This is a genomic window from Geodermatophilus sp. SYSU D00867, assembly GCF_054050315.1.
In genome coordinates, this window is the sequence record NZ_JBJGZC010000014.1 from 55424 (window position 1) to 155238 (window position 99815).

The 99815-nt window shown below is 75.3% G+C and carries 104 protein-coding genes and 4 tRNA genes; 65 read left to right on the plus strand and 43 right to left on the minus strand.

Annotation, left to right across the window (positions count from 1 at the left end; translation table 11 throughout):
- Positions 1 to 102: 102 nt before the first annotated feature.
- From ACI8AK_RS14630 to ACI8AK_RS14670, 9 genes are all read left to right on the plus strand, one after another.
- Positions 103 to 642: a hypothetical protein gene (locus ACI8AK_RS14630; protein WP_456903908.1), complete on the plus strand. Its 540-nt coding sequence runs from the start codon at positions 103 to 105 to the stop codon at positions 640 to 642.
- A gap of 91 nt (positions 643 to 733) precedes the next feature.
- Positions 734 to 1366 (plus strand): hypothetical protein, encoded by a 633-nt coding sequence (locus ACI8AK_RS14635; RefSeq protein WP_456956835.1) that lies wholly within the window; start codon positions 734 to 736, stop codon positions 1364 to 1366.
- 82 nt (positions 1367 to 1448) lie between these two features.
- Entirely contained in the window at positions 1449 to 3098 is a 1650-nt protein-coding gene (locus tag ACI8AK_RS14640; RefSeq protein WP_456956836.1) for a molybdopterin-dependent oxidoreductase, read from the plus strand.
- 129 nt (positions 3099 to 3227) lie between these two features.
- Positions 3228 to 3905, plus strand: a complete 678-nt coding sequence (locus ACI8AK_RS14645; RefSeq protein ID WP_387992088.1) for a fasciclin domain-containing protein — start codon at positions 3228 to 3230, stop codon at positions 3903 to 3905.
- 67 nt (positions 3906 to 3972) lie between these two features.
- On the plus strand, positions 3973 to 4527 hold the full coding sequence (gene pyrE, locus ACI8AK_RS14650; protein WP_456903916.1) for an orotate phosphoribosyltransferase: 555 nt from the start codon (positions 3973 to 3975) through the stop codon (positions 4525 to 4527).
- A gap of 70 nt (positions 4528 to 4597) precedes the next feature.
- Positions 4598 to 5992: an FAD-binding oxidoreductase gene (locus ACI8AK_RS14655; RefSeq protein WP_456956838.1), complete on the plus strand. Its 1395-nt coding sequence runs from the start codon at positions 4598 to 4600 to the stop codon at positions 5990 to 5992.
- Between the two features lie 75 nt (positions 5993 to 6067).
- Positions 6068 to 7102, plus strand: coding sequence for a class II fructose-bisphosphate aldolase (gene fbaA, locus ACI8AK_RS14660; protein ID WP_387992097.1), 1035 nt, complete (start codon positions 6068 to 6070; stop codon positions 7100 to 7102).
- A 3-nt stretch (positions 7103 to 7105) separates the two neighbouring features.
- On the plus strand, positions 7106 to 7513 hold the full coding sequence (locus ACI8AK_RS14665; RefSeq protein ID WP_387992100.1) for a DUF3151 domain-containing protein: 408 nt from the start codon (positions 7106 to 7108) through the stop codon (positions 7511 to 7513).
- Between the two features lie 159 nt (positions 7514 to 7672).
- On the plus strand, positions 7673 to 7816 hold the full coding sequence (locus ACI8AK_RS14670) for a GPGG-motif small membrane protein (protein WP_387992103.1): 144 nt from the start codon (positions 7673 to 7675) through the stop codon (positions 7814 to 7816).
- Between the two features lie 21 nt (positions 7817 to 7837).
- Here ACI8AK_RS14670 and ACI8AK_RS14675 read toward each other — a convergent pair whose 3' ends face one another.
- The 3 genes from ACI8AK_RS14675 to ACI8AK_RS14685 all read right to left on the minus strand — a co-directional run bounded on the left by ACI8AK_RS14675 (position 7838) and on the right by ACI8AK_RS14685 (position 10387).
- A complete protein-coding gene (locus tag ACI8AK_RS14675; RefSeq protein ID WP_387992106.1) occupies positions 7838 to 8641 on the minus strand; it encodes an ATP-binding cassette domain-containing protein in 804 nt (267 codons plus the stop codon).
- The gene (locus tag ACI8AK_RS14680; RefSeq protein ID WP_456956839.1) at positions 8638 to 9684 is read right to left on the minus strand and encodes an ABC transporter permease; all 1047 of its coding nucleotides are present in this window, start codon (positions 9682 to 9684) and stop codon (positions 8638 to 8640) included. The genes ACI8AK_RS14675 and ACI8AK_RS14680 overlap by 4 nt, the downstream gene beginning before the upstream one ends.
- A gap of 88 nt (positions 9685 to 9772) precedes the next feature.
- A complete protein-coding gene (locus tag ACI8AK_RS14685) occupies positions 9773 to 10387 on the minus strand; it encodes a hypothetical protein (RefSeq protein ID WP_387992112.1) in 615 nt (204 codons plus the stop codon).
- A 67-nt stretch (positions 10388 to 10454) separates the two neighbouring features.
- Here ACI8AK_RS14685 and ACI8AK_RS14690 point away from each other — a divergent pair, with 67 nt between their 5' ends.
- The gene (locus ACI8AK_RS14690) at positions 10455 to 11744 is read left to right on the plus strand and encodes an adenylosuccinate synthase (RefSeq protein WP_387992115.1); all 1290 of its coding nucleotides are present in this window, start codon (positions 10455 to 10457) and stop codon (positions 11742 to 11744) included.
- Positions 11745 to 11833: 89 nt separating this feature from the next.
- Here ACI8AK_RS14690 and ACI8AK_RS14695 read toward each other — a convergent pair whose 3' ends face one another.
- On the minus strand, positions 11834 to 12835 hold the full coding sequence (locus ACI8AK_RS14695; protein WP_387992118.1) for a glycerophosphodiester phosphodiesterase family protein: 1002 nt from the start codon (positions 12833 to 12835) through the stop codon (positions 11834 to 11836).
- A 162-nt stretch (positions 12836 to 12997) separates the two neighbouring features.
- Here ACI8AK_RS14695 and rsgA point away from each other — a divergent pair, with 162 nt between their 5' ends.
- The 3 genes from rsgA (at position 12998) to ACI8AK_RS14710 (ending at position 15840) form a co-directional block, all read left to right on the plus strand.
- On the plus strand, positions 12998 to 14029 hold the full coding sequence (gene rsgA / locus ACI8AK_RS14700; RefSeq protein ID WP_387992121.1) for a ribosome small subunit-dependent GTPase A: 1032 nt from the start codon (positions 12998 to 13000) through the stop codon (positions 14027 to 14029).
- A gap of 78 nt (positions 14030 to 14107) precedes the next feature.
- Positions 14108 to 15367: a phosphoribosylamine--glycine ligase gene (gene purD, locus ACI8AK_RS14705; RefSeq protein WP_387992123.1), complete on the plus strand. Its 1260-nt coding sequence runs from the start codon at positions 14108 to 14110 to the stop codon at positions 15365 to 15367.
- Positions 15364 to 15840: a hypothetical protein gene (locus ACI8AK_RS14710; protein ID WP_456956841.1), complete on the plus strand. Its 477-nt coding sequence runs from the start codon at positions 15364 to 15366 to the stop codon at positions 15838 to 15840. The genes purD and ACI8AK_RS14710 overlap by 4 nt, the downstream gene beginning before the upstream one ends.
- Here the strand turns inward: ACI8AK_RS14710 and ACI8AK_RS14715 are convergent.
- Entirely contained in the window at positions 15744 to 17183 is a 1440-nt protein-coding gene (locus ACI8AK_RS14715) for an AI-2E family transporter (RefSeq protein WP_387992126.1), read from the minus strand. The two genes, ACI8AK_RS14710 and ACI8AK_RS14715, sit on opposite strands and share 97 nt — an antisense overlap.
- Before the next feature lie 101 nt (positions 17184 to 17284).
- Here ACI8AK_RS14715 and purB point away from each other — a divergent pair, with 101 nt between their 5' ends.
- The 3 genes from purB to ACI8AK_RS14730 are packed head-to-tail and all read left to right on the plus strand — an operon-like array spanning position 17285 to position 20207.
- Positions 17285 to 18592, plus strand: coding sequence for an adenylosuccinate lyase (gene purB / locus ACI8AK_RS14720; RefSeq protein WP_456903930.1), 1308 nt, complete (start codon positions 17285 to 17287; stop codon positions 18590 to 18592).
- A gap of 2 nt (positions 18593 to 18594) precedes the next feature.
- Positions 18595 to 19452, plus strand: coding sequence for a phosphoribosylaminoimidazolesuccinocarboxamide synthase (locus ACI8AK_RS14725; RefSeq protein WP_456956843.1), 858 nt, complete (start codon positions 18595 to 18597; stop codon positions 19450 to 19452).
- The gene (locus tag ACI8AK_RS14730; protein ID WP_387992133.1) at positions 19452 to 20207 is read left to right on the plus strand and encodes an alpha/beta fold hydrolase; all 756 of its coding nucleotides are present in this window, start codon (positions 19452 to 19454) and stop codon (positions 20205 to 20207) included. Before ACI8AK_RS14725 ends, ACI8AK_RS14730 begins: the two co-directional genes overlap by 1 nt.
- A gap of 9 nt (positions 20208 to 20216) precedes the next feature.
- Here ACI8AK_RS14730 and ACI8AK_RS14735 read toward each other — a convergent pair whose 3' ends face one another.
- The 3 genes from ACI8AK_RS14735 to ACI8AK_RS14745 form a co-directional block, all read right to left on the minus strand.
- Positions 20217 to 20612 (minus strand): hypothetical protein, encoded by a 396-nt coding sequence (locus ACI8AK_RS14735; protein ID WP_456956845.1) that lies wholly within the window; start codon positions 20610 to 20612, stop codon positions 20217 to 20219.
- 89 nt (positions 20613 to 20701) lie between these two features.
- Entirely contained in the window at positions 20702 to 21136 is a 435-nt protein-coding gene (locus tag ACI8AK_RS14740) for a hypothetical protein (protein ID WP_456956847.1), read from the minus strand.
- Positions 21137 to 21422: 286 nt separating this feature from the next.
- Positions 21423 to 21962, minus strand: a complete 540-nt coding sequence (locus ACI8AK_RS14745) for a hypothetical protein (protein WP_387992142.1) — start codon at positions 21960 to 21962, stop codon at positions 21423 to 21425.
- A 177-nt stretch (positions 21963 to 22139) separates the two neighbouring features.
- On the opposite strand from ACI8AK_RS14745, the gene purS reads away from it, so the two are divergent.
- From purS to ACI8AK_RS14765, 4 genes are read left to right on the plus strand one after another with little or no spacing between them, the layout of a single operon-like run.
- Positions 22140 to 22379 carry a phosphoribosylformylglycinamidine synthase subunit PurS gene (gene purS / locus ACI8AK_RS14750; protein ID WP_387992145.1) on the plus strand — a complete coding sequence of 80 codons (240 nt, stop codon included), beginning with the start codon at positions 22140 to 22142 and terminating at the stop codon, positions 22377 to 22379.
- A 3-nt stretch (positions 22380 to 22382) separates the two neighbouring features.
- Positions 22383 to 23054 (plus strand): phosphoribosylformylglycinamidine synthase subunit PurQ, encoded by a 672-nt coding sequence (gene purQ, locus ACI8AK_RS14755; RefSeq protein ID WP_456956849.1) that lies wholly within the window; start codon positions 22383 to 22385, stop codon positions 23052 to 23054.
- The gene (gene purL / locus ACI8AK_RS14760; protein WP_456956851.1) at positions 23051 to 25384 is read left to right on the plus strand and encodes a phosphoribosylformylglycinamidine synthase subunit PurL; all 2334 of its coding nucleotides are present in this window, start codon (positions 23051 to 23053) and stop codon (positions 25382 to 25384) included. The genes purQ and purL overlap by 4 nt, the downstream gene beginning before the upstream one ends.
- Positions 25384 to 25773 carry a sterol carrier family protein gene (locus ACI8AK_RS14765; protein WP_387992154.1) on the plus strand — a complete coding sequence of 130 codons (390 nt, stop codon included), beginning with the start codon at positions 25384 to 25386 and terminating at the stop codon, positions 25771 to 25773. The genes purL and ACI8AK_RS14765 overlap by 1 nt, the downstream gene beginning before the upstream one ends.
- Positions 25774 to 25830: 57 nt before the next feature.
- On the opposite strand, the gene ACI8AK_RS14770 is transcribed toward ACI8AK_RS14765, so the two are convergent.
- Together ACI8AK_RS14770 and ACI8AK_RS14775 are read right to left on the minus strand one after the other, a co-directional pair.
- Positions 25831 to 25989, minus strand: coding sequence for an MFS transporter small subunit (locus ACI8AK_RS14770; RefSeq protein WP_387992157.1), 159 nt, complete (start codon positions 25987 to 25989; stop codon positions 25831 to 25833).
- The gene (locus tag ACI8AK_RS14775) at positions 25986 to 27404 is read right to left on the minus strand and encodes an OFA family MFS transporter (protein WP_387992160.1); all 1419 of its coding nucleotides are present in this window, start codon (positions 27402 to 27404) and stop codon (positions 25986 to 25988) included. Before ACI8AK_RS14775 ends, ACI8AK_RS14770 begins: the two co-directional genes overlap by 4 nt.
- A 133-nt stretch (positions 27405 to 27537) precedes the next feature.
- On the opposite strand from ACI8AK_RS14775, the gene ACI8AK_RS14780 reads away from it, so the two are divergent.
- Both ACI8AK_RS14780 and ACI8AK_RS14785 read left to right on the plus strand, forming a co-directional pair.
- Positions 27538 to 28623: an S-(hydroxymethyl)mycothiol dehydrogenase gene (locus ACI8AK_RS14780; protein ID WP_456956852.1), complete on the plus strand. Its 1086-nt coding sequence runs from the start codon at positions 27538 to 27540 to the stop codon at positions 28621 to 28623.
- The gene (locus ACI8AK_RS14785; RefSeq protein ID WP_387988224.1) at positions 28623 to 29246 is read left to right on the plus strand and encodes an MBL fold metallo-hydrolase; all 624 of its coding nucleotides are present in this window, start codon (positions 28623 to 28625) and stop codon (positions 29244 to 29246) included. The genes ACI8AK_RS14780 and ACI8AK_RS14785 overlap by 1 nt, the downstream gene beginning before the upstream one ends.
- A gap of 18 nt (positions 29247 to 29264) precedes the next feature.
- Here the strand turns inward: ACI8AK_RS14785 and ACI8AK_RS14790 are convergent, their stop codons facing one another.
- Positions 29265 to 29609: a hypothetical protein gene (locus tag ACI8AK_RS14790; protein WP_387988225.1), complete on the minus strand. Its 345-nt coding sequence runs from the start codon at positions 29607 to 29609 to the stop codon at positions 29265 to 29267.
- 161 nt (positions 29610 to 29770) lie between these two features.
- On the opposite strand from ACI8AK_RS14790, the gene purF reads away from it, so the two are divergent.
- Entirely contained in the window at positions 29771 to 31354 is a 1584-nt protein-coding gene (purF, locus tag ACI8AK_RS14795) for an amidophosphoribosyltransferase (RefSeq protein ID WP_387988226.1), read from the plus strand.
- A complete protein-coding gene (gene purM, locus ACI8AK_RS14800) occupies positions 31351 to 32415 on the plus strand; it encodes a phosphoribosylformylglycinamidine cyclo-ligase (protein ID WP_387988227.1) in 1065 nt (354 codons plus the stop codon). Before purF ends, purM begins: the two co-directional genes overlap by 4 nt.
- Before the next feature lie 72 nt (positions 32416 to 32487).
- Here the strand turns inward: purM and ACI8AK_RS14805 are convergent, their stop codons facing one another.
- Entirely contained in the window at positions 32488 to 32709 is a 222-nt protein-coding gene (locus ACI8AK_RS14805; protein ID WP_456951644.1) for a DUF3073 domain-containing protein, read from the minus strand.
- A gap of 188 nt (positions 32710 to 32897) precedes the next feature.
- Positions 32898 to 33962 (minus strand): Glu/Leu/Phe/Val family dehydrogenase, encoded by a 1065-nt coding sequence (locus ACI8AK_RS14810; protein WP_456956854.1) that lies wholly within the window; start codon positions 33960 to 33962, stop codon positions 32898 to 32900.
- 217 nt (positions 33963 to 34179) lie between these two features.
- Here ACI8AK_RS14810 and ACI8AK_RS14815 point away from each other — a divergent pair, with 217 nt between their 5' ends.
- Complete coding sequence (locus ACI8AK_RS14815; protein WP_456956856.1) at positions 34180 to 35499, plus strand: M23 family metallopeptidase; 1320 nt, start codon at positions 34180 to 34182, stop codon at positions 35497 to 35499.
- Here the strand turns inward: ACI8AK_RS14815 and ACI8AK_RS14820 are convergent.
- Positions 35486 to 36409: a LysR family transcriptional regulator gene (locus ACI8AK_RS14820; RefSeq protein WP_456956858.1), complete on the minus strand. Its 924-nt coding sequence runs from the start codon at positions 36407 to 36409 to the stop codon at positions 35486 to 35488. The two genes, ACI8AK_RS14815 and ACI8AK_RS14820, sit on opposite strands and share 14 nt — an antisense overlap.
- Positions 36410 to 36502: 93 nt before the next feature.
- On the opposite strand from ACI8AK_RS14820, the gene ACI8AK_RS14825 reads away from it, so the two are divergent.
- The gene (locus ACI8AK_RS14825; RefSeq protein ID WP_456956860.1) at positions 36503 to 37660 is read left to right on the plus strand and encodes an MFS transporter; all 1158 of its coding nucleotides are present in this window, start codon (positions 36503 to 36505) and stop codon (positions 37658 to 37660) included.
- A gap of 60 nt (positions 37661 to 37720) precedes the next feature.
- On the opposite strand, the gene ACI8AK_RS14830 is transcribed toward ACI8AK_RS14825, so the two are convergent.
- Positions 37721 to 38257, minus strand: coding sequence for a hypothetical protein (locus tag ACI8AK_RS14830; protein WP_387988261.1), 537 nt, complete (start codon positions 38255 to 38257; stop codon positions 37721 to 37723).
- Between the two features lie 59 nt (positions 38258 to 38316).
- Between ACI8AK_RS14830 and ACI8AK_RS14835 the strand changes: the two genes are divergently transcribed.
- From ACI8AK_RS14835 to ACI8AK_RS14860, 6 genes are all read left to right on the plus strand, one after another.
- Positions 38317 to 39183, plus strand: a complete 867-nt coding sequence (locus tag ACI8AK_RS14835; protein ID WP_456903546.1) for an MBL fold metallo-hydrolase — start codon at positions 38317 to 38319, stop codon at positions 39181 to 39183.
- Positions 39180 to 40481, plus strand: a complete 1302-nt coding sequence (locus ACI8AK_RS14840) for a class I adenylate-forming enzyme family protein (RefSeq protein ID WP_456956862.1) — start codon at positions 39180 to 39182, stop codon at positions 40479 to 40481. The genes ACI8AK_RS14835 and ACI8AK_RS14840 overlap by 4 nt, the downstream gene beginning before the upstream one ends.
- Positions 40478 to 41998: a mycofactocin dehydrogenase MftG gene (gene mftG, locus ACI8AK_RS14845; protein ID WP_456903544.1), complete on the plus strand. Its 1521-nt coding sequence runs from the start codon at positions 40478 to 40480 to the stop codon at positions 41996 to 41998. Before ACI8AK_RS14840 ends, mftG begins: the two co-directional genes overlap by 4 nt.
- A 93-nt stretch (positions 41999 to 42091) precedes the next feature.
- Positions 42092 to 43069: a phosphotriesterase family protein gene (locus ACI8AK_RS14850; protein WP_387988410.1), complete on the plus strand. Its 978-nt coding sequence runs from the start codon at positions 42092 to 42094 to the stop codon at positions 43067 to 43069.
- A gap of 1 nt (position 43070) precedes the next feature.
- Entirely contained in the window at positions 43071 to 44261 is a 1191-nt protein-coding gene (locus ACI8AK_RS14855; protein WP_456956864.1) for a class I adenylate-forming enzyme family protein, read from the plus strand.
- A complete protein-coding gene (locus tag ACI8AK_RS14860; protein ID WP_456956866.1) occupies positions 44258 to 44578 on the plus strand; it encodes an AMP-binding enzyme in 321 nt (106 codons plus the stop codon). The genes ACI8AK_RS14855 and ACI8AK_RS14860 overlap by 4 nt, the downstream gene beginning before the upstream one ends.
- 63 nt (positions 44579 to 44641) lie before the next feature.
- Here ACI8AK_RS14860 and ACI8AK_RS14865 read toward each other — a convergent pair whose 3' ends face one another.
- A complete protein-coding gene (locus ACI8AK_RS14865) occupies positions 44642 to 44857 on the minus strand; it encodes a hypothetical protein (RefSeq protein ID WP_387988266.1) in 216 nt (71 codons plus the stop codon).
- 132 nt (positions 44858 to 44989) lie between these two features.
- On the opposite strand from ACI8AK_RS14865, the gene ACI8AK_RS14870 reads away from it, so the two are divergent.
- Positions 44990 to 45673 carry a phosphodiesterase gene (locus ACI8AK_RS14870; RefSeq protein WP_456956868.1) on the plus strand — a complete coding sequence of 228 codons (684 nt, stop codon included), beginning with the start codon at positions 44990 to 44992 and terminating at the stop codon, positions 45671 to 45673.
- Positions 45674 to 45863: 190 nt separating this feature from the next.
- Entirely contained in the window at positions 45864 to 46820 is a 957-nt protein-coding gene (locus ACI8AK_RS14875) for a hypothetical protein (protein ID WP_456956870.1), read from the plus strand.
- Here the strand turns inward: ACI8AK_RS14875 and ACI8AK_RS14880 are convergent.
- The 4 genes from ACI8AK_RS14880 to ACI8AK_RS14895 form a co-directional block, all read right to left on the minus strand.
- Entirely contained in the window at positions 46781 to 47272 is a 492-nt protein-coding gene (locus ACI8AK_RS14880) for a GNAT family N-acetyltransferase (protein ID WP_387988269.1), read from the minus strand. The genes ACI8AK_RS14875 and ACI8AK_RS14880 overlap by 40 nt on opposite strands.
- Before the next feature lie 29 nt (positions 47273 to 47301).
- A tRNA-Phe gene (locus tag ACI8AK_RS14885) sits at positions 47302 to 47375 on the minus strand.
- 26 nt (positions 47376 to 47401) lie between these two features.
- A tRNA-Asp gene (locus ACI8AK_RS14890) sits at positions 47402 to 47475 on the minus strand.
- A 24-nt stretch (positions 47476 to 47499) separates the two neighbouring features.
- Positions 47500 to 47572: transfer RNA gene (locus tag ACI8AK_RS14895), tRNA-Glu, on the minus strand.
- Between the two features lie 115 nt (positions 47573 to 47687).
- Between ACI8AK_RS14895 and ACI8AK_RS14900 the strand changes: the two genes are divergently transcribed.
- Positions 47688 to 48323 carry an AMIN-like domain-containing (lipo)protein gene (locus tag ACI8AK_RS14900; RefSeq protein WP_456956872.1) on the plus strand — a complete coding sequence of 212 codons (636 nt, stop codon included), beginning with the start codon at positions 47688 to 47690 and terminating at the stop codon, positions 48321 to 48323.
- A gap of 4 nt (positions 48324 to 48327) precedes the next feature.
- Here ACI8AK_RS14900 and ACI8AK_RS14905 read toward each other — a convergent pair whose 3' ends face one another.
- The 4 genes from ACI8AK_RS14905 to ACI8AK_RS14920 form a co-directional block, all read right to left on the minus strand.
- Entirely contained in the window at positions 48328 to 48651 is a 324-nt protein-coding gene (locus ACI8AK_RS14905) for a hypothetical protein (RefSeq protein ID WP_387988271.1), read from the minus strand.
- Positions 48652 to 48674: 23 nt separating this feature from the next.
- Positions 48675 to 50192: a metallophosphoesterase family protein gene (locus tag ACI8AK_RS14910; RefSeq protein WP_456956874.1), complete on the minus strand. Its 1518-nt coding sequence runs from the start codon at positions 50190 to 50192 to the stop codon at positions 48675 to 48677.
- Between the two features lie 96 nt (positions 50193 to 50288).
- Positions 50289 to 50891, minus strand: coding sequence for an NAD(P)H:quinone oxidoreductase (wrbA, locus tag ACI8AK_RS14915; RefSeq protein WP_387988273.1), 603 nt, complete (start codon positions 50889 to 50891; stop codon positions 50289 to 50291).
- Positions 50892 to 51009: 118 nt separating this feature from the next.
- Positions 51010 to 51489 (minus strand): GtrA family protein, encoded by a 480-nt coding sequence (locus ACI8AK_RS14920; RefSeq protein ID WP_387988274.1) that lies wholly within the window; start codon positions 51487 to 51489, stop codon positions 51010 to 51012.
- Positions 51490 to 51672: 183 nt separating this feature from the next.
- Between ACI8AK_RS14920 and ACI8AK_RS14925 the strand changes: the two genes are divergently transcribed.
- The 4 genes from ACI8AK_RS14925 to ACI8AK_RS14940 all read left to right on the plus strand — a co-directional run bounded on the left by ACI8AK_RS14925 (position 51673) and on the right by ACI8AK_RS14940 (position 54180).
- Positions 51673 to 52098, plus strand: coding sequence for a VanZ family protein (locus tag ACI8AK_RS14925; protein ID WP_456956876.1), 426 nt, complete (start codon positions 51673 to 51675; stop codon positions 52096 to 52098).
- Positions 52099 to 52108: 10 nt separating this feature from the next.
- Entirely contained in the window at positions 52109 to 52990 is an 882-nt protein-coding gene (locus ACI8AK_RS14930; RefSeq protein ID WP_387988276.1) for a Rieske 2Fe-2S domain-containing protein, read from the plus strand.
- A gap of 22 nt (positions 52991 to 53012) precedes the next feature.
- Positions 53013 to 53870 carry a hypothetical protein gene (locus ACI8AK_RS14935; protein WP_456956878.1) on the plus strand — a complete coding sequence of 286 codons (858 nt, stop codon included), beginning with the start codon at positions 53013 to 53015 and terminating at the stop codon, positions 53868 to 53870.
- 178 nt (positions 53871 to 54048) lie between these two features.
- A complete protein-coding gene (locus ACI8AK_RS14940) occupies positions 54049 to 54180 on the plus strand; it encodes a hypothetical protein (protein WP_387988278.1) in 132 nt (43 codons plus the stop codon).
- 486 nt (positions 54181 to 54666) lie between these two features.
- Here ACI8AK_RS14940 and ACI8AK_RS14945 read toward each other — a convergent pair whose 3' ends face one another.
- Entirely contained in the window at positions 54667 to 55020 is a 354-nt protein-coding gene (locus ACI8AK_RS14945; protein WP_456956880.1) for a phage holin family protein, read from the minus strand.
- Between the two features lie 75 nt (positions 55021 to 55095).
- Complete coding sequence (gvpJ, locus tag ACI8AK_RS14950; RefSeq protein ID WP_387988280.1) at positions 55096 to 55464, minus strand: gas vesicle protein GvpJ; 369 nt, start codon at positions 55462 to 55464, stop codon at positions 55096 to 55098.
- A gap of 461 nt (positions 55465 to 55925) precedes the next feature.
- Here gvpJ and ACI8AK_RS14955 point away from each other — a divergent pair.
- The 3 genes from ACI8AK_RS14955 to ACI8AK_RS14965 all read left to right on the plus strand — a co-directional run bounded on the left by ACI8AK_RS14955 (position 55926) and on the right by ACI8AK_RS14965 (position 58114).
- Positions 55926 to 55998, plus strand: a tRNA-Lys gene (locus ACI8AK_RS14955).
- Positions 55999 to 56432: 434 nt separating this feature from the next.
- Positions 56433 to 57554, plus strand: coding sequence for a hypothetical protein (locus ACI8AK_RS14960; RefSeq protein WP_456956882.1), 1122 nt, complete (start codon positions 56433 to 56435; stop codon positions 57552 to 57554).
- Entirely contained in the window at positions 57554 to 58114 is a 561-nt protein-coding gene (locus ACI8AK_RS14965) for an RES family NAD+ phosphorylase (protein WP_456956883.1), read from the plus strand. Before ACI8AK_RS14960 ends, ACI8AK_RS14965 begins: the two co-directional genes overlap by 1 nt.
- Positions 58115 to 58163: 49 nt before the next feature.
- On the opposite strand, the gene ACI8AK_RS14970 is transcribed toward ACI8AK_RS14965, so the two are convergent.
- The 3 genes from ACI8AK_RS14970 to ACI8AK_RS14980 form a co-directional block, all read right to left on the minus strand.
- Positions 58164 to 59357, minus strand: coding sequence for a tyrosine-type recombinase/integrase (locus tag ACI8AK_RS14970; RefSeq protein WP_456956884.1), 1194 nt, complete (start codon positions 59355 to 59357; stop codon positions 58164 to 58166).
- Between the two features lie 489 nt (positions 59358 to 59846).
- A complete protein-coding gene (locus tag ACI8AK_RS14975) occupies positions 59847 to 60266 on the minus strand; it encodes a hypothetical protein (protein ID WP_456956886.1) in 420 nt (139 codons plus the stop codon).
- 274 nt (positions 60267 to 60540) lie between these two features.
- The gene (locus ACI8AK_RS14980) at positions 60541 to 60747 is read right to left on the minus strand and encodes a helix-turn-helix transcriptional regulator (RefSeq protein ID WP_456956888.1); all 207 of its coding nucleotides are present in this window, start codon (positions 60745 to 60747) and stop codon (positions 60541 to 60543) included.
- Positions 60748 to 60857: 110 nt separating this feature from the next.
- On the opposite strand from ACI8AK_RS14980, the gene ACI8AK_RS14985 reads away from it, so the two are divergent.
- From ACI8AK_RS14985 to ACI8AK_RS14995, 3 genes are all read left to right on the plus strand, one after another.
- On the plus strand, positions 60858 to 61463 hold the full coding sequence (locus tag ACI8AK_RS14985; RefSeq protein WP_456956889.1) for a hypothetical protein: 606 nt from the start codon (positions 60858 to 60860) through the stop codon (positions 61461 to 61463).
- A 783-nt stretch (positions 61464 to 62246) separates the two neighbouring features.
- Entirely contained in the window at positions 62247 to 62897 is a 651-nt protein-coding gene (locus ACI8AK_RS14990) for a hypothetical protein (RefSeq protein ID WP_456956891.1), read from the plus strand.
- Between the two features lie 1217 nt (positions 62898 to 64114).
- Positions 64115 to 64291, plus strand: a complete 177-nt coding sequence (locus tag ACI8AK_RS14995) for a hypothetical protein (RefSeq protein ID WP_456956893.1) — start codon at positions 64115 to 64117, stop codon at positions 64289 to 64291.
- A gap of 10 nt (positions 64292 to 64301) precedes the next feature.
- Here ACI8AK_RS14995 and ACI8AK_RS15000 read toward each other — a convergent pair whose 3' ends face one another.
- Positions 64302 to 65366: a DUF2332 domain-containing protein gene (locus tag ACI8AK_RS15000; protein WP_456956895.1), complete on the minus strand. Its 1065-nt coding sequence runs from the start codon at positions 65364 to 65366 to the stop codon at positions 64302 to 64304.
- Positions 65367 to 65634: 268 nt separating this feature from the next.
- Here ACI8AK_RS15000 and ACI8AK_RS15005 point away from each other — a divergent pair, with 268 nt between their 5' ends.
- The 11 genes from ACI8AK_RS15005 to ACI8AK_RS15055 all read left to right on the plus strand — a co-directional run bounded on the left by ACI8AK_RS15005 (position 65635) and on the right by ACI8AK_RS15055 (position 77660).
- Complete coding sequence (locus ACI8AK_RS15005; RefSeq protein ID WP_456956896.1) at positions 65635 to 69051, plus strand: ATP-binding protein; 3417 nt, start codon at positions 65635 to 65637, stop codon at positions 69049 to 69051.
- The gene (locus ACI8AK_RS15010; RefSeq protein WP_387988285.1) at positions 69051 to 69563 is read left to right on the plus strand and encodes a hypothetical protein; all 513 of its coding nucleotides are present in this window, start codon (positions 69051 to 69053) and stop codon (positions 69561 to 69563) included. Before ACI8AK_RS15005 ends, ACI8AK_RS15010 begins: the two co-directional genes overlap by 1 nt.
- Positions 69560 to 70756 (plus strand): hypothetical protein, encoded by a 1197-nt coding sequence (locus ACI8AK_RS15015; RefSeq protein ID WP_456956898.1) that lies wholly within the window; start codon positions 69560 to 69562, stop codon positions 70754 to 70756. The genes ACI8AK_RS15010 and ACI8AK_RS15015 overlap by 4 nt, the downstream gene beginning before the upstream one ends.
- A gap of 10 nt (positions 70757 to 70766) precedes the next feature.
- Entirely contained in the window at positions 70767 to 71888 is a 1122-nt protein-coding gene (locus ACI8AK_RS15020; RefSeq protein WP_456956900.1) for a hypothetical protein, read from the plus strand.
- 63 nt (positions 71889 to 71951) lie between these two features.
- A complete protein-coding gene (locus ACI8AK_RS15025; protein ID WP_456903532.1) occupies positions 71952 to 72383 on the plus strand; it encodes a heavy metal-responsive transcriptional regulator in 432 nt (143 codons plus the stop codon).
- 173 nt (positions 72384 to 72556) lie between these two features.
- The gene (locus ACI8AK_RS15030) at positions 72557 to 73051 is read left to right on the plus strand and encodes a DUF2975 domain-containing protein (RefSeq protein WP_387988289.1); all 495 of its coding nucleotides are present in this window, start codon (positions 72557 to 72559) and stop codon (positions 73049 to 73051) included.
- Positions 73051 to 73296, plus strand: a complete 246-nt coding sequence (locus tag ACI8AK_RS15035; RefSeq protein ID WP_387988290.1) for a helix-turn-helix domain-containing protein — start codon at positions 73051 to 73053, stop codon at positions 73294 to 73296. The genes ACI8AK_RS15030 and ACI8AK_RS15035 overlap by 1 nt, the downstream gene beginning before the upstream one ends.
- Positions 73293 to 74225, plus strand: a complete 933-nt coding sequence (locus ACI8AK_RS15040) for an ABC transporter ATP-binding protein (protein ID WP_456956902.1) — start codon at positions 73293 to 73295, stop codon at positions 74223 to 74225. Before ACI8AK_RS15035 ends, ACI8AK_RS15040 begins: the two co-directional genes overlap by 4 nt.
- Positions 74222 to 75004, plus strand: coding sequence for a hypothetical protein (locus ACI8AK_RS15045; protein WP_456956904.1), 783 nt, complete (start codon positions 74222 to 74224; stop codon positions 75002 to 75004). Before ACI8AK_RS15040 ends, ACI8AK_RS15045 begins: the two co-directional genes overlap by 4 nt.
- Positions 75001 to 76137: an FAD-dependent oxidoreductase gene (locus tag ACI8AK_RS15050; protein ID WP_456956906.1), complete on the plus strand. Its 1137-nt coding sequence runs from the start codon at positions 75001 to 75003 to the stop codon at positions 76135 to 76137. The genes ACI8AK_RS15045 and ACI8AK_RS15050 overlap by 4 nt, the downstream gene beginning before the upstream one ends.
- A 74-nt stretch (positions 76138 to 76211) precedes the next feature.
- Positions 76212 to 77660 carry a protein kinase domain-containing protein gene (locus tag ACI8AK_RS15055; RefSeq protein WP_456956908.1) on the plus strand — a complete coding sequence of 483 codons (1449 nt, stop codon included), beginning with the start codon at positions 76212 to 76214 and terminating at the stop codon, positions 77658 to 77660.
- Between the two features lie 11 nt (positions 77661 to 77671).
- Here the strand turns inward: ACI8AK_RS15055 and ACI8AK_RS15060 are convergent, their stop codons facing one another.
- Positions 77672 to 78172 carry a VOC family protein gene (locus ACI8AK_RS15060; protein WP_387988295.1) on the minus strand — a complete coding sequence of 167 codons (501 nt, stop codon included), beginning with the start codon at positions 78170 to 78172 and terminating at the stop codon, positions 77672 to 77674.
- Between the two features lie 7 nt (positions 78173 to 78179).
- Complete coding sequence (locus ACI8AK_RS15065) at positions 78180 to 78533, minus strand: GNAT family N-acetyltransferase (RefSeq protein WP_387988296.1); 354 nt, start codon at positions 78531 to 78533, stop codon at positions 78180 to 78182.
- A gap of 400 nt (positions 78534 to 78933) precedes the next feature.
- Between ACI8AK_RS15065 and ACI8AK_RS15070 the strand changes: the two genes are divergently transcribed.
- The 4 genes from ACI8AK_RS15070 (at position 78934) to ACI8AK_RS15085 (ending at position 82950) form a co-directional block, all read left to right on the plus strand.
- Positions 78934 to 79545: a hypothetical protein gene (locus ACI8AK_RS15070; protein WP_456956910.1), complete on the plus strand. Its 612-nt coding sequence runs from the start codon at positions 78934 to 78936 to the stop codon at positions 79543 to 79545.
- Positions 79546 to 80164: 619 nt separating this feature from the next.
- The gene (locus tag ACI8AK_RS15075) at positions 80165 to 80446 is read left to right on the plus strand and encodes a hypothetical protein (protein WP_456956912.1); all 282 of its coding nucleotides are present in this window, start codon (positions 80165 to 80167) and stop codon (positions 80444 to 80446) included.
- Positions 80446 to 81375: a hypothetical protein gene (locus tag ACI8AK_RS15080; RefSeq protein WP_387988299.1), complete on the plus strand. Its 930-nt coding sequence runs from the start codon at positions 80446 to 80448 to the stop codon at positions 81373 to 81375. Before ACI8AK_RS15075 ends, ACI8AK_RS15080 begins: the two co-directional genes overlap by 1 nt.
- 183 nt (positions 81376 to 81558) lie before the next feature.
- Positions 81559 to 82950, plus strand: coding sequence for a neutral zinc metallopeptidase (locus ACI8AK_RS15085; RefSeq protein ID WP_456956914.1), 1392 nt, complete (start codon positions 81559 to 81561; stop codon positions 82948 to 82950).
- A gap of 9 nt (positions 82951 to 82959) precedes the next feature.
- Here ACI8AK_RS15085 and ACI8AK_RS15090 read toward each other — a convergent pair whose 3' ends face one another.
- From ACI8AK_RS15090 to ACI8AK_RS15120, 7 genes are all read right to left on the minus strand, one after another.
- Positions 82960 to 83271: an alpha/beta fold hydrolase gene (locus ACI8AK_RS15090; RefSeq protein ID WP_456956916.1), complete on the minus strand. Its 312-nt coding sequence runs from the start codon at positions 83269 to 83271 to the stop codon at positions 82960 to 82962.
- Between the two features lie 39 nt (positions 83272 to 83310).
- Positions 83311 to 83778, minus strand: a complete 468-nt coding sequence (locus tag ACI8AK_RS15095) for an alpha/beta fold hydrolase (protein ID WP_456956917.1) — start codon at positions 83776 to 83778, stop codon at positions 83311 to 83313.
- A complete protein-coding gene (locus ACI8AK_RS15100) occupies positions 83762 to 85519 on the minus strand; it encodes a PHA/PHB synthase family protein (RefSeq protein ID WP_456956919.1) in 1758 nt (585 codons plus the stop codon). Before ACI8AK_RS15100 ends, ACI8AK_RS15095 begins: the two co-directional genes overlap by 17 nt.
- Positions 85520 to 85592: 73 nt before the next feature.
- Entirely contained in the window at positions 85593 to 86219 is a 627-nt protein-coding gene (locus ACI8AK_RS15105) for a phosphatase PAP2 family protein (protein WP_387988303.1), read from the minus strand.
- Complete coding sequence (locus tag ACI8AK_RS15110) at positions 86216 to 87319, minus strand: lysylphosphatidylglycerol synthase transmembrane domain-containing protein (protein ID WP_456956920.1); 1104 nt, start codon at positions 87317 to 87319, stop codon at positions 86216 to 86218. Before ACI8AK_RS15110 ends, ACI8AK_RS15105 begins: the two co-directional genes overlap by 4 nt.
- On the minus strand, positions 87316 to 87936 hold the full coding sequence (locus ACI8AK_RS15115; protein ID WP_387988305.1) for a hypothetical protein: 621 nt from the start codon (positions 87934 to 87936) through the stop codon (positions 87316 to 87318). The genes ACI8AK_RS15110 and ACI8AK_RS15115 overlap by 4 nt, the downstream gene beginning before the upstream one ends.
- On the minus strand, positions 87933 to 89645 hold the full coding sequence (locus ACI8AK_RS15120) for a phosphatase PAP2 family protein (RefSeq protein ID WP_456903523.1): 1713 nt from the start codon (positions 89643 to 89645) through the stop codon (positions 87933 to 87935). Before ACI8AK_RS15120 ends, ACI8AK_RS15115 begins: the two co-directional genes overlap by 4 nt.
- Positions 89646 to 89836: 191 nt before the next feature.
- On the opposite strand from ACI8AK_RS15120, the gene ACI8AK_RS15125 reads away from it, so the two are divergent.
- Positions 89837 to 90751 carry an ABC transporter substrate-binding protein gene (locus tag ACI8AK_RS15125; protein WP_456956922.1) on the plus strand — a complete coding sequence of 305 codons (915 nt, stop codon included), beginning with the start codon at positions 89837 to 89839 and terminating at the stop codon, positions 90749 to 90751.
- A 10-nt stretch (positions 90752 to 90761) separates the two neighbouring features.
- On the opposite strand, the gene ACI8AK_RS15130 is transcribed toward ACI8AK_RS15125, so the two are convergent.
- The gene (locus ACI8AK_RS15130) at positions 90762 to 91943 is read right to left on the minus strand and encodes an acyl-CoA dehydrogenase family protein (RefSeq protein ID WP_387988308.1); all 1182 of its coding nucleotides are present in this window, start codon (positions 91941 to 91943) and stop codon (positions 90762 to 90764) included.
- Positions 91944 to 92092: 149 nt separating this feature from the next.
- Here ACI8AK_RS15130 and ACI8AK_RS15135 point away from each other — a divergent pair, with 149 nt between their 5' ends.
- The gene (locus ACI8AK_RS15135; protein WP_456956924.1) at positions 92093 to 92800 is read left to right on the plus strand and encodes a hemerythrin domain-containing protein; all 708 of its coding nucleotides are present in this window, start codon (positions 92093 to 92095) and stop codon (positions 92798 to 92800) included.
- Between the two features lie 108 nt (positions 92801 to 92908).
- Here ACI8AK_RS15135 and ACI8AK_RS15140 read toward each other — a convergent pair whose 3' ends face one another.
- Together ACI8AK_RS15140 and ACI8AK_RS15145 are read right to left on the minus strand one after the other, a co-directional pair.
- Positions 92909 to 93955 (minus strand): YihY/virulence factor BrkB family protein, encoded by a 1047-nt coding sequence (locus ACI8AK_RS15140; RefSeq protein WP_456903521.1) that lies wholly within the window; start codon positions 93953 to 93955, stop codon positions 92909 to 92911.
- 97 nt (positions 93956 to 94052) lie between these two features.
- Positions 94053 to 95570, minus strand: coding sequence for an MFS transporter (locus ACI8AK_RS15145; protein ID WP_456956926.1), 1518 nt, complete (start codon positions 95568 to 95570; stop codon positions 94053 to 94055).
- A 200-nt stretch (positions 95571 to 95770) separates the two neighbouring features.
- Here ACI8AK_RS15145 and ACI8AK_RS15150 point away from each other — a divergent pair, with 200 nt between their 5' ends.
- Positions 95771 to 95947 (plus strand): hypothetical protein, encoded by a 177-nt coding sequence (locus tag ACI8AK_RS15150; RefSeq protein ID WP_387988312.1) that lies wholly within the window; start codon positions 95771 to 95773, stop codon positions 95945 to 95947.
- A 136-nt stretch (positions 95948 to 96083) separates the two neighbouring features.
- Here the strand turns inward: ACI8AK_RS15150 and ACI8AK_RS15155 are convergent, their stop codons facing one another.
- A complete protein-coding gene (locus ACI8AK_RS15155; protein WP_387988313.1) occupies positions 96084 to 97874 on the minus strand; it encodes an acyl-CoA dehydrogenase in 1791 nt (596 codons plus the stop codon).
- Between the two features lie 94 nt (positions 97875 to 97968).
- Here ACI8AK_RS15155 and ACI8AK_RS15160 point away from each other — a divergent pair, with 94 nt between their 5' ends.
- Both ACI8AK_RS15160 and ACI8AK_RS15165 read left to right on the plus strand, forming a co-directional pair.
- A complete protein-coding gene (locus tag ACI8AK_RS15160) occupies positions 97969 to 98439 on the plus strand; it encodes a hypothetical protein (protein ID WP_387988314.1) in 471 nt (156 codons plus the stop codon).
- Positions 98436 to 99611, plus strand: coding sequence for a zinc-dependent alcohol dehydrogenase (locus tag ACI8AK_RS15165; RefSeq protein ID WP_387988315.1), 1176 nt, complete (start codon positions 98436 to 98438; stop codon positions 99609 to 99611). The genes ACI8AK_RS15160 and ACI8AK_RS15165 overlap by 4 nt, the downstream gene beginning before the upstream one ends.
- The last annotated feature ends 204 nt before the right edge of the window (positions 99612 to 99815 follow it).

Sequence of the window (99815 nt, forward strand, 5' to 3'; positions counted from 1 at the left end):
GGGGCGGCGGGCCCGTCGCGTCCCCGGGGCGGGATGCGGGGAGGCGCCGCGCACGGCACGGGCACGATGGCGGCAGGACGTCGAGGAGAGGAAGGGGACGACGTGACCGAGGAACGGGGAGGACGACTCCCGGGCTACGGGAACGCGCCGTCGGCGCCCGGCGCCGAGCCCCGGCCGCCGGCCGAGCGACCGGTCGCGGTGCGGGTGGGGATCGGCGCGTTCATGGCCGCGCTGATCCTCGGCCTGGTGTCCTCGGTGGTCACGCTGTCCGACGTCGACGGGATCGTCGCGGAGGTGCAGGCCGCCGCGGGGGCCGAGGTCCCCGAGTCGACGGCGCGGGCCGCGTTCTGGGTCGGCGCGGGCTTCGGGGCGGTGCTGGTGGCCCTGGAGGCGCTGGTCATCCGGTTCGCCTGGACCGGGCGCAACTGGGCGCGGGTGGTGCTCCAGGTCCTCGGTGCGGTCAACGTCCTCGGCGGGCTGTCCGGCCTCACCGGTCCCGGGGCGACCGGCTCGGGGTTCCTCGGGTCGCTGTCGGTGTTCATCACCCTGATCAGCGCGGTCGGGCTCGTCGCGCTCGCCCTGCGGCCGGCCTCCGAGTGGTACCGGGCCGAGGGGGAGCGCCGGCGGTCGTCCGCCCGCTGACCGCCGGCCGGGCGCGCTGCGCGTCCGGGGGTGGCCGGACGGCGGCCCGTCGATCATGATGCGCGGGCAACCGCCACGGGAGAGGACGGACATGACCGCAGGACAGGGCCCGCAGGGCTGGGACCAGCCGGGGCAGGACCCCTACGGCCAGGGCGCGTACGGCCAGGGCGCGTACGGCCAGGGCGCCCACGGGCAGGGCGCCCACGGCGGGTACGCGTCCGCGCCGGCGGCGCCCGACGGCTTCGGCGCGCCCGCCCCGGTCGAGCGCCCCTCGGCCGTGGTGCTGGGCGTGGGCGCCTTCGCGGCCACGCTCGTCCTGGGCCTGGTGAACGCCCTGGTCACGTTCGCGGACGTCGACGGCTTCATCGCGCAGGTGCAGGCCGCCTCGCCCGACGTCGCGATCAGCGAGTCGGCGGCGCGGGCCGCCCTGGTCGCCGGCGCCGGCTTCGCGCTGGTCCTGGTGGCGCTGCAGGTCCTGTTCCTGTGGTTCGCGTGGAAGGGCCGCAACTGGGCGCGGATCGTGCTCTGGGTGCTGGGCGGCCTGGGCGTGGCCGGCTCGCTGGTCGGCTTCCTCGGCGGCGGTGCCCCGACCGTCTCGGGCCTGCTGACGGTGCTGTCCCTCGCCTCGCTCCTGCTCACCGTGGTCGGCATCGTGGCGCTGGCGCAGAAGCCGGCCAGCGCCTGGTACCGCTACCAGGGCTGGCGGCGGGCACAGGGACGCTGATCCGTCGCACGCCATCAGATCTCGTCATCATCTCGTCACCTCCGGTGGTGAACCGCTCGCCCGGCCGGCCCGAACGCCGGACGTGACCACCACCGAGCAGGCCCCCGCACCGGCCACCGGGCCGGACGGGGCCGCCCGCCCCGCCGGCCGCGGCACGCGCCGGCTGCTCGCCGCCCTCGCCGGGCTGCCGGCCGCCGCGGTCGCGCTGGGCGTGGCCGAGCTGGTCGCCGCGTCCGTGGGGCCGGCGTCCTCGCCGGTCGTGGCGGTCGGCGACACGGTCATCACCCTGGTCCCCGAGCCGGTGAAGCAGTTCGCCGTCGCGACGTTCGGCGAGGACGACAAGGTCGCCCTCGTCGTCGGCACGCTGGTCCTCGTCGGGCTGTACGCGGCGCTCGTCGGGCTGGTGTCGCTGCGCTCCCGGCGGACCGGCGTGGCGGGGATCGCGCTGTTCGGCGCCGTCGGCGCCCTCGCCGCGGCCACCCGGCCCGCGGGCGGCCCGCTGGACGCGCTGCCCTCCGTCGTGGGCGCGGGGGCCGGCGTCGTCGCCCTCCTCCTGCTGGTGGCCCCGCTGACCGTGCCGGCCCCCCGGAGTGACGACGAGGCGGTCACGGACCGGCGGCCCGGCGCGCCGCCGACGGCCGACCGCCAGGGCGCCGGCATGGACCGCCGCCGCTTCGTCCTCACCGGCGGCGCCGCCCTGGGCGCGGCCGCGGTCGCCGGCGGCGGCGGGCGGTTGCTGCAGCGCCGGTTCGACGTCAGCGGTGCCCGCGGAGACCTCACCCTCCCGACGCCGTCGTCCCCGGCCGCCGCGCTGCCCCCGGGCGCCGACCTCGCCGAGCGCGTCGAGGGGCTGACGCCGCTGTTCACGCCCAACCGCGACTTCTACCGGGTGGACACCGCGATCACCGTCCCGCAGATCCGCCCCGCCGAGTACCGGCTCGACCTGACCGGGATGTTCGACTCCCCGCGCACGTACACGCTCGCCGACCTGTTCGACCGCGACGACGTCGTCGAGCGCGACGTCACGCTCACCTGCGTCTCCAACGAGGTCGGCGGCGGCCTGGCCGGCACCGCGCGCTGGACCGGCGTCCCGCTCGGCGCCCTCCTCCGCGAGAACGGCGTCTCCGACCGCTCCGACCAGCTGGTCTGCCGCTCGGCCGACGGCATGACCATCGGCGCGCCCACCCGCGCGGCGCTGCAGGTCGAGGACGCGATGATCGCCTTCGGGATGAACGGCGAGCCGCTGCCGGTCGAGCACGGCTTCCCGGTCCGGATGCTCATCCCGGGGCTGTACGGCTACGTCTCCGCCTGCAAGTGGATGACCTCGATCGAGGCCACCACCTACGACGCCTTCGACGCCTACTGGGTCCAGCGCGACTGGGCCGCCCAGGGCCCGGTCAAGGTGGCCTCCCGGATCGACACCCCGGCCCCCCTGCGCCGGTTCCGGGCCGGCCGGCGCCCGATCGCCGGCGTCGCCTGGGCGCAGACCCGCGGCATCGCCCGGGTCGAGGTCCGGGTCGACGACGGCGAGTGGCGGGAGGCCGAGCTCGCCCCGGCGGTGGACGCCGACGTGTGGCGGCAGTGGCGGCTGCCCTTCGACTTCGCCCCCGGCTCCTACCAGCTCACCGTCCGGGCCACCACGGCCGACGGCGAGGTGCAGACCGGGGAACGCGCCCGGCCCTTCCCGAACGGGGCCAGCGGCCTGCACTCCATCCGGGTGATCGCGACCTAGCGGCCCCCGCCCCGCGGGGCGGCACCCGGCACACCCCAGAGCCCGTCTCGGCCACCCGGCCGCAGACGCCTCTCCCGACCCCTCGAACGGGCCGGGGGACCATGGACCGACGACCGAGGAGCACACCCCGTGAAGAGCACCCTGACCCGCGGCCTCCTGCTGGCCTCCGCCTCGACCCTCGCGGTCACCCTGAGCGCCTGCGGCTCGGAGGACACCGGCGCGGCCTCCGACAGCCCGCCCTCCGCCAGCAGCTCGCCGGCGGCGGACGGCGCCGACTCGACGGGGAGCAGCAGCCCGATGGCCGAGCCGGCGTCCGACGAGCCCTTCGGGGCCGCCTGCTCCTCGGTCCCGGCCGACGGCGAGGGCAGCTTCGCCGGCATGACCGACGACCCGGTGGCCACCGCGGCCAGCAACAACCCGGTGCTGTCGACGCTGGTGCAGGCGGTCACCCAGGCCAACCTGGTGGACACGCTGAACACCACCGACGACATCACCGTCATCGCCCCGGCCGACCCGGCGTTCGAGGCGATCCCGGCCGACCAGCTGCAGGCCGTGCTGGCCGACCAGGCGATGCTGACCCAGGTCCTGACCCACCACGTCATCCCGGGCCGGCTCTCGCCGGACCAGCTGGCCGGCACGCACACCACCGTGGCCGGCGACGAGGTCACCATCGAGGGCTCGGGCGAGAGCTTCACCGTCGCCCGGACCGTCACCGGCACCCCGGCCTCGGTGATCTGCGGCAACGTGCAGACCGCCAACGCCACCGTCTACGTCGTCGACCAGGTCCTGGCGCCCGCGCAGGGCTGAGGCGTCACGGCCGCCGGCCCGGTTCCCTCGCGGGAGCCGGGCCGGAACCGTGCGTAGATTCGCCTCCATGACGGCGCCCGCTGCCCAGCCCGACCGCGACCGCCTGCTCGAGCTGGTCGTCGACCTCGCCGTCGTCCACGGGCGGGTCACGCTGTCCTCCGGGCGCGAGGCCGACTGGTACATCGACATGCGCCGGCTGACCCTCCACCACGAGGGCGCGCCGCTGGTCGGCCGGGTGATGCGCCAGCTCACCCGCGACCTGCGCTACGACGTCGTCGGCGGGCTCACCCTCGGGGCCGACCCGGTCGCCACGGCGATGCTGCACGCCGCCGCCGACGGCGAGGGCTTCCTCGACGCGTGCGTGGTCCGCAAGGCCGGCAAGGCGCACGGGCTGCAGCGGCGGATCGAGGGGCCCGACGTCGCCGGGCGGGCGGTGCTCGTCGTCGAGGACGTCTCCACCACCGGCAGCAGCCCGCTGACCGCCGTCGAGGCGCTGCAGGAGGCCGGGGCCGAGGTCATCGCCGTCGCGGTGGTCGTCGACCGCGGCGGGCGGGCCGCCGTCGAGGCCGCCGGCCTGGAGTACCGCGCCGCCTTCGAGCTGTCCGACCTCGGCCTGTCGTAGCCGCGCACTCCCGCGGAGGAGCACGGGACGTCGCCGCGGACGTGCCCGGGATCGGCCGTACGGTGTGGCGGTGACCACACTCGCCACCGCGTGGGTCGACGAGCTCGCCGCCGTGCTCGGCCGCGACGGCGTCCTCACCGACCCCGACGTCACCGCCGCCTACGCCCGTGACCAGGCGATGCTCGCCGAGGCCGGCACCCCCGCCGCGGTCGTCCTCCCCCGGAGCACCGACGACGTCGCCGCGGTCATGCGGGTCGCCTCCCGGCACGGCGTCCCGGTCGTCCCGCGCGGCGCGGGCTCGGGGCTGGCCGGTGCGAGCAACGCCGTCGACGGCGCGATCACCATGGTCATGACCCGCATGGACGCCGTCCTGGAGGTCAGCGCCGCCGACCGGCTCGCCGTCGTCCAGCCCGGCGTGGTCAACAAGCAGCTGCGCGACGCCGTCGCCGGCTCCGGGCTGTTCTACCCGCCGGACCCCTCCAGCTACGACTGGTGCACGATCGGCGGCAACCTCTCGCAGAACTCCGGCGGCCTGTGCTGCGTGAAGTACGGCGTCACCACCGACTATGTGCTCGGCCTCGAGGTGGTCCTCGCCGACGGGCGGGTGCTGCGCACCGGGCGCCGCACGGTCAAGGGCGTCGCCGGCTACGACCTCGCCCGGCTGTTCGTGGGCTCGGAGGGCACCCTCGGCGTCATCACCGAGGCCACGCTCGCGCTGCGCCCGGCGCCGCAGCAGCCGGTGACCCTGGTGGCCACCTTCGCCACCACCGCGCAGACCGGGCAGGTGGTCGAGCGGGTGGTGACGTCCGGGCTGGTGCCCAGCCTGCTGGAGGTCATGGACAACACCTGCATCTGCGCCGTCGACGACCTGCTGCACGCCGACCTCGACCGGGCCGCGCGCGCCCTGCTCGTCGCGCAGTCCGACGCCGGGGGAGAGGCGGCGCTCGCCGAGGTCGAGGTGCTGGCGCGGCTGTGCCGCGAGGCCGGCGCGGAGCTCGTGCACACCACCGCCGACCCCGCCGAGGGCGACCTGCTGCTCGCCGCCCGCCGGATGGCGCTGCCCGCGCTCGAGCAGCTGGGCAGCACGCTCATCGACGACGTCGCCGTGCCCCGCTCGCGGATCGCCGAGTTCCTCGACGGCTGCGACGGCATCGCCGTGCGGCGGGGACTGACCATCGGCGTCGTCGGGCACGCCGGCGACGGCAACATGCACCCGACGGTCTGCTTCGACCCCACCGACCCCGACCAGCGGGCGCGGGCGTTCGCCGCCTTCGACGACGTCCTGGAGCTGGGCCTGGCGCTGGGCGGCACGGTCACCGGCGAGCACGGCATCGGCTCGATCAAGGTCGAGTGGCTGGAGCGCGAGATCGGCGAGGTGTCGCTGGACGTGCACCGCCGGATCAAGGACGCCCTCGACCCGGCCGGCCTGCTCAACCCCGGCAAGGTGCTGCGCCGCAGGGGTTGAGACGGGGGCCTGTCGGGGGTTCCGCGCCCGGGAGATACTGACCGCCGACCAGCGTCGATCGACAGGAGTGCCCCGATGCCCATCGCGACCCCCGAGGTCTACGCCGACATGATCAGCCGGGCGAAGGAGGGCGGCTTCGCCTACCCGGCCATCAACTGCACCTCGTCGGAGACGATCAACGCGGCCCTCCGCGGGTTCGCCGACGCGGGCAGCGACGGCATCATCCAGTTCTCCACCGGCGGCGCGGAGTTCGGCTCCGGCACCCGGGTCAAGGACATGGTCACCGGCGCCGTCGCGCTGGCCGAGTTCGCGCACGTCGTCGCCGAGAAGTACCCGGTCAACGTCGCGCTGCACACCGACCACTGCCCCAAGGACAAGCTGGACTCCTACGTCCGGCCGCTGATCGCGCTGTCGAAGGACCGGGTCGACGCCGGCCAGGCGCCCCTGTTCCAGTCGCACATGTGGGACGGCTCGGCGATCGACCTGGAGGAGAACCTCCAGATCGCCGAGGAGCTGCTCGAGAAGACCGCGGCGGCCAAGATCGTGCTCGAGCTGGAGATCGGTGTCGTCGGCGGCGAGGAGGACGGCGTCGCCCACGAGATCAACGAGAAGCTCTACACCGCCCCCGGCGACTTCGTGGCCACCGCCAAGGCGCTCGGCCTCGGGGAGCGCGGCGTCTACCTGCTGGCGGCGACCTTCGGCAACGTCCACGGCGTCTACAAGCCGGGCAACGTCAAGCTGCGCCCGGAGGTCCTCAAGCAGGGCCAGGAGGTCGTGTCGCAGGAGTTCGGCCTCGGGGACGGCGGCAAGCCGTTCAACTTCGTCTTCCACGGCGGCTCGGGCTCGCTGCAGTCGGAGATCCGCGAGGCGCTGTCCTACGGCGTCGTGAAGATGAACGTCGACACCGACACCCAGTACGCCTTCACCCGGCCGATCGCCGGGCACATGTTCAGCAACTACGACGGCGTGCTGAAGATCGACGGCGAGGTCGGCAACAAGAAGACCTACGACCCGCGCAGCTACCTCAAGGCCGCCGAGACCGGCATGGCCGCCCGCGTCGTCACCGCGTGCGAGGACCTGCTGTCGGCCGGCCAGTCGCAGGGCGCCTGAGCCGTGACCCACGCGCACCAGAACCTGCTCGGCGAGCCGCCGGCCACGCTGCTGCCCGGCGACCCCGAGGCGGAGGCCGCGCTGGCGGCCGGCACGGACCCCGCCGAGGTCGCCGCCGGCCACCCGCGGGCCAGCGCGGCCTGGGCGGCGCTGGCCGAGGCCGCGCTCGCGGACGGCCGCACCATCGAGGCCTACGCCTACGCCCGCACCGGCTACCACCGCGGCCTGGACGCGCTGCGGAAGAACGGCTGGCGGGGCCACGGCCCGGTGCCGTGGTCGCACGAGCCCAACCGGGGCTTCCTGCGCTGCGTCACCGTGCTCGCCCGCGCCGCCGAGGCGATCGGCGAGACCGACGAGCAGGAGCGCTGCACCCAGCTGCTGCGCGACTGCGACCCCTCGCTCGCACCCTGACCCGGGCTCCTTCCCCGGGACCCGGCCCGGATCACCCACGGTCACCGTGACGGGTGAGGCCGCCCCCGCACCACTGCGTTCACCGGGCGGGGCGGCCTCGCCGGGAGAACACTCCGTGACCAGCGCGCCCCGCCGGGGCGCCCGTCACAGGAGGTGTCCGTGGCAACGCTCCTCTGGATCCTCGCCGTCGTCCTGGTGGTCGCCGGCATCTTCGCGATCCTCCGCAAGCAGCTGCTCTGGGGCATCGTGCTGATCGTCGTGGGCCTGCTCGTGGGCCCCGGCGGCGTCAGCCTCTTCACCTGACCCACCCCCGGGCTCGGCGGCCTAGCGGTCGCCGAGCTCGGGGTGCAGCTCCTGCAGGCGGGTGGTCAGCGCGGTGAGCTCCTCACCGCCGGCCATGAGCCGGGTGAGGTCGTCGGCGTCGACGTCGGCGCGGGTGAGGTCGCCGGCCACCTGGCCACGTGCCAGCAGCAGGAAGCGGTCGCCCACCAGGTGGGCGTAGCGCGGGTTGTGGGTGACGACGACGACGGCGAGCCCCTGCGCCCGCGCGCCGAGCACCGCCTGCCCGACCAGCGTGTGCTGGGCGATGGTCATCGGCTCGGTCGGCTCGTCGATCACCAGCGCCCGCGAGCCGTAGTGCACCGCCCGCGCGATCGCCAGGCTCTGCCGCGACCCCGGCAGGAGCGTGTTCACCGGCTGGTCGGGGTCGATGCCGGTGACGCCGATGCGGTCCAGGGCGCGCACGGTGGTCTCCCGGGCGGCGTCGACGTCCAGGCGGCGCAGCGGCCACGGCCGGCGGGTCGGCTCGGCGCCCAGGCACAGGTTGCGCCACACCGGCAGCAGCGGCGCGACGGCGAGGTCCTGCCAGACCGTGGCGATCCCCGCCGCCCGCGCCGCCCGGGGGCTGCGGAAGCGCACCGGGACGCCGTCGAGGAGCAGCTCGCCCTCGTCGTGCCGGCGCAGCCCCGACAGCACCGACACCAGCGTCGACTTGCCCGCGCCGTTCTCGCCGAGCACGCAGGTGATGCGGCCGCCCTCCAGCGCGACCGCGACCCGGTCCAGCGCCGGCACGCCGCCGTGGCGGACGCTCAGCCCGCGCAGCTCCAGCACCGGTGGCACGGCGGTCACGAGCGCGGCGCGGCCCGCAGCCGGGCGCGCACCACCCCTCCCACCAGCAGCGCGACCAGCAGCACGACGCCGAGCAGCGCCTGCGACCAGCGCGGGTCCCACCCGGCGAGCTCCACGCCCTCGCGGGCGGCGGCGTAGAGCAGCGCGCCGACCGCGGCGCCGCCCATCGACCCCTGCCCGCCGGTCAGCAGGCAGCCGCCGATCACCGCGACCACCACGTAGTCGATGGCGCTCACCAGGGCCGGGGTGGCGCCGACGCTCGCGGCCGGCACCAGCGCCAGCGTGCCGAGCAGCCAGCCCGCGGTCGCGGTGAGCGCGTAGAGCACCAGCGTCGTCCGGCGGACCGGCACGCCCAGCTCGCGGGCCGCCCGGCGGGAGCCGCCCATCGCCAGCACCTCGTTGCCGAACCGCGTCCGCCACAGCAGCCAGCCGGCGCCCGCGGTGACGGCCAGCCACCACAGCAGCGACACCGGGAAGGTGCCGCCGCCCACCTCGGCGGTGGCGCCGAACACGGCGGACGCCGAGGACCAGCCGGGCGCCTCGTCCAGGCCGCTGATCCGCGGCGCGCCCGCGACGAGCGGGACGCCGGACAGGGTGGTGCCCTGCAGCACCAGCGCGGTGGCGAGGGTGGCCAGGAAGCTCGGCAGCCCGGTGCGCACCACCAGCCAGCCGTTGACCAGCCCGACGGCGAGGGCCGCGGCCAGCGACGTCGCCAGCGCGGGCCAGATGCCCCACCCGGCGGGGCCGGCGAGCAGCGCGGTGAGGACGGCGCTGCCGAGGGTGACGGTACCGATCGACAGGTCGAAGTGGCCGCCGACCATGAGCAGGCCCACCGCCACGCCGCCGATGCCGAGCAGCGCCGCGGCGTCGAGGACCCCGCCCAGCCCGGCCGGCGTGAGCAGGTCGGGTGTCCGGAGCCCGAACAGGACGAGGACGATCACCAGCCCGAGCACCGCGACCAGGCTGGGCCGGGCGAGGGCCCGGTCGAGCAGCCGCCGGCGCGGCGGGGCGACGCGGAACGCGGGCAGGCGGTCGACGGTCACCGGGCCACCGGGGGGAACGGTCGCAGGAGGGCCTCCTCGGTCTGGAGTGGCTCCAGTGTCCACGACGGCGGCCGCGATCGCGTCCCCCTCAGGGGCGCAGGCGCCAGCGCACCCGGTCGTCGGCGTACCAGGTCCAGCGGGAGACCGGCCGCGGGTAGGGGACGCCGTCGCGGGTGACCCGGGCCGGGTCGCTGGCCAGCTGCAGCGCGCGGCCGGAGCTCCGCCGGGGCGGGCGCATCAGCTGCGGGGAGACGACGACGCGGATCGTGTCGACGGCGGTCCAGTCCGGCCGCACGTCGATCCGCGCCACCATCCCGTCGGCCACCCGGGCGTCGTCGTGGTGGGCCTGCACGCCCAGGCGCGCGGCCAGCGGCAGCCGTCCCTTCTCGGCGGCCTCGTAGCGGCCGTGCTGCAGCAGCACCCCGCCGTGGTCGTCGCGGACCAGCGACAGCTCCCGCTCCCCGCCGCTGCCGATGCCCAGGTCCCGGGCCAGCCCCCGGGAGGCGCTGTCGTCGGCGGGGTCCCAGGACACCGGGACCTCCGCCGTCCGGCCGGCGGCGTGCAGCACGGCCAGCACGCCCGCGAGCGCCGGCACGGGGCCGCGCACCAGCAGGGAGTCCGCGTCCGGCGCCTCGGCGAGGACGGCCCGCTCGGGCGCCCGTCCGGGCGCGAGACCGCGCAGGTCGAACTCGACGAGGGGCATGCCGATACCCTGCCACCTGCCAGCCGGTCGACCGCCGGTGACGAGTCCTGAGGGGGACGACAGCGAGATGCCGGCAGTCGTGCTGATCGGCGCCCAGTGGGGCGACGAGGGCAAGGGCAAGGCCACCGACCTGCTCGGGGGGCGCGTGCCCTACGTGGTCCGCTACCAGGGCGGCAACAACGCGGGGCACACCGTCATCACGCCCGACGGCGAGCGCTACGCCCTGCACCTGATCCCGTCGGGGATCCTCACGCCGGGCTGCACGCCGGTCATCGGCAACGGTGTCGTCGTCGACCCGCAGGTGCTCATCGGGGAGCTCGCGGGGCTGGAGGAGCGCGGGGTCGACACCTCGCGGCTGGTCATCTCGGCCGACGCCCACCTGATCATGCCGCACCACCGCGCGCTGGACCGCGTCACCGAGCGGTTCCTCGGCAAGCGCAAGATCGGCACCACCGGTCGCGGCATCGGCCCCGCGTACGGCGACAAGGTCGCCCGCACCGGCATCCGGGTGGCCGACCTGCTGGACCTGTCGATCCTGCGGCAGAAGCTCGAGGGCACCCTGATCGAGAAGAACCAGGTCCTGGTCAAGGTCTACAACCGCAAGGCCATCGACGTCGACGAGGTGGTCGAGGAGTACGCCGGCTACGCCGAGCAGCTCAAGGGCCGCATCGCCGACACCCGGCTGATGCTCGCCGACGCGCTCGACGCCGGTGAGTGGGTGCTGCTGGAGGGCTCGCAGGGCACCCTGCTCGACGTCGACCACGGCACCTATCCGTTCGTGACGTCGTCGAACCCGACGGCGGGCGGCGCGGCCACCGGCAGCGGCATCGGCCCCACCCGCATCTCCCGGGTGGTCGGGATCCTCAAGGCCTACACGACCCGCGTGGGCTCGGGCCCGTTCCCGACCGAGCTGTTCGACGCCAACGGCGAGTACCTGCGCAAGCAGGGCGGCGAGGTCGGCGTGACCACCGGCCGCGACCGCCGCTGCGGCTGGTTCGACGCCGTCGTCGCCCGCTACGCCAGCCGGGTCAACGGGATCACCGACTACTTCCTCACCAAGCTCGACGTGCTCTCCGGGCTGGAGACGGTGCCGATCTGCGTCGCCTACGACGTCGACGGCGTCCGGCACGAGGAGATGCCGATGACCCAGACCGGCTTCCACCACGCGAAGCCGGTGTACGAGGAGATGCCGGGCTGGTCCGAGGACATCCGGCACTGCCGCTCCTTCGACGAGCTGCCCGCCGACGCGCAGGCCTACGTCCGCCGCCTCGAGGAGCTCTCGGGCGCGCGGATCAGCGTGATCGGCGTCGGCCCGGGCCGTGACGAGAACGTCGTCGTCCACGACCTGATCGACTGACGGGGGACCCCCTGCCCCCGCCACTCGCAGGCTCGCGGCGGGACCCTGCGGGGCCTCCCCGTCGGGCGGCTCCGGTCAGGCGGCTCCGGTCAGGCGGCGGTGTCCACCGCGGTGTCGATCGCGGGGGCGGCCGTCTGCTCCAGCTCGGCGCGGGCGGCGACGACGACGTCGGGGTTGTCGGTGATGATCCCGTCGACCCCGAGGGCGAGCAGCAGCCGCGCGGCCCCGAGCGCGTCGCCCCGGGCGGCCGGGTCCTCGCTGCTGCGCAGGTGCAGCGGGAGGAACTCGTTCTCCGCCGCCAGCGTCCACGGCACCACCGTGAGGCCGGCGGCGTGCGCGCGGGGCAGCAGGTCGGACACGCCGGTCATCCGCTGGTCGGCGTCGCGCAGCAGGACGTGGTCCACGCAGGGCGCGATGCCCTGCGCGTAGGTGGACACCGCGCGCAGCCCGGCGTTGGTGAGCAGGTGGTCGTCGCAGGCGGTGACGTCGACCAGCTGGAACATGGTCGGGCCGTCGTCCCCGAGGTCGGCGCGCAGCCGGCGCAGGGCCGCGGCGTCGAAGGACTGGACGACGACGGTGCCGTCCGGGGAGGTCGCGTCCAGCCGCCGCAGCTCGGCGGCGACCAGCTCGACCATCGGCTGGCCGCGCTCGGCCGACCAGCTGGGCTTCTTGAGCTCGGCGAGCACGCGCACCTGCCGCAGCGGCGTCGACCGCCGGCGGGCCAGCTCCACGACCTCCTCGAGGGTGAGGACCCCGAACTGGCCGTCGTAGGCGGTGTTGAGCGGGCGCAGGTCCGGCCGCCGCTCGACGGCGCGCAGGGTGCGCAGCTCGGCGAGGGTGAAGTCCTCGGCGAACCAGCCGGTGCGCCGCTTGCGGCCCACCCGGCGGGTGGTGCGGCGGTCGGCGAACTCCGGCCGGGTGGCGACGTCGGTGGTGCGCGACAGCTCGTTCTCGTGCCGCGCGATCAGCGCGCCGTCCTTCGTGACGACGATGTCGGGCTCGATGAGGTCGGCGCCCATGTCGATGGCCAGCTCGTAGCTGGCGATCGTGTGCTCCGGCCGGTAGGCGCAGGCACCGCGGTGCCCCACCACGAGAGGACGGGAGGACCGGGCCACGGCGGGAGTCGCAAGCGACTCGATCGCGTGCATGCCATCCAGAACACCCGACGGAGGTGTCGGGATGGCGAACGCGGACTGGCGAGTCTCTGAGAATTGGGAGGACACCGCGCTGACCTGCGCGGGACCATCCACCCCGTGACACATCTCTCAGGGATCGGCTGGTCCCGGGCGCGTCTGGAGCAGCTCCCGCCGGGGACCGAGCCCGGACGGGTGGCGCGGGTCGACCGCGGCCGGCTGACCGTGCTCACCGCCGACGGCGAGCGGCGCGTGCACCCCGCCGCCGCGCTGCACGACCCCGACGGCGTGGCGGCACCCGCGGTCGGCGACTGGGTGGCGCTGCGCGGGGAGCTCGCCGTCGCGCTGCTGCCCCGCACCTCGGCGTTCACCCGCACGGTCGCCGGGCGCACCTCCGCCGCGCAGGTCGTCGCCGCGAACCTGGACCTGGTCCTCGTCGTCGACGCGCTCGCCGGCCCGACCCGGGCCCGCCGCGTCGAGCGCTACCTCGCCGTCGCGTGGGGGAGCGGGGCGACGCCGGTCGTCGTCCTCACCAAGGCCGACCTGTGCGACGACGTGGCCGCCGCCGTCGCGGAGGTGGCCGAGGACGCCGTCGGCGCGCAGGTGCTGGCCGTCAGCGCGCGCACCGGCGCGGGCCTGGACGCGCTGCGGGCGCTGCTCGGGCCCGGCGTGACGGCGGCGATGGTGGGGCCGTCCGGCGTCGGGAAGTCCTCGCTGGCCAACGCGCTGGCCGGCCGCGAGGTGGCGCCCACCCGGGAGATCCGGGAGGCCGACGGCCGCGGCCGGCACACCACCACCTCCCGCGAGCTGCACGTCCTGCCCGGCGGCGGCCTGCTCGTCGACACCCCCGGCATGCGCGAGCTCGGCCTCCACGACGACGAGGGCGTGGACACCGCCTACGCCGACGTCGCCGAGCTGGCCGCCCACTGCCGGTTCCGCGACTGCGAGCACCGCACCGAGCCCGGGTGCGCCGTCGCCGCGGCGATCGACGAGGGCCGGCTCGACCCGGGCCGCCTGCTGGGCTGGCGCAAGCTGCAGGCCGAGGCGCGCCGCCAGCTGCTGCGGGCCGACGCCCGCGCCCGCGCCGCCGAGCACCAGCGGGTCAAGGCGCTGCACCGGGCGTACCGCTCCCAGCCGAACCGGGTGCGGTAGCAGGCCCCGTCCAGGGCACCGCCCCGAGCGTGCGAGGGGTGGGGAGGACGGGGTCCTCCATGGGTAGGGTCGCGGTCCGTGCGCGTGCTCGTGATCGGCTCCGGTGCCCGGGAGCACGCCCTGTGCGTCGCTCTGCAGTCCGACCCCGCGGTGACCGCGCTGGCCTGCGCGCCGGGCAACGCGGGCACCGCCCGCATCGCCGAGCAGGCCGCGCTCGACGTCGCCGACCCGGTGGCGGTGGCCGCGCTGGCCACCGGCTGGGCCGCCGACCTGGTCGTCGTCGGCCCCGAGGTGCCGCTGGTCGCCGGCGCCGCCGACGCCGTCCGCGACGCCGGCGTCGCCTGCTTCGGCCCGTCGCAGCAGGCCGCGCAGATCGAGGGCAGCAAGTCCTTCGCCAAGCACGTCATGGCCGCCGCCGGGGTGCCGACCGCCCGCTCCTGGCCCGTCGGCGGGCCCGCCGAGCTGGAGACGGCGCTCGACGAGGCAGGCGCGCCGTACGTGGTCAAGGACGACGGGCTGGCCGCCGGCAAGGGCGTCGTCGTCACGACCGACCGGGACGCCGCGGTCGCCCACGGGCACCGGGTGCTCGACGCCGGGGGAGCGGTGCTGGTCGAGGAGTACCTCGACGGCCCCGAGGTGTCGCTGTTCGCCGTCACCGACGGGACGACGGTGCTGCCGCTGCTGCCCGCGCAGGACCACAAGCGCCGCGACGACGGCGACGCCGGCCCCAACACCGGCGGGATGGGCGCCTACGCCCCGCTGCCCTGGGCGCCGCCGGGCCTGGTCGACGAGGTGCTGGCCACCGTGCTGCAGCCGACCGTCGACGAGATGCGCCGCCGCGGCGAGCCGTTCAGCGGGCTGCTCTACGCGGGCCTGGCGCTGACCTCGCGCGGTGTGCGGGTGGTCGAGTTCAACGCCCGCTTCGGCGACCCCGAGACCGAGGTCGTGCTGCCGCTGCTGGAGACCCCGCTGGCCGGGGTGCTGCACGCCGCGGCCACCGGCACGCTCGCCGGCCACCCGCCGCTGCGCTGGCGGTCCGGCGCGGCCGTCACCGTCGTCGTCGCCGCCGCCGGCTACCCCGAGGCGCCGCGCACGGGCGACCCGGTGACCGGCGCCGACGGCGAGGGCGTGCTGCACGCCGGCACCACCGTCGACGCCGAGGGGACCGTCCGCTCGGCCGGCGGGCGGGTGCTCGCGGTGACCGCGACCGGCGCCGACCTCGCCGCGGCGCGGCAGGCGGCCTACGAGCGGGTGGCCGCCGTCCGGCTCGCCGGCGCGCACTGGCGCAGCGACATCGCGCTGGCCGCCGTCGAGGGCCGGATCGCGGTCCCGGGATGACCGACCCGGCCGACGCGGTCTGGAACCGCGCCTGCGACCCGGACGGGCCGTCCCCCCACCCCGGCGACGCCGCCCTCGCCGCGGTCCTCCTCTGCCACGGGATGGCGGTGAACGGCGGCCTGCTGCACGCGGTGCAGGGCCTGGAGCCCGATCAGGTCGAGCGGGCGGTGGCCGGGTTCCGGCTGTTCGGGCTGGACACGGCCGCGGAGGCCGTGGCGGACGTCGCGCGGCAGGCCACCGGGCTGGGGGAGGACGACCTCGACGCCGCCGAGCGGCTGGAGGTCGAGGCGGACCGCCGCTACGCCGCCGCGCTGCCCGAGTGGGACGAGACGGTCGAGCGGGCCTTCCGGGAGCACCTCCGCCGCTCCCCCGGGGACTACGCGCCCGTCCAGCCCCGGACCCCGACCGCCGGGCGGGCCCGCTCCGGGCGCGGCTCGGGCGGCCGCGGGCCGTCGTGGCGCCGGGACAGGTAGGTGCCGGCGACGTTCGCGCAGGCCACCACCGGCACCGCGATCAGCGCGCCGAAGATCCCGGCGACGAGCAGGCCGGCGGCGATCGCCAGCACGACCGCCAGCGGGTGCACGTGCACCGCCTTGCCCAGCAGCAGCGGCTGCAGGACGTGCCCCTCGAGCTGCATGACCAGGACGACGATCGCCAGCGCGATCAGTGCCTTGATCGGGCCGACGGCGACCAGCGCGACCAGCACCGCGATCGAGCCGGCCAGGAACGACCCGATGATCGGGATGAACGCGCCGAGGAACACCAGCGCGGCCAGCGGGATCACCAGCGGCACGCCGAGGACCGCCAGGCCGATGCCGATGCCGACGGCGTCGACCAGCGCCACGGCGACGGTGGCGCGGACGTAGGAGATGAGCGTGCGCCACGACCGGCGGGCGGCCTCGTCGATGAACGCGCGCGAGTCGCGGGGGAACAGGCCGACCAGCCACAGCCAGATGGACCGGCCGTCCTTGAGGAAGAAGAAGAGCGTGAACAGCGCCAGGACGACGCCGGTGAACACCTCGCCGACCGTGGCGGCCGTGGTGAGCGCGCCGGTGGCCAGCGTCTCCCGGTTGGACACGATGGCGTCCTGGGCGGCGGTCACCGCGTCGTCGATCTGCCGCTGGGTGACCGGGAAGGTCTCGACGACGAAGTCGCGGATCTGGTCGAGGCCCTGGCTGACCTGGTCGGCGAGGTCGGAGAAGCCGGCGCTGAACCGCTCGACGACCAGCGTGATGATCCCGGCGACGACGGCCAGCCCGACCAGCAGCATCGCCATCGCGGCCAGCGACCGCGGCCACCCGCGCCGGATGAGCGCGGCCGCACCCGGCTGCAGCAACGCCGCCAGCAGCAGCGCGACCATGACCGGGACGATCACCACGGCGACGTACGCCGCCGCGTAGAGCAGCACGTACAGCCCCGCGAGGACGACGATCAGCCGCCACGACCAGGCCGCCGCCGTGCGCAGCGCGCCGGGCACCGCGGCGTCGCCCTGCGGGGCCTCGCGGCCCGGGCCCAGCAGCCGGCGGCCGCGCTCGGCGGCCCGGTGCGGGCGCCCGCCTTCCGGGGGGCCGCTCACCCCGCCCGCGCCCAGCGGCCCGTCGAGGTCGGGGGCGCCGGGCTCGGGACTGCCGAGCGGCGGCTCACCGTCGGCCAGCGGGTCGACGGGACCGGCGTCGGCCTCCTCGTCGTACACCTCGTCGTGCACCAGGATCGCCCGGTCGTCGTCGCGCTCGGGCCACGCGTGCGGGTCCCGCTCACCCGCCGCCCGGATGCGCTCACGCGCGCGGGCGACCAGGGAGCCGGCCTGTCGCAGCATGGGGTCCTCCGCGGTCGGTGGGGGCCGTTCTCGATCACGCTAGCGCTGCGGGAGGATGCTCCCGTGTTCCGACGACTCGACCGGCTGCCGGGGGTACCCGCGTGATCGACCGCTACACGCTCCCCGAGATGGGCCGGGTCTGGAGCGACGAGCACAAGTACGAGCTGTGGTGCCGGGTGGAGACGCTGGTGCTGGAGGCGCACGCGGCCGCCGGGCGGGTCCCGGCCGACGTCGTCGAGCCGGTGCGCAACGCCCCGCCGCCGACCGCCGCCCGCGTCGCGGAGATCGAGGAGACGACGCAGCACGACGTCATCGCCTTCCTCACCGCCTGGGCCGACAACACCGAGCCCCGCTCGGCGGCGGCCTACGTGCACCACGGCATGACGTCGTCGGACCTGCTCGACACCGCGCTCGCCGTGCAGCTCACCGAGGCCACCGACGTGCTGCTGGCCAAGGCCGACCGGCTGGTCGCCGCGCTGCGCCACCACGGCCTGGCGCACCGGGAGACCCTGCGGGTCGGGCGCACGCACGGCGTGCACGCCGAGCCGGTGGTGTGGGGGCACCGGGTGGCCGACCTCGCGTTCGCGACGGCCCGCTCCCGCGACCGGCTGCGCGCGGCGCGCGAGCGGGTCGGCGTCGTCGCGATCTCCGGCGCCGTCGGCACCTACTCGCTCATCGACCCGTCGGTGGAGGTCGTGGTCGCCGAGGCGCTCGGGCTGCGGCCGGCCGACGCCTCCACCCAGGTGGTCATCCGCGACTCGATCAGCGAGTGGGTCGCCGCGCTGGCGGTCATCGCCACCGTCTGCGAGACCATCGCGCTCGAGGTCCGGCACGGGCAGCGCACCGAGGTGCGGGAGCTGTCGGAGGCCTTCGGCTCCGGCCAGAAGGGCTCCAGCGCGATGCCGCACAAGAAGAACCCGATCCGCTCGGAGCGGATCGCCGGGCTCGCGCGGGTGGTGCGCGCCGCCGTCGTCCCGGTGATGGAGGGCATCCCGCTGTGGCACGAGCGGGACATCTCGCACTCGTCCACCGAGCGGGTGTTCCTCCCCGACGCCGCGATCACCACCGACTACCTGCTGCACCTGACCACCGGCCTGGTGGAGAACCTGGTCGTCGACGTCGACCGGATGCGGGCCAACCTCGACCTCACCGGCGGGCTGATCTACACCTCCGCCGTGCTGCTGGAGCTGGTCGAGTCCGGGCTCTCGCGCGAGGACGCCTACGCGCTGGTGCAGGGCGCGGCGATGGAGACGTGGAACTCCGGGACGCCGTTCCGGTCGACGCTGCGGACCCGCGCGGACTCCTCCGGCGTGACGCTCGACGAGGCGCGGCTGGACGAGATCTGCCGCCCCGAGGGCTACGTGCGCAACCTCGGCCCGCTGTTCGACCGGCTGGCCGCGCTGACGTGACCGTGGACCTGCCCCTGGTCGCCCGCGGCAAGGTGCGGGAGGTCTACGACGCCGGCGACGACCGTCTCCTGCTGGTCGCCTCCGACCGGATCTCGGCCTACGACCACGTGCTGCCGACGCCGATCCCGGACAAGGGTCGGGTGCTCACCCAGCTGTCGGTGTGGTGGTTCGAGCAGCTGACGCCGGTGCTGTCCGCGTTCGGCGCCACCCACCACCTGGTGTCGGCCACCGACGTGCCGGCCGGCGTCGCCGGGCGGGCGATGCTCGTGCGGCGGCTGGACATGCTGCCGGTCGAGTGCGTGGCGCGGGGCTACCTGTCCGGCTCGGGGACCGTCGAGTACTCGCGCACCGGTTCCATCCGCGACGTGCCGCTCCCGCCCGGGCTGGTCGAGGGCTCGCGGCTGCCGGAGCCGGTGTTCACGCCGTCGACGAAGGCCGAGGTGGGGGAGCACGACGAGGCGATCGACTTCGCGCGCGTGGTGTCCCTCGTCGGCGCCGCGCGGGCGGAGGAGCTGCGGGAGCTGACGCTGGCGCTGTACCGGCGGGGTGCGGAGGTCGCCGCGGGGGCGGGCATCCTGCTGGCCGACACGAAGTTCGAGTTCGGCCTCGGTGCCGACGGCGGCCTGGTGCTCGGCGACGAGGTGCTCACGCCGGACTCGTCGCGCTTCTGGCCGGCGTCGTCGTGGGCGCCCGGGGCCCCGCAGCCCTCGTTCGACAAGCAGTACGTCCGCGACTGGCTGACCTCCTCGGGCTGGGACCGCGTCTCGCCGCCGCCGGAGCTCCCCGACGACGTCGTCGCCGCCACCCGCGAGCGCTACGTCGCCGCCTACGAGCAGCTGACCGGCACCTCCTTCCGCTGATGCGGACGCGCGCGGGCATCGAGTACCGCTCCGGCGGGTCGGGCGGGGACCTGCTCCTGCTGCTGCACGGGCTCGGCGCGACCGGCGCGGTGTGGGACCGGCTGCTGCCGCTGGTCGAGCGGTCCTGGCCCGGGTCCTGGGCGGTCCCCGACCTGCGCGGGCACGGCCGCTCGGTGGCCGAGCCGCCCTACGGGTACGCGGTGCACGCCGCGGACGTGGCCGCGGTGGCGGCCGACCGCGGGGCCACGCGGGTGACCGTGCTCGGGCACTCCTTCGGCGGCGTCGTCGGCGCGGTGCTCGCCGGCGGCTGGTACGGCGTCGACGTCGTCCGGGTCGTCGCCGTCGGGGTCAAGATCGACTGGACCGACGACGAGGTCGCGCGGGCCCGCTCGCTGGCCGGCCGCCCGCCGCAGGTGTTCCCGACCGCCGCCGAGGCCGCCGCGCGGCACCTGCGGCTGGCCGGGCTGACCGGACTCGTGGACCCCGCCTCCGAGGTGGCGCTCGCCGGGGTCCGCGAGGCCGGCGGCGGGTTCACCGCGGCGCTGGACCCGCGCGCGTTCGGCGCCGTCGGCCCGCCGGTCGAGGAGGTCCTGTCCCGCGCGGAGGCGCCGCTGCGGCTGGCCGCCGGCGCGGCCGACCCGATGGTCGGTCTCGACGCGATGCGACGGGTCGACCCCGGCGCGGTGCTGCTCGAGGACGCCGGGCACAACGCGCACTGGGAGCGCCCGGACGAGGTCGTCGCGCTGCTGCGCTGACGGCGCCGGTCAGATCGACGCGGCCGGCGACTCGGCGCCGAGCCACTCGCGGAAGACCGGCACGACCCGGTAGGCGTAGGTCTGGGTGGTCCACCCGCGGGTGTCCGTGCAGCTCGTCGTCGTCACGACGCCGGCGGTGCCCGTCCCCGACACCGGGCCGCCGGTGCAGGTGCCGCTGGTCACGGGACTGGGACCGGTCGCGCTGTAGCGGCGGACGACGTAGCCGGTGACCGGCTGGCCGGCGAGGGTGACGGCGGGCCAGGAGACGGTCACGGTGCCGGTCAGGCCGTTGCGCGAGAGGGTGGGCAGGGGACCCGGCGACAGCGCGGTGGCCGCGGCGGCCGGGCCGCCACCGCCGGAGGCGACCCAGCCGGCCGACGCCTGCTGGGGTCCGGCGAGCAGCACGGCACACGCGAGGGACGCGACCAGGGCGCCGGCGCGTACGGGCAGCGGAGCTCGCGGTGCACGGCGCGCGGCGGAGGTCCCGGTGGCCATCAGGCGCTGGTGCCGGTCAGCGTCACGGGCACGGTGAAGGTGGCGCGCTGGCACTCGTTCGGTGCGGTCGGCAGCATCCGCACGACGTCCGGGAACGTCACCGTCTGGACCGCCGAGTCCTCCTCGAGCCGGATGGGCTGGGCGAGGGTCACGGTGGTCTGGACGGGGACGACGCTGCCCGCCGCGCAGCCGCCGGTGACGGTCCCGTACTGCACGGTGGTGAGGGTGACGGCGTAGGGGTTGGGGTTGCGCAGCCGCAGGACGACGTCGCCGGTGCCCCCGGGGTAGAGGTCGGCGACCGGCTCGGCCTGGTCGTCGACGAGGATCGGCTGCGCGCTCAGGGCCGTGGCGTCGGCGTCCCCGTCGCCCTGCGCGACCCAGGCGGCCGTCGCCGCCCCGCCGCCGCCGAAGAGGACCGTGCCGGCCGCGACCACGGCCAGCCGGCGGCACGCGCGGGACCGCGTCCGGGCGTGGCGGCCGCTCGCGGGGCGGGCGTGGCGTGCGGGAGCAGGCCGTGCCGGAGCGGCGCGGTGCCGCCCTCGCGACTGGCGGGTGCTCACGGGACCTCCGGCGGATGACGTGGGCTGCGGGGGACCTCGACCCCGGCAGGCGGACCATCGGCTCGGCGCGGCCGGTGCTCGAGGGACCGCCGGGACGGGACCGGGACGGGTCGGTGCCACCGCCCGGCCGCCGCGCGGTGCGCCGGCCGGGCGGGACGGGTCAGGCGACCTGGAGGCCCTCGACCGTGACGCGGACGCTGAAGGTCGCGCCCTTGCACTCGTCGGGCGCGGCGAAGGTCATGGCGACGGCGTCGGCCAGCGTCAGCTCGTGCCAGTTGCCGTCGGAGAGCGTCACGGAGCCGGGGATCGGCATCGAGGCCGCCACCGCCGAGACGCTGTCCTGCGGGCAGTCGCCGCCGGCGGTCACGGTGCCGAACCTCGCGGTCTGCAGCACCACCGGATAGGGGTTGGGGTTGCGCACGCGGACCACCACGTCACCCGTGGCGCCCGGGTACAGGTCGGCGACCGCCGCGGCCTGGTCGTCGACCTGCAGCCGGTCGGGGGCGATCGCCTGCGCGTCACCAGGGCCCTCGCCGGAGATGCTCCAGGCGGCCATGGCGGCGCCACCGCCGAGCAGCACGACGCCCCCGACCGCGGCAGCGGTGACCCGGCGCCGGCGGGACGTCGGGCGCCGGTGGGACGTGGGAGCCGAGCCGGCCTCGACGGCGCGGTGCCGGCCCTGGGACTGGCGGATGCTCACGGGTGTCTCCGGTTCCTCGGCGGTCCGGGACGGTCGCCCGGCTGGGGTGGAGTCGTCGCCCGAGCAGGTGACCTTGACCACGCCGGGTGGCTCCTCACCCCCGGGGGTGAGGACGGGGGTGCGGGTCACCTCCCCGGCGGCGACCGGGTGCCCACGGGGACCGGTTAGCCTGGAGCCGTGCCGCAGGTGGTCGTCGACGTCGTCCTCAAGCCGGAGATCTCCGACCCGCAGGGGCAGGCGGTGCTCGGCGCACTCGGCCGCCTCGGCCACACGCAGGTCACCGGGGTCCGCCAGGGCAAGCACTTCGTCCTCGACGTCGAGGGCACCCCGGACGAGGCGGAGCTCAAGCAGATCGCCGAGACGCTGCTGGCCAACCCCGTCATCGAGGACGTCGAGCTGCACCTGCCGGGGGCCTGAGCCGTGCGCATCGGTGTCATCACCTTCCCGGGCTCCCTCGACGACGTCGACGCCGCCCGCGCGGTGCGGCTGGCCGGCGCCGAGCCCGTCGTCCTCTGGCACGCCGACCACGACCTCGAGGACGTCGACGCCGTCGTCCTGCCCGGCGGGTTCTCCTACGGCGACTACCTGCGCGCCGGCGCCATCGCCGCCCGCGCGCCCCTGGTGCAGGACGTCGTCGACCGGGCGCGGAAGGGCATGCCGGTCCTCGGCATCTGCAACGGCTTCCAGGTCCTCTGCGAGGCGGGGCTGCTGCCCGGCGCGCTCACCCGCAACAGCCACCTGCACTTCCGCAACCGGGACCAGCGGCTGCGCATCGAGCGGGCGGACACCGCGTGGACCTCGGCCTACGCCGAGGGCCAGGAGATCGTCGTCCCGGTCAAGAACGGCGAGGGCCGCTACGTCGCCGCGCCGGCCGCCCTCGAGCGGCTCGAGGGCGAGGGCCGGGTCGCGGTCCGGTACGTCGGCGGCAACCCCAACGGCAGCCTGCGCGACATCGCGGGGGTCACCAGCGAGGACGGCCGGGTCGTCGGGCTCATGCCCCACCCCGAGCACGCCGTCGAGGACCTCACCGGGCCGTCGACCGACGGGCTCGGCTTCTTCACCAGCGTCCTGAAGGCGGTCGTCAGCGCATGACGCAGGGTCTCTCCGACCTCGACACGGGCCCCGGCCCGCTGGCCGACCGGCTCGACACCGTCGCGCTCGCGGAGAGCACCCCGGACGTCGGGCAGCCCTTCGCCGAGCTCGGCCTGAAGAGCGACGAGTACGCGCGGATCCGCGACATCCTCGGCCGCCGGCCCACCACCGCCGAGCTGGCCATGTACTCGGTGATGTGGAGCGAGCACTGCTCCTACAAGAGCTCCAAGGTGCACCTGCGCCGGTTCGGCGACCTGCCGCGCAGCGAGCACCTCCTGGTCGGCATCGGCGAGAACGCCGGCGTCGTCGACGTCGGCGACGGCTACGCGGTCACCTTCAAGGTCGAGTCGCACAACCACCCCAGCTACGTCGAGCCCTATCAGGGCGCGGCCACCGGGGTCGGCGGCATCGTCCGCGACATCCTCACCATGGGCGCCCGGCCGGTCGCCGTCATGGACTCGCTGCGCTTCGGCCGGGCCGACGCCCCCGACACCGCCCGGGTGCTGCCCGGCGTCGTCGCCGGCGTCGGCGGCTACGGCAACTGCCTGGGCCTGCCCAACATCGGCGGCGAGCTGCTGTTCGACGAGTGCTACGCCGGCAACCCGCTGGTCAACGCGCTGTGCGTCGGCGTGATGAGGCACGAGGACGTCCGCCTGGCCAAGGCCGAGGGCGCCGGCAACAAGGTCGTCCTGTTCGGTGCCCGCACCGGCGGTGACGGCATCGGCGGCGTGAGCGTGCTGGCGAGCGAGACCTTCGACCAGGAGGGTCCGGCCAAGCGGCCGAGCGTGCAGGTCGGCGACCCGTTCACCGAGAAGCTGCTCATCGAGGCCTGCCTGGAGATCTTCGCCGCCGACCTGGTCACCGGCATCCAGGACCTCGGCGGCGCCGGGCTGTCCTGCGCCACCTCCGAGCTGGCCAGCGCCGGCACCGGCGGCATGCACGTCGACCTCGACCGCGTCCCGCTGCGCGACAGCACCCTGACGCCCGCCGAGATCCTCATGAGCGAGTCGCAGGAGCGCATGTGCGCGATCGTCGAGCCGGCCAAGGTGGACGCCTTCCTCGCCGTCTGCCGCAAGTGGGACGTGCTGGCCACCGTCATCGGTGAGGTCACCGACGGCGACCGGCTCACCGTCGACTGGCACGGCGAGCGCATCGTGGACGTCCCGCCGCGCACCGTCGCCCACGAGGGCCCGGTCTACGAGCGGCCGATGCAGCGCCCCGCCGACCTCGACGCCCTGCAGGCCGACGACGCGGCCGCGCTGCCCCGCCCGGCCACGCCTGAGGAGCTCACCGCGCACTGGCTGGCCGTCGTCGCCAGCCCCGACGGCGCGGACAAGACCTGGGTGACCGAGCAGTACGACCGCTACGTCCGCGGCAACACCGTGCTCGCCCAGCCCGACGACGCCGGCGTGGTCCGCATCGACGAGGACACCCACCGCGGCATCGCCCTCGCCCTGGACGGCAACGCCCGCTTCGCCCGGCTGGACCCCTACGCCGGCGCGCAGCTCAACCTCGCCGAGGCCTACCGCAACGTCGCCGTCACCGGCGCCCGGCCGCTGGCGGTCACCAACTGCCTGAACTTCGGCTCCCCCGAGGAGCCCGAGGTCATGTGGCAGTTCGCCGAGGCCGTCCGCGGCCTGGCCGACGCCTGCCGCGCCCTCGGCCTCCCGGTCACCGGCGGCAACGTGAGCCTCTACAACCAGACCGGCGACGTCGCCATCAACCCGACGCCGGTCATCGGCGTCCTGGGCGTGCACGACGACGTCCGCACGCGGGTCCCCACCGGCTGGCGGGCCGCCGGCGAGACCGTGCTGCTGCTGGGCGAGACCCGGCCGGAGTTCGGCGGGTCGGCGTGGGCGAGCGTCGTCCACGGCCACCTCGGCGGCCGCCCGCCGGCCGTCGACCTCGAGGCCGAGCGCACCCTCGGTGAGCTGCTCGGGGCCCTGGGCCGCGAGGGCCTGGTCACCTCCGCGCACGACCTCGCCGACGGCGGCCTGGCCCAGGCGCTGGCCGAGTCCGCGCTGCGGTACGGCACCGGGGCGACGCTGCGGCTCGGAGACGACGCGTTCACCGCGCTGTTCAGCGAGTCCGGCGCCCGCGCCGTCGTCACCACGACCGACCCCGAGGCGGTGCGCACCACCGCCGAGTGGGCCGGCGTCGCGGTCACCGAGCTCGGCACCACCGGCGGCGACGTCCTCGCCGTCGAGGGCGTCGGCGAGCTGCCGCTGGCCGAGCTCCGGGCGGCGTGGACGGCGACCCTCCCGGCGCTGTTCGGGTCGCCGGAGGCCACCGTGGGCACCGTCCCGGCGGGCACCGTCCCCACCAGCTGATGCCCGCGCAGCAGCCGATCCCCGCCGAGGAGCTGCGCGCCGCCGTCGACGCCGTCCGCCCCTGGCTGGCCGGGGAGGCCGAGCAGCCCCCGCGGTCGGTGCTGGGCGCTGCGGTGAAGACGACCGCGCGGTGGCTGGCCCAGCAGGTGCCCGGCCGCTCGGTGGAGCTGCGGGTGCCGCCGCACGTCGCCGTCCAGCTGGTGCCCGGGCCGCGGCACACCCGGGGCACCCCGCCGAACGTCGTCGAGACCGACACGGCCACCTGGCTGCGGCTGGCCACCGGCGGGCTCGGCTGGGCCGAGGCCGTCGCCGGGGGGCTGGTCAGCGCCAGCGGCAACCGCGCCGACCTGTCCGCCCACCTGCCGCTGCCTCCGCTGCGGCGGGCGTGACGACGTGCAGGTCCGCGGAGGTGCACGGCGCACCTCCGCGGACCTGCACGGAGGACCTCAGCCGGTGAACAGCGTCAGCGCGGTCTTGACCGTCTGGTACAGCCCGTAGGCCAGCGGGACGCCGACCAGCGTCCACGCGAACGCGATCAGCCCGGTGGGCGTGTGCACGGGCTGCTGCCCGTCGGGCGAGGTCGTCTTCGACAGCGGCGTGCTCATCGGGCGGCGCTCCGTTCCGGGGTCGAGGGGGCGGCCGGGGCGGCGTCGCGGTGCGGCTCGTGCCACTTGCTGGCCACCGGTCGCACCAGCAGGTTCGCGACGAACCCGACGGCGAGCAGGCCGACCATGATGAACAGCGCCGGCCGGTAGTTGGCCGCCACCAGGCTGCCCGGCTCACCCTGGGTGTCCAGGACGCTGTTGACGATCAGCGGCCCGGCAACACCGGCCGCCGACCACGCGGTGAGCAGCCGGCCGTGGATGGCGCCCACCTGGTAGGTGCCGAACAGGTCGCGCAGGTAGGCCGGGACGGTGGCGAACCCGCCGCCGTAGAACGAGATGATCACCGCGGCGAGCAGCACGAACACCCAGGTGGCGCTGTTGCCGATGGTGGCCAGCGCGACGTAGAGCAGCAGGCCGACGCCGAGGTAGACCATGTAGATCGGCTTGCGGCCGATGTAGTCCGACGTCGAGGACCACACGAAGCGGCCGGCCATGTTGCCCAGCGACAGGACCCCGACGAAGCCGGCCGCCGCGGTCCCGGCCACCAGCGACGTGTCCCCGGTGCGGAAGAAGTCCTGGATCATCGGCGCGGCCTGCTCGAGGATGCCGATGCCCGCTGTGACGTTGCAGAACAGCACCACCCAGAGGAGCCAGAACTGCGGGGTCTTGATCGCGTTGTTGGCCGAGACGCTCTCGGTGGTGACCAGGGCCTTCTGCTTGATCGTCGACGGGTCGAAGCCGGCGGGCTTCCAGCCCTCGCCGGGCACCCGCACGATGGAGGCGCCGAACATCATGAAGACCAGGTAGAGCGCGGCGAAGGTGAAGAACAGCGCCGCGACGGCGTCCCCGTTCGGCACCGAGCCCTGGGTGCCGGGGTCGTAGGCCGGGTCGTACCAGCTCATCACCTGCCGGGACAGTGGCGAGGCGATCAGCGCGCCGCCGCCGAAGCCCATGATGGCCATGCCGGTGGCCAGGCCCGGCCGGTCGGGGAACCACTTGATCAACGTGGAGACCGGCGAGATGTAGCCGATGCCCAGGCCGATGCCACCGATGACGCCGTAGCCGAGGTAGACCAGCCACAGCTGGCGGGTCTCGATCCCCAGCCCGCCCACGAGGAAGCCGGTGACCCAGAGGCAGGCCGCGGTGAACATCGCCGCGCGGGGGCCGTTGCGGTCGACCCACGTCCCGAACAGGGCGGCCGACAGGCCCAGCATGACGATGGCGATCGAGAAGATGATGCCGATCGCCGTCAGCGACGTGTCGAAGTGCTCGACCAGCGCGGGCTTGTAGACGCTCGTGGCGTAGGCCTGCCCGATGCACAGGTGCACCGCCAGGGCCGCCGGCGGGATCAGCCAGCGGTTGAAGCCGGGACGGGCGACGATGCGCTCACGGCGCAGGAAGCCGGGCAGCGCCACGGGGGACCTCCACGGGGACGACGACTGTGGGGAACGCTACGGCCGGGTCCGGGAACCTGCCCGTCGGGGCGGGGTTCCCGGCCAGCGGGAGCAGCGGGCGCGGACCCCGCCGGGCCGCCCATAGGCTCCCGGCATGGCCTACGAGGTGAGGGGCGTCGTCGCCCGCGGCAAGGGAGAACCGGTCAGCGTCGAGACGGTCCTGGTGCCCGATCCGGGGCCGGGGGAGGCGGTGGTCGACGTCGCGGCCTGCGGCGTCTGCGCCACCGACCTGCACTACCGCCAGGGCAACATCAACGACGACTTCCCGTTCCTGCTCGGCCACGAGGCCGCCGGCACCGTGGCCGCGGTCGGCGAGGGCGTCACCGACGTGGCCGTCGGCGACTTCGTCGTCCTCAACTGGCGGGCGGTGTGCGGTCAGTGCCGCGCCTGCCGCAAGGGCCGGCTGCAGTACTGCTTCAACACCGCCAACGCCACGCAGACGATGACTCTCACCGACGGCACCGCGCTGTCGGCGGCGCTGGGCATCGGCGCGTTCGTGGAGAAGACGCTGGTCGCCGCCGGCCAGTGCACCAAGGTCGATCCGGAGGCGCCGGCCACCGCCGCCGGGCTGATCGGCTGCGGCGTGATGGCCGGGGTGGGCGCGGCGATCAACACCGGCGGGGTGCAGCGGGGGGAGTCGGTGGCGGTGTTCGGCTGCGGCGGCGTCGGCAACGCCGCGATCGCCGGGGCGAGGCTGGTCGGCGCGACGACGATCGTCGCCGTCGACGTCGACGACCGAAAGCTGGCGTGGGCGCGCCAGTTCGGCGCCACCCACACCGTCAACTCCCGCGAGACCGACGCCGTCGAGGCGATCAAGGGGGCCACCGGCGGGTTCGGCGTCGACGTCGCCATCGACGCGGTCGGCCGCCCGGAGGTGTTCGAGCAGGCCTTCTACGCCCGCGACCTGGCCGGCCGGGTGGTGCTGGTCGGCGTCCCGACGCCGGACATGCAGCTCACCCTGCCGATGATCGAGCTGTTCGGCCGCGGCGGGGCGCTGAAGTCCTCCTGGTACGGCGACTGCCTGCCCTCGCGGGACTTCCCGATGCTGGTCGACCTCTACCGGCAGGGCCGCTTCCCGCTGGAGGACTTCGTCTCCGAGACCGTCGGCATCGACGACGTCGAGGCCGCGTTCGAGAAGATGCAGAAGGGCGAGGTGCTGCGCTCCGTGGTGGTCCTCTGATGGCCGGGTCCACGGGAGGCGTCCGCATCGAGAAGGCCGTCGTCTCCGGGGTGTTCAGCCTCGACGGGCAGGACTTCGACGTCGACAACAACGTCTGGCTCGTCGGCGACGACGACGAGGTGCTGGTGATCGACGCGCCGCACCGCGCCGAGCCGATCCTCGAGGCGATCGGCGGGCGGAGGGTGACGGCGATCGTGCTCACCCACGGGCACAACGACCACATCACGGCCGCGGTCGACCTGCGGGAGGCCACCGGCGCGCCGGTCTGGTTCCACCCCGCCGACCGGGTGCTGTGGGAGATGGTCCACGAGAGCGCCGACCCCGACGAGGCGCTGGCCGAGGGCACCCTCTTCCGCGTCGCCGGCACGTCGCTGACCGCGCTGCACACCCCGGGTCACAGCCCGGGCAGCACGTGCCTGCACGCGCCCGACCTGGCCGCCGTCTTCACCGGCGACACGCTGTTCCACGGCGGCCCCGGCGCCACCGGCCGCAGCTTCAGCGACCACCCGACGATCGTGCGGTCGATCCGCAGCAGGCTGCTGACCCTCCACGGCGACACGGTGGTGCACACCGGCCACGGCGAGGACACCCGCATCTCCGCCGAGATCAGCACCGTCCGGTAGGGCGGCGCCGGCCCGGCGTCACGCCGGGCCGGCGTTCCCCCCGGCCGTCGTCCCGTCGCTCCCGGCCTCCGCGGCCGGGGGCTCCGGCGTGCCCGAGCGCTCCAGGCGCTGGCGGATCGCCGCGACGTTGAGCGCCAGGTCCTCCAGCGCCTCGACGGCGCGCGTGGCGAGGGCGAACGTGAGGTTCTCCCGCCGCTCCTCGGCGCTGGGCTCGCGCCGGCGCTGCCGCGTGTCGTGGTCGGTCGCCCGCCGCCAGGGGTCGTCGTCGCCGTCGTCGCCGCCGCGCGACGGGTCGAACAGCCCGCGCAGCATGCGCTGGGCCATCTCGAGGAAGTCGTTCGGGTCGGGCCGGTCGCTGCTCATGTCGGTTCCTCTCAGGTGGACCGTCCGTCAACGCGCCGGACCCCTGCTGCGGTTCCGCCCGCCCGGAGTGCCCGGCCGGCCGGTGCGGACCCGCCGCCGGGGTGGGCACGATCACGGCTCGGGCAGGAGGTACCCCGCAGGGCGCCGGTACGCTCGTCGGTGTGCCTCGCGGTGACGGACGGCTGACGCACGACCTCGACCCCCACGCTCCCGGCCCCCAGGACGCCTGTGGCGTCTTCGGCGTCTGGGCTCCGGGGGAGGAGGTCGCGAAGCTGACCTACTTCGGCCTGTACGCCCTCCAGCACCGCGGTCAGGAGGCGGCGGGCATCGCGGTCTCCGACGGCGCCTCGGTGGTCGTCTACAAGGACCTCGGCCTGGTCAGCCAGGTGTTCGACGAGTCCACGCTGGGCAGCCTGCGCGGCCACCTCGCCGTCGGGCACACCCGGTACTCGACCACCGGCGCGTCCACCTGGGAGAACGCCCAGCCGACGTTCCGCACCACCGACGCCGGCACCGGCCTGGCGCTGTGCCACAACGGCAACCTGGTCAACACCGCGGAGCTGGCCAGCCGGGCCGCGGACGCCGGCGTGCCCGGCGCCTTCACCGCCAGCACCGACTCCGACCTGGTCACCTCGCTGATCGCCGCCCGCCCCGACATGAGCGTCGAGGCCGCGGCCATGGAGGTGCTCCCGCAGCTGCGCGGCGCCTTCAGCCTCACCTTCATGGACGAGGACACCCTCTACGCCGCCCGCGACCCGCAGGGCGTGCGCCCGCTGGTCCTCGGCCGGCTCGAGCGCGGCTGGGTGGTGGCCAGCGAGACCGCGGCCCTCGACATCGTCGGCGCCTCGGTGGTCCGCGAGGTGGAGCCCGGCGAGCTGCTGGCCATCGACGAGAACGGCCTGCGCAGCCAGCACTTCGCCCCGGCCGAGCCCAAGGGCTGCGTCTTCGAGTACGTCTACCTCGCCCGCCCCGACACCACGATCGGCGGCCGCAGCGTGCACGCCGCCCGCGTCGAGATCGGCCGCCGGCTGGCCAAGGAGCAGCCCGCCGACGCCGACCTGGTGATCCCGGTCCCGGAGTCCGGCACGCCGGCCGCCGTCGGGTACGCCGAGGCCAGCGGCATCCCCTACGGGCTCGGGCTGGTCAAGAACTCCTACGTCGGCCGCACGTTCATCCAGCCGTCGCAGACCATCCGGCAGCTGGGCATCCGGCTCAAGCTCAACCCGCTGCGCGACGTCATCCGCGGCAAGCGGCTGGTCGTCGTCGACGACTCGATCGTGCGGGGCAACACCCAGCGCGCGCTGATCCGCATGCTGCGCGAGGCCGGCGCGGTCGAGGTGCACGTGCGCATCTCCAGCCCGCCGGTGAAGTGGCCGTGCTTCTACGGCATCGACTTCGCCAGCCGCGCCGAGCTCATCGCCAACGGCCTCGACGTCGACGGCGTGCGTGCCTCCATCAACGCCGACTCCCTCGGCTACGTCTCCGAGCAGGGCCTGGTCGCCGCCACGGAGCAGCCGGTCAACCGGCTGTGCACCGCGTGCTTCACCGGCCGGTACCCGATCCCGCTCGGCGAGTCCGGGGTGCTCGGCAAGCACGTGCTCGAGGGCAGCCTCCCCGCCGGCGTGGCCCGCACCCCCATGCCGCGGGTCGACGACGCCGAGCGCGCCGTCACCGGCTGGACCGGCCAGCAGGCCGGCAGCCCCGCGGTGCCCGGCGGCGCCGACGACGCCCTGCGCCGTCCGTGAGCCGGGCGCCCGGGAGCGGCGGCTTCACCTACGCGGACTCCGGCGTCGACATCGACGCCGGCGAGCGGGCCGTCGACCTCATGCGGACGGCCGTCGAGCGGACCCGCCGGCCCGAGGTGGTCGGCGGCCTGGGGGGCTTCGCCGGGCTGTTCGCGCTCGACACGACCCGCTACCGGCGCCCGCTGATCGCCTCGTCCACCGACGGCGTGGGCACCAAGATCGCCCTGGCGCGGCAGCTGGACCGGCACGACACCGTCGGCATCGACCTGGTCGCCATGGTCGTCGACGACCTCGTAGCCTGCGGCGCCGAGCCGCTGTTCCTCCAGGACTACGTCGCCTGCGGGAAGGTCGTCCCGGAGAGGATCGCCGCGATCGTCACCGGCATCGCGGCGGGGTGCGAGCAGGCCGGGGCCTCGCTGGTCGGCGGGGAGACCGCCGAGCACGGCGACCTCATGGCCGCCGACGAGTACGACCTGGCCGCCACCGCGGTCGGCGTCGTCGAGGCCGACGCGGTGCTCGGGCCCGAGCGGGTCCGCGACGGCGACGTCGTCGTCGCGATGGCCTCGAGCGGGTTCCACTCCAACGGCTACTCGCTGGTGCGCCGCGTGGTGTCCGCCGCCGGCCTCGACCTCGCCGCCACCCCGGCCGGGCTGGACCGGCCGCTGGGTGACGTGCTGCTCGAGCCGACGCGGATCTACGCCCTCGACTGCCTCGCCCTGGTGGACGGGCTCGGGGTCGACGGGGTGCACGCGTTCGCGCACGTCACCGGCGGCGGGCTCGCCGGCAACACCGCGCGGGTGGTGCCCGACGGGCTGGAGGCGGTGCTCGACCGCGGCACCTGGGCACTGCCGGCCGCGGTGTCCCTGCTCGAGGAGCACGGCGTGCCGCGCGAGGAGTCCGAGCGGGCGTTCAACTGCGGCGTCGGCATGGTCGCCGTCGTCGCGGCCGAGGTGGCCGAGCGGGCGGTGGGCCTGCTGACCGGCCGCGGGGTGCCGGCCTGGGTGGCGGGCACCGTCGGCGCCGGCGGGACCGGCGCGCGGCTGGTGGGTTCCTACCGCTGACCACGGCACACACCGCCGCCCCACGAGGGACGGCGGTGTGTCGTGTCGATCAGACCGGCGCGGGGCCGACCCTCAGCGACTGGCTGCCCAGTCGTCCTCGGAGTCGTCGTCCGCCCACCGGTCGGTGTACTCGTCGTCGTCCTCGTCGTCGTCCTTGTCGGCACGCGACGCGGTGTACGGAGACGGAGAACCGGCCAGCTCGCGCTGCAGCGCGGAGAGGTCGGTGTTGGGTGAGCTGTACTTGAGCTCACGGGCCACGCGTGTCTGCTTGGCCTTCGCTCGGCCGCGCCCCATCGGCTCGACCCCCTCGTGACGGAGAACGGGAGTCCAGCTCACGGGCTGGACGGCCCGCGTGGCGACCCCGACTGAGTGACTGTGTCTTGACCCAGCCTACGACACGAGCGAGGCGCGGGCACGGGTCCTCCCCCGCGGTCCCCCGACAGGGGCGGTGGTCCGCGCCACGCCCCTGCCGACGGCCCAGGTCAGCGGGGCAGCCGGATGGTCGCCAGCCGCCCGACGGAGGCGATCCGCTGCTCGGCCAGCCGGTCGGCGGCGACCGCGGGGGAGACGCCCTCGGCCGCGGCCGTCTCGAACACCCGCAGCGCGACGTCGAAGATGCCGGCCGCCTTGGCCTCCGCGCGGGCGAAGGAGAAGCCGTGCCGCTCGTCCTCGACCTGGATGACCCCGCCGGCGTTCACGAGGTAGTCGGGGGCGTAGAGGATCCCGCGCGCGGTCAGCCGGTCCGGGATGCCCTCGTGGGCGAGCTGGTTGTTCGCGCCGCCGCAGACCACCTCGGCCTGCAGGGCGGCGACCGTCGCGTCGTCGAGCGCGCCGCCGAGGGCGCAGGGCGCGTAGACGTCGGCCGGGCAGCGCACCAGGGTCGCGGTGTCGGCGACCGCCTCGACGCCGGGGTGCCGGGTGAGGACCCGCTGCACCGCGGCGGGGTCGACGTCGGTGACGAGGACGTCGGCGCCGTCGGCCACGAGCCGGTCGACCAGCCAGCCGCCCACCTTGCCGACGCCGGCGACGGCGACGGTGCGCCCGGACAGCGTCGGCTCGCCCCAGCGGTGCTGGGCGGCGGCGCGCATGCCCTGGAAGACGCCGAAGGCGGTGAGCACCGAGGAGTCCCCGCACCCGCCGTACACCTCGGAGCGGCCGTGGGCGAAGCGGGTCTCGCGGCCGACGAGGTCGAGGTCGGCGTTGGTCGTGCCGACGTCGCAGGCGGTGAGGTACCGGCCGCCGAGGGCCTCGACGAACCGGCCGTAGGCGCGCAGCAGCGCCTCGGTCTTGTCGGTGCGCGGGTCGCCGATGACCACGGCCTTGCCGCCGCCGAGGTCGAGGCCGGCCAGGCTGTTCTTGTAGGTCATCGCCCGGGCCAGGCGCAGCGCGTCGGCGACCGCCTCGTCCTCGGTGGCGTAGGGGTGGAAGCGGGTGCCGCCCAGCGCGGGGCCCAGCACCGTCGAGTGGACGGCGATCACCGCCCGCAGGCCCGAGGCCGGGTCGGAGCAGAAGACCACCTGTTCAGCGCCGGAGCCGAAGACGTCCACGACCGTCGAGCCTAGAACGTGCGGACGTGCCGTCCGTCACCCCCGAGGGGTCTCCAGTCCGCCGCCCGGGGTGTCGACAAGTGACGTGACGGATGTCGATGACTGTGTCGTGCGGTCACGGTGTGACTTCCGTGCCGCGTGTTGCCACTGTGGCGCGTGTCCGCCGGACGACGCTGACGCCGCACCTGCACCACCCCTCTTCCCCAGGGAGCGCCCGATGCCGCAGTGCCGTCCCGCCCGGACCCGCGGCCGCCGTGGCGGCGTCCGCGCCGCCCTGGTCGGCCTGCTCTCCTGTGCGGTCCTGCTCGGCACCGCCGGGCCCGCCCTGGCCGTCCCGCCACCGCCGGTGAACCCGAGCGACGGCGAGATCGCCGGCGCCCAGGCGGCCCAGGAGGCGGCCGCCGCCGAGGTGGGCCGGCTCGCCGCCGAGGTGGCCGCCGCCGAGAGCGAGCTCGAGCGGCTCGGTGTGCAGGCCGAGGCGGCCGGCACCGCCTACCTCGCCGCCGAGGAGGCCCTGCTCCAGGCCCAGGCGGCCGCCGACCAGGCCGCCGCCGACCTGCAGGCCGCGACCGACGCCGTCGACGCCGCGATCGACCGCATCGCCGGCTTCGCCCGCGACAGCTACGTCAACGACCCCACCCTGGCCACCGCGGCGGCGCTGCTGGACTCCGCCGGCCCCGGCGAGCTGGTCCAGCGGGCCGCGCTGCTGGACTACGTCGCCGACACCCAGGTCGACGTGCTCGAGGAGTTCGAGGTCGCGCGGGTCCGGCAGGCCAACGCCGAGTCCGCCGCGCGGGCCACCCGGGACGCGGCCGCGGCGGCCGAGCAGCAGGCCGCCGACGCCAAGGCCGCGGCCGACGCGCAGGTGGCCGCGCAGCAGACGGCCGTCGCCGCGGCCGAGGCGAACAAGGCGACGCTGGACCAGCAGCTGCAGGCGGCGCAGATCCACCTGCTGGAGCTGCAGGGCGCCCGCGACGCCTACCAGGAGTGGCAGCGGCAGAAGGCCGAGGAGGAGGCGGCCGCGGCCGCGGCCGCCGCCCGGGCCGCCGAGGAGGCCGCCGCCGCGGCCGCCGCCGCCCGCGCCGCGGCGTCGTCGGGGACCCGCACGGCCGCCGCCTCCGAGGTCAGCGGGTCCGGCTACGTGAAGCCGACCTCGGGCCGGACGTCGAGCTGCTTCGGCGCCCGCTGGGGCGTCCTGCACGGCGGCGTGGACATCGCCGCCCCGATCGGGACGCCGATCTACGCGGCCACCTCGGGCGTCGTCGTCCGGCACGGCCCGGCGACCGGCTTCGGCCTGGCGATCTACATCCGCGGCGACGACGGCGCGGTCACCGTCTACGGCCACGTCAACGCCGAGTACGTCGGCACCGGCGAGCGCGTCGTCGCGGGCGAGCCGATCGCCGAGGTCGGCAACCGCGGCCAGTCCACCGGCCCGCACCTGCACTTCGAGGTCCACCCCTCGGGCGCCCTCCACGGCGGCCAGGTCGACCCGGTGCCGTGGCTGCGCGCCCGCGGGGTGTCGATCAGCGGCTGCTGAGCCGGGCGCGGCGGGCCGCGCCGATCCGCTGCAGCGCGGCCAGCGCGGCGGCGGTCGCCGGCGGGCGCGGTCCCGGCAGCACCGCCGCCTGCACCCGGCGGGAGCCCGGCTCGTCGGCCAGCGGGCGCAGGACGAGGTCGTGCCCGCCGACGACCACGGTGAGGTCGTGGGTCAGCGCGACGCCGCGGCCGGCCGCCACCAGCGCCTGGGTCTCCACCGGCTCGTCGCCGTGGCCGGCCAGCAGCAGCGGCGGCGTCACCCCGGCGCGGGTGAGCACCGCGTCCAGCCGGCGGGCGGCCGAGCCGTCGTGCGGGCGGATCCAGGTGTCCGCGGCCAGGTCGCGCACCCGCACCGCGGCGGCGCCGGCCAGGCGGTGACCGGCCGGCAGCGCGACGCGCAGCGGGTCGTCGAACAGGGCGTGCAGCTCGACGTCGTCGGCAGGCGGGGCGGGCTCCAGGTCGGGCTCGCAGACGAGCGCGAGGTCGAGTCCACCCCGGCGCAGCCGGGCCAGGGCCGCGGCCCGGTCGACCAGCTCGTCGACGACGACGAGGCCGGGATGGCGCTCGCCGAGCGCCGCGGCCAGCTCGGCGGACAGGTGCACCAGGGCGGAGAGGAAGGAGCCCAGCCGCACGGTGCCGCGGGTGAGGCCGGCGAGGTCGCGCACCTCGCGCTCGGCCCGTTCCAGGCCCGCGAGCAGCGTCTCCGCGTGGGCGACCAGCAGGCGGCCGGCCTCGGTGGGCCGCACGCCCTGCTGCGTGCGGTGCACCAGCAGCGTGCCGAGCTGCCGCTCCAGCAGGCTCACCTGGCGGGAGACCGCCGGCTGGGTGAGGTGCAGCGCGGCCGCCGCCGCGGTGAACGAGCCGTGCGTGAGGACGGCGTGCAGCGTCACGAGCCTCGTCGTGTCCAGCACGGCCCGCAGTCTGCCCCTGCCATGACCGGACGTCAGGACCGTCCCAGCCGATCCTGATGGATGGTCACGGCCCCGGCGGCCGATGTCCCGGGGGTGACCGTCGAGCAGCCCACCGCGGGCCGGGCCGTGGCGGCGACCCGCGTCCTCTTCCTCCTGACCGGGCTGCTCGCCGCCAGCTGGGCCGGGCGGGTCCCCGCGGTGCAGGAGCGGCTGGGGCTGAGCCCGGGTGGCCTGGCGGTCGCGGTCCTCGCCGTCGAGGGCGGGGCGCTGCTCGGCCTGCCGCTGGGCAGCGCGCTGGTCACCCGCCGGGGCAGCCGCGCCGGGGCGGCGCTGGGCCTGGCCGGCTACGCGCCGCTGCTGTCGGTCGCGGCGGCGGCGCCGTCCCTGCCGTGGCTGGCGGCCGCGCTGGCCGGCTGGGCCGCTGCCAACAGCGTCGTCGACGTCGCGCTCAACGCCCAGGGCGTGGCGCTGGAGCGGCGGTGCCGGCGCCCGGTGCTCTCCGGCCTGCACGCCGCCCAGGGGGTCGGGCTGCTGGCCGGCGCGCTGGGGGCGACGGCGGCCGCCGCCGCGGACGTCCCGCTCGGCGTGCACCTGGGCGCGGCGACCGCGGCCGGTCTCGTCGCCGGCGGTCCCGCGACGCGGCTGCTGCTGCGCGAGCTCCCGGCGCCCGCGCGCCCGCGATCGGCCGGGTCCCGCCGGGGCCTGCTCGGCCTGGGCGCGGTGGCCTCGTGCGCGTTCCTCGTCGACGCCTCGGCCACCCAGTGGGTCGCCGTCCACCTGCGGGCCGACCACGGCGCCGGGCCGGGGCTGGCCGCCGCGGGCCTGCTCGCCGTCACCGCTGCGCTGGTCGTGGGCCGGCTCCCCGGCGACCGGCTGCTCCTGCGGTGCCGCCGCGCCGCCGTCGTCCGGGGCTGCGGGCTGGCCGTCGCGGCCGGGGCGGGGCTGGCGGCGCTGGCGCCCACCGCGGGCTGGGCGCTGGCCGGCTGGGCGCTCGTCGGGCTGGCGGTGGCCCCGCTGGCGCCGGTCGTGCTCGGTGCCGCGCCGGACGCGCCGCACCGCGGCGGCGCCGGGATCCCGGCACCGGCCGCCATCGCCACGGTCACCACCGTCGGCTACCTGGGCTCGGCCACCGGGCCGCCCGCCGTCGGCGTGCTCGCCGAGGGGGTCGGGCTGTCCGCCGCGCTGGTCCTCGTCGTGCTCGCGGGCCTGGCCGCCGCGGTGCTCGCCGGGACCGTCCCCGCCCGCCGCTGACCGGGCCGGACACGACGACGGCCCGCCCCCCGAGCGGGGAGCGGGCCGTCGTCGTGCCGGCTAGGAGGTGGGAGCGGCGGCGCCGCAGTTCTGCTCGCCGAACTCGGTGACGTTGGTCGCCTCCGGGCCCTGGGCGACGGTCACGAACTGCTGGGCGGCGGTCTGCAGCTGGGCCTGGCCGTCGGGGGTGCTGAGGTCGACGGAGTTGGCGGTGTCGGAGAAGGCCTGCACGGCGTCGCCCACGACCTGCCAGTCGCTCGCGATCTCGGCCGGCGGCTGCACGGAGTCGAACGCGGCGGCCGCCTGCTGCAGCAGGCCCGGCAGCTGCTCGGTCGTCGCGGCCGAGAGCTGGTTGCCGAGCTCCTCGTACTGCGCGGCCTGCTCGCAGAACGCCGCGACGGCGGGGTCGTCGCTGCCCGCGGAGGACGAGCCGCTGGGGTCGCCACTGGACTCGGCGGAGCTCGAGGTGCTCGCGGCGGTGGACTCGGCGGCCTCCCCGCTGCCCGACCCGTCGCCCCCGTCGCCGCAGGCGGTGAGCAGGACGGCCGCGGCCGCCGCCACGACGGCGGAGCGGGACAGGTGCGCGATCGATCGCATGCTCGGAGGCTAACGGCCGGTCGGGCGGTCCGCGTGCGGGCGCGGACTACCGTGCGGTCGTGCGCGCCCCCGTCGACCCACGCGTCACCTGGGACCTCCCCGCCCCCGGCGGGCTGCCGCGGACGGCGGACCTCGAGCCCCTGGTCACCCGCGTGCTGGCCCCCAACCCGTCGGGCATGACCCTCGACGGCACCAACACCTACCTCGTCGGCGCGCCGGGCAGCGGGCAGGCCGTCGTGGTCGACCCCGGTCCCGACGACCCCGCCCACCTCGCCGCGGTGGAGGAGGCGCTGGCCGCCCGCGACGCGCGCTGCGTCGCCGTGCTGGTCACCCACCACCACGGCGACCACGCCGAGGCCGCGCAGCCGTGGGGGGCCCGGTTCGGCGCGCCGGTCGCCGCGGCCGACGCCGCCGTCGCGGGGCCCGGCGGCCGGCTGCTCGAGCCGGGGGAGCGGCTGCGTCTGGCGGGCACCGCGCTGGACGTCGTCCCGACGCCCGGGCACACCCCCGACCACCTGGCCTTCCGGCTGGAGTCCGGGGCGGTGCTGGTCGGCGACCACGTCCTCGGCCGGGGGACGTCGGTGGTCACGCACCCGGAGGGTGACGTCGTCGCCTACCTGGAGTCGCTGCGGCGGGTGCACGACCTCGGGCCGAGCGCGCTGTACTGCGGGCACGGACCGGAGCTCACCGAGGACCCGGGCGCCGTGCTCGACTTCTACCTCGCCCACCGCGCGTTCCGGGAGTCGCAGCTGCTGGCCGCGCTGGTCCGCGGGGCGGGCACCGTCGACGCGGTGGTGGCCGACGTCTACGCCGAGGTGCCCCGGGCGCTGTGGCCGGCGGCCGCGCAGTCGACCCGCGCCACGCTGGCCAAGCTCGCCGCCGAGGGGCACGTCGTGGTGGACGGCGACGGGGTGCGACTGCCGTGACCGCCGTCGTCCGGGCCGCCGACAGCGAGCGGGACCAGCGGCGGGCCGCGGCGGCGCTGCGGGCGGCGGGGCTGCGGCGCGGCGACCGGCTGCTGGTCTCGGCGGCGTCCTCCCCGGCGCTGCTGGCCGTCGTCCTCGGGGCGCTGCGCACCGGGATCGTGCCCGTGGTGCTCGACCCGGCGCTGCCCGCCGCCGAGCGGGCCGCCCTCGCCGACGACGCCGACGCGGCCCTCGACGCCGGTCCGGCGCCCGAGCGGCTGCTCACCGGCGACGACGAGGCGGACCTCGCCGACGTGCCGCTGGCCCGGCCGATGCACTACACGTCGGGCACCACCGGGCGCCGCAAGGGCGTGTGGTCCGGCGTCCTCGACGACGGCGACGCCCGCGCGCTGGCCGCCGAGGAGATCGACCTCTGGGGCTTCACCGCCGCCGACCGGCACCTGGTGCTCTCCCCGCTGCACCACTCGGCGCCGCTGCGGTTCGCCGTCCACACGCTGCTGGCCGGCGGCGAGGTGCTGCTGCCCGGCCCGTTCGACGCCGCCCGGGCGGCCGGGGCGGTCAGCACGCTCGCCCCCACGACGACGTTCTGCGTCCCCACCCACCTGCGCCGGCTGCTCGCCCGCGACGACGTCGACTGGTCCTCCCTCCGCGTGCTCGCGCACGCCGGCGCACCCTGCCCCGAGCCGCTCAAGCGGGCGGTGCTCGACGCGCTGCCGGCGGGCAGCGTCTGGGAGTTCTACGGCTCCACCGAGGCCCAGTTCACCGTCTGCTCCGCCGACGACTGGCTGGCGCACCCCGGCAGCGTCGGCCGCGCGCGGCCGGGCCGGCGGCTGGAGACCGACGCGCGCGGCCAGCTGTGGTGCGCCGTGCCGCGGTGGGCGCGGTTCGAGTACTGGCGCGCGCCGGAGAAGACCGCGGCGGCCTGGCGCGGCGACCGGGTCACGGTCGGCGACCTCGGCCGGGTCGACGCCGACGGCACCGTCTGGCTCGACGGCCGCCGCGAGGACCTGGTCGTCTCCGGCGGCGTGAACGTCTACCCGGCCGAGGTCGAGGCGGTCCTCGACGCGCACCCGGACGTGGTGGAGAGCGCGGTCGTCGGCGTCCCCGACGAGGAGTGGGGGCAGCGGGTGGTCGCCGCCTACGTGGGCACCGCGGACCCCGCCGCCCTCGGCGCCTGGGCACGGGAGCGGCTGTCCCCGGCCAAGCGGCCCAAGAGCCTGCACCCGGTGGGGGAGCTGCCGCGCACCTCCACCGGCAAGGTCCGGCGGCTGGACCTGCCGGGGGTCCTCGGCCTGTGAGCTGGGACGTCGTCGTGGTGGGCGCCGGATCGTCCGGCTGCGCGCTGGCCGCCCGCCTCGCCGACGCCGGCCGCCGCGTCCTGCTGCTCGAGGCCGGCGCCGACCACCCCCGGCCCGCCGACTTCCCGCCCGACCTGCGCGACGCCGCCACGCTGCGCGCCACCGTGCCCGGGCACCCCGCGAACTGGTCGTTCACCACCGAGCTGACCCCGGGCACCACCGCCCCGCTGCCGCGCGGGCGCGTGGTGGGCGGGTCCAGCGCCGTCAACGGCGGCTACTTCGTCCGCGCCACCCCCGCCGACCACGCCGGCTGGGCCGCCGCGGGCAACGACCTGTGGAGCCTCGACGCCACGCTGCCGGCCTGGCGCCGGCTCGAGGACGACCGCCAGTACGGCGACCGGCCGGGGCACGGCCGCGGCGGCCCGCTGCCGGTCACCCGGCCCGTCGGCGGCTCGCCGCTGACGGAGGCGCTGGCCGCGGCGGCCGCGGAGCTCGGCGTCCCGGAGGAGCCGGACAAGAACGCCGGCGGCCCGCCCGGCTACGGACCGGTGCCGTTCACCGTCGACGGCGGCCTGCGGGTCAACGCGGCGATGGCCTACCTGTCCCCGCGGCGCGGGTCGCCGCGACTGACGGTGCGCGGCGGGGTGCGGGTACGGCGGGTGCTGGTCGGGCGCGGCCGCGCGGTGGGCGTGGACACCGACGCCGGCCCGGTGCACGCCGCCGAGGTGGTGCTGGCCGCGGGCGCCGTCGGCTCGCCGCACCTGCTGCTGCTGTCCGGCGTCGGCCCGGCCGACCACCTGCGCGCGCACGGCCTCGACGTCGTCGCCGACCTGCCCGGGGTGGGCGCCGGGCTGACCGACCACCCCCTGGTCCACCTGCCCTGGGTGCCCGTGGCCGGGCTGCCCGAGGGCGACTGGCCGCTGCCGCTGCACGGGTCGCTGAACGCCACCTCCTCGGACTCGCCCGTGCCCGGCGACCTGGAGGTGCTGCCGTGGCTGCGGCCCTGGGGGCGGGTGGTCCCCGGCGGGGGCGGGGACGACCGCACGCTCGCGCTGGCCGCCGGGCTGTACCGCGAGGAGAGCCGGGGCCGGCTGTCGCTGGCGTCGGCGGACCCCGCGGCGCCGCCGCGGATCGAGCACCGGTACCTGGCGACCGCGACCGACCGGCGGCGGCTGCGCGAGGCGGTGCGCCTGGCCGACGGCCTGCTGCGCACCCGCGCGCTGGCCCCGCTGGTCGCCGCCCGCCCCGGCCCGCCGGCCGGCGTCCTCGCCGACGACGCCGCCCTCGACGGCTGGGTCCGCGCGCACCTGACCACGGCGGTGCACCTCGCCGGCAGCGCCCGGATGGGCCCGGACGGCGACCCGGGCGCCGTCGTCGACCAGCACCTGCGGGTGCGCGGCGTCGACGGGCTGCGGGTCGCCGACACGTCGGTGCTGCCCGAGGCGCCCTCGCGGGGGCCGGCGGCGACCGCGGTGATGGTCGGCGAGCGGGCCGCGGAACTGGTGACCGGCGGCTGACCCCAGTGCGACGCAGGTCACGTCCCCGCTAGCGTGCCGGTGCCCGGACGGCGTCGTCCGGGCACCGGCCCAGAGGAGGACCCGTTGCCCCAGGTGCAGACCGTTCGCGGCCCCGTCGACACCGCCGAACTCGGCCCGACCCTCATGCACGAGCACGTGTTCGTGCTCAACGCCGACGTCCAGCAGAACTACCCCGGCGAGTGGGGCAGCGAGGACGACCGGGTCGCCGACGCGGTGCAGAAGCTGACGAGGCTGGCCGCGACCGGCGTGCGCACCATCGTCGACCCCACCGTCATCGGCCTCGGCCGCTACATCCCGCGCATCCAGCGGATCGCCGAGCAGGTCGACCTCAACATCGTCGTCGCGACCGGCTGCTACACCTACGACGACGTCCCGTTCTTCTTCCACTACCGCGGCCCGGCGCTCAACGAGGCCGTCGGCGCCGAGGTTCCCGACCCGATGGTCGACATGTTCGTCGGCGACATCACCGACGGCATCGCCGGTACCGGCGTCCGGGCGGCGTTCCTCAAGTGCGCCATCGACCACCAGGGCCTGACCCCGGGCGTGGAGCGGGTCATGCGTGCCGTCGCCAAGGCCCACCGCGCCACCGGCGCCCCGATCACCGTGCACACCCACCCGGGCAGCCACACCGGGCTCGACGTCCAGAAGGTGCTCGACGACGAGGGCGTCGACCCCGGCCGCGTCGTGCTCGGGCACAGCGGGGACACCACCGACGTCGACCACCTGTCCGAGCTCGCTGACGCGGGCTTCGTCCTCGGCATGGACCGGTTCGGCATCAACCTGGACACGACCTTCGAGGCCCGCGCCGACACGCTGGTCGAGATGTGCCGCCGCGGCTACGCCGACCGGATGGTGCTCTCGCAGGACGCCTCCTGCTACATCGACTGGCTGGCCCCCGGCGTCATGGACCTCCTGCCGCAGTGGCACTACACGCACATCCACGACGACGTCCTCCCCTACGTGCGCGAGCGCGGCGTCACCGAGGAGCAGATCACCACGATGCTGGTGGACGTCCCGCGCCGGTACTTCGAGAACACCGGGACCTACTGAGATGGCGCTGCACCCCTTCGACGAGGCAGGGGTCGAGCGCGACGCGGCCGGCGTCAAGCACTACACCGACCTGCCGGGGTCCGTCGTCGCGATGCTGCGGGCCTCGGTCGAGCGCGACCCGGACGGCGAGGCGGTCGTGGAGGTCGACGGCCCCCGGCTGACCTTCCGGCAGCTGTGGGACGGCGCGGCGCGGGTCGCCGGCGGGCTGCGCGAGGCCGGCGTCGGCCGCGGCGACCGGGTGGCGATCCGGCTGGGCAACGGCGCCGACTGGGTGCTGGGCTTCCTCGGCACGCTGATGGCCGGTGGGGTGGCCGTACCGGTGAACACCCGGTTCACCGAGCCCGAGGCGCAGTACGTCGTCGACGACAGCGGCGCGCGGGTGGTGCTGGCGCCGGGGGAGCCGCTGCCCGACGGCGCGCCGTACGTGGAGGAGGGGCTGACCCGGTCCGACCTCGCGGCGATCTTCTACACCTCGGGGACGACCGGCTTCCCCAAGGGCGCGATGACCAGCCACGAGAACTTCCTGACCAACACGGAGAACGCGCGCCGGGTGGTCGGGCTGGGCCGGCACGACCCGACGCTGCGGAACCTGATCAGCGTGCCGCTGTTCCACGTCACCGGCTGCAACAGCCAGCTGCTGCCGGCGCTGGAGGGCGGCGCGGCGGCGGTGGTCATGCCGGCGTTCGAGGTCGGCCGGTTCCTGCGGGTCATCCCCGAGGAGCGGATCGCGGTCGTCACGTCGGTGCCCGCGGTGTTCTGGCTGGCGGTCAACCAGCCCGCCTTCGCCGACACCGACGTGAGCGGCGTCCGGTTCGCCACCTACGGCGGGGCGCCGATCGCGCCGGAGCTGGTGGCGCGGATCAAGGAGGCGTTCCCGGCGGCGCGGGTGGGGAACGGGTTCGGGTTGTCGGAGACGTCGTCGATCTCGACGTTCCTGCCGCACGAGTACGCCGGCACGCACGCCGACTCGGTGGGCTTCCCCGCCCCGGGGTCGACCTGCAGGTGGCCGACCCCGACCCGGAGACCGGTGTCGGGGAGCTGCTCATCCGCGGCGCCAACGTCGTCCAGGGCTACTGGAACAAGCCGGAGGCGACCGCGCAGGCGTTCACCGACGGCTGGCTGCACTCCGGGGACCTGGCGCGCATCGACGACGACGGGTTCACCTACGTCGTCGACCGCGCCAAGGACATGATCAACCGCGGCGGCGAGAACGTGTACTGCGTCGAGGTGGAGAACGCGCTGGCGGCCGCGCCGGGGGTCTTCGAGGTCGCCGTCGTCGGGGTGCCCGACCCGGTGATGGGGGAGAAGGTCGGCGCCGTCGTCGTGCCGGTGCCCGGCACCGAGCTCGACCTCGAGGCGTTCCTGGCGCACGCCCGTGCCCACCTGGCCGACTTCAAGGTGCCGCAGTTCGTGTCCGTGCGGTCGGCGGTGCTGCCCCGCAACCCCGGCGGCAAGGTGCTCAAGCCGGTGCTGCGCGCCGAGTCGGAGTGGGCGCCGGTGCGGCGCTGAGCCGGCGGGTCGTCCCGGCGGCGCGCCGTCCGCAGCCGCCGGGACGCCGGACCTGGGGCCCGGTCAGCGGACCGGGCGGATCTCCGACGTCGTGGTCGTGGTCAGCGGCGACCAGGCGTCGGGGTGCGGGCGGCCGGCGTCGGCCACCCACCCGGCGGAGCGCTCGCCGGGCCGCGGAGCGGTGCGGGGAGCGGGCCGGGAGCTCAGGGCGACGATCAGGGCGAGCAGCAGGAGCAGTCCGGCGAGGACCCCGCCGGTGACCAGGAGCGTCGTGAGCACTGACTGACCGTATGCGGCGGACTGCTCCGTGTCACAGGCAAGGAACGACGGACATCCCGCCCGGTCACCGGCAGGTCCTGCCGGTTGACGAGCGACACGTGCACGGCCCGGGAGCGCGGGTAGGGCAGCGGCGTGCTCGACCTCGCGAGGCTGGCCGGACGACTGGCCGCGGTGCCGCTGGGCGCCCTGGCGCGCCGGCGCCGCGGCAAGCCGATGCACCCCCGCGGCGCCGTCGTCGCGGCCGTGCTCGAGCGGACCGGCGTCCCCGGCTCCTGGGGCGTCCCGTGGCTGGAGGGACCGGCGCGCGAGGACGCCGTCGTGCGGCTGTCCCGCGGGGCGGGCCTGCCCGCCCCGCTGCCCGACGTCCTGGGCCTCGCGGTCCGGCTGCCCGACGGCGGCCGGCCCGTGGACCTGCTGCTGTCGAGCACCGGCTCCGGCCGCTGGACGCGGCTCCTGCCGGTGCCCCGGGTCGACGCCGCGACCACCTACTCGTCGATCATGGGATACCGCTCGGCCGCCGGGACGCTCCGGCTGGCGGCGGTCCCGGACCGGCCGGAGGAGCTGCCGTCGGACCCGGCGCCGGTCGCCGCCGCGGCCCCCGGGACCACGTTCCGCCTGGTGGTCGCCCGCGGGGCGGGGGAGTGGGTGCCGTTCGGCCGGCTGACCCTCGGGGACCCGGTCGAGGGCCTCGACCCCGACCTGCGCTTCGACGCCGTCCGCAACCCGCCACCGGGCCTGGTCGCCGACGGCCCGATGGCCCGGTTGCGGGCGCCGGCCTACGCCGCCGCGCGGGAGGGCCGCAGCGGCGCCGGCTGAACCCCTATCGGGTGGCGCAGGCCACTCGGTGAGCCTCCACACGGTTGTGCGGCACCATCCTGGGGTATCGGAACTCCCCGGAGTTCATCGAGGAGCACCGCCCCTGCCGTCGCAGTGCTCGACCGCAGGAGGAGTGGCCGCCCGAGTGATGCACGCACTACCGACGTCCGCGCGGACCCGCGTCGCGACGGTGCCGCACGCCGATCCCTACGTCGACGCCGTGCTGCCCGCCTCCGCGGTGCGGGTGGGGCCCGCCCACGACCCGAGCCCGTGGCTGGACCCGGCGTACCTCACCGCGCACGCCGGCCTGGTCGACGTCGTGCACCTGCACACCGGCCGCGGGCACCTGCACGAGGACGAGGTGGTCAGCTGGACCGAGGCGCTGCGCCGCACCGGGGTGCCGCTGGTCGTCACCGTGCACCAGCTGCGCGACCCTGCCCGGCCCGCCCGGCACGACGCCCACCTCGCCGCGCTGCTGGCCACCGCGGAGGTCGTCTTCACGCTGACCCCCGGGGCCGCCGACGAGATCGCCGAGCGCTTCGGGCGGACGGCGATCGTCGTCGCCCACCCCTCGGTCGCCGCGGCCGACCCGGACACCGGCGCCGAGCGCGGCCTGGTCGGGCTGGCGCTCGGCATCCCGGGGGCCGCGGTCACCGACCCGGTCGCGATGGTGCGGGCCGCTCTGTCGGGCGCGGTCTCCGGCGGCGGGCGGCTGCGGGTGTTCCTCGAGCCCGGGCGGTCACTCGCCCTCGACCCGGACCTGGCCCGCGCCGAGGGGCTCGAGGTGGTCGCCCGGGACCCGGCGCGGTGGGCCGCGCAGCTGCAGGAGCTGCACGTGGCGGTGCTGCCGCAGCGCTGCGGCACGCACTCGCGGGACCTGGAGGTGTGCCGCGACGTCGGCACGCGGGTGGTGGCGCCCCGCTGCGGGTGGTTCGCCGAGCAGTGGTCCGACGTCGTCGGCTACGGCGACGACGAGGGGTGCGGCTTCGACCCGGTGTCGCTCGGCGTGGCGGTCGGCGCGGCGCTGGCCCGGCCGATGCCGCGCCCGGCCGACCGCGCCTGGCGGGCGGAGCAGCGCGCCGCGGTGCAGGCCGTCCACGAGCAGGTCTACGACCAGGTGGTGGCCGACCGCGTCGTCGGCGTCTGAGCCGGGCGGAGCAGGTCGACCACCCACAGGCCGGGCAGCACCTCGTGCTCGGCCACCTCGGCGAACCCGGCCCGGGCGTAGAGCCGGCGGGCCGGGGTGTTGTCGCGGCCGGTGGAGACGGTGACCGGGCGCCGCCCGGCCCGCTCCAGCACGGCGGCGACCAGGGCCAGCCCGGTGCCGCGGCGCGCGTGCGCGGGGTCGACGACGAGCCGGTCGACGTCGACGCCGTCGCCGGTGTCCCGCCAGCCGAGGGCACCGAGGACGGTCGCGCCGTCGAAGGCGACCAGCCAGGACAGGCCCGCGGCCCGCAGGCCGGTCAGGTCCTCGTGCAGGGCGGGGATCCGGTCGTCGCCGATGAGCCGCGCCTCGACGGCGTAGGCGGCGTGCTGGACCTCGAGCAGGCGGGCGGCGAGGCCGGCGTCCCGGGCCGGGTCGCGCGACTCGACGACCACCGGGCTCCCGGGGGGAGAGGAGGAGTGTGTGGGCAGGGGCGGGGTCGAACCGCCGACCTCTCGCTTTTCAGGCGAGCGCTCGTACCGACTGAGCTACCTGCCCCTCCCGGTGACGCTGCACCGGGGAAGCGACCCTGACGGGACTCGAACCCGCGACCTCCGCCGTGACAGGGCGGCGCGCTAACCAACTGCGCTACAGGGCCTTGCTGGTACTGCTGGTGGTGCCGTGCCCCCAACGGGGTTCGAACCCGTGCTACCGCCTTGAAAGGGCGGCGTCCTGGACCGCTAGACGATGGGGGCTCGTGTTCGCCGGGGGCAGGGAGAACGATACACGGCCCCCGGAGGGCCCCCGACACCACCCCTCGGCCAGGCGTGGCGGGCCCGTCCGGGGCCGGCCGGCTGTCACGATCCGCGGGTGTCCCGCCGCGCCCTCACCCCCGCCCTGCTCACCGCGGCGCTCCTGCTGACCGGCTGCGGCGCGGAGGAGCGGCCGGCGGCGGCCGCGCCCTCGACCGCTCCGTCGTCCGCCACGACGTCGTCGGACGGCGGGTCGGCCTCGCCGACCGGGGGCGACACCGGCGGGGACACCGGTACCGCCGCGCCGTCGCCCCCCGCCGACACGCGGCCCGACACCGCCGAGGCCTCCGCCGACGCGTCGGTGACCGTGCGCGACGTGCGCACCGGCCGCCACGACGGCTTCGACCGCGTGGTGTTCGAGGCCGGCGGCACGGGGACGCCGGGCTGGGACGTCCGCTACGTCGACGTGGCGAGCTCGCAGGGCAGCGGCGAGGAGGTCGACGTGGCCGGCGAGGCGGTCCTGCAGGTGACGATCACCGGCGCCGGCTACCCCTACGACACCGGCGTCGAGGAGTACGCGGGCCCCGACCCGCTGCCGGGCCAGGGCACCGCCACGGTCACCGAGGTGGTCTTCGACGCGACCTTCGAGGGGACGACGGTCGCCTTCGTCGGCACCCGCTCGCAGGCGCCGTTCCGGGTCTACGGGCTCGAGGACCCGACCCGGGTGGTGGTCGAGGTCGCCGACGCCGGCTGAGGCCTCAGCCGAGGCTGGCGGTGAGCTCCACCGAGTCGCCGGAGACGCTGGTGCACTCCAGGGACAGGCTCCCGGCGTTCACGGACTCGCCCTCCCCGCAGGACACGCTGGCCCCGGCGACGCTGATCGACGCCCGCCCGTCCTGCACGCTCCCGAGCGTCACCGTCGTCCCGAGGACCTCGACCTCGCTGCCCTCCCCGTCCAGCGTGATCGTGCAGGTCGACCCGGAGCAGGAGAAACCGTTCGAGGTGAACGAGCAGCCGGCGACGGGGACCAGGGCCAGGGCCCCGGCGAGGACGCCGGCGGCCAGGCGGGGAGTCGGAGCCATGGCGCGAGCGTAGGACGGGCGGCTCAGTCCGTCGGGGAGGACGGCGTCCCGCCGCCGGTGCCGTCCTGCGTGCCGTCGGCGGGCACGTCGGCGGGGACGTCGGCGGGGACGTCGTCGGCGGTCCGCTCCGGGACGACGGTGCGCACGATCGTCGCCTCGGTCTCGCCCAGGCCGCCGAGGGTGATGTCGTCGTAGGCGACCAGCGCCCCGGTGTCCGGGTCGAGGTAGAGGACCGAGCAGGTCAGCGGCTCGGGGTACTCGCCCTGCAGGCCGCGCAGGCCGGCACCGCCGGTCGACCCCTGCACCATGAGCAGCGTCCCGCCGTCGAGGGTCTCGACCTCCCGCTCGTGGGTGTGCCCGGCCAGGACCAGCGGGACGACGCCGTCCAGCGGCCCGGCCTGCTCCGGGTCGTGCACCATCGCGATCGCCGGCGTCTCCGCCTGCTCCTCGGCGACCTCCGCGAGGTCCTCGCCGGTCTGCTCCAGCGTCTCGCCGTCGCCGGTGGCGTCCTTGTCGGGGGTGAACCGGGGGTCCCGGGCGCCGACCACGGTCAGGCCGGCGACCTCCGTCGCGGAGTCGTCGAGGACGGTGGCGTTGGGCTGGGAGGCGACCAGCGCGGCGGTGGTCGCGGAGTCGTGGTTGCCGCGGACGTACACGTAGGGGACGCCGAGCGCGCCGATGGAGCCGATCAGCCGGTTCTCCGGCTCGCTGCCCCAGTCGGTGATGTCGCCGGTGTCGAGGACGGCGTCGACGTCGAACTGGTCGGCCACCTGCGCCACCAGGTCGAAGCCCGCCGGGTTGAGGTGGACGTCCGAGACGTGCAGCAGGGCCACGGTGTCGGTGGGCCCGCCCGGCGCCGGCAGGGCCGACAGCGCGGAGTACAGCGTGCCGACGTTGGTGACCAGCTCCTCGAGCGACTCCCGGTAGGCGCTGAACCGGGCGACGATGTCCTCGGCGCTGCCGATCAGGCTGGTCGCGTTGACCAGCAGGCCGGTGTAGGTGGGCTGGGACAGCGCCTCGGGCCGCCAGGTCGCCGCACCCAGTCCGGCGGTGCCCGCGAGCAGGACCACCGAGACGCCCGCGGCCACCAGCGGCTCGCGCCAGCGGCGGTAGAGGAGCAGGGAGGCGACGGCGGCGCCGCCCACCCCGGCGGCGGCCGTCGTCCAGGCCAGCCGGACGACGGCGTCCTGCAGGTCGGCGCTCACCTGGTCGACCACGCCGTCGAGCCGGGCCGGGTCGCTCACCAGCGCCTGGATGCGCGTCTCGTCGACACGGCGCAGCTGGACGTCGAGCCCGAGCGGGCCGTCGTAGGCGTCGACCTCCAGCGTCCCGAGCGGGGGCACCTCCACGGTCGCGCCACCGCCGGTGGGGGTCAGGGCGAGGCCGGCGTCGAACGGGCCGATGGGCGCCTCGACGCGGCCGAGCAGCAGGATGCCGAGCAGCGCGCCGGCAGCCGCGACGGCGAGCCGGACCGCCCAGCGCCCGGCGACCCGCGCCGGACGCCTCCAGCGCCCGGGCACCCGCGTCGTCGGCCCGCTCATCCCGCCGAGGTTAGTTCCGGGCGGGCACCCCTGCCGGGGACGGCGACGGCCGGCCGGGAGGGGTCCCGGCCGGCCGTCGCGGCGTGTCCGTGCAGGTCAGGCCACCAACTTCGCGGTCACCTCGGCCAGCCGGCGGCCCTGGTAGCGGGCCGCGGCGATCTCGGCGTCGGAGGCGGTGGCCGACTTGCCGCCCGAGGCGTTCGAGACGCCGTAGGGGTTGCCGCCGGCCTCGAACAGCAGCGGGTCGGTGTAGCCGGGCGGCACGATGACCGCGCCGAAGTGCGAGAAGACGTTGAAGAACGTGAGGATCGTCGACTCGTTGCCGCCGTGGACGTTCTGCGCGCTGGTGAACGCGGTGGCGCCCTTGTCGGCGAGCTTGCCGGTGAACCACAGGCCGCCGAGCTGGTCGATGAACTGCTTCATCTGCGAGGCGGGCGTGCCGAAGCGGGTGGGGCTGCCCAGCGCGTAGCCGTCGGCCCACTCCAGGTCGGCCGGCGTGGCCTCCTGGACCTCGCTCGCGGTGGCGTCGACGTGCGCCCGCCACAGCGGGTTGCTGTCGATGGCCTCCTCGGGGGCCAGTTCCGGGACCCGGCGCAGGCGCACCTCGGCGCCGGCCTCCTCGGCACCCTCGGCCAGGGCGGCGGCCAGCTGGTGCACGTTCCCGGTGGACGAGTAGTAGATGACGGCGATCTTCGCCACGGTTCCCTCGGCTCTCGTGTCGCGTACGCGGTCTCGTGGTTGCGTGTTCAACCACTACCGGGCTGTGTGCTCGCGACACGCACGCGCCAAACACGCGGCGGGCGACCGGGCCGGGGGATCAGGCGGGCTGCGGGCGGAAGACCCAGCGCAGGGCGAGGAAGCGCAGCGTCCCGATGGTCGCGGTGACCAGGGCGATGACCGCCAGCTCCGCGACGACGGGGGGCTCGGGGACCGTGGCGTTGAACCAGCTCAGCGCCAGGCTGGTGGCCACCATGCCGGCGATCGCCAGCGCGCCGCCCTCCCACTGCGCGGCGAACCAGCCGACCCGCTCACCGGCGCGGAAGGTCAGCCGCCGGTGCATCTCGTTGGCGAGCATCGACGACAGCGCCGAGCCGACGACGTTCGCCTGCACGCCGCCCAGGTCGCGCAGCAGCCAGAACAGCAGCGCGTAGACGGCGCTGGAGAACCCGCCGACCATCACGAACCGCGCGAACTGGCCCAGCGCCCGGTCGGAGCGCACCAGGGTGTTCAGGCTCGCGGCCAGGTCGGCGACGACGTCGACGACCGCGGGGCGGTGCAGCAGCGACGGGCAGGTCACGGGCGCACCTCCTGGCTGCTCACGGCGTCGTCGGGGATCACTGTCCAGGATCCTCCTGACACTTACCTGGGGGCGAGCGAGTTGCTCCGCGCGGGTCGCTGTGTCGGGTGTGCGTCCCCTCACTCCGGGTCATCGCAGCTCGCTCCCAGGGGCCTGCCAGGGACCTGCGTCACGGTCGGGGCCATGAGGTCGCTGCTGTCCGCCGCCCTCGCCGTGGCGCTGACCGTCGTCGCCGCGCTCACGCTGCTGCCCACCGGCGACGCGAGCTGGGCCTGGGGCTCGCCCGCCGTCGAGGCGCACTGGTACCTCGCCGGCCTGGACTCGCCCGCCACCGTGCGGCAGCTGCTGGGCAACCTGCTGCTGCTGACGCCGGTCGCCGCGGTGGCCGTCCTCCGCTTCCCGGTCCTGCGCCGGCCGGCCGTCCTCGCGGGCGCGGCCGTCGCGACGGGCGCGGCGATCGAGGTGCTGCAGTGGCTGCTGCCGCTCGGCCGCGTCGTCTCGCCGCTGGACGCGCTGCTCAACGCGACCGGTGCGGTCGCCGCGGGACTCCTCGTGACCGTGCTGGTCAGCCCCCTGGCCGGTGGCGTCAGGGTGGCCCGGCGGGGGTAGGGACCCGCGCATGAGCCTGATGGGGATCCTCGACCGCCTCGCCGACGTGAGCACCTTCGACCGGACCATCGAGTCGGCCCGCAAGGCGGTCCAGGCGGTCCTGCGGCCGGGAGTGCTCAAGGACGCGCTGCACGGCACCTGGCTCGGCCACCCGCTGCACCCCGTGCTCGTGCAGGTCCCCGTCGGGAGCTGGACCTCGGCCGGCCTGCTCGACGCCGTCCCGCCGCTGCGGCCGGCGGCCACCGTCCTGATCGCCACCGGGGTCGTGGTCTCGGTGCCCGCGGCGATGTCCGGTGCGGCCGACTGGTCGGAGCAGGAGGTCGGCGTCCGCCGGCTGGGCGCGCTGCACGCGGTCTCCAACGTGGCCGCGCTGAGCCTCTACGTGGGTTCCCTGGTCGCCCGGGCCAGGGGCCGCGGAACGCTCGGCCGGGTGCTCGCCTACGCCGGGCTGGGCATCGCCACCGGGTCCGCGGCGATCGGCGGGCACATGTCCTACGCCCAGTCCTCGGGCGCCTCGCACGCGGCGACGGCGGCCCGCGCGCTGACCTCCGACTGGATCGACCTCGGCCCGCTCGACGACCTGCCGGAGGGCCGGCCCGCGCTGCGCACCGCGGGCGGCAGCGGGGTCGCCGCGCCGCTGGCCGCCGTCCGCCGGGGCGCGCGGGTCGACGTCTTCGTGGGCGCCTGCTCGCACCTGGCCGGGCCGCTGTACGAGGGCACCGTCGAGGAGGTGCGCGGGCACACCTGCCTGGTCTGCCCGTGGCACGACTCGGCGTTCGACCTGGAGAACGGGGAGCCGCGGCGCGGGCCGGCGGCGAACCCCCAGGAGAAGCTCGAGGTGCGGATGGAGGCCGGCCGGGTGATGGCGCGGCTGCCCTCCCGCCACCAGTAGCCCGCCGCCCTACGCTCGCCGCGTGCGGCGGACGGCGGCGGGGCTCGTCGTGCTGCTGTGCGCCGCGTGCGGCTCCGCCGGGCCGTCGGCCGCCGAGCCGGCCCTGCCGGTGTCGCCGTCGTCCGCGCCCGCTCGCGGTCCGGCCGTGCCGCCGGTGCCCGGGATCGAGGCCGAGGCGGTGGAGCTGCGCACCGACGCGGCGGTCGGCGGCCAGGTGCAGGTGCGGGTCACCGACACCGGCACCGAGCCGTTCACCGTCACCGCCGTCGCCATCGACTCGCCCGGCTTCGCGCCGCTGCCGGACCGGGCGCTCACCGCCGCCTACGCGCCCGGCCGCACCATCGACCTGCCCACGCCCTACGGCGAGGTGGTGTGCGACCGGGCCGCCGAGCCCGCCGCGGCGCGGCTGACCGTCGTCCGGCCCGACGGGCGCACCGAGACCCTGCGCGTGCCGCTGGCCGCCGAGACGCTCGGCCGCATCCACGAGGAGCGCTGTGCCGTCCGCGCCGTCCTCGCCGTCGCGGGGGTGGCCGTCACGGGGCTCTCGTCGGACGGCGACGCCGTCACCGGGTCGCTCGTGCTGACCCGGTCCGGCGACGACGACCGCCCGGTGACCGTGACCCGGCTGGAGGGCAACGTGCTCTACGACGTCGCCGCGGACGACCTGCCGCGGACCCTGGGGGCGGGGGACCCGACGCTGGAGGTCCCGGTCGAGTTCACGATGGCGCGCTGCGACCCGCACGCGCTGGCGGAGGTCAAGCAGCCCCACCTGTTCCTGCTGGGGCTGCAGGTGGGGGACGACGACGAGGTGCCGGCGGACCTGCCGCTGGACCAGGCGCAGCGGGACGTCCTCTCCGGGCTGGTCGCCACCGCCTGCTGACGGGCCGGAGAAGGGACCGGCCCGGCTGTCCCGGGGGGAACGGGACGGCCGGGCCGGAGCGGTCGCGCGCGGTCGTGACCGGCGCGCTGGGATGACCGTAGGTAGTGGCCCCCGGTGCCACGATCCCCCGATCGGGTGCACGCCCCCGACCGGGTGGCGCTCCCGTGGTGACGCACGGTTGCCGACGGCGCACGGTGGGCACCTCGACCGGGTGTTCCTCTTCTTCTCCAACCGCCTGGGCTGCCTGGGATCCCTGCTCGTGTCGGCGGTGCTGACCCTGGTCGTGCTGCTGGTGCTCGACGTGCTGTGACCGACGCCGAGGTCCTGGGGGTACTGGCGGCCGCTGCGGAGGCGGACCGGGCCCGACTCCGGGCCGCCGTCGCGGCGGTGGAGGAGGCCGACGGAGTCCTCGTGGAGCGGCGCGCCGGGTGGTGACCGCCGGCCGGTGACGGGGCGTGCACCGGGGGACAGCGCCCCGCTGCGCAGCGCCGTGGGGCCGGGCGGGACCGGCGTGTCCGGGACGGGTGGTCCGGGCGGCAGCCACAGGATCGGCGCCCTCGGAACCCCAGGCGTGCACGGACGTGCGCCGACGAGATCGGAGGGCACCGATGCAGGACCAGACTCCCCGACGAGCCCAACCCGACCAGCGGCGCCGTCCCGGCCTGCGCGAGATCCCCGCCGTCCGGAGAGGTGAGGAGGACGAGCGCAGGGCCCCGGCACGGGCCGCGCGCGCCGACGCCTGAGCCGTGACGACGCGGCGCGCCGGCCGGACCCGCCGGTCGCGCCGCGTCCCCGGTCAGGTCCCGGGGCGAGGGGCAGCGCCCGGAAACGCCCAGGGCATCCGCGCGCGGCCGGCGCGCGCCAGGGCGGAGGCGCCCGCGCCGAGCGCCGCGGTGACCAGTGCCGCCGACACCGTCGGCGGCAGCCGGCGGTCCAGCAGCCGGATCAGCAGCGCCGTCGCGCCGCCGGCCGCCATCGAGCCGAGCACGGCCGAGCCGCCGAGCAGGCGCACCCCCTCCCGCGAGTCGCGGTACGGGCGCGTGACCTCGTCCCGCACCCGCTCGACCTCGCGGTGCACCGCCGCGCCGATCTCCTCGGTCAGCGGCTGCAGCACGTCACGGCCGGGAAGTCCCGGGATCTGCGACGTCATGGCACCCTCCCCGGTCCCGACGGTCGCGGTGCCTGCATTGTCGGCCCGGCCGGGCCGCCGTGGGGCGGGAGCGTCCTACCGCTCGCGCTCCTCGTTCCCGCGGCCGGTGATCTTCTCGACGAAGTTCTCGATCTTCTCCGCGGGACCGCTCAACTTCTTCTTCACGACCATCTTGGCGCCGCCCTCGAGGGTGTCCTCGAAGAGCCCGGGCAGGCCCCTGGGCTCGCTGCCGGGGTACAGGTCGAGCCGGTTCACCGCCTCCGCGAACCGCAGGTAGGTGTCCACGCTGGCGATGACGACCCGCGCGTCGACGGTCACCAGCTCGATGCCCAGCAGCGCCACGCGCGCGTACGCGTCGAGCACGATGCCCTTGTCCAGCACCACGTCGAGGACGTCGGCCAGGCCGCTGGGCCGGGGCGCGCGGTTGACGGTCGACACGGTCATGAGCTCCCCCAGGTCTGCGGTTGCCTCCCACGATGGACCGCCGCCCGCCGGTCCGCAGAGGATGTCGCCCCGGTCGCGCCGAGCGTCGTCGGACGGTCGCGCTCGGTCACGGGATCGCGGACCGTTGGGGCGGGCCGCCGGCGGCCGGCCCCGGCGCTCCCGGCCGGGGCACCATGCGGGTGCCGCACCCGCCCGCGGCCCCGCGCGGGCCGGCAGCGGACGGAAGAGGGTGCCGCCATGCCGCAGGGAACCCGACGCCGGGCCCAGCCACCCCAGCGACGTCTGAGCTCGACGCGGCGGGCGCCGCACAGGGCGTCGAAGCCGCAGGCGACGGCGGACACGGGCCGGAAGCAGTCCTTCGGCAGCCAGCTGTGGAAGGGCTTCCTGGAAGGCCTGCGGAGCCGACGCTGACCTCCAGGGGCCGGTGACCGCCCGCTCCGTCTGGGAGACTCGGCGGCGCCGGGCCTCTAGCTCAACTGGCAGAGCAGCGGACTTTTAATCCGCGGGTTGTGGGTTCGATCCCCACGGGGCCCACGCAACAGTCCCCGGGCCAGCGTGTTCGCAAAGGCGGCTTGCCTAGGTGTCAGGCATCCACGGGAGCATCCCTCGGTAACCCCCCGCTTTGGGCCGCAAGCTGTGGTCGGGCCCTGTGCTGCTACCTCGAGTCTTGCGCCCAGCCCGGCTGTGTTGCATGCCAGGCGCGATCAACGGGTTGGTGGCGGTTGCCTAGGCTTGCACGCGGGTCCTGCACCTGAGCGGCTTACAGGCGGCCGGCGCCCTGTGCGGCGTGGTGCTGCGCATGCAGGGACTGGGCTCCAGAGACTCGTATGGATCCCTTGTGAGAAGTGCTCTGGCGTAGGCTGCCGTATCTCGATCCAGGACGGGAGTTGATTGTGGCGCCTGGTAGGCCTCCACGCACCATCAAGGTGGTGGGAGTCGGCGAAGCTGGAGCCGACGCTGTCAATCGCATGCGCGACTACGGACTGACTGGCGTCCAATTCGCATCCTATGGCGTCGAACCCTTCGGCAGTTCCGAAAGGCTGCTTGTCAAGGCTGGTGCAAGTAGTAGCGCAGGCCGCGATGCCGCTAGGTCGGGCAGGGAGGCCAGAGAAGCGGCGGAGGCTATCCGTCAAGCGGTTGCCGGGCAGGCCTCTCGGATCGGTCAAGAGCTTGAGGACGCTGCTCTAGTCTTCATATCGATCGGCGACAGCGAGCTGGGACTCAAAGGCGCCATCGTTGTGGCCGATATTACAGCCTCCCTCGGGGTGCTTACGGTCGGCGTCGTCAGTCAGTCGCTCGGCTCCGTGGCGACGTCGGGAGATCTAGTTGACGCCGACTTCGCTGATTTCAGTGAACGCGTCAATACTCTGATGATCGTCTCACCACAGGACTCAGGCAGCTCCATGCGTGCTGACCTGACGGTGATGGACGTCTACAGCCCAAGCGAGCAAGCCGTTTTGACAGCGGTGCAGGCGATCACGAATCTTGTCCTTACGCCAGGCTTGATTAACCTTGACTTCGATGACGTGAAGGCTGCGCTCTCGGCAGGTGGCAGATCGCTGGTGGCAGAAGGGCACGCTAAAGGTTTAAATAGAGCCCTGCGTGCAACCGAGATGGCCTTGGCCGCCCCAAACTTCGAGCACACGATGGCGGGCGCGCGTCAACTCCTCCTCTGCATCGAGGGGCCAAGCAGTATCGGTTTGACTGAGATAAACGAAGCGGCTTCCCTGGTCTCGGATATTGCGCACGATGACGCGACGATCATATTCGGCGCCGTGATCGATGATGCATTGGACGAGGAGGTGCGCATCACGGTCCTGGCCTCGGGCATCGAAGAGACTGCAAGAAAGAGTGGAGGTGGCTCGGTCGACCGCGGGTCAGGGCAGTCGGAGTCGGCAATCAGTCCGTCGCAGTACAAGAGGGTCATGCTCGCCTTGCATAGGGTATGGGCGCCAGGTGTAGCGGAGGACTGGCTGAAGTCGCCTAATGCGTACCTGTCGGGAGCGAGGCCCATGGATGCGCTGAGGGATGGAGACGTTCAAGAAGTCATCCGGGCCATAGAGGCGAGTGAAGCTGGCGCCTTCTCTTAATGCTTTGCTATCGAGTGTTCCCTTTTCTGAATCAGGCGGGCCCCGGTGAGCCCGGGCATCCATCATATTTGCATTTGCCTCAAGGTCAGGGTCGGCTCGACAACCCGCACCGCTACAACGTTTGGTATCTCGCTGCGGATGCGTCCGGAGCGGTCGGTGAAACGTTCGGTGACTTGAGTCGCTGGCGGGACGAGATGTTCACGTTCCCCGCCTTGGCAGGATCGCGTCGGGCCCTAGGAACATTCCGAATTCAGGACGATGTCCGCTTGCTCGAGCTTGACGACGCTCGAAACTTGCTCGAACGCGGGTTGCGGCCGACACAGGTCATTGATCGGAACCGAGGGGTCACGCAGGCGTGGGCGCTTCGAACTTGGGAGGAAACGGACGGGCGCGGTGTCCAGACTTGGGCGGGCGTCCGATGGTGGTCGTTTCACCGACCACATTGGCGCATCATCGGCCTGTGGGGGCACATGCCGGAGTGTGTGGAGGTCCAGCCGTTGACGATGCGGCACCCGGCAGTGGTTGACGCGGCGACCACCCTTCTAAAGGAGATCGTGTAAGAGCAATGGCTAGCCGGGCGTGGACGCACGCGAATTGCTCCGATAGGATTTATAGGATCTCGGCGGCCCGCAACGTGACGGTTCGGCGGCTCATGTAGCGGTCCATCGTCATGCTCGGCTTCGCGTGACCGAGTTGGTTGGCCACCTGTCGTCCGGTGACGCCGTCTTCGTCGAGCCACGTTGCTGCGGTCTTGCGAAACGTGTGCCCGGTGGCCCATTCGAACCCGGCGGCGTCCAGTAATGCCCGTACGTGCTTCGTGGTGTTCGACGTGTCACGGAGCTTCCCTATCGGCGAGCAGAGCACCACGTCCCACTCGTTCGGGATGGCGTTGACCTTGCGGGCGAGGAGGCGGGCCGCCAACCACGGCGGCAGCGCCAGCGTCCGGGTGCTGCCCTTCGTCTTGCCCTCCTCCTGCAGCACGAGTCCCTGGCCGGGCACACGTACGGGAAGTGAACCCAGCTTGACTGTGCCCGCGTCCAAGTCGAGGTCGGACCAGCGGACGCCGCATGCCTCCCCGACTCGCGCCCCTGTTCCGGCCATGAACGCCAGCAGGTCACCGAGGTCTCGGCGGTGGGCCGTCGGGTCGGCGTCGGCGAAGGCCAGGAGGGCATCTCGTTCTTCTCGTGTGAACGCCCGCTGGAGGTCGCGCTTGGTCTGCTTGGCCGGCACACGGACGGGGCCAACGTCTCGCACCGGGTTGTGGGCGATGGCCTCGTGTCGGACGGCGAGGTGCAGGATGCCGCTCAGGACGGACCGTGCGGTCTTCATCGCCTGGGGGCCACTGGTCTCCCCTATCCCGCGCAGCCACCGCCCGATGCTGACCACCTTGACCTCTCGGAGGGTCAGGTGAGCGAGTGAGCCCCCGATGAGGTGCTTGGACAGTGAGGACGCGTAGACCTTGCGAGTGTTGGTCGAGTGATGGCCAGCGGCCTCCACCTCGGCGAGCCAGATCTCTGCCGCGTCTTTGATCTTCGTCGTCGGCTTGATCACGGCGTCGGCAGGCGGCGGCGTCACCCGCTGGCGCAGTGCGGTCAGCAGCAGTTGCTCAGCCCCTGCCTTGGTTGATCCCCACCGCTCCACGAAGCGGACGATGCCGTCGAGATCCCGCACGCGGGCGCGAGCCCGCCACCTGTCCGCCTTCGTGCGCCCAGGGGGCATCCGCACCAGCTCGCCGTTTCCGTAAACCCAGCCGGTGAGCGCGATGCGCCCCCAAGCACCGAGGGCCAGGGCCGGTCGTGTCACTGGGCACCTCCTCTCTTTGTTGTTGTTCCGGCCACAAGCCGCATGAGTGCCCGTGCTGCATGCGGTGGGTCTGCCGGGGTCGGTAGGGCGACACACGGGCAGCTCAGCGGCGCCCAGGGTGGGGGGATGACCCCCGCGCCCGAGGCGGTGGGACCGCTGGGTGATAGCAGCCCCGGTCATGCCACGGTTACGAGGTCGTCCGGGTGCTCCGGCGGGACGCCGGCTGGCAGACGCGCTGCCTGCCCCGTGCCCGTACTCGCCCCGGGGAAGGGTGCGAACCCGCTCAGAGGTGACCAAGGTCAACTCAGAAGGGCCCGGAGGGCCCACCCAGGCAAGACTTCTGACTGACCCCCGCCGTAGCTGATAGGAGTCATAGAGGCAGGCCCCTGCTGCCCAGGTCAGCGCCTCACGGCTTGGCGTCGTCGGCAAAGCCGTTTGGCCACGAGGGGCAAGGAAGGTCGAAGACCTTGACCTACACCGCCAAGCGAGTCAGTCGTGGACCCCGCAGGTGGTGCGTCTGCCGCTGGCCTTCTGGAAAAGCCGAGGACTCAGGACCAGGCACCGCGCCGTGGACTCGTTCGCGATGTAGCCCAGCTCCTTCGCCGACCGCACCGCTTTGGACACGCTGTCAGGTCGAGCCGCGACGAGCTGGCCCGTCCCCTTGTCCGCCACACTCAGCACGTCGGCCAGCTCGCGTACCCGGAAGGGCGCATGGCCGGTCTGGTCATGCCGGCCCATGGCCGCGAACAGGACGCGAACCGCCATAGGGGACAGGTCCGGAGACCTCGCCCACATCGCCATCGCGGGTTGCGCGTACGCACCCCACTCGACGCGGTCACCGAAGTCGATCTTCCGCTTCGGTGGGCCGGTGGATGATCGGGCGCCGCGCTCGCTCGGGTCCGTGGTCACGCGGCTTTCACCTCCTCTGCTGCCCGTGACGGGTCGTCCGATGCTCGCGTCGTCTGATCGGTCGAGGCGGGCTGTGGAAGGGCGTTGACGCGGCTGACGGCTGCGCCCGCCAGCTTCCCCGCGCACTCGTCGCACACAGGGCGCACCTGGCTGAACCCGACCTGGTGCCCCCACGCCAGCTGCGCAGCGCAGGCAGGGTCGAGCCCGCGGGTGCGGTATCGGGCAGCGATCTCGTCCCAGCGGCGTGCTTGACGCATGGTCTCCGGTGCGCGGTTCACGCGGCCTGCATCTCCACGAGACCCGAGTCGGCGAAGCGGGTCAGGTCCGCGAGGTCGTACACGACGACCTTGCCGCCGCCCAGACGGCGGAAGCTGGGCCCTCGGCCGGCGGACGCCCAGTTGGCGAGCGTGCCCGGCGCGAGGCCCAGGAAGGCGGCGGCCTCCCGGCGGCGGACGTACTGCGGCGGCTGTTCGTTCTTCACGGCTGTGCGTACTCCTCGTGGGTAGTCGTTAAGGTCTGTTGGCGCCCTAACGAGTATGACCATACACGGGAACATGAGGGTGTCAAGCCACTCTCATGTACAGTGGGCGTGTGACCGTGACAACACTCAGCGAGGCCCTTCGGCAGCACGAGGGGGACTCATCTGTGACGGCGGTGGGTGCGGATGTGCGCCTCGTCGTGCTCGTGCACGAGGACGAGTGGCGCGCCGGCTTCCATCTCAGTCGAACCGCGGGCACTGCGCTGTGGCGCATGGAGGAGTTCGCAGCGCTCTACGTCGGGCAGGGCGTTGCCGGAGCGGAAGGCATCCGCCGCCTACCCATCGGGGGACTCCTGGCGCGGGCGAGGAAGTTGGCCAGTACCCCCCGGCCCAAGGCGACGCCGGGTCCCTTCGTCTCGCCGTCAGCCCTCGGCCTCGCCGGCTTCCGTGAGAGTGGCCGGGGGCGGGGGCGTCGCACAGATCGAGACTTCGCCGAGTTGGCGATGGAGTACGTGATGCTGATCCAGGAAGGTGACCGGTCCCCGGCCAAGACGATCAGCGAGCGGACGGGCGGGGGCTCGCCTGCCGTCTGGGCCAACAGGATCAGCGAGGCGCGCAAGAGGGGCCTGCTCAGCGAGGTGCGACCGGGTCAGTCCGGTGGGGAGCTGACCGAGAAGGCGCACGAGTTGTTGTTCGAGGGAGACCCGGGGGACCGTTAGGTCTGTCAGGATCGAACCAACGCCAGCCCAGAATTGCTGGTCGTCCTCACTTGCGCAGTGGACGGGAGATTGGTGTCGAAGGAGCCATCGGGCGCGCCAGTGGATGCTGACTTGCCTCCTGGCGTAAGGGAGGTCTCTAGAACTCCAGCGGGGCTACTCTCTCGGTGGTTCTTCTGCCTGCCGGTGGTTCTTCCGCTTCCTGACGGTACCCAGATAGCCGATCGGATCGGGAACCAGCCCCGCAGTGACGACGCTGAAGACGCGCCGATCGTGAGCGTTATCGTTCACCAAGTCGCCCAGGATGGCGGTCGCCTCGGCGCGATTAGTGACGCAATCTTCGAGGCGGTGAACCGCGATTCGACGATCGCACTAACCACCTCCAACGAAGAGCGTCAACGGGCTCAGGCGATCCGACCCGGTGCGCATTACACGGTCATCGAGGCCCTTACAGGCGGAGCGTCGCCCGATGAGCCAGAGGATGACTGGACTGGGGATCCGGAAGACCTACCTCCCCGTGCTGATCCGCTCATGCGGTGCCTTCGCTTCGTGGATGACCTCACTAGGGCCTTCCGCCTGGCAGCTGAAAGGCCTCAACCTCGCCCTCTCTATCCCACGATCGCGGTCCCTGTTCTGTGCTACCAAGCAGACGGAGAATTCGTTACATATGAACATGAAGATGGGCGAAGCCTAGAAGTCCTTCGGCCCGTCGGGTCCTGGGAAGGGCCGCAACTCGTTATGCCAAACCACACGAATTTCCTGCTGGATGCATCGCCACCTGAACCCATGGTCACCGGGCCGCTCGCTGAAAAGTTCTGGAAAAGACTTGAGTCAATCAGGGTCGGTGACCGGCAGATTGGATGGTTAGAGCGCTTTCTGGAAGCGCGAGAAGCGCTTCATGTTCGGGGGGAGACTGGCCAAGCCGTTGTGCTCGCGTCGACCGCCGCGGAAGTCTTGGTGACGAGCATCCTGACAACTCTTCTCTGGGAGGAGAAAGCTCCCGTAGAGGCGGCCGCTTCAGCGTGGGAAGACGGAAAGATCGTGCCCGCTATTTTGAAGCAGCTTGCGCCACGCCTTAAGGGGTCGTGGAAGACAGATCGGGGGCCGCTTGGGGCGTGGTATCAGAGTGCGTACCGCCTGCGGCATCGCGTTGTCCACGGAGGCTATGAGCCGACAAGACCCGAAGCGGTCGCGGCTCTGAAGGCGACGCACGACCTGTCGCGCTTCATCTTCGACAGGGTTGTCGCCCAGCGCGGCGTCTACCCGCGAACCACCTTGATGACGGTGGCCGAGTCGGGGCTCAGGAAGAGGAACTTGTGGAGCGGCAAGATCAAGAGCTTTGCTGAGCAGGTCGCTCCGACCGAGCCGCTGTGGCAGCCGGCGCTGGTCCAGTACAACGACGAACTCGTGCGAGAGCGGCTCAAAACCCTGGGGTAGCTGGCTGCCGCAACCGTGGTTGAGCCACGTCAGGCCCTTCGGGTACTCCTCGATTACTCCTCGATAACAGGGGGAGCACCCGTGATGAAGGGGGACTCGTTGGCAGTCGCCGACACGGCTCTACCAGCGAGTTCGTAGGCCTAGTGACTTCGCGGGATGACTGACCAGCTACTCCGCGGGTTGTGGGTTCGATCCCCACGGGGCCCACCGTGCTGACCGACGTTCTCGTGTGTTGACGGCTGTGCGACTGACGGCGGCGCCCACATCATGTCCGCACGCGCGGACGCCGCTTCCCGCGCTGCGGCGTCCATCCGGGCGGCCAGATGGCTCAGGTCTCGTCGAACAGGCCGGAGTAGACGTCGAGCGTGATGGCCGCCGAGGCGTGTCCGAGCATCCGCTGGACGGTCGTCACGGTGGCGCCGCTCGCGACGGCCAGCGCGGTGGGGTGTGCCGCAGGTCGTGGGGCGTGACGTCGGTCAGTGCCGCCGCGCGCACGACCGGGTTGAGGACGATGCGGCTCCAGTTGCGCGCTGCGCCGGGTTCCGCGGGATGCGCAGACGGCGATCGTCGCCTCCCAAAGGACGTGGTCCGGGTGCCGAACGCTCAGGGGCCACCGGTCAGGAGATGACCGGCACGGAGATCGAAGGGGCGTGGACGACGTGTCGGCTTCGTCGTCGCGTCCGCTGAGCTGCGCCTCACCGCGTTCCGCAGCCTCCTCGGCGGGCGCTCTACCCTGCGCCGCGGGGAGCGGTGGCAGCACACCTGGGTCAAGGGCGAGGACGCCGACGCCGTGTTGGCGCGGCTGGACCAGCTGGGCGAGGAGGGGTGGCACTTGGTCGCGGTGCATCCCGAGAAGACGGCTACGTCGGCCCATGGACCTACTGGTTGCGGCGGCGCCTCCAGTAGGGCCGCGCACGGTCGGCCCCTCCCTGCGCTCCCGCAGTCGACCGGGCGGTGCAACCTGCTCTCGAGATCGGCTTCGCCGACTCCTCGGTCCTCTCGGCCGACTCCGCTGGCGCCCCGACCGGATGTCAACACCACCGGCGGCAGGTCCATGTGCCTGCCGCGGCGGTTCACACGCGGGGGATGGAGTGGCCCCAGTGGTCCGTCTCACCTGGAGGTGAACTGGCAGCCCGACGCGCTGGTGCCGCCGCGGATGGTGGCGCAGACCCGCCGGCCAGGTGCTGGTCGGCACGCACGTCGGGGAAGGCGACCTCGTGCGCACCGTGGCCTACGGCAGCGTGCCGGTGGCCTGGACGACGCACCTGTGGCTGCCCCAGCAGGTCGCCGGGATGCTCGCCGACGCCGGTCCGGAGCCCGTGTCCGAGCTGCGGCTGCCGGCGGACGCGTCCGGGCACCTGCAGGTGGCGCTCACCGCCCGCCGACCGGGCTGACCGCGCGGGGTCAGGAGCCCGCCAGCCAGGCCAGGATGCGGCCCCGCGACCAGCACCGGCCGACGGCCTCAACGTGCACGGTCGAGCCGTCGAACACCGCCACGCCCAGGACACTGTGGCCCGAGGCGCGGCGGTCGCCGAAGGTCGGGACGGCGGGCGCGACGCCGACCCCCTCCGCGGACACCCACGCCACCGTCCGGCCGGCCGCCGCCTCGCCGAGGCGCTGCAGGAAGCGCAGCCGGGCATCGAGGGGGAGGCGCGACAGCGCCCACGTCGTCGTGACGACGGGCAGCGCGTCCGCGGGCACCCGGGCGAGGGCGTCGGGCAGCACCTCGACGGCGTCGCCCCGCAGCAGCAGGGGAGGAGCCGTCGCCGCCAGCGCGATCTCCGCCTCGAGCAGCGCTGTCCGCTCCGGCCGGTCCGGTGGCAGGCAGGCGCGCAGCCACCGGGCGTCGTCGGGGTCGGTCACGTCCACCGGGTCGCGGTCGACGCCGATCCGGGCGACGACCTCGGGCACCGCCCGCGCCGGGACGGGCCGGTCCCCCACGACGCGGCACGCCGTCCGCAGCGGGGACGACGGGTCGCCCAGCGTCCGCCCGTCGCCGTAGGTGACCCCGACGCGGTCGACGGACAGGTCGAACCCGGCGCCGCAGTCCACGTCGACGAGCCCGACCGCGGCCGCGCCCACCCGGTGCGCCGCCTCGGCGACCAGCGGGTACAGCACGGCGCCGTGTCCGGTCTCGTCGGCGCGCACCGGCCGGCGTGCGGCGACGTCCGCGACCGCGTCGGTCACCCGCAGCAGCGTGTCGACCGCCGCGCCGGCGGCGGCGTCGGCGTCCCCGGCGGCGTAGGCCGCGGCGAGCGCGGGGGCGCGCCCGGCGAGGGCGAGGTCGTGCAGCGCGGCGAGGACGACGGCGGGGCTCCGCCTGCGCGCCGGCAGGGCCGCGACGGCGCGCAGGGCCTCGTCGGACCCGCTCAGCGCGAGGGCGACCCGCTCGTACAGCGGCGACGTCCCGGCGGCGTCGACCTCGGCGAAGCGCCGGTACGCCTGGGCGAGCGTGCGGGCCCCGGCCACGGTCAGGCGCCTCCCGCGGTCGTCCCCGGCACCCGGCGACCCTAGCCACCCTGACCACGGCCCTCGCCTCCTGCGGCGGGACCCACCGGGCGGAAGGCACCCCTTGGCGGGAGATCCGGTTCCTCAAGTCGGTCCTCCGTTCGGCCGATGCCCCCGGTGCGCGGCACGAGGCCGCGCGAGCGAGGCATCGGACGGACTACTCGTGACGACCCAGACAGCCGCCCCGGCGGTGGACCAGCCCGCGCGGGCGGGGCACGGAGACGGCCGCGTGGCGGACGCGGACCGGCCCGAGGACGTGGCGCTCCAGGCGGAGGCGGAGGCCGCCGCCGGAGCGCTGACGGCGGACGGCGCCAAGGAGCTCCTGCGCGCCCTCGACCGGATGACCAGGCAGGCCGAGCCGAACGACTGCCGGGCTGCCGCCCAGCGCGTGGTCGACGCGGCCCGCTCCGCGGGCGTCGGCGGCCGCGGCATCCTGGTGCTGCAGGCCAACCTGCTCGCCCGCCTCGGGGACGCCGAGGGCGCGGCCGACCTGGTCGTCACCGCGCACGCCGAGCACCCCGACGGCTTCAAGGACACCCACCCGGTCCTGGCGTGGAAGCTCCTCCGCCGGCACAGTTCCCGGGCCGCGGCCGCCTACGTCGACCGGCTGCAGGCCGCCGGTGTCCCCATCGCGCACGAGCTCGACCCCTCGGCCCTCCTCGAGCGCCTGCAGGACGCCCGCAACGCCACCGACCTCGACGCGGCCATCGACGGCCTCGAGCGGGCTGGTGGCTTCCCCGACGTCGTCGCCGCGGGCCGCGCCCTCGGCATCCTGCGCACCGCCCACGGACGACGACCCGAGCACGTGCTGCGCCTGGTGGACCTGGCGATCGCGTCCTCGGCCGTGACGCCGCGGGTCGTCAACGACGCGCTGATCGTGCTCTCCGAGCTCGGGGCCGCGGACGAGAGCCGCACCGTGCTGGCGAGGGCGGAGGCGGCGGGAGTGCCGCTGGTCGCCGACCACCGGCTGCTGTTCGTCACCGCGCTCGCCAACGCCATGCGCTTCGACGACGCGCTCGCGGCCTACCAGGCGTACCTCGACGACGGCTTCCCCGCCAACGCCCGTGCCCGAAGGGTGCACGTGGCCGCCCTGGCGCTGACCGACCGGACGGCCGAGCTCTCCGCCGCGCTTCTCGACTGGGCCCGCGCAGTCCGCGCCGGGGAGGTCACCGACCCACCGGCCAACGTGCTCGCCACTGCGCTGACCGCACTCGCCCGCGACGACATCACGCTCCTGCTCGAGGTGTTCCGGGGCGGCGCGGGGGCGTTCACCTTCAACGGCACCCACCGCCGGATCCTCGCAGGCCACGCGCAGCGGACCCTGTCCGTGCCGACGTACGCGGAGGCGCTCGCCGCCGCGGCCGACGCCGGGGTGCCACCGACCGCGCACGAGCTGGACGCGCTGGTGGAGATGGCCGTCGGCGGCGATCCGGAGGAGGTCGTCGAGGCGCTGCGGCAGGTGGTGCGGGCCGCCGGGGACGCGCTGCCCCGGCTCGCCCTCCCGCTGGTCCGGGCCCACATCGCCACCGGGGACCTCGTCGCCGCGGAGACCACGGCGGGGGAGTGCCCCGCGCCCGCGATCGTCGAGGCGCTGGTCGCCGCCCACCTGGACGCCGGGGACCTGGACGGCGCCCTCCGTGGCTGCGAGCTGTTCGAGCACGGTGCCGGGACCGAGCCCGCGGAGACGGCGCACCCACGGATGCCGTACCCGCCGGCCCTCGTGACCCGCGTCGTCCGAGGGCTGGCCGTCCGGCGCGGCACGGATGCCGCCGAGCGGTGGCTGCGGCGCCACTCCCCGGCCACCTGGCCGGTGGAGGCGTGGGAGGCGCTGGCCCGGGCCCACCGGCGCGACAAGGGCAACTCCCGGGCCATCGAGCAGCTCATGGGGGAGATGCGGGAGGTCGGCGGCGGGTGCAGCGGCGGCGTCTGGGCCGAGTGGCTGTACGCCGTCCCACGGCACAAGCGCGCCGCGCGGCTGGTGTACGCGCGGGCCGCCATGCGCGCCGACAAGGTCGTCCCCACGCCGTCCTTCCACACCGCTGCGATCGTCGGGGCGCTGCAGCCGGACAAGGTGCCGGCCGACCGGGTCGGGACGGACGCGGAGGCCGCGGCCTGGGAGAACGCGCAGCGGGCCATGGGCGCGGGCGAGCGGCTGCTGGTCAAGGCGGTCGAGAGCCTGACCCCGCGAGCCGGGGCGCGCGCGGCGCAGGACGGCTGGTTCACCGCGGCGCAGCTGCTGGAGATCGCCCGGGCGTACCCGCTGGCCCGGCGGCCCTACGCCCAGCTCGACAGCGTGGTCGAGGTGCGCGTGGCGGCCGAGACCGAGCCCGACGAGCAGTTCGCGGCGTTCCTCGGCGCGGTCGCCGCGGCCCACGCCCGTGCCCTCTTGCCGGAGGGGGTCAAGCGGCTGCGCACCGCGGCCGTCAAGCGCGGCCTCGGCCGGCCCCCGGAGCTGACGGCCGCGCTGTTCGACGCGCTGGCCGGCCAGCCCGAGTCCGTGCCGGAGGCCGCGGCCGCCGAGGCCGCCCGCGGCGCGCTCGCGGCCCCGGTCGTCGCCGAGGCGGCCGGACGGGCGCTGGCCGAGACCGGCTCGGTCGAGGCCGTGCTGGGGGTCCTCGACGGCACGGACGACGCCGCGCTGGACGAGGAGCCCGCGGAGGCGCTGCTCAGCGCCGCCACCCTCGCGCTCGCGGAGGCCGGCCAGTCCGAGTCGGCGCAGGAGCTGGGCCGGGCGGCGGAGAGCCGCGGCCTGTCGCTGTCCCCCGCCGCGCAGGCGAGCCTGCTCACCACGCAGCGCCCGGAGGCGCCGGCCGCGGCCGAGCAGGGTCCGGTGTGGACGACGGCGCAGCTCGCCGCCTACAACTCCCTGCTCGAGCACGAGCTGGCCAACCACCTGCGCGGCAGCCGGGCCAGCACGGAGCTCCTGCGGGCGGTCACGCGGAACCTGCGCCGGCGACTGCCCGACGAGGTCGCCACGGACTTCGAGCGGGACCTCGCCGCGCTCGACGACGTCGTGGCCTCCCTGCGGCGGTCGCAGAACCTGCAGCAGCGGAGCATCGCGAAGATCGCAGCCGCCGCCGACCTCGAGCGGCGTTCCGCAGGCGCCGTCCCGGTGCTCGCGACCGTGGAGTCGGTGGTCGAGCAGCTGGAGTCCGAGGCCGTCGCCGCGCACACCGAGATCCGGCTGCTGGACCGCGAGGGGTGTGGCGGCATGGCCGTGCGCGGCCACGCGACGCTGCTCCAGTTCGCGCTGCACAACCTCGTGTCCAACGCGATCAAGGCCCACACCCGCCGCAAGGGCGACGAGCGGCGCGTCGTCGAGATCCTCGCGACCTTCGGCGAGTCCGCCCGCGAGGACCTCGCCGTGGCCCCGTACGGCTGGGTGGTGCTCTCGGTGCGGGACCACGGGGACGGCGTCCCCGAGGACCTGCCCGACAACGTGGCCAACTGGTCCATCCCCGGGCAGCCCGGCCAGGGCGCCGGGATCGGGCTCCGGGTCACCGAGAACATGGTCCGCCAGTCCGGCGGCCAGCTGTGGATCGACACGTCCGTCGCCGAGGGGAGCCGTTTCTGCTTCCGCCTGCCCTCCGCGGCGCGCCGCAACGCCAGAGCCGCCCACCGCGGCGCCCGAGTGGAGGAGATGTGATGAGCGCAGGCCTGCCCGTCGTCGTCGTCGACGACAAGCACGAGCTGCTGGACCCGTTGCGGCAGCTGCTGGAGTACGAGGGCTGGACGGTGGACACGTACGACGACATCGATGCGGCCGCGCGGGCGCTCCTCGAGCGCACGGAGCCCTTCGTGCTCGTCGTCGACCACGACTTCGACCGGCCGGACGGCCGCACCGGGTTCGACCTGACGGAGCTGCTCCGCTCGGCGCACCCCTGGGGGCCGGCACTGCCGATCTGTTACTACAGCGGCCGGATCGACGGTGGTGACTTCCTGGCGGCCCAGCGCGGGCGGCAGCTCGTCTCGCCCAGCTCGTACACCCACAAGAACGACGACGTGGACATCGTCGACGTCGTGCGGCAGGCCGAGCAGGCCTTCCTGGACTTCCGCGACCTCTTCGAGCAGCAGGCGCTGCGCCGGGCGCTGCTCGGCGCCGACGAGGACCTCGAGGCCGGCGCCGACGACGACGTGCTGGTCGGGGAGGAGCGGTGACCGCCGCGCTGCTCACCTCGTCACCCTCGAGCCGCAAGGCCGTCGTCGACACCTGCGCGGTGCTGGAGGGCCGGCGCTGGCACGGGCACTTCCGCGAGCGGGTCGCCGCGTGGCTGGGCGAGGACGGCACCGTCGTCCTGCCGGGGCGGGTGGTCGCCGAGATGGCGCGCGTGGCCGCCACCCGGTTCCTGCAGGGGGACGAGTCGGCGTACAAGACGCAGCAGCGGGCCGCACTGGCGCTGACCGACCCCGGTCAGCTGTTCGGGATCCCGCGCGCCCGCCGGGCGATGCTCACCCGCGCCGACGTCGTCCGGCTCTGCCAGGACAGCGGCGACCCGGAGCTGATGCAGGCCGCCGCCGGGTCGACGCGGTGCGTGCCCGGGGACGCCGACTTCGAGATCGCGCACGTCGTCCGGGTCCTGACCGCCGCGGCGCACGAGGCCGTCCTCGTGACCCGCGACCACGACCTGCAGCAGGCCGCCGGCCGGCTCGGGCTCGCGCTGCTCGACGGCCCACCGGAGCAGCCGCGGCCCCAGGAGCCCACCGACCGGGTCGGGCGGGACCTGCCCGAGCCGGCGGCCGGGCGCACCGTCCACCTCCTGTCCCTGCAGGGCGCCGTCACGCTGCTCCAGGGCCGGCTGCCGCGGGCGGGCGCTCCCGACGACGTCCTCGTCGTGCTGTCGTCCACCCTGGTCCGCGCCGCGCAGCTCGCCGCCTTCGGCGTCCGCCGGGGCGAGGACGGCAAGCCCGACGCGGCCGAGCTCGCGGAGGTGCAGGAGCGGCTGCGGCGGCTGCTGACCACGGGCCGCCCCGACGGCGGTCAGCGCCGTGCCTTCGTCTGGGCGACCCCCTGGCGGGTCTACCGGCGCGCGGCCACGCGCGTCACCGAGGCCCGCTTCGCCTGCGACCGCTCCGGCAGCCGGCCGCTGGACATGCACACGCTCCTGCTGCTGGCCGCGGCCGAGGAGCTGGGGGACGGCGGCCACGAGGTGCGCGTGCTGACCAGCAGCTGGGACCCCGCGGAGGAGGACCACCTGCTCGCCGCGGCCCGGGCCTGGCGTCTCGAGGGCGGGCTGAAGCGCATGCCGGTCGCGGGGCACCACCGGCGCGGCACCCGCGAGGTCACCGAGGTGCACCTCCCCGGGGACGAGCCCGACCTGGGCGCCCTGCTCGACCGGTTCCGCCGCCGCTGACGGGAGCGCCATGGGGACGTACGACACCGTGCACCACGGGCACCGCTACGAGCAGGTCAAGCTGTGGGGCAAGGGCCTGCGGTACCTGCACGTCGGCGACCGGGTCGGCCTCCCGCGCGGCGGGCTCGGCCCCACGGGCACCTACACCGTCGCGATGCACACGGGCGGCCACGTGCACGTCGTGGACGGCGTCCTCGCCGGCTGGGAGGAGGAGCCCGGCGCGGGACCGCTGCTGACGACCGGCGGCGGCCGGTTCGACCCGGCCGACTGGCCCGGTGGCCCCTTCGGTCCCTGGTACCGGGACGCCGACGCGCCCCCCGACCGGCGCGTCTTCACCGGCCTCGACCGGGACTGCCCACGGCACGGGGAGCCCCCGCTGCGGCTCGCCCGCGACGACGACCCGGACCTGCGGCGCGAGCGTGCCCTCGCCGCCGCGCGGGCCGACGTCGCCGCGCGGCTGGCCGCGGGCCTCGACGAGGCCGGGCGCGTCGAGGCGGCCCGCGGGTACCTCGCCGACCGGCGGGGCTGGGTGCAGGTGGCGGTCGAGGGCGCGGCCGGGTTCCTCGGGATCGCCGAGGACCCGGTCCGGGCGGGGGACCGGCTGGTCGCGTTGCTGTCGACCGCCGCGCCCGGCGCGCCGGAGTGGCGGAACGCCGCCTCGCTGCTGGAGGACACCGCCGCCGTGCTGGCCGCCCCCGCGGTGGCCGGCGCCCTGCGCCTGATGGCCGCGGCGCTGCCCCGGGACGAGGTGCGGGAGACCGACCGGGAGGCGGAGTCCCTGGACTCCGTCGCGCACCCGGCGATCCGCCGCCGGCGCCGCAGCGTCGCCCGGGCCGACGACTGGGCCCACCGGCTGGGCCGCTACGACGACCTCCACTTCCGCGCCGCCGCCGAGGCGGCGGTGGCCCGGCACGGGGCGGCCGTCCTGCCGGCGGTCCCGCTGCCGTTCTGGGGGCGGGACATCGTGGTCGACGAGGTCGCCGCGCCCCTCCTGGTCCCCGTCCTCGGCCGCGACCTCACGCCCGAGGAGCGGAGCGTCCTGACCTGGGCGCTGCTCGGTGTGCCCGGGTCCCTCGAGACGCTCGACGCGGCGACCCTGGCGGCGGCTCTGCGCCGCACCCTCGCCGGCTGAGGACCCCTCCGCCGGGCGCCGGGCTTGACCCTGGACCCGGGTCACAGGCCTAGCGTCGGCCGCATGACAGCGACAGCCGTCCGCGGGCTCCGCGTCGCCGAGCTGGCGTCCGCGGCAGGGGTCCCGACGGACACCGTCCGCTACTACGAGCGCGTCGGCCTGCTGCCGGAGCCGGAGCGGACCGCGGCGGGCTACCGCAGCTACGACGCCGGCGCCGTCGACCGGCTGCACTTCATCCGCGGCGCCCAGCGCCTGGGCCTGCGGCTGTCCGACATCCGCGCCCTGCTGGCCGTGCGCGACACCGGGACGTGTCCCTGCGAGCCGGCCGAGCAGCTGCTGCGCCGGCGTCTCGACGAGGTCGACGCCGAGATCGCCCGCCTCGTGGCCCTCCGCGCGCAGATGCGGGCGATGGCCGACGCCCTGCCCTCGGCGCAGTGCCCGCCGCCCAGCCCCGGCACCTGGTGCCCGCCCGCGAGGGGAGGTGACGAACCGTGAGCGACCCGATCGAGGACGACTGCTGCGACGAGACCTGCGACTGCTGCTGACGGCGCGCGCCTGACGCGAGAGCGGCCGGGCCCGGGACCGGTGCGCTCTCCACAGCCGAGGGACCTCTCGTTCGTCGACAACTGTCTATCGACATTCGATGGATCATGCGCGAGAGTCGATGCATGTCACGCATGCACCGGGTGGTCGTGCCCCTGCGGGTCCTGCTCGTCGTCGTGTTCGCCGCGTTGGCCGCCGCCCAGGTCCGGGCCGTGCCGGAGCTCGTGCCGGACGTCGCAGACCCGTCGCTGGAGCAGACGGTCGTGGGCTGGGTCATGTGGACGGTCCTGGTCCTCGCGCTCGTGTGCGTCCAGGTCGTCATCGTCTGCACCTGGCAGCTGCTGACGCTGGTCACGGCCGACCGCATCTTCAGCGCGAGCTCCCAGCCGTGGGTGGACGCGATCGTCGGCGCGATGGCCGCCGGGTGGCTGATGCTCCTCGGCGCCTTCGTCTGCTCCTACTACTTCGTCGTCGACGAGGTCAGCGACGACCCCGTGCTCCCCGCGCTGCTGGTCGTGCTGCTGCTGGTCGGCGCCGTGGTCGGGCTGCTCGTGGTCGTCATGCGGGCGCTGCTGCGGCAGGCCACCGTCCTGCGCACCGACATGGAAGCGGTCATCTGATGCCCATCGTCGTGCGTCTCGACGTCGAGCTGGCCCGGCGGAAGATGAGCGTGGGCGAGTTCGCCGAGCGGGTGGGGCTCACCCCGGCGAACGTCGCGGTGCTCAAGAACGGGCGGGCCAAGGCGATCCGCTTCAGCACCCTCGAGGCCGTGTGCCGGGTGCTCGACTGCCAGCCCGGGGACATCCTCGAGTGGGTGCCCGACGGGCAGGAGGCCCCGCAGCCGGCGCACGAGGCCTCGCGGTGATCGAGGTCCGCGGCCTGACCAAGCGCTACGGCGACGTCCTCGCCGTCGACGACCTGAGCTTCGACGTCGTGCCCGGGACCGTGACCGGCTTCCTCGGCCCCAACGGGGCGGGCAAGTCGACGACGATGCGGATGGTCCTCGGCCTGGACCGCCCGACCGCGGGGACGGCGCTGGTCGGCGGACGGCGGTTCGCGGAGCTGACCGAGCCGCTGCGCGAGGTCGGCGCCCTGCTCGACCCCGGCGCCGTCCACCCCGGCCGCACCGGGCGCGACCACCTGCGCGTGGCGGCCCGGACCAACGGCATCCCGGCGCGCCGCGTGGACGAGGTGCTCGGGCAGGTCGGCCTGGAGCGCGCCGCGCGCCGCCGCATCCGCGCGTACTCGCTCGGCATGCGCCAGCGGCTGGGCATCGCGGCCGCGCTGCTCGGCGACCCCCGCGTGCTGCTGTTCGACGAGCCGGTCAACGGGCTGGACCTCGACGGCGTCCGCTGGATCCGCGGGCTGCTGCGCGGGCTCGCCGACGAGGGCCGCACCGTGCTGGTCTCCAGCCACCTGCTCGGCGAGGTGCAGGCGATCGCCGACCGGCTGGTCGTCATCGGCCGCGGCCGCCTCGTCGCCGACGTCACCACCGACGAGCTCCTGCGCGGGCCGGGCCGGCCCCGGGTCCGGGTCCGCAGCCCGCAGCCGGAGGAGCTGACGGCGCTGCTCCGGCGGCACGGCCTCTCCGCCGAGCCGGCCGGGGGAGCGGAGCTGCAGGTCGAGGGCGGCACCGCCGCGCAGGTGGGCGACCTCGCCGCGGCCGCCGCCATCCCGCTGCACCACCTGTCCGAGACGGCCGCCTCGCTGGAGGAGGCCTACCTCGCGCTCACCGGCGAGGCCGTCGAGCACCCCGGCCGGCCGGTCGCGGCGACGCCGGAGGGGGCCAGGTGACCGCGCCGTCGGTCCCCGGGGTGGGCACCGGGCGCCTGCTCGCCCGCACCGCCGCCGCCGAGTGGACCCGGCTGTGGACCGTCCGCGCCACCTGGTGGTGCCTGGCGGCCGCCGCCGTGACCACGGCCGGCATCGACGCCGTTGCCGGCGCGGAGGCGGCCGCGGACCCGCCGTCGGGGAGCGGCGCCTGGGCGGCGGTGGCCGTGCCGGTGCTGCCCGCGCAGTTCGCGCTGCTCACGCTGGTCCTCCTCGCGGTCACGTCCGACCACGCCACCGGCGGGATCGTCCCGACCCTGCAGTGGACGCCGCGCCGCGGGGTCCTCCTGGCGGCCCGCACCCTCGTGCCGGTCGCCGTCGCCACCGTCCTCGGGGTGGCGATCGCGCTGGCCGGCGCCATGGCGGCGTTCGCCGCGCCGCACCCGGAGATCACCCTGTCCTGGGACGACGGCCCGGGCGTGCTCGCCGACGTCGCCCTCGTGCTCGCCTCCGGCACCGCCCTCGCCGCCGGGCTCGGCTTCCTGCTGCGCAGCACGGCCAGCGCCCTCGTCGCCGCCTTCCTCCTGCTCCTGGTGCTGCCGCTGCTGCTCCCGGCGGTCGGCGCCGGCTGGTCGGCGGCGGTCGCCGAGGTGCTGCCCGGGTCGGGGGCGGCGTTCCTCCTGCTCGGCGGGGAGGGGCCGGGGATGACGCGGTCGTCGTCGGTCGCCGTGCTGCTCGCCTGGGCCGCCGGTGCGCTGCTGCTCGGCCTCCTGCGCCTCGTCCGCGCCGACGCCGACCGGTGAGCGCCCGCGACACCGCCGACGTGCTCGTCGTCGGCGCCGGGCTGGCCGGCCTGCACACCGCCACGTTGCTCGCCCGCCGCGGCCACGACGTGCTGCTGGCCGACCGGCGGCGGCGCCTGGACGGCGCGATCCGCACCACGGGCATCTTCGTCCGCAAGACGCTCGACGACTTCGCGCTGCCGCCGGACTGCCTCGGCCCGCCGATCCGGCGGGTGGTGCTGTACCCGCCGGACCGGCGCCGGCCGGTGGTCCTGGACAGCGACCGCGACGAGTACCGCGTGGGCGACATGGGCGCGCTCTACCCGGCCGCCGCCCGCGAGGCGGCCGACGCCGGCGTGCGGCTCGCGCTGGGGACCCGCTACGCCAGGCGCGCGGACGGCGGGTCCCTGCTGGCCGGCCCGGACGGGGTCGCGCGCGTGCGGGCGCGGTTCGTCGTCGGCGCGGACGGCGCCCGGTCCGCCGTCGCCCGCGACCTCGGCCTGGACCGCAACACGCACCTGCTGGTCGGCGCCGAGGAGGTGTTCCCGGTCGCGGACGGCGGGGGACCGCCGACCTTCCACTGCGTGCTCGACCCCTCGCTCGCCCCCGGCTACCTGGCCTGGGTGGTCGACGACGGCCGGCACGCCCACGTCGGCGTCGCCGGGTACGCCGCCCGCTTCCCGGACGGCCTGCGCGCGGCGCTGCGGCGGTTCGCGACGGGGGCGCCGGGCCTGCCCGCGGGCCGGCCGGGCGAGGTGGAGCGGCGCGGCGGGCCGATCCCCGTCGGCGGCCTGCTGCGCCGGATCGGCTGCGCGGACGGGCTGCTCGTGGGCGACGCCGCGGGCGCGGTCTCCCCGCTCACCGCCGGCGGCCTCGACCCGTGCCTGCGGCTGTCCCGGCACGCCGCCGACGTCCTCGACGACGCGCTGCGGACCGGCCGGGCCGACGCGCTGCGGCACTACGACGGCGCCGCGCTGCGCGCCGCGTTCCGCGGCCGGCTGCTGCTGCGCCGGGGACTCGCGGCGGTGCGCACCCCGGCGATGGCGGCGGCCGCCTTCCCGGTGCTGCGCACGGCGCCCGGGCGCGCCGCGGCACGCCGGGTGCTCTTCGGGGACCGCTCCTTCCCCGACCCCGCGCGACGTACCGTCTCCTGAGGCCGGTCGTCCCCGCCGCGGGCGTCCGGCGGCCGGGGGGACCGGCCACCGGACGACGAGGGGGAAGAGGACCGATGCGCCCGACGGGCGACCTGCTGGGCGGCCGCTACCGGCTGGACTCCGTCCTCGCCAGCGGCGGCATGGGACGGGTCTGGCGGGGGCACGACACGCTGCTCGACCGGCCGGTCGCGGTGAAGGTCCTGCGCAGCGAGTACACCGGCGACCCGTCCTTCCTGCAGCGCTTCCGTGCGGAGGCGCGGCACGCGGCGCAGCTGTCCGACCCGCACATCGCCGCGGTGCACGACTACGGCGAGACGGTCAGCCCGGACGGCGAGCCGCTGGCCTACCTCGTGATGGAGCTGGTGGCCGGGGAGCCGCTGTCGGCTGTTCTCGCCCGCGCCGGCCGGCTGGACGCGACGGAGACGCTGCGCATCGTGCGGCAGGCCGCCGCGGGGCTGGCCACGGCGCACGCCGCCGGCGTCGTCCACCGGGACGTCAAGCCGGGCAACGTGCTCGTCGTGCCGGACGGCGGGGTCAAGATCACCGACTTCGGGATCGCCCGGTCGGCGTCGAGCGTCCACATGACCCAGACCGGGCAGGTGATGGGGACCGCCCAGTACATCTCCCCAGAGCAGGTGCAGGGCGCCAAGGCCTCGCCCGCCAGCGACGTCTACGGCCTCGGCGTCGTCGCCCACCAGTGCCTCACGGGACGGGTGCCCTTCGACGCCGAGAGCCCGGTGCAGGTGCTCCTCATGCACGTCCAGCAACAGCCGCCGCCGCTGCCGGCCGACGTGCCGGCGGACGTCCGCGCGCTGGTCGAGCGGGCGATGGCCAAGGACCCAGACGCCCGCTTCCCCGACGGCGCCGCCCTGCGCGACGCCGTCGACGCGGTGCTCGCCGGCCGGCCGGCCCCGGGCGCGTCGTCGGCCACGCTCGTCCTCCCCGTCGCGGCCCCGCAGCAGACGACCGTCCTCCCGGCCGACGCGACGGCGCCCTCCGACGTCCCCGGGGAGGGGCCGCGGCGCCGCCGGCTGCTCGCCGGTGCGCTCGCGCTGCTCGTCCTCGCCGTCGTCGGGGTGGCGGTCGTCCTCGGCACCCGCGGGGACCCCTCCCCGTCCGCGGCGCCGTCGTCCTCCCCGTCCGCGTCGCAGCCCGTGACCTCGTCCTCGGCCCCGTCGCCGTCCGCCCCGACCACGACCCAGCCCGCGCCGCCCCCCACGGTCGACGTCGTGGCCGCCGCCCTGGTCGGGCGCCCCTTCCCCGACGTCCAGGCGGAGCTGGTCGCCCTGGGGCTCCAGGTGCAGCCGGGCACGGTCGTCACCGGCGACGTCCCGGAGGGGCAGGTGGTCGCCGTCGACCCCACCGGCCCGGTCGTCGTGGGGTCGGCGGTCACCGTCACCTACGCCACGCCGCCCCCGGTGCAGGACGAGGAGGACGAGGGCGGGGACGACGAGGGCAACGGGAACGGGAACGGCAAGGGCAACGGCAGGGGCCGCGGGAACGGCAACGGCGGCGGCGACTGACCGCCCGGGCCTCAGAGCACGGACAGGCCGTACATCTCCCCGAGCGGGTCGGCGATCAGCTCGATGCGGGCGCCGTCGGGGTCGCGGAAGTAGACCGAGACGCCGCTGTGCACCTCGTGCGGCACCCCGGCGTCGGTGAGCCGCCGCACCAGCTCGTGCCAGCGCTCGGGCTCGACGCTGATGGCCATGTGGTGCAGCCCGCCGAGCACCTCGGCGTAGGGGCCGACGTCCAGGCCGGGGAAGTCGAAGAACGCCAGCAGGTTGCCGTTGCCGATGTCGAAGAAGAAGTGCGAGGAGCCGGGGTAGTCGCGGTTCTCGACCAGCTCGGTCAGCGGGAAGCCGAGGACCTCCTGGTAGAAGCGCACGGTCCGCTCGACGTCGCTGCTGATCAGCGCGGTGTGGTGCAGGCCGCGGGCGGTCGACGGCGGGCGCTCGCCGGCCGGCTTCAGGTGCGCGGCGCGGATGCGGTCGCGCTCGGCCTCCAGGGCGCTCAGGTCGCGGGTCTCGGTCATCGGGGTCTCACCTCGGGTCGTCGGGGGTCGGGTGGTCGGCGGCCGGCGCCAGCCCGAACTGTGCCCTGCGGTCGGCGGGCACGAGGTCGAGGTAGTCCGGGTGCCGCCGGATGTGACCCCGGATGAACGGGCAGAACGGCAGGACCCGCGCACCCGCCTCGCGGGCGGCGTCGAGGGCGCCGCGCGCGAGCACGGAGCCGAGCCCGCGGCCCTCGAAGGCCGGATCGACGACGGTGTGGGTGAACGACAGCGCCGACGCCGTCCGCCGGTACTCGGCGTAGCCGGCGACCGCGCCGTCCACGAGGACCTCGAAGCGGCTGGCCGCCGTGTCGTCGACGACCACCGGTGCACTGTCGGTCACGGGTCTGTCGGTCACGGGTCTGTCGGTCACGGGTCTCCTCCGTTCGTCCCGGGGATGATCGCGCATCCCGGCCGGGCGCGGTCCCGGTCCGCCTGCGCCACCGCCGGGACGCGCCGGGGGTTGAGCCGAAACGGCGTCGTCGTGCGGTTTCGGCACATCCACACGCACGCGTGAGCGCGGAACGGTCGACATGTGGGCGGTTGGAGGAGCCGGTCACCGTCCGTGTCGGTGGCCTTCGCAACGATCCGACTACGCCGTGTCACGCGAGCGCCGCACCGGGGTCCGCGTCGCGCGCCGCGCCCCTACGTTTCTGCCACCCGCTCCGCCCTCACCCGGCGGGCGCGGCCGCCGTCGCGCTTCCCCCGCGGCGGCCCCATGGACGGGATGAACGGTGGAACCAGTGGCACTCCGCAGCAGTGAGATCAGGGTCGACGGCCAGGCACGCCTGGGCTGGTGGCTCGTCGTCGACGACGGGCAGGGACGCGACCGCCTCGTCGACGGTCCCTTCCCCGACCGGTCGGAGGCGGCCTGGGCCGCCTCGATGCACGCCGGCGACGCCCGGCCGGTCTACGGCGTCCTGCGGCCCGACGGCGGCCTGCACCGCCGCCCCTCCCCGCAGGAGCTGGCCTGGCTGGGCCACCTCGGCGACCAGCTCGACCGGCTGCCCGCGGACTGGGACGCCGAGCTGACCGACGAGGACCCGCTGGCCACCCTGGTCGTCGAGGTCACCGCCGCGCTGACCGAGGCCGGCCTGCCGCTGTGGGACGCCGCCGGTGACGGCGCCGCGCTCGGCGGGGCCTGCGTCAGCGCCGAGCCCGCCCTCGACGGCGTCGTCGTCGGCTGGCGGCAGCACGACCGGATGAGCGTCGAGCAGGTGCACGGCCTGGTCGCCGACATCTCGGTGCAGGCCGTCATGAACCGCGCGCTCGCCGACGTGCTCTGGCTGCGCGGCCTCGACGTCACGTCGCTCGGCGAGGAGGCCGGCGGACACGTCGTCCGCTACGCCGAGTAAGCGCCGCACGCGCCACACAGCACGCCCTCCCGGGACGCCGTCGACACCGACGGCGTCCCGGTGTCGTTCCCGGGTCCCGCCTCCCGCCGGACCCCCGTGGCAGGCTCCGGGCGACCCGGGACGGCGAGGACGGAGGCGGACGCGCCCCGGGCCGGGTCCACCGAGGGACCGCACGAGGAGCGGCACCGCGACGGGTCCCTGCGCGCCCGCGGGCACGTCGTCGGCGGGCGGCCCGTCGGCTGCGGGGAGTGGTTCCGCCTCGACGGGACGGAGCTGCCCTCCGGGTGGTCCGACCGCGGCCGCCCGACCGGCGAGTGACCACCCACGACAGCAGCGGCGCGCCCCGCGAGACGGCCACCCGGGGCTGACCGCGCCCGACACGCCGCCGGCCGGGATCACCGACCGGGCGCGGACGCCGTCCACGCGGGGGGACGCACCGCGAGTCGACAAGACGTCGTCGGTTGCCCACGGTCACCACCCCCGCGGACGGGCGCACACAACGATCACGTGACGCCGCCGCGGGAGCCGTGTCCAGCAGGGGTCCCGCGGGGCGCCCGGGCCCGATGCTCTCGGTGTCCCCGGCACTTCCCCGGCCGGGACGTCGTCCTGGAGGAACACCGTGAGCGCGCCCACCCTGCCGGCACCCCGCCGGACCTCCCCGTCCCCGCTACCGCCCGGGGACGGGCTCGGCATCGCCGACCTGCTCGACCTGCTCGGCCTCGAGTCCGACGCCGGCCTGCCCGCCGACGCCCCCGCCCTCGACGACCCCGCCCCCGACGCCCCCGCCCTCCCCGGCCCCGCCGTCCGCGTGCCGGTGGACCCGGTGGCGGTCGTGCGCGGCTGGGTGCGGCGGGCGGCCGACTGGGGCGCCGGTCCGCAGCGGTCCTGGTGCGCCTGGTGATGACCGCCGTCCTGCTCTGGCCGGTGGTCGCCGTCCTGGGGTTCCTCGCGACGGCCGGGCTGGTCGTCGCGCTCGGCCGCAGCTCGACGGCCCGCTACGAGTTCGAGCGCAACGCCGCGAGCCGGCGGGAGCCGCCGGCCGGCCCGCCCGCGCCGGTCGCGGCGGGCGGTGACGACACCGTCCCCGTCCTGCTCAAGGCGCCGGTGCCGGCCCTGCCGACCGGCGGCGGCGAGGCCGCCGCGGCCGGCGCCGTCGCGACGGCCACCCCGGCCCGCACCGCCGTGGGGCTGGCGACCCACCCCGCCGGGCGGCGCAGCGCCTCGGCCGGCGCGCCGACGGCGTGGTGGCTGGCCGACGGGACCGGGGACCGGCCCGTCGCGCTCGCCGGGCCGTTCGACGACCGGGTGGAGGCGGACTGGGCGGCCGTGGCCTGCGAGCTCGACGGCGCGGTCCGCACCGTGCACGGCGTGCTCCGCGAGGACGGCACCGTCGCCCGGCGCCCCTCGCCGCAGGACCGGGCGTGGCTGACCGAGCTCGGCACCCAGCTCGACCGGCTGCCCGAGGACTGGGACGAGCTGCTCACCGACGAGGACGCGCTGACCACGCTGGTCGTGGAGGTCGCCGCCGCACTGGTCGAGGCCGGCCTGTCGCTGCACGACTGCTCGGCCACCGACCCGGGGACCGCCGCCGCCGGCGGGGTGTGCCTGACGCCGGAGACCACCCACGGCGGGGTCCTGGTGAGCTGGCGCCAGCACGACCGGATGAGCGTGCAGCAGGTCCGCGGTGCCGCGCTGGACACGGCCGTGCAGCGGACCATGAACGCGCTGCTCGCCGACGTGCTCGCGCAGTTCGGCTTCGTCGTCGACCCGTTCGGGCCGGAGGGCTGCTCCCTGGTCACCGCGATCCGCACCCACCCCCTCGGGGACTGACCGGCGGGTGGCGGGTCGGGGCCGTGCGGGACCGTGCCGGGCCGGCGCCCGCCCCCGGCCCGTCGTCGCGGCGGGCGTGCCCGCCCCGCGCAGCGACGGCGCGCCGCGGGCGGTGCCGGCGTCCCGGCCCGGCGCGCGGCGCCGTTGACCGCGGGGTCGCCGCCGGGGAGCCTCGCTGTCACGATGCCCGCCGCCGCCCGCTCGCGCCGCCCGGCCGCCGGCGTCCTGCTGGTGGCGGGGGTGCTGGCGGGCGGCTGCACCTCCGTCGTCCCCGGTACGGCCTCCCCGACGGGGACGGCGACCACCGACGCCACCGACGGCGAGGTGCGGGTGCACCTGGCCGAGGACGGCGACCCGGCCGACCGGGTGGCCCGCAACGCGGTGGCCGACGTCCTCGCCTGGTGGGAGCGGACCTACCCGGAGGTGTTCGGCGGGCGGTTCGGGCCGATCGAGGGCGGCTTCTGGTCGGTCGACCCCGCCGAGACCGACCCCGCCGCCCTGCCCGACGGCGTCTGCTTCCCCGACGACGTCGACGACCTCGCCGACAACGCGTTCTACTGCGGCGACGACGACGTCGTCGTCTACGACCGGGCCTGGCTGGCCGACCTGGTCGGGGACTACGGGCCGTTCATCGTCGCCGAGATCATGGCGCACGAGATCAGCCACGCCGTCCAGGCGCAGGCCGGTCTCGACGACCCCTCGATCGTCGCGGAGACGCAGGCCGAGTGCTTCGCCGGCGCGTGGACCAAGTGGGTGGTCACCGGGCACTCCGAGCACTTCGCCGTGCGGCCCAAGGAGCTCGACCCGTACCTGCTCGGCTACCTGTACTTCGGTGACGCCGTCGGCACCCCGCCCGACGCCGAGGACGCGCACGGGTCGCTGTTCGACCAGCTGTCGGCCTTCCAGGAGGGCTACGCCGACGGTCCGGGGGCGTGCGCCGCCTTCGACGGGTCCCGCGTGTTCACCCAGGAGGAGGTCCTCCCGCGCCCGGGCGGGCGCGACCGGTCCTACCGCGCGGTGGTCGACGGCGCCGACGACGTGCTGGCCGGTTTCTGGCAGCAGGCCCTGACCCGCGGCTTCCCGGGCACCGGCCCGCTCGGCGGCCCGTTCGCCGCGCCCGAGGTCCGGGCCGCCGACGGCGCGGGCGCGGTGTGCACCGGCGAGGGCGCCGAGCTGGACCTGCAGTTCTGTCCCGGGGACGGCTCGGTCCGCTACGACGCCGCCGGCCTGCTCGAGCCGGCCTTCCACGAGGTCGGCGACTTCGCCGTGACGACGCTGCTCGGCCTGCCCTACGCGCTGGCCGTCCGCGAGCAGCGCGGGCTGTCCGTGGACGACCCGGAGGCGGTGACCAGCGCGGTGTGCGCCACCGGCTGGCTGGCCCGCGAGGCCCACCTCGGCGCGCTCGACGGCGCGCCGCTGGACCTCTCGCCCGGCGACGTCGACGAGGCGGCGGTGGTGCTGCTGCGGTACGCCACCGAGCCGACCGTCGTCCCGGAGTCGGGCCTGTCCGGCTTCGAGCTGGTCGACTCCTTCCGGCAGGGCTTCGTCGAGGGCGGCGACGCCTGCGGGCTCTAGGCGCCTGCTCTAGTCGGTGTCGAGGAAGTCCTCGACCACCGGCGCGAGCTCGTCGGCCTCGGTGACCAGCGCCAGGTGCCCGCCGCGGTACACGTGCAGCCGGGCGTCGGGGATCAGCCGCGCCATGATCCGGGCGTTGACCAGCGGGACGATCGGGTCGTCGTCACCGGCCACCACCAGCGTCGGCTGCCGCACCAGGGAGAGGAACGGCAGGCTGCTCCAGCCCGAGCTCGCGGCCAGCTGGTAGTAGTAGCCGCGCCGCGGGCCGGTGCGCTCGTGCGCGTGCAGCGCCCGGGCGGCCCGCTCGGGGTCGGTGCGCACCGACCCGCCGTAGATGGTCGGCGCGATCCGCCGGGCGTACTAGGCGTCGCGGTGCCGCCGCGGCGTGAGCATGTGCGAGAGCACCCGCGGCGAGGCGGGCACCATCAGCGCGCCGGTGCCGGTGGCCGCGAGCACCAGCCGGCGGCAGCGGCGGCGGTGCTGGACGGCGAAGTGCTGCGCCAGGCCGCCGCCCCAGGACAGCCCCAGGACGTCGACCGGCCCGTCGTGGCCCAGCCGGCGCAGCACCCCGGCCACCACCGGTGTCAGCGTGCCCAGCACGTAGGGGACGACCGGCCGCGGGGACCCGCCCACGCCCGGGACGTCGAACCGGATCACGGTGCGCCGCGGGTCGAGCGCGTCCACGAAGGGCTGCAGCACCTCGAGGCTCGCGCCGATGCCGTTCATGAGCAGCAGCGGCGGCGTCGTGCCGTCGCCGCGCCGCTCGGCCACCCGGAGGGTGCGGCCGAGGACGGTCAGCGTGCCGACGGACTCACTTCTCGAGGACATAGGTCCCAGGAGCGTCCCCCAGGACCGGCAGCTCCGCACTGCCGAGCGACTCCGGCGCGGGCACCTCGTCGCCCGACCGCTCGCCCAGCCAGGCCATGAAGTCCGGCCACCAGGAGCCCTTCTCCTTCGTCGCCCGGGACAGCCACTCCTCCGGGTCGGCGGGGGTGTCCGGTGCCACCTGGAACGTCGACTTCGGGTTCCCGGGCGGGTTGACCAGCGAGGCGATGTGGCCGTTGGTGGACAGCACGAACCGGCTCTCCCCGCCGAGCAGCTGGGTGGTGCGGTAGCAGGCCTGCCACGGGCACAGGTGGTCGGCGATCCCGGCGGTGACGTAGGCGTCGACGTCGACGGCGGACAGGTCCACCGGCGTGCCGAGCATCGTCGCCCTCCCCGGCTCGGTGAGGGCGTTGCCGACCGCGACCTCGATGAAGTCCCGGTGCAGCGCCGCGCTCATCCGGGTGGTGTCGGCGTTCCAGAAGAGGATGTCGAAGGCGGCCGGCGGCTTGCCCTGCAGGTAGTTGTTGACCCAGTAGTTCCACACCAGGTCGTTGGGGCGGAGCCAGGCGAAGACCTCGGCGAGCATGGCGCCGTCGAGGTAGCCCTTCCTCCGCGACTTCTCCGTCGCCTCCCGCACCGCCTCGGGGTCCATGAGCGCCGACACCGTGCCGGCCCGCGCCCAGTCGAGGACGGTGACGGCGAAGCTGGCGGCGGCGACCCGGTCCAGCCGGCCGGTGGCGGCCAGGTGTGCCAGCACCATCGCGGTGATGATCCCGCCGGAGCAGAACGCCTGGAGGGCCACGCGCTCGCTGCCGGTGACCCGTTGCGCGGCGTCCATCGCGTCCAGGACGGCCTGGCCGTAGGTGTCCAGCCCCCAGTCGGCGTGCCGCTCGTCGGGGTTGCGCCAGCTGATCATGAAGACCTGCTGGCCGGCGGCCACGTAGTGCTCCACGATGCTGCGGCCGGGCGCGAGGTCGGTGATGTAGTACTTGTTGATCGTCGGCGGCACCATCAGCAGCGGCACGGCGCGGACGGTCTCCGTCGTCGGGCGGTACTGGATCAGCTCGAACACGTCGGTCCGCAGGACGACGGCGCCCGGGGTGACCGCGAGGTCCTCGCCCACGGTGAAGGCGTCGGGCTCGACCATCGAGGGGACCCGCGGCGGGGACACCAGGTCCGAGACCATCCGGCGCAGCCCGCTCACCGCGTTGCGGCCGCCGGTGTCGATGACCGCCTTGAGCGCCAGCGGGTTGAGGAACGGGACGTTGGACGGCGCCAGCGCGTCGACGACGTTGGTCAGCGTGAACCGGATCCGCTCGTCGTCCTGCCAGTCCAGGTCGGCGTCCTCGACCAGGCGCGCGGCGGCCTGCGCGGCGGCGATGTGCGCCTGCATGGTCCGCCGGAGGAACGGGTTGCCGGTCCAGGCGGGGTCGGCGAAGCGGCGGTCCTTCGGCGAGGGGGCGACCTCCGAGCGGCCCACCGCGATCCGCCCGAGCTCGCGCACCAGGTCCCCGCCGGTGCGGACGACGGTCTCGGGCCGGCGCGCCAGCGACGCGCCGAACCGGGCGACGGTGCGGGCCGGCGGCACCATCCGCCGCAGCGGGCCGCGGGCGCCGTCGACCAGCACCATGTCCAGGCCGGTGACCGCCTCGGACGCCTCCGGGGAGGAGGGCTGGCCGCCGTCGGAGGCCGCGGCGGGCCGCGGGCGGCGCGGGGCGGACGGGCGCGGTGCGGTGGTGGTCATCCGGTGCTCCTCGGGTCTCGAGGCCTCCTGTGACCCCAGTCACTCAACCACAGGCGGCGCCGGGCGGCAGACCTCACCGCGGCCGGCCGACCACCAGCAGCACCACCGCCCCGACGAGCAGGCCCAGGCCGACGCCGCCGACGACGTCGAGCGGCAGGTGCGCCGCGGTCCACACCCGCGCCAGGCACACCAGCGCCGCCAGCACCACCCCGGCGATCCGCCCACGGCGGCCCAGCCACGGCCAGGCCACGGTCACCACGGCGGTCACGACGGCGGCGTGCCCGGACAGGAACCCGCGGCCCTGCGCGGCCGCCCCCCGGATGACGACCTCGTCGAGCAGCCCGCCGGGCCGGCCGCGCACGACGACGTCCTTGATCCCCTTCGCGGCCAGGTAGGTCCCGACGCCGGCGAGCAGCAGCCCCAGCGCGAGCCGCCACCGCCGCAGCGCGGCCGCGACCACGGCGGCCGCCGGCACGACGAGGAAGTTGCCCAGCTGCATGACCGGCCAGACCAGCACGAACGGCACGACGTCGACCCCGTTGACCGCCCGGAACACCGCCGCCTCCGCCGCGGGCACCGACGTCCGCTCGACCGGCAGCGCGGCGAGTCCGAGCAGCAGTGCACCGGCGGCGGCGAGGACCACCTCGCGTCCGCCGCGGGCGACCGGCGGGCGCGGGCGGGTGGCCGCCCGCCCGGTCACGCCGTCTCCGGCACCAGCTCCGTGCGCGGTGCGGAGTTCGGCTCCCGCCGCCACGAGCGGTTGCGCCGCCAGAACAGGTAGGTGCCGATGCCCAGGGGGATGGGCAGCACGTAGGTGAGCGCGCGGAAGACCAGCACCGCCGCGGCCACGAGTGCCCGGTCGCCGCCGGCCGCGGCCAGGCCGGTGATGAGTGCCAGCTCGATGACGCCCAGCCCGCCCGGGGTGAACGGGATGGCCGTGAGCAGCCGCGCGAAGGCGAACACCGTCAGCGCCTCCACGACGCTGACCTGCTCGGAGGTCACGCCCACCGCGCGCAACGCGATCATCAGGACGAGGAACAGCGACAGGTGGCTGACCAGGGTCGCGAGGGTCAGCCAGTGCCAGCGGGCGTGCAGCAGCAGAGCGGTGCGGTCGCGGAACTTCGTCGTCGCGTCGTCCCATCCCCGCACCGGAGGCCGGCCGAACGGCCGCAGGAGGGCCGAGGCCACCCGGCCCGCGCCCGTGCCGATCCGGGCCGCGCTCTCCCGGCTGCGCAGCAGCAGGCCGAGCAGGACCACGGCGGCGACCAGCCCGGCCACGCCGGCCAGCCCGGCGAGGAGCCGGCCGGTGGTGGGCGTGGAGGAGAAGGCCAGCAGCGACAGGGCGAGCACGGGCAGCGCCAGCTTGGCGAAGTTGTTCCAGAGCCCTGACAGCAGCAGGCTGACGGACGTCCGGGAGCGGGAGAAGCCCCAGGAGGAGTTCATCCCGTAGGTCAGCCCGAGGGAGATCGCCGCCCCGGCGATCACGGTGTTCGACACGGCGGTCGTGGTCAGCGTCGAGACCGTCGCCTCACGCAGCCGCAACCCCGGCATGGTCACGGCCATCACGAACTGGTAGGTGGCCAGGTTCCACAGCGTGGCGACCGCCAGCAGCGCCAGTTCGGTCCAGGACATGCCCTCCACCGCGGACCAGACGGCGGACAGGCTGGTGAACTGCGGCAGGAACCAGAAGAAGACCGCGGCGACCAGGGCGACGGAGAGCAGCGGTGGCAGCACCCGCCGCCACACGGGCTTCCGCTTCGGCGGCCGGCCGGGCGGGGCCTGCGGAGCAACGGCGGTCATGGCGGGTCCCCCTCGCCCTCGGGGCCGGCGGCGTCGGCGGGCGGGTCGAGCTGCAGCCGGCCGCCGCTCTCCTCGTGGACCTGGTCGGACAGCACCTCGCGGCTCACCACGCCCAGGCTCTGGGTGGCGAGCGCCAGGGGCTCCCCGCGGTTGTCGCCGGAGAGCGTGAACACGACGGTCAGGCAGCCGCCGGGGAAGACGTAGTAGCGGCGGCCCAGGTAGTCCGGGGTCACCCGGACGACCCGCTCGTAGCGTTCGAGCCCGTCCCGCTCGCTGGGGATCTCGGTGGCGCCCGTGGTGTCGCAGCCGTCGGTCAGCCGCACCTCGATGGCGTGGTAGCCGTCGCGGTCGGAGTTCAGCCAGAACCGCGCGGAGCCCGAGTGGGCGTCGAGGCCGGCGAAGGTCCAGCCCACCGGGATGCTCTCCACGCACGGCACCCAGGTCGCCGTCGGCACCGCCTGGGCCATGAGCACGACGCCGTGGGCGGCCCGGTCGTCGTCGCCGGTGCGGCAGGCGGGCAGCTCGCCGCTGACGGTGGGGGTGCCCGGCGCGCAACCCGCCGTCAGCAGGGCGGCCGCCAGCGCCGCCGCCGCGGCCGGGCGCCGGGTGGCGCTCACAGCGGGGACCCGAGCAGGTCGACGCCGATGGCGACGGTGAGGACGAGGGCGAGCGCGGTGACCAGGCACAGCCCGGCCCGGCGCCAGGTCCACCGCTGGATGCGCACCGGCGGGAGCCGGTAGGGCAGCAGCTCGAGGAAGTCCCGGTGCAGGTCGCGGCCCTGCGCCCGCAGCATCCGGCGCAGCTGCGAGGGCATGGTGAGCCCGCGGGTGGCGGCGAAGGCCTCGGCCAGCTCCTCGTCGGAGAACTGCAGGCGCGCCCGCTCGTAGACGGTCCGGGCGTCGGTGCGCAGCGCGAGGACCAGCAGCATGTTCGCCAGGTCCACGGCCTGCCGCCACGGGCTGGGGCGCACCTCGGCGAACGCCGAGTCGATGAGGAACAGCGTGCCGTCGCGCACCATCACGTTGGCCGGCTTGATGTCGCGGTGGGCCATGCCGATCTCCCACATCCGCCGCACCACGGCCAGCCCCTGGTCGATCAGCGCGTCGTCCACGACGACCTCGGGGTCGCCGATCTCCCGCGCGCCCTGGAGGAACTCGGCGACCAGCAGGTACTCCCGCTCCGGGGTGATCTCCACGATCCCCAGCGGGTGGGGCACGGGCAGGCCGGCGTCGGACAGCAGCCGCAGGACGTAGTCCTCGTACTGCACCAGCCGCCGCACGCTGTGGTACGGCTTCTCGTCCTCGAGCCGGCCGTAGAGCAGCGTGCGGCCGAGCTTGAACCAGCGGTCGGACCGCACGTGCGTGGCGGCGTACAGCTTGCCGAAGACGCAGCTCTCCTCCTGCTCGGCGGCGTCGGCGGCCTTGACGGTGATCCTCAGCGGCGTGGAGCCGCCCGACCCGGCCAGGCCGAAGGGCTCCACCGAGGTGGCCAGCAGCCCGAGCTGGTCCTGCAGCGCCCGGACGATCGCCTCGCCGCGCGCCCCGGAGACGTCCAGGTGCGCGGGGCTGCCCCGCCGGTAGACGACGGGGTACACCTCGTTGGGCGTCAGCAGCCGGAAGGCGGCCAGCGGGGCGGCGACGCCCAGGACGACGCCGGCGAGGACGTCGGTGGGGTGGTCCTGCGCGAGGTAGAGCCGCGAGGCCGCGGTCACCAGCAGCAGGCCCCACACCACCCACTTGCCGACGTCGCGGAGCCGCCCCGCGGGCACCAGCGAGTAGAGGGTGCTGACGAGGAAGGTGGCGAGCACGGTCATCGGCACCGACGGCATCGAGAAGCCCGACCAGGGGCCGAGGATCTCCACCTCGTAGGGGCGCGGGCGCTGCAGCGTGGCGGCCAGGGTCGCGGCGGTGTTCACCACGAGCAGGCCGACCCCGATCCAGACGAACAGGTGCCGCCAGCGGCGGAAGACCGCCAGCACGACGAGGTTGGCCAGCCACAGCAGGTGGATCGCCCGGCTGGTGCCGAGGACGCCGGCCACCTCGGCGACGTCGGTCAGGCCGGGGGAGCGGACGGACGCGATCGCCTGCAGCACCCGGGTGTCGACCAGGTCGACGAACGCCGTGCTCCCGGTGAGGAGGACGACGCCCCAGGTGACGACGACGACGCCGCTGAGCGCCAGCCACCACTTGCCCGACGCGTTGAGGTGCCGCGGCAGCGGCGGCGGCTCGCCGGAGGGGCGGCGTCGCCGGGGCTCGCGGTGGATGGGCGGCGGGTCCGGCCGCCGGACCTGCCCTCCGGCGGGCGCCTGCGCCGCGGGTGCCGTCACCGGTCCCCGCGGTGTCGGAGCCGGGACCGGTGCCTGGGGCACCGGGGGCCGGGCCGTGGCCGCCATGCCGCCCGATGCTGCCCCGGTTGCGCTCGCGGGACCATCGACCTTGGTCCCGAGCAGGGCTAGCGTGGCCGTCCCCGCGCCAGTCCGCCCGTGGGGCGCCGCCTCCTGCCCCGGGAGGGTCCGCGATGCGTCGTCGACCGCTCGCCGCCCTGCTCCTCGCCGCCCTGCTCCTCGCCACCGCCGTGCTGGGCGCCTGCAGCTCCCCGGCCGCGGACGCGGACCCGCCCGCCGACGGCGTCGTCCGGGTGGCGTCCTACGACTTCCCCGAGAACCAGACGCTCGCCGAGGTGTACGCCGAGGCGGTCCGCCGGGCCGGGTTCGAGGTGGCGGTGCAGCACGGCATCGGCACCCGCGAGGTGGTCTTCCCGGCGCTCGAGCAGGGCGTCGTCGACCTCGTCGTCGACTACCTGGGCACCGCGTCGGAGTTCCTGGAGGCCGGCGCGGGGACCGCGTCCCACGACCCCGCCGTCCTGCGGGACCGGTTGGCGGCCGCCGTCGCGCCGCGCGGGCTGACCGTCCTGGCCCCGGCCGAGGCCGAGGACCAGAACGGGTTCGTCGTGCTCACCGACACCGCCGCCCGGCACGGCGTGACGACGCTCAGCGAACTCGCCGCGATCGCGCCGCGGCTGGTGTTCGGCGGCCCGCCCGAGTGCAGCGAGCGGCGGTTCTGCCTGCCCGGGCTGCGCGAGGTCTACGGCATCGAGTTCGCCGAGGTGCGCAGCATGCCCTCGCGCGCGGCCACGGCGGAGGCGCTGCTCACCGGGCAGGTCGACGTCGGCATGCTGGAGACGACCGACGCCCGGCTGACCGACGCCTCGCTGCACCTGCTGCGCGACGACCGGGCGCTGCAGCCGCGGGAGAACGTGGTGCCGCTCGTGCGGACCGAGGTGGCCGCCGAGGGCGGCGAGCCGCTGCGCGCCGCGCTGGACGCGGTCAGCGCCCAGCTGACGACGATCGACCTGATCCGGCTCAACCGGTTCGTCGCCGTCGACGGGCTCACCCCCGCCGAGGCCGCCGCCCGCTGGTGGGACGGCCGCTAGACGGAGGACCTCACGTGATGGCGCTGGTGCCGGTGATCGCGCGGCCGACGATGAGGCTGTTGACCTCGCGGGTGCCCTCGTAGGAGTAGATCGCCTCGGCGTCGGCCACGAACCGGCCGACGTGGTTCTCCAGCAGGATCCCGTTGCCGCCCATGAGCTCCCGCGCCCAGCCGACGGTCTCCCGCATGCGCATCGTGCTGTAGCCCTTGGCCATCGAGGCGTGCTCGTCGCGCAGCATCCCGCAGTCCTGCAGCTGGGACGCCCGCGCGCACAGCGCCGCCGACGCGGTGATGTTGCCCAGCATCCGGAACAGCAGGTCCTGCACCAGCTGGAACGAGGTGATCGGCCGGCCGAACTGCTCGCGGCCCAGCGCGTAGCGCAGCGCGTGCTCGTAGGCGCCGCGCGAGCACCCGACCGCCGACCACGCCACGCTCACCCGCGTCGCCCGCAGGACGTTCGCGGTGTCGCGGAAGGAGTTGGCGTTCTGCAGCCGGTTCTCCTCCGGCACGCGGACGCCGTCGAGGGTGATGTGCGCGTTCTGCACCGCGCGCAGCGCGATCTTGTCCTCGAGGTCGACGGCGCTGAAGCCGGGCGCCGGCGTCTCGACGACGAAGCCGAGCACCCGGTCGGTGTCGACGTCGCGCGCCCAGACGACCACCAGGTCGGCGAAGCTGCCGTTGCCGATCCACTTCTTCTCCCCGTCGAGCACCCACTCGTCGCCGTCGCGGCGGGCGGTGGTCTGGATGCCGCGGGCGACGTCGGAGCCGTGCTCGGGCTCGGTGAGGCCGAAGGCGCCGATCCGCTCCATCCGCGCCATCGCCGGCAGCCAGCGCTCCTTCTGCTCCTCGGAGGCGCACAGGTGCAGGGTGCCCATGGCCAGGCCGCCGTGGACGCCCATGAAGGTGGCCACCGAGGGGTCCCCGCGGCCGAGCTCCATCGACACCATGCCGTCGAACAGCGACGAGCGGCCGGGGGAGCCGTACCCGGAGTACTGCGCCCCCGCGATGCCCAGCTCGGCCAGGCCCGGGATGAGCTCCCGGGGGAACTGCGCCCGGGTCCAGTACTGGTTGATCACCGGCTCGACCTGCTCGTCCATGAACGCGCGGACGCGCAGGAGGGTGGCCCGGTCCTCCTCGTCGAGGAGGGCCTCGAGCTCGTAGAAGTCCGACGTGACGGTGGGCCGGTCGGCCATGGCGCTGCCTCCTCCGGGTACCGGGACCCCGCTGTCCCGTGGGTCCGGCCTACCCCCGCCCCCGGACGGCAACCGGGGCGGGCGGCATGGCGGCGGGCCGATCGGGGCAGGACCGGCGGATCCGACCGCACACGTCCCGAGGAGGGCCCGTGCCCCGTTCCATCGCCGACCAGACCGAGGACGAGCTGGGAGGTCCCGGCAGCGTCCTGGTCCGTCAGCGGAAGGACCACGTCGAGCTCGACCGGCTGCTGCACGAGCTCGACGGCACCACCGGGCGCGCGCAGGAGGAGGTGCTGACCCGCATCGACCGGCTGGTGTTCAGCCACGCCTTCGCCGAGGAGACCGTGCTCTGGCCGGTGATCCGCCGGGTGCTGCCCGACGGTGACGAGCTCACCCGGCGGGTCGAGATCGAGCACCAGGAGGTCAACGAGCTGGTCGCGGCGCTCGAGGAGGGCGGCCCCGACTCCCCGGAGCGGCCGACCCGGCTCGCCCGGCTGGTCGAGGTGCTGCGCGAGGACGTCCGCGACGAGGAGGACGTGGTGTTCCCCCGGCTGCAGGAACGGCTCGACCCCGCCGAGCTGCGCCGGCTGGGCCGCCGGTGGGACCTGATGCGCCGGATCTCGCCCACCCGCGCGCACCCGACGGTGTCCCGCCGCCCGCCGGGCAACGCGCTGTCGGGCCTGCCGCTGTCGCTGCTGGACCGCAGCCGCGACGTCGTCGACACCCTGGTCCGGCGGGCGCCCGCCCCGCTGGCCCCGGCCGGTCAGGCGGTCAGCCGGGGGCTGGCCGCGGTGGCCGCCGCGATCGAGCGCACCCCGCCGGCCCGCCGCGGCGACGGCCCGCCCACCGCACGCTGAGCACACGACGAGGGCCCCCTCCCGGTCCCGGGAGGGGGCCCTGTGGTCGGCCTCCCTGCAGGGGCCCGCCGCGAGCGGAGCGGGTGGCGGGGGCAGGGAGGTCCTTCCTCAGTGGGTGTTGCGGGGCTTGGGCTCGGCGCGGGCGTCGAGCTGGATCTCCTTGTCCGCCCCGGGGACGCCCTCCTTGAGCTCGGTCGTCCGCTCCTTCTCGGCGTCGAACTCGATGCCGAACAGCAGGGCCAGGTTGATCAGCCAGAACCAGATCAGGAAGACGATGACGCCGGCCAGCGCGCCGTAGGTCTTGTTGTAGCTGCCGAAGTTGGCCACGTAGAAGGCGAAGGCGGCCGAGGCCAGGACCGCGACGAGGATGGCCACGCCGGCACCGGGGCTGATGAACCGGAAGCCGCGCAGCTTGACGTTCGGCGTGGAGTAGTAGAGGACGGCGATCATCAGCGCCAGGACCACCAGGATCACGGGCCACTTGACGACGTTCCACACGGTGAGCGCGGTGTCGCCCAGGCCGATGGCCGAGCCGACGGCCTCGACGACCGGGCCGCTGAGGACCAGCATCGCCACGATGACGGCGGCGAACAGGATGCCGATCAGGGTGATCAGCAGCTGCAGCGGCTTGAGCTTCCAGATCTTGCGGCCCTCGGGCGTCTCGTAGACGACGTTGGACGCGCGGGTGAAGGCGCCCACGTAGCCCGACGCCGACCAGATCGCGAGGGCGAGACCGATGACGAGACCGAAGCCGGCGGTGCTCTGGTTGCCGGCGACCTGCTCGATGACCGGGCCCATCGTGTCCGCGGCGCTGGCGGGGACGACGGTGGTCAGCGCGTCGGTGAGCTGCTGGGGGGTCGTCAGCAGGCCCACGATCGACGTGAGCGCGATCAGCGCCGGGAAGAGCGCGAGGACGCCGTAGTAGGTCAGCGACGCCGCCCAGTCGGTGAGGTTGTCCTCGCTGAACTCCTTGACGGTCCGCTTGACCGTGCCGAAGAAGGTCGGCGTGGTGTCCGTCCCGCGCGGCGCGTTGTCGAAGCGGGTGGAGTTGACCTTGTCGTCGTGCGGCGCGGGGTCACCGGCGGTGTTGCCGGAGAAGCGTGCCGGCTTCGCCGTGTCGGTGCTCGCGGCGCGGGAGCCGTGCGGGCGGGCCATGGTCGTCCTCCGGATCTGGGCGGGTGGATCGGACCGTGGGTTCCCCGGACGGGACGCTTCCATGCGCGCGGTGATCATCCCGGCGCGTCGCGGGGTGTCAGCGGATGCCGGAGACGGGGGACCACTCGCCGGCGGCGGCGGTCGCCCGCTCGACGTCGTGGAGGTCGTCGGGGTCCGGCGGCCCGCTGCGCCGGGCCTGCACCATCCCGGCCAGGCTGACCAGGGCCACCGCGGCCGCCGCGCCGGCGCCCAGCAGGGCCACCGTGGTGAACCCGGAGGCCCGGGGCAGGCCGGTGGCCGGGTCGAGGGTGGCGCCGAGCAGCGCCACGGTGAGCGTGCTGCCCACCGCCTGCCCGAGCGAGCGGGCGATCGAGTTGACGGCGTTCGCGACGCCGGTCTCGCCGCGCCGCACCGCCTGCACCACGAGGGTCGGCAGCGCCGCGTAGGCGACGGTCACCCAGGCCTGCGACAGCAGCCCCGCGGCGACGACCAGCGCCGGCTCGGACCGGCCCAGGGCGAACACGACGAACCCGGCGACGCCGGCGACCGCCCCGGTGAGCAGGGTGGGCAGCGCCCCGATCCGGTCGACGACCTTGCCGGCCAGCGGCGCCAGCAGGATGCCGACCACGCCGCCGGGCAGCAGGTAGACGACGGCGGCCTCGAGCACCGGCGCGCCGAACCCGTAGCCGGCCACCTCGGGCGGCGTCTGCACGTACTGCATGACGACGAGGAAGGAGACGAACAGCCCGATGCCGGTGGTGAGGCCGGCGAGGTTGGGCACCAGCATCCGCGGGTCGGTGAGCAGCGCCGGGCGCACCAGCGGCTGGGCGCGGCGACGCTGCAGCAATACCCAGCCGGCGAGGACGGCCAGCGCGCCGGCCGCGCAGCCGAGCGTCGGCGGGGAGGTCCACCCCCAGGTGTTGCCCTGCGACACCGGCAGGAGCAGGAGCACCAGCCCGACGCCGAGGACGACGGCGCCGAGCCAGTCGACCCGCCCGCTCGCCGTCGCGGTGCGGCGGGGGAGCAGGACGGCACCGAGCACCAGGGACAGCAGCGTGACGCCCAGGCCGATCCAGAACGGCCGGTGGTAGTCCCCGCCGTCGCCGGTGAGCAGGCCCGCGGCGACCAGGCCGACGACGCCGCCGACGCCGAGGGTGCTGCTGACGACCGACATCGCCACGCTCAGCCGCTCCGGCGGGAGCTCGCGGCGCAGCACGCTGATCGACAGCGGGAACAGCCCGTAGGAGGAGCCCTGCAGGACCCGCGCCACCAGCAGCAGCGGCAGCGAGCGGGTGACGACCGCCAGCAGGGTGCCGAGCGCGACCGCGACCAGGATGCCGAGGATGACCGGCCGCTCGCCGCGGGTGTCGCCGAGCCGGCCGAGCACCGGGGTGAGGACCGCGGCGGCCAGCAGGTTGGCGGTGAGCACCCAGCCGGCCGCGGCCGGCGAGACGCCGAGCTGCTCGCCGATCGGGCCGAGCACCGGGACCACGAGGCTCTGCAGCAGCGAGAGGGTCGTGACGCCGAGTGAGAGGGTCAGGACGAGCAGCGCCGGCCGCGTCCGGGTGGGCGGGGTCCCGGTGCCGGAGGGGGAGACCTCGGCACCTGCGGACACGCCTCGATGACACCACGCGCCGGTCCGAGGGGCGCACCGGGCCGGGACGGCCCCGACGGGTGAAGTCGGTCACAGCCTGTCAGGTGAACAGTGCGTAGCGACGATTGAGAGGGCGGTTCGCTGGGGACACAGTCCCCAGAGACGAGCCGCCGGGCCCGCCGCCCGGCCGGCGTCACGAGACGAGCAAGGGGACGTTCGAGATGCTTCTGTGGCCTGCAGTCACCCTGGTCGGGTTCCTGGTCCTGACCGCCCTGGTGATCGCGATGGGCACCTCGACCACGGCACGGTACGAGCGCGAGCAGCGGGCGGCCGCCCGCCGCGAGACCGCCCAGGCCGGTGCCACCGTCGAGGCGGTGGGGATGGCCCGGGCGGCCTAGTCGGAGGACCCCCTCGCCCCCCGCGACCCGCGAGCTCGCGGCGGGACCCCACGAGGGGGGCCGCCCCGGACGACCCGCGCCCCGCCGCTCCTCCCGGAGCCGCGGGGCGCGAGTGCGTCCAGAGGTGGGAGTGCGTCTAGAGGTGGGCATCGGGGGTGTCGAGCACCGTCCGGTCCAGGGACTCCAGCAGGTCCAGCCAGGTGTGCACCCTCGGCAGCTCCCAGTGCTGGAAGTACCGCGCCGCGGCGCGCTTGCCCTCGTGGAAGTCGCCGGTCTCGTCGCGCGTGGCCAGCGCCTGCTCCAGCCACAGCCAGCCGACGACGGTGTGCCCGGCCGCGTCGAGGTAGGCGCTGGCGTTGGCCAGGGCCAGCGCCGGGTCGCCGGTGCCCCACAGGGTGCCGGTCACCGCGACGAGCCGGGCGACGGCGGCGTCGACGTCCGCGGCCAGGTCGGCGAACGGCGTCCCGGCCGCCCGCGCCGTCGTCGCCGCGATCGTCTCGGCCAGCAGCCGCAGCCCGGCGCCGCCGTGCATCGTCACCTTGCGGCCGAGCAGGTCCAGGGCCTGGATGCCGTTGGTGCCCTCGTGGATCGGGTTGAGCCGGTTGTCCCGGTAGAACTGCTCGACCGGGTAGTCGCGGGTGTAGCCGTAGCCGCCGTGCACCTGGATGGCCAGGTCGTCGGCGACCGGCCCCCACTGCGAGGGCCACGCCTTGGCGATCGGCGTCAGGGTGTCGAGCAGCAGGTGGGCGCGGCTGCGGTCGTCCTCGGTCTCGCCGGTCTTCTCCTCGTCGACCAGGCGGGCGCAGTACAGCCCCAGCGCCAGGCCGCCCTGCGCGTAGCTCTTGGCGGCCAGCAGCATCCGGCGGACGTCGGGGTGGTCGACCAGCCGGACCATCGGCGACGACGGGTCCTTGCTGCTCGCGGAGCGGCCCTGGGTGCGGGTGCGGGCGTACTCCAGCGCGTGCAGGTAACCGGTGTAGCCGAGGACGGTCGCGCCCATCCCGACGCCGATCCGCGCCTCGTTCATCATGTGGAACATGTAGGAGAGCCCCTTGTGGGGCTCTCCTACGAGGTACCCGACGGCGCCGGCCCGGCCGCCCGGGGTGTGCACGCCCTCGCCGAAGTTGAGCAGCGTGTTCGTCGTCCCGCGGTAGCCCATCTTGTGGTTGAGCCCGGCCAGGACGACGTCGTTGCGCTCGCCGAGCGACCCGTCCTCCTCCACCAGCACCTTGGGCACGATGAACAGCGAGATGCCCTTCACGCCGGCCGGGCCGCCGGGGATCTTGGCCAGCACCAGGTGGACGATGTTCTCGGTCAGCTCGTGGTCGCCGGCCGAGATCCACATCTTGTTGCCGGTGAGCCGGTAGGTGCCGTCGTCCTGGGGCTCGGCGCGGGTGGTGATGTCGGCCAGCGAGGACCCGGCCTGCGGCTCGGACAGCGCCATCGTGCCGAACCAGCGGCCCTCGAGCATCGGCCGGACGAAGCGGTCCTTCTGCTCCTGCGAGCCGTGCGCGAGCAGCAGCCGGGCGTTGCCCATGGTCAGGAACGGGTAGCTCGAGGTCCCGACGTTGGCCGCCTTGAACCAGGCGAACGCCGCCTGCCCGACGGTCTGCGGCAGCTGCATGCCGCCGTACTCCTCGTCGAAGGTCCCGGCCATGATCCCGGACTCGCGGAACACCGCGAGCGCCTTCGCGACCTCGGGGATCATCTCCACCCTGCCGTCGACGAACCGCGGCTCGTTCTCGTCGGCCTTCCGGTTGTGCGGCGCGAAGTGCTCGGTGGCGATCTGCTCGGCGAGCTCCATCACCGCGTCGAACGTCTCGCGCGAGTGCTCGGCGAACCGGGGCCGCTTGGTGAGCGTCTCGACCTCCAGCCACTCGTGCAGGAGGAACTCCAGGTCGCGGCGGGACAGGATGAGCGAGGACACGACGGCCTCCACGGACGACGGCGGCGGGAGAGCCGGGCGCGCGGCCCGACCGGCCCACGATAGGCCGGACGCCGGGCCGGGTAGCGAGCGCCGCATGGACCTGAACCAGCTGATCGGCCGGGCCACCGGCCTGGCGAGCGGGGCCGGCGCCACGCTGCTGAGGCGGTTGCAGCACGTGCGCGTGCCCGGGGCCGGCCAGGCCTCCGCCACCGACGACCCGGAGGTCGCCGCCCGGCGGTGGCGGGCGGTCACCGTGCTGCGGGAGCCGGGGGAGGTGTCGGCCGCGCTGCCCGCGCCGCTGGCCGCGCTCGGCGACCGCGTCGAGGTGCGCACGACGCCCGCGCCGGGCGACCGCGGCACCGAGCTGGCGGCACGCTTCCGCGGCACGCCCACCGAGGACGAGGTGGGCGAGCTGCGCGCCGCGCTGCGCGAGTCGAAGGCGCTGCTGGAGGTCGGCGAGGTGCTGCGGATGGAGCCCCAGCCGCACGGGAGGCGCGCGGCCACCCCGCAGGGCGCCGCGCTCGAGGGCGCCGCGCAGGCCGCGCCGAAGGAGGGCGTGCTGTGAGGGCCGCGACCTGGACCGGCGTCAACGAGGTCTCGGTGGAGACCGTCCCCGACCCGACGATCCTCAACGACCGCGACGTCGTCCTGCGGGTCACCCGGACGACGACGTGCGGCTCGGACCTGCACCTGCTCGGCGGCTACATCCCCGCGATGCGCGTGGGCGACGTGCTCGGCCACGAGTTCATGGGCGAGGTCGTCGAGGTCGGCCCGGGCGTGCGCGACCGCCGCGTCGGCGACCGCGTCGTCGTCAACTCCTTCATCGCCTGCGGCAACTGCTGGTACTGCCGGCAGGAGCTGTACTCCCTGTGCGACAACGGCAACCCGAACCCCGGCATCACCGAGGGGTTGTGGGGCCAGAGCCCGGGCGGCTGCTTCGGCTACTCGCACGCGATGGGCGGCTTCGCCGGATCGCACGCCGAGTACGTCCGGGTGCCCTACGCCGACGTCGGCACCTTCCTCGTGCCCGAGGGGGTCGGCGACGACCGCGCACTGTTCGCCTCCGACGCCGTCTCCACCGGGTGGATGGGCGCGGACCTGGCCGGGACGAAGCCCGGCGACACGGTGGCGGTCTGGGGCGCCGGCGGGGTGGGGCAGATGGCCGCCCGCGCGGCGATGCTGCTCGGCGCCGAACAGGTGGTCGTGATCGACCGGCTGCCCGAGCGGCTGGAGCAGGTGCGGCGGCACGTGGGCGCCGAGGTGGTCGACTACTCCACCACCGACGTCATGGCGGAGCTGCGTGAGCGCACCGGCGGCCGCGGTCCCGACGTCTGCATCGAGGCCGTCGGCATGGAGGCGCACAGCACCGGCGTGCAGGGCGCCTACGACCAGCTCAAGCAGCAGCTGCGGCTGCAGACCGACCGGCCGTCGGCCGTCCGCGAGGCGATCATGGCCTGCCGCAAGGGCGGGAGCGTCTTCGTGCTCGGCGTCTTCGCGGGGCCGGTGGACAAGTTCCCGCTGGGTGCGGCGATGAACAAGGGCCTGACGCTGCGCGGGGCGCAGGTCCACGGCCAGCGCTACATGCCGCGGATCCTCGAGCACATGGCCCGCGGCGAGCTCACCACCGAGCACCTGGCCACCCACGTGATGCCGCTGGAGGACGCCCCGCGCGGCTACCGCATGTTCAAGGACAAGGAGGACGGCTGCGTCCGGGCGGTCTTCCTGCCGAACGGCTGAGGCGCTCCTGCCGGGGCGACCACCGGGTGCGTGCACGGGACACGTGCCGGCACGCCGGCCGGCCGTGCACGCGTCCGGTGGTCGACGGCCCGGAGACGGGGGGGGGGGGGGGCCCCCCCCGGCCGCGGGGGGGGGCGGCGCCCGGCGCGCCCCCCCCGGCGGCGGGGCGCGCGCCGGCCCCCGCCGCCGCGCGCGCCCCCCCGG

What these genes read in the sequence shown, in the direction of transcription:
- ACI8AK_RS14635 (WP_456956835.1), top strand. Translation starts at nt 734, where the DNA reads ATGACCGCAGGACAGGGCCCGCAGGGCTGGGACCAGCCGGGGCAGGAC.
- pyrE (WP_456903916.1), top strand. Translation starts at nt 3,973, where the DNA reads ATGACGGCGCCCGCTGCCCAGCCCGACCGCGACCGCCTGCTCGAGCTG.
- fbaA (WP_387992097.1), top strand. Translation starts at nt 6,068, where the DNA reads ATGCCCATCGCGACCCCCGAGGTCTACGCCGACATGATCAGCCGGGCG.
- ACI8AK_RS14685 (WP_387992112.1), bottom strand. Translation starts at nt 10,387, where the DNA reads ATGCCCCTCGTCGAGTTCGACCTGCGCGGTCTCGCGCCCGGACGGGCG.
- ACI8AK_RS14690 (WP_387992115.1), top strand. Translation starts at nt 10,455, where the DNA reads ATGCCGGCAGTCGTGCTGATCGGCGCCCAGTGGGGCGACGAGGGCAAG.
- ACI8AK_RS14710 (WP_456956841.1), top strand. Translation starts at nt 15,364, where the DNA reads ATGACCGACCCGGCCGACGCGGTCTGGAACCGCGCCTGCGACCCGGAC.
- ACI8AK_RS14715 (WP_387992126.1), bottom strand. Translation starts at nt 17,183, where the DNA reads ATGCTGCGACAGGCCGGCTCCCTGGTCGCCCGCGCGCGTGAGCGCATC.
- ACI8AK_RS14730 (WP_387992133.1), top strand. Translation starts at nt 19,452, where the DNA reads ATGCGGACGCGCGCGGGCATCGAGTACCGCTCCGGCGGGTCGGGCGGG.
- purL (WP_456956851.1), top strand. Translation starts at nt 23,051, where the DNA reads ATGACGCAGGGTCTCTCCGACCTCGACACGGGCCCCGGCCCGCTGGCC.
- ACI8AK_RS14765 (WP_387992154.1), top strand. Translation starts at nt 25,384, where the DNA reads ATGCCCGCGCAGCAGCCGATCCCCGCCGAGGAGCTGCGCGCCGCCGTC.
- ACI8AK_RS14770 (WP_387992157.1), bottom strand. Translation starts at nt 25,989, where the DNA reads ATGAGCACGCCGCTGTCGAAGACGACCTCGCCCGACGGGCAGCAGCCC.
- ACI8AK_RS14780 (WP_456956852.1), top strand. Translation starts at nt 27,538, where the DNA reads ATGGCCTACGAGGTGAGGGGCGTCGTCGCCCGCGGCAAGGGAGAACCG.
- ACI8AK_RS14785 (WP_387988224.1), top strand. Translation starts at nt 28,623, where the DNA reads ATGGCCGGGTCCACGGGAGGCGTCCGCATCGAGAAGGCCGTCGTCTCC.
- ACI8AK_RS14790 (WP_387988225.1), bottom strand. Translation starts at nt 29,609, where the DNA reads ATGAGCAGCGACCGGCCCGACCCGAACGACTTCCTCGAGATGGCCCAG.
- ACI8AK_RS14805 (WP_456951644.1), bottom strand. Translation starts at nt 32,709, where the DNA reads ATGGGGCGCGGCCGAGCGAAGGCCAAGCAGACACGCGTGGCCCGTGAG.
- ACI8AK_RS14815 (WP_456956856.1), top strand. Translation starts at nt 34,180, where the DNA reads ATGCCGCAGTGCCGTCCCGCCCGGACCCGCGGCCGCCGTGGCGGCGTC.
- ACI8AK_RS14830 (WP_387988261.1), bottom strand. Translation starts at nt 38,257, where the DNA reads ATGCGATCGATCGCGCACCTGTCCCGCTCCGCCGTCGTGGCGGCGGCC.
- ACI8AK_RS14855 (WP_456956864.1), top strand. Translation starts at nt 43,071, where the DNA reads ATGGCGCTGCACCCCTTCGACGAGGCAGGGGTCGAGCGCGACGCGGCC.
- ACI8AK_RS14860 (WP_456956866.1), top strand. Translation starts at nt 44,258, where the DNA reads ATGATCAACCGCGGCGGCGAGAACGTGTACTGCGTCGAGGTGGAGAAC.
- ACI8AK_RS14905 (WP_387988271.1), bottom strand. Translation starts at nt 48,651, where the DNA reads ATGGCTCCGACTCCCCGCCTGGCCGCCGGCGTCCTCGCCGGGGCCCTG.
- ACI8AK_RS14910 (WP_456956874.1), bottom strand. Translation starts at nt 50,192, where the DNA reads ATGAGCGGGCCGACGACGCGGGTGCCCGGGCGCTGGAGGCGTCCGGCG.
- ACI8AK_RS14925 (WP_456956876.1), top strand. Translation starts at nt 51,673, where the DNA reads ATGAGGTCGCTGCTGTCCGCCGCCCTCGCCGTGGCGCTGACCGTCGTC.
- ACI8AK_RS14930 (WP_387988276.1), top strand. Translation starts at nt 52,109, where the DNA reads ATGAGCCTGATGGGGATCCTCGACCGCCTCGCCGACGTGAGCACCTTC.
- ACI8AK_RS14945 (WP_456956880.1), bottom strand. Translation starts at nt 55,020, where the DNA reads ATGACGTCGCAGATCCCGGGACTTCCCGGCCGTGACGTGCTGCAGCCG.
- gvpJ (WP_387988280.1), bottom strand. Translation starts at nt 55,464, where the DNA reads ATGACCGTGTCGACCGTCAACCGCGCGCCCCGGCCCAGCGGCCTGGCC.
- ACI8AK_RS14960 (WP_456956882.1), top strand. Translation starts at nt 56,433, where the DNA reads ATGCGCGACTACGGACTGACTGGCGTCCAATTCGCATCCTATGGCGTC.
- ACI8AK_RS14965 (WP_456956883.1), top strand. Translation starts at nt 57,554, where the DNA reads ATGCTTTGCTATCGAGTGTTCCCTTTTCTGAATCAGGCGGGCCCCGGT.
- ACI8AK_RS14990 (WP_456956891.1), top strand. Translation starts at nt 62,247, where the DNA reads ATGGTCACCGGGCCGCTCGCTGAAAAGTTCTGGAAAAGACTTGAGTCA.
- ACI8AK_RS15010 (WP_387988285.1), top strand. Translation starts at nt 69,051, where the DNA reads ATGAGCGCAGGCCTGCCCGTCGTCGTCGTCGACGACAAGCACGAGCTG.
- ACI8AK_RS15020 (WP_456956900.1), top strand. Translation starts at nt 70,767, where the DNA reads ATGGGGACGTACGACACCGTGCACCACGGGCACCGCTACGAGCAGGTC.
- ACI8AK_RS15025 (WP_456903532.1), top strand. Translation starts at nt 71,952, where the DNA reads ATGACAGCGACAGCCGTCCGCGGGCTCCGCGTCGCCGAGCTGGCGTCC.
- ACI8AK_RS15030 (WP_387988289.1), top strand. Translation starts at nt 72,557, where the DNA reads ATGTCACGCATGCACCGGGTGGTCGTGCCCCTGCGGGTCCTGCTCGTC.
- ACI8AK_RS15035 (WP_387988290.1), top strand. Translation starts at nt 73,051, where the DNA reads ATGCCCATCGTCGTGCGTCTCGACGTCGAGCTGGCCCGGCGGAAGATG.
- ACI8AK_RS15055 (WP_456956908.1), top strand. Translation starts at nt 76,212, where the DNA reads ATGCGCCCGACGGGCGACCTGCTGGGCGGCCGCTACCGGCTGGACTCC.
- ACI8AK_RS15060 (WP_387988295.1), bottom strand. Translation starts at nt 78,172, where the DNA reads ATGACCGAGACCCGCGACCTGAGCGCCCTGGAGGCCGAGCGCGACCGC.
- ACI8AK_RS15080 (WP_387988299.1), top strand. Translation starts at nt 80,446, where the DNA reads ATGACCGCCGTCCTGCTCTGGCCGGTGGTCGCCGTCCTGGGGTTCCTC.
- ACI8AK_RS15085 (WP_456956914.1), top strand. Translation starts at nt 81,559, where the DNA reads ATGCCCGCCGCCGCCCGCTCGCGCCGCCCGGCCGCCGGCGTCCTGCTG.
- ACI8AK_RS15095 (WP_456956917.1), bottom strand. Translation starts at nt 83,778, where the DNA reads ATGTCCTCGAGAAGTGAGTCCGTCGGCACGCTGACCGTCCTCGGCCGC.
- ACI8AK_RS15100 (WP_456956919.1), bottom strand. Translation starts at nt 85,519, where the DNA reads ATGACCACCACCGCACCGCGCCCGTCCGCCCCGCGCCGCCCGCGGCCC.
- ACI8AK_RS15110 (WP_456956920.1), bottom strand. Translation starts at nt 87,319, where the DNA reads ATGACCGCCGTTGCTCCGCAGGCCCCGCCCGGCCGGCCGCCGAAGCGG.
- ACI8AK_RS15125 (WP_456956922.1), top strand. Translation starts at nt 89,837, where the DNA reads ATGCGTCGTCGACCGCTCGCCGCCCTGCTCCTCGCCGCCCTGCTCCTC.
- ACI8AK_RS15130 (WP_387988308.1), bottom strand. Translation starts at nt 91,943, where the DNA reads ATGGCCGACCGGCCCACCGTCACGTCGGACTTCTACGAGCTCGAGGCC.
- ACI8AK_RS15140 (WP_456903521.1), bottom strand. Translation starts at nt 93,955, where the DNA reads ATGGCCCGCCCGCACGGCTCCCGCGCCGCGAGCACCGACACGGCGAAG.
- ACI8AK_RS15150 (WP_387988312.1), top strand. Translation starts at nt 95,771, where the DNA reads ATGCTTCTGTGGCCTGCAGTCACCCTGGTCGGGTTCCTGGTCCTGACC.
- ACI8AK_RS15160 (WP_387988314.1), top strand. Translation starts at nt 97,969, where the DNA reads ATGGACCTGAACCAGCTGATCGGCCGGGCCACCGGCCTGGCGAGCGGG.